The organism is Leucobacter sp. wl10 (assembly GCF_003569785.1).
Lineage (GTDB): Bacteria > Actinomycetota > Actinomycetes > Actinomycetales > Microbacteriaceae > Leucobacter.
The window spans coordinates 1-115073 of sequence record NZ_KZ983988.1 but is presented as its reverse complement, the minus strand read 5'-3'; the positions used below and the strand labels follow the sequence as shown (position 1 = coordinate 115073).

At 69.5% G+C, this 115073-nt stretch carries 100 protein-coding genes and 2 tRNA genes (1 of these 102 running past the window's edge); 68 read left to right on the top strand and 34 right to left on the bottom strand.

Annotated features, from left to right (window positions below; all coding sequences use genetic code 11):
* The 4 genes in view from D1J51_RS02785 to D1J51_RS02770 are tightly spaced (at most 4 nt apart) and all read right to left on the bottom strand, a layout consistent with a single transcriptional unit that may run on beyond the window.
* Positions 1–828, bottom strand: partial view of a glycosyltransferase gene (locus tag D1J51_RS02785; RefSeq protein ID WP_119073654.1) — the 5' portion only. Its footprint begins 390 nt before the window's first position; 828 of the gene's 1218 nt are visible here — the first part of the coding sequence; its start codon is at positions 826–828; its stop codon lies off the left edge, out of view.
* Positions 825–2000: a glycosyltransferase gene (locus D1J51_RS02780; RefSeq protein WP_119073653.1), complete on the bottom strand. Its 1176-nt coding sequence runs from the start codon at positions 1998–2000 to the stop codon at positions 825–827. The genes D1J51_RS02785 and D1J51_RS02780 overlap by 4 nt, the downstream gene beginning before the upstream one ends.
* Positions 2001–2004: 4 nt before the next feature.
* Positions 2005–3177, bottom strand: a complete 1173-nt coding sequence (locus tag D1J51_RS02775) for a glycosyltransferase (protein WP_119073652.1) — start codon at positions 3175–3177, stop codon at positions 2005–2007.
* Positions 3161–4363, bottom strand: a complete 1203-nt coding sequence (locus D1J51_RS02770) for a glycosyltransferase (protein ID WP_162903634.1) — start codon at positions 4361–4363, stop codon at positions 3161–3163. Before D1J51_RS02770 ends, D1J51_RS02775 begins: the two co-directional genes overlap by 17 nt.
* Positions 4364–4506: 143 nt before the next feature.
* Here D1J51_RS02770 and D1J51_RS02765 point away from each other — a divergent pair, with 143 nt between their 5' ends.
* From D1J51_RS02765 to D1J51_RS02750, 4 genes are all read left to right on the top strand, one after another.
* Positions 4507–4725: an acyl carrier protein gene (locus D1J51_RS02765; protein WP_119073650.1), complete on the top strand. Its 219-nt coding sequence runs from the start codon at positions 4507–4509 to the stop codon at positions 4723–4725.
* Positions 4722–5507 (top strand): SDR family NAD(P)-dependent oxidoreductase, encoded by a 786-nt coding sequence (locus D1J51_RS02760; protein ID WP_240422818.1) that lies wholly within the window; start codon positions 4722–4724, stop codon positions 5505–5507. The genes D1J51_RS02765 and D1J51_RS02760 overlap by 4 nt, the downstream gene beginning before the upstream one ends.
* A gap of 16 nt (positions 5508–5523) precedes the next feature.
* On the top strand, positions 5524–6540 hold the full coding sequence (locus D1J51_RS02755; RefSeq protein ID WP_119073649.1) for a 3-oxoacyl-ACP synthase III family protein: 1017 nt from the start codon (positions 5524–5526) through the stop codon (positions 6538–6540).
* Positions 6541–6622: 82 nt separating this feature from the next.
* Complete coding sequence (locus tag D1J51_RS02750) at positions 6623–7297, top strand: GCN5 family acetyltransferase (protein ID WP_119073648.1); 675 nt, start codon at positions 6623–6625, stop codon at positions 7295–7297.
* A 20-nt stretch (positions 7298–7317) separates the two neighbouring features.
* Here the strand turns inward: D1J51_RS02750 and D1J51_RS02745 are convergent, their stop codons facing one another.
* Positions 7318–8220, bottom strand: a complete 903-nt coding sequence (locus D1J51_RS02745) for an LpxD N-terminal domain-containing protein (RefSeq protein WP_119073647.1) — start codon at positions 8218–8220, stop codon at positions 7318–7320.
* A 203-nt stretch (positions 8221–8423) separates the two neighbouring features.
* Here D1J51_RS02745 and D1J51_RS02740 point away from each other — a divergent pair, with 203 nt between their 5' ends.
* Both D1J51_RS02740 and D1J51_RS02735 read left to right on the top strand, forming a co-directional pair.
* Entirely contained in the window at positions 8424–8609 is a 186-nt protein-coding gene (locus D1J51_RS02740; RefSeq protein WP_119073646.1) for a hypothetical protein, read from the top strand.
* Positions 8610–10395: 1786 nt separating this feature from the next.
* Positions 10396–11349, top strand: a complete 954-nt coding sequence (locus D1J51_RS02735; protein ID WP_119073645.1) for a Gfo/Idh/MocA family protein — start codon at positions 10396–10398, stop codon at positions 11347–11349.
* 24 nt (positions 11350–11373) lie between these two features.
* On the opposite strand, the gene D1J51_RS02730 is transcribed toward D1J51_RS02735, so the two are convergent.
* The gene (locus D1J51_RS02730; protein ID WP_162903633.1) at positions 11374–12312 is read right to left on the bottom strand and encodes an META domain-containing protein; all 939 of its coding nucleotides are present in this window, start codon (positions 12310–12312) and stop codon (positions 11374–11376) included.
* A gap of 328 nt (positions 12313–12640) precedes the next feature.
* Here D1J51_RS02730 and glf point away from each other — a divergent pair, with 328 nt between their 5' ends.
* Both glf and D1J51_RS18575 read left to right on the top strand, forming a co-directional pair.
* Positions 12641–13780 (top strand): UDP-galactopyranose mutase, encoded by a 1140-nt coding sequence (gene glf / locus D1J51_RS02725; RefSeq protein WP_205547671.1) that lies wholly within the window; start codon positions 12641–12643, stop codon positions 13778–13780.
* Positions 13781–13950: 170 nt separating this feature from the next.
* The gene (locus D1J51_RS18575; protein WP_305773784.1) at positions 13951–15918 is read left to right on the top strand and encodes a GDSL-type esterase/lipase family protein; all 1968 of its coding nucleotides are present in this window, start codon (positions 13951–13953) and stop codon (positions 15916–15918) included.
* Positions 15919–15990: 72 nt separating this feature from the next.
* Here D1J51_RS18575 and D1J51_RS02715 read toward each other — a convergent pair whose 3' ends face one another.
* Positions 15991–17058: an acyltransferase gene (locus tag D1J51_RS02715; RefSeq protein ID WP_119073845.1), complete on the bottom strand. Its 1068-nt coding sequence runs from the start codon at positions 17056–17058 to the stop codon at positions 15991–15993.
* A 146-nt stretch (positions 17059–17204) separates the two neighbouring features.
* Here D1J51_RS02715 and D1J51_RS02710 point away from each other — a divergent pair, with 146 nt between their 5' ends.
* Positions 17205–18758: a glycosyltransferase family 2 protein gene (locus D1J51_RS02710; protein WP_119073641.1), complete on the top strand. Its 1554-nt coding sequence runs from the start codon at positions 17205–17207 to the stop codon at positions 18756–18758.
* A gap of 6 nt (positions 18759–18764) precedes the next feature.
* On the opposite strand, the gene D1J51_RS02705 is transcribed toward D1J51_RS02710, so the two are convergent.
* From D1J51_RS02705 to D1J51_RS17810, 3 genes are all read right to left on the bottom strand, one after another.
* Positions 18765–20669, bottom strand: a complete 1905-nt coding sequence (locus D1J51_RS02705) for a glycosyltransferase (protein WP_119073640.1) — start codon at positions 20667–20669, stop codon at positions 18765–18767.
* A 102-nt stretch (positions 20670–20771) separates the two neighbouring features.
* Positions 20772–21497 carry a glycosyltransferase family protein gene (locus D1J51_RS02700; RefSeq protein WP_119073639.1) on the bottom strand — a complete coding sequence of 242 codons (726 nt, stop codon included), beginning with the start codon at positions 21495–21497 and terminating at the stop codon, positions 20772–20774.
* A gap of 49 nt (positions 21498–21546) precedes the next feature.
* Positions 21547–21837 (bottom strand): hypothetical protein, encoded by a 291-nt coding sequence (locus D1J51_RS17810; protein ID WP_162903632.1) that lies wholly within the window; start codon positions 21835–21837, stop codon positions 21547–21549.
* A gap of 422 nt (positions 21838–22259) precedes the next feature.
* Here D1J51_RS17810 and D1J51_RS17805 point away from each other — a divergent pair, with 422 nt between their 5' ends.
* Entirely contained in the window at positions 22260–22961 is a 702-nt protein-coding gene (locus tag D1J51_RS17805) for a hypothetical protein (protein WP_162903631.1), read from the top strand.
* Between the two features lie 4 nt (positions 22962–22965).
* The gene (locus tag D1J51_RS02685) at positions 22966–23265 is read left to right on the top strand and encodes a hypothetical protein (RefSeq protein WP_162903630.1); all 300 of its coding nucleotides are present in this window, start codon (positions 22966–22968) and stop codon (positions 23263–23265) included.
* Between the two features lie 204 nt (positions 23266–23469).
* Here the strand turns inward: D1J51_RS02685 and D1J51_RS02680 are convergent, their stop codons facing one another.
* Positions 23470–25293, bottom strand: coding sequence for a glycosyltransferase (locus D1J51_RS02680; protein WP_162903629.1), 1824 nt, complete (start codon positions 25291–25293; stop codon positions 23470–23472).
* A gap of 81 nt (positions 25294–25374) precedes the next feature.
* Between D1J51_RS02680 and D1J51_RS02675 the strand changes: the two genes are divergently transcribed.
* Positions 25375–28254, top strand: a complete 2880-nt coding sequence (locus D1J51_RS02675) for a glycosyltransferase (protein ID WP_162903628.1) — start codon at positions 25375–25377, stop codon at positions 28252–28254.
* Entirely contained in the window at positions 28251–31040 is a 2790-nt protein-coding gene (locus D1J51_RS02670) for a glycosyltransferase (protein WP_162903627.1), read from the top strand. Before D1J51_RS02675 ends, D1J51_RS02670 begins: the two co-directional genes overlap by 4 nt.
* Before the next feature lie 12 nt (positions 31041–31052).
* Here the strand turns inward: D1J51_RS02670 and D1J51_RS02665 are convergent, their stop codons facing one another.
* Both D1J51_RS02665 and D1J51_RS02660 read right to left on the bottom strand, forming a co-directional pair.
* Positions 31053–31400 (bottom strand): hypothetical protein, encoded by a 348-nt coding sequence (locus D1J51_RS02665; protein ID WP_119073633.1) that lies wholly within the window; start codon positions 31398–31400, stop codon positions 31053–31055.
* Between the two features lie 10 nt (positions 31401–31410).
* Positions 31411–32865 carry an O-antigen ligase family protein gene (locus tag D1J51_RS02660; RefSeq protein ID WP_119073632.1) on the bottom strand — a complete coding sequence of 485 codons (1455 nt, stop codon included), beginning with the start codon at positions 32863–32865 and terminating at the stop codon, positions 31411–31413.
* A 78-nt stretch (positions 32866–32943) separates the two neighbouring features.
* Between D1J51_RS02660 and manA the strand changes: the two genes are divergently transcribed.
* From manA to ilvA, 19 genes are all read left to right on the top strand, one after another.
* Complete coding sequence (gene manA, locus D1J51_RS02655; RefSeq protein ID WP_119073631.1) at positions 32944–34197, top strand: mannose-6-phosphate isomerase, class I; 1254 nt, start codon at positions 32944–32946, stop codon at positions 34195–34197.
* Between the two features lie 47 nt (positions 34198–34244).
* Positions 34245–34790: a hypothetical protein gene (locus D1J51_RS02650; protein ID WP_371414068.1), complete on the top strand. Its 546-nt coding sequence runs from the start codon at positions 34245–34247 to the stop codon at positions 34788–34790.
* Positions 34790–35728, top strand: coding sequence for a bifunctional riboflavin kinase/FAD synthetase (locus tag D1J51_RS02645; protein WP_119073630.1), 939 nt, complete (start codon positions 34790–34792; stop codon positions 35726–35728). The genes D1J51_RS02650 and D1J51_RS02645 overlap by 1 nt, the downstream gene beginning before the upstream one ends.
* A 252-nt stretch (positions 35729–35980) precedes the next feature.
* Complete coding sequence (locus tag D1J51_RS02640; protein ID WP_119073843.1) at positions 35981–38116, top strand: DEAD/DEAH box helicase; 2136 nt, start codon at positions 35981–35983, stop codon at positions 38114–38116.
* Positions 38117–38274: 158 nt separating this feature from the next.
* On the top strand, positions 38275–39312 hold the full coding sequence (locus D1J51_RS02635; protein WP_119073629.1) for a 6-phosphofructokinase: 1038 nt from the start codon (positions 38275–38277) through the stop codon (positions 39310–39312).
* 193 nt (positions 39313–39505) lie between these two features.
* Positions 39506–41002, top strand: coding sequence for an aldehyde dehydrogenase family protein (locus tag D1J51_RS02630; protein WP_119073628.1), 1497 nt, complete (start codon positions 39506–39508; stop codon positions 41000–41002).
* A 57-nt stretch (positions 41003–41059) separates the two neighbouring features.
* Entirely contained in the window at positions 41060–42064 is a 1005-nt protein-coding gene (locus D1J51_RS02625) for a membrane dipeptidase (RefSeq protein WP_119073627.1), read from the top strand.
* A 2-nt stretch (positions 42065–42066) separates the two neighbouring features.
* Positions 42067–43653, top strand: a complete 1587-nt coding sequence (locus tag D1J51_RS02620) for a phytoene desaturase family protein (RefSeq protein ID WP_119073626.1) — start codon at positions 42067–42069, stop codon at positions 43651–43653.
* A gap of 12 nt (positions 43654–43665) precedes the next feature.
* Entirely contained in the window at positions 43666–43950 is a 285-nt protein-coding gene (locus D1J51_RS02615) for a muconolactone Delta-isomerase (protein ID WP_119073625.1), read from the top strand.
* 97 nt (positions 43951–44047) lie between these two features.
* Positions 44048–45088, top strand: a complete 1041-nt coding sequence (locus D1J51_RS02610) for a LacI family DNA-binding transcriptional regulator (RefSeq protein WP_162903626.1) — start codon at positions 44048–44050, stop codon at positions 45086–45088.
* 26 nt (positions 45089–45114) lie between these two features.
* Positions 45115–46704 (top strand): ABC transporter substrate-binding protein, encoded by a 1590-nt coding sequence (locus D1J51_RS02605; RefSeq protein ID WP_162903625.1) that lies wholly within the window; start codon positions 45115–45117, stop codon positions 46702–46704.
* A gap of 51 nt (positions 46705–46755) precedes the next feature.
* Positions 46756–47484, top strand: a complete 729-nt coding sequence (locus D1J51_RS02600; RefSeq protein ID WP_205547666.1) for a maleate cis-trans isomerase family protein — start codon at positions 46756–46758, stop codon at positions 47482–47484.
* 34 nt (positions 47485–47518) lie between these two features.
* Complete coding sequence (locus D1J51_RS02595; protein ID WP_119073621.1) at positions 47519–48448, top strand: ABC transporter permease; 930 nt, start codon at positions 47519–47521, stop codon at positions 48446–48448.
* Positions 48445–49398, top strand: coding sequence for an ABC transporter permease (locus D1J51_RS02590; protein ID WP_119073620.1), 954 nt, complete (start codon positions 48445–48447; stop codon positions 49396–49398). The genes D1J51_RS02595 and D1J51_RS02590 overlap by 4 nt, the downstream gene beginning before the upstream one ends.
* Positions 49395–51029, top strand: a complete 1635-nt coding sequence (locus D1J51_RS02585; RefSeq protein ID WP_119073619.1) for a dipeptide ABC transporter ATP-binding protein — start codon at positions 49395–49397, stop codon at positions 51027–51029. The genes D1J51_RS02590 and D1J51_RS02585 overlap by 4 nt, the downstream gene beginning before the upstream one ends.
* 277 nt (positions 51030–51306) lie before the next feature.
* Positions 51307–52623: an inorganic phosphate transporter gene (locus tag D1J51_RS02580; protein WP_119073618.1), complete on the top strand. Its 1317-nt coding sequence runs from the start codon at positions 51307–51309 to the stop codon at positions 52621–52623.
* Positions 52620–52919, top strand: coding sequence for a hypothetical protein (locus D1J51_RS02575; RefSeq protein ID WP_119073617.1), 300 nt, complete (start codon positions 52620–52622; stop codon positions 52917–52919). Before D1J51_RS02580 ends, D1J51_RS02575 begins: the two co-directional genes overlap by 4 nt.
* 186 nt (positions 52920–53105) lie before the next feature.
* Entirely contained in the window at positions 53106–54311 is a 1206-nt protein-coding gene (locus D1J51_RS02570) for an AI-2E family transporter (RefSeq protein WP_119073616.1), read from the top strand.
* Positions 54308–55552, top strand: coding sequence for a threonine ammonia-lyase (ilvA, locus tag D1J51_RS02565; protein ID WP_119073615.1), 1245 nt, complete (start codon positions 54308–54310; stop codon positions 55550–55552). The genes D1J51_RS02570 and ilvA overlap by 4 nt, the downstream gene beginning before the upstream one ends.
* Before the next feature lie 28 nt (positions 55553–55580).
* Here the strand turns inward: ilvA and D1J51_RS02560 are convergent, their stop codons facing one another.
* Positions 55581–56177 (bottom strand): TetR/AcrR family transcriptional regulator, encoded by a 597-nt coding sequence (locus D1J51_RS02560; RefSeq protein ID WP_119073614.1) that lies wholly within the window; start codon positions 56175–56177, stop codon positions 55581–55583.
* 339 nt (positions 56178–56516) lie between these two features.
* Positions 56517–57503, bottom strand: coding sequence for a hypothetical protein (locus tag D1J51_RS02555; protein WP_119073613.1), 987 nt, complete (start codon positions 57501–57503; stop codon positions 56517–56519).
* A 421-nt stretch (positions 57504–57924) separates the two neighbouring features.
* On the opposite strand from D1J51_RS02555, the gene D1J51_RS02550 reads away from it, so the two are divergent.
* Positions 57925–59646, top strand: a complete 1722-nt coding sequence (locus D1J51_RS02550) for an amidohydrolase (RefSeq protein WP_119073612.1) — start codon at positions 57925–57927, stop codon at positions 59644–59646.
* 12 nt (positions 59647–59658) lie between these two features.
* A complete protein-coding gene (locus tag D1J51_RS02545) occupies positions 59659–61071 on the top strand; it encodes an APC family permease (protein WP_119073611.1) in 1413 nt (470 codons plus the stop codon).
* A gap of 81 nt (positions 61072–61152) precedes the next feature.
* Here the strand turns inward: D1J51_RS02545 and greA are convergent, their stop codons facing one another.
* Together greA and D1J51_RS02535 are read right to left on the bottom strand one after the other, a co-directional pair.
* Entirely contained in the window at positions 61153–61638 is a 486-nt protein-coding gene (gene greA / locus D1J51_RS02540; RefSeq protein WP_119073610.1) for a transcription elongation factor GreA, read from the bottom strand.
* Positions 61639–61833: 195 nt separating this feature from the next.
* Entirely contained in the window at positions 61834–62274 is a 441-nt protein-coding gene (locus tag D1J51_RS02535; protein WP_240422815.1) for a DUF4307 domain-containing protein, read from the bottom strand.
* An 85-nt stretch (positions 62275–62359) separates the two neighbouring features.
* On the opposite strand from D1J51_RS02535, the gene mca reads away from it, so the two are divergent.
* Genes mca through recQ form a run of 3 tightly spaced genes read left to right on the top strand, consistent with a single transcriptional unit; the run spans position 62360 to position 65590 of the window.
* Positions 62360–63229, top strand: coding sequence for a mycothiol conjugate amidase Mca (mca, locus tag D1J51_RS02530; protein WP_119073608.1), 870 nt, complete (start codon positions 62360–62362; stop codon positions 63227–63229).
* Entirely contained in the window at positions 63226–63516 is a 291-nt protein-coding gene (locus D1J51_RS17800) for a hypothetical protein (protein ID WP_162903624.1), read from the top strand. The genes mca and D1J51_RS17800 overlap by 4 nt, the downstream gene beginning before the upstream one ends.
* A 4-nt stretch (positions 63517–63520) precedes the next feature.
* The gene (gene recQ, locus D1J51_RS02525; protein ID WP_205547664.1) at positions 63521–65590 is read left to right on the top strand and encodes a DNA helicase RecQ; all 2070 of its coding nucleotides are present in this window, start codon (positions 63521–63523) and stop codon (positions 65588–65590) included.
* Positions 65591–65666: 76 nt separating this feature from the next.
* On the opposite strand, the gene D1J51_RS02520 is transcribed toward recQ, so the two are convergent.
* The gene (locus D1J51_RS02520; protein ID WP_119073607.1) at positions 65667–66596 is read right to left on the bottom strand and encodes an NAD-dependent epimerase/dehydratase family protein; all 930 of its coding nucleotides are present in this window, start codon (positions 66594–66596) and stop codon (positions 65667–65669) included.
* 122 nt (positions 66597–66718) lie between these two features.
* On the opposite strand from D1J51_RS02520, the gene D1J51_RS02515 reads away from it, so the two are divergent.
* A complete protein-coding gene (locus D1J51_RS02515) occupies positions 66719–67414 on the top strand; it encodes a TetR/AcrR family transcriptional regulator (protein ID WP_119073606.1) in 696 nt (231 codons plus the stop codon).
* Between the two features lie 13 nt (positions 67415–67427).
* On the opposite strand, the gene D1J51_RS02510 is transcribed toward D1J51_RS02515, so the two are convergent.
* Entirely contained in the window at positions 67428–68207 is a 780-nt protein-coding gene (locus D1J51_RS02510; RefSeq protein ID WP_119073605.1) for a PAQR family membrane homeostasis protein TrhA, read from the bottom strand.
* 112 nt (positions 68208–68319) lie between these two features.
* On the opposite strand from D1J51_RS02510, the gene D1J51_RS02505 reads away from it, so the two are divergent.
* The 4 genes from D1J51_RS02505 (at position 68320) to D1J51_RS02490 (ending at position 72221) form a co-directional block, all read left to right on the top strand.
* On the top strand, positions 68320–69105 hold the full coding sequence (locus D1J51_RS02505) for an isoprenyl transferase (RefSeq protein ID WP_240422813.1): 786 nt from the start codon (positions 68320–68322) through the stop codon (positions 69103–69105).
* 2 nt (positions 69106–69107) lie between these two features.
* Entirely contained in the window at positions 69108–69935 is an 828-nt protein-coding gene (locus tag D1J51_RS02500) for an SDR family NAD(P)-dependent oxidoreductase (protein WP_119073603.1), read from the top strand.
* A gap of 68 nt (positions 69936–70003) precedes the next feature.
* Positions 70004–71338, top strand: a complete 1335-nt coding sequence (locus D1J51_RS02495) for an amidohydrolase (protein ID WP_119073602.1) — start codon at positions 70004–70006, stop codon at positions 71336–71338.
* A gap of 127 nt (positions 71339–71465) precedes the next feature.
* Positions 71466–72221, top strand: a complete 756-nt coding sequence (locus D1J51_RS02490; RefSeq protein ID WP_119073601.1) for a nucleoside phosphorylase — start codon at positions 71466–71468, stop codon at positions 72219–72221.
* A 120-nt stretch (positions 72222–72341) separates the two neighbouring features.
* Here D1J51_RS02490 and D1J51_RS02485 read toward each other — a convergent pair whose 3' ends face one another.
* Both D1J51_RS02485 and D1J51_RS02480 read right to left on the bottom strand, forming a co-directional pair.
* Complete coding sequence (locus D1J51_RS02485; RefSeq protein WP_205547663.1) at positions 72342–72833, bottom strand: S-ribosylhomocysteine lyase; 492 nt, start codon at positions 72831–72833, stop codon at positions 72342–72344.
* Between the two features lie 187 nt (positions 72834–73020).
* Positions 73021–73320 carry a hypothetical protein gene (locus D1J51_RS02480; RefSeq protein ID WP_119073840.1) on the bottom strand — a complete coding sequence of 100 codons (300 nt, stop codon included), beginning with the start codon at positions 73318–73320 and terminating at the stop codon, positions 73021–73023.
* A 272-nt stretch (positions 73321–73592) separates the two neighbouring features.
* Here D1J51_RS02480 and D1J51_RS02475 point away from each other — a divergent pair, with 272 nt between their 5' ends.
* Together D1J51_RS02475 and D1J51_RS02470 are read left to right on the top strand one after the other, a co-directional pair.
* On the top strand, positions 73593–74207 hold the full coding sequence (locus tag D1J51_RS02475; protein ID WP_119073839.1) for a phosphorylase family protein: 615 nt from the start codon (positions 73593–73595) through the stop codon (positions 74205–74207).
* Positions 74204–75136, top strand: coding sequence for a DUF808 domain-containing protein (locus D1J51_RS02470; RefSeq protein ID WP_119073600.1), 933 nt, complete (start codon positions 74204–74206; stop codon positions 75134–75136). The genes D1J51_RS02475 and D1J51_RS02470 overlap by 4 nt, the downstream gene beginning before the upstream one ends.
* Positions 75137–75179: 43 nt before the next feature.
* Here the strand turns inward: D1J51_RS02470 and D1J51_RS02465 are convergent, their stop codons facing one another.
* The 7 genes from D1J51_RS02465 to D1J51_RS02435 all read right to left on the bottom strand — a co-directional run bounded on the left by D1J51_RS02465 (position 75180) and on the right by D1J51_RS02435 (position 83179).
* On the bottom strand, positions 75180–77198 hold the full coding sequence (locus tag D1J51_RS02465) for an FAD/NAD(P)-binding protein (protein ID WP_119073599.1): 2019 nt from the start codon (positions 77196–77198) through the stop codon (positions 75180–75182).
* Positions 77195–77980 (bottom strand): ABC transporter ATP-binding protein, encoded by a 786-nt coding sequence (locus D1J51_RS02460; RefSeq protein ID WP_119073598.1) that lies wholly within the window; start codon positions 77978–77980, stop codon positions 77195–77197. The genes D1J51_RS02465 and D1J51_RS02460 overlap by 4 nt, the downstream gene beginning before the upstream one ends.
* Positions 77977–79062: a FecCD family ABC transporter permease gene (locus D1J51_RS02455; RefSeq protein WP_119073597.1), complete on the bottom strand. Its 1086-nt coding sequence runs from the start codon at positions 79060–79062 to the stop codon at positions 77977–77979. Before D1J51_RS02455 ends, D1J51_RS02460 begins: the two co-directional genes overlap by 4 nt.
* Positions 79059–80171, bottom strand: coding sequence for an ABC transporter substrate-binding protein (locus tag D1J51_RS02450; RefSeq protein ID WP_119073596.1), 1113 nt, complete (start codon positions 80169–80171; stop codon positions 79059–79061). The genes D1J51_RS02455 and D1J51_RS02450 overlap by 4 nt, the downstream gene beginning before the upstream one ends.
* A 182-nt stretch (positions 80172–80353) precedes the next feature.
* Positions 80354–81508: a peroxidase-related enzyme gene (locus tag D1J51_RS02445; protein WP_119073595.1), complete on the bottom strand. Its 1155-nt coding sequence runs from the start codon at positions 81506–81508 to the stop codon at positions 80354–80356.
* A 501-nt stretch (positions 81509–82009) separates the two neighbouring features.
* Positions 82010–82100 (bottom strand) — tRNA-Ser (locus D1J51_RS02440).
* 95 nt (positions 82101–82195) lie between these two features.
* Positions 82196–83179, bottom strand: coding sequence for a putative FMN-dependent luciferase-like monooxygenase (locus D1J51_RS02435; protein WP_119073594.1), 984 nt, complete (start codon positions 83177–83179; stop codon positions 82196–82198).
* 227 nt (positions 83180–83406) lie between these two features.
* Here D1J51_RS02435 and radA point away from each other — a divergent pair, with 227 nt between their 5' ends.
* Together radA and D1J51_RS02425 are read left to right on the top strand one after the other, a co-directional pair.
* A complete protein-coding gene (gene radA / locus D1J51_RS02430; protein ID WP_119073838.1) occupies positions 83407–84756 on the top strand; it encodes a DNA repair protein RadA in 1350 nt (449 codons plus the stop codon).
* A 30-nt stretch (positions 84757–84786) separates the two neighbouring features.
* Entirely contained in the window at positions 84787–86292 is a 1506-nt protein-coding gene (locus D1J51_RS02425; RefSeq protein WP_119073837.1) for a malate:quinone oxidoreductase, read from the top strand.
* A gap of 29 nt (positions 86293–86321) precedes the next feature.
* On the opposite strand, the gene D1J51_RS02420 is transcribed toward D1J51_RS02425, so the two are convergent.
* Both D1J51_RS02420 and D1J51_RS02415 read right to left on the bottom strand, forming a co-directional pair.
* The gene (locus D1J51_RS02420) at positions 86322–87107 is read right to left on the bottom strand and encodes an HAD-IIB family hydrolase (protein WP_240422811.1); all 786 of its coding nucleotides are present in this window, start codon (positions 87105–87107) and stop codon (positions 86322–86324) included.
* Between the two features lie 180 nt (positions 87108–87287).
* Positions 87288–88802, bottom strand: coding sequence for an aminotransferase class I/II-fold pyridoxal phosphate-dependent enzyme (locus tag D1J51_RS02415; protein WP_119073592.1), 1515 nt, complete (start codon positions 88800–88802; stop codon positions 87288–87290).
* A 209-nt stretch (positions 88803–89011) separates the two neighbouring features.
* Here D1J51_RS02415 and D1J51_RS02410 point away from each other — a divergent pair, with 209 nt between their 5' ends.
* From D1J51_RS02410 to D1J51_RS02335, 15 genes are all read left to right on the top strand, one after another.
* Complete coding sequence (locus tag D1J51_RS02410; RefSeq protein WP_119073591.1) at positions 89012–90457, top strand: APC family permease; 1446 nt, start codon at positions 89012–89014, stop codon at positions 90455–90457.
* A gap of 49 nt (positions 90458–90506) precedes the next feature.
* Positions 90507–91685 (top strand): amidohydrolase family protein, encoded by a 1179-nt coding sequence (locus D1J51_RS02405; protein WP_119073590.1) that lies wholly within the window; start codon positions 90507–90509, stop codon positions 91683–91685.
* Positions 91682–92929, top strand: coding sequence for a M20 metallopeptidase family protein (locus D1J51_RS02400; protein WP_205547660.1), 1248 nt, complete (start codon positions 91682–91684; stop codon positions 92927–92929). Before D1J51_RS02405 ends, D1J51_RS02400 begins: the two co-directional genes overlap by 4 nt.
* Positions 92926–94260 (top strand): aminotransferase class III-fold pyridoxal phosphate-dependent enzyme, encoded by a 1335-nt coding sequence (locus tag D1J51_RS02395; protein WP_119073588.1) that lies wholly within the window; start codon positions 92926–92928, stop codon positions 94258–94260. The genes D1J51_RS02400 and D1J51_RS02395 overlap by 4 nt, the downstream gene beginning before the upstream one ends.
* 14 nt (positions 94261–94274) lie before the next feature.
* Entirely contained in the window at positions 94275–95117 is an 843-nt protein-coding gene (locus tag D1J51_RS02390; protein ID WP_162903623.1) for a MurR/RpiR family transcriptional regulator, read from the top strand.
* A gap of 72 nt (positions 95118–95189) precedes the next feature.
* Positions 95190–96509 (top strand): type I glutamate--ammonia ligase, encoded by a 1320-nt coding sequence (locus D1J51_RS02385; protein ID WP_119073586.1) that lies wholly within the window; start codon positions 95190–95192, stop codon positions 96507–96509.
* A 64-nt stretch (positions 96510–96573) separates the two neighbouring features.
* Positions 96574–97497 carry an ornithine carbamoyltransferase gene (argF, locus tag D1J51_RS02380; protein ID WP_119073585.1) on the top strand — a complete coding sequence of 308 codons (924 nt, stop codon included), beginning with the start codon at positions 96574–96576 and terminating at the stop codon, positions 97495–97497.
* A gap of 487 nt (positions 97498–97984) precedes the next feature.
* Positions 97985–99421, top strand: coding sequence for an argininosuccinate lyase (gene argH, locus D1J51_RS02370; RefSeq protein WP_240422809.1), 1437 nt, complete (start codon positions 97985–97987; stop codon positions 99419–99421).
* A 112-nt stretch (positions 99422–99533) separates the two neighbouring features.
* Positions 99534–99893, top strand: a complete 360-nt coding sequence (locus D1J51_RS02365) for an ArsR/SmtB family transcription factor (RefSeq protein WP_119073583.1) — start codon at positions 99534–99536, stop codon at positions 99891–99893.
* Positions 99886–100365: an SRPBCC family protein gene (locus tag D1J51_RS02360; RefSeq protein WP_119073582.1), complete on the top strand. Its 480-nt coding sequence runs from the start codon at positions 99886–99888 to the stop codon at positions 100363–100365. Before D1J51_RS02365 ends, D1J51_RS02360 begins: the two co-directional genes overlap by 8 nt.
* On the top strand, positions 100362–100721 hold the full coding sequence (locus tag D1J51_RS02355; RefSeq protein WP_119073581.1) for a nuclear transport factor 2 family protein: 360 nt from the start codon (positions 100362–100364) through the stop codon (positions 100719–100721). The genes D1J51_RS02360 and D1J51_RS02355 overlap by 4 nt, the downstream gene beginning before the upstream one ends.
* Before the next feature lie 10 nt (positions 100722–100731).
* On the top strand, positions 100732–101076 hold the full coding sequence (locus tag D1J51_RS02350; protein WP_240422807.1) for a TfoX/Sxy family protein: 345 nt from the start codon (positions 100732–100734) through the stop codon (positions 101074–101076).
* Positions 101073–101411 carry a DUF2461 family protein gene (locus tag D1J51_RS02345; RefSeq protein ID WP_162903622.1) on the top strand — a complete coding sequence of 113 codons (339 nt, stop codon included), beginning with the start codon at positions 101073–101075 and terminating at the stop codon, positions 101409–101411. Before D1J51_RS02350 ends, D1J51_RS02345 begins: the two co-directional genes overlap by 4 nt.
* 166 nt (positions 101412–101577) lie before the next feature.
* Positions 101578–102900, top strand: a complete 1323-nt coding sequence (tyrS, locus tag D1J51_RS02340) for a tyrosine--tRNA ligase (RefSeq protein ID WP_240422805.1) — start codon at positions 101578–101580, stop codon at positions 102898–102900.
* The gene (locus D1J51_RS02335) at positions 102897–103700 is read left to right on the top strand and encodes a nitrilase-related carbon-nitrogen hydrolase (protein ID WP_240422803.1); all 804 of its coding nucleotides are present in this window, start codon (positions 102897–102899) and stop codon (positions 103698–103700) included. Before tyrS ends, D1J51_RS02335 begins: the two co-directional genes overlap by 4 nt.
* On the opposite strand, the gene D1J51_RS02330 is transcribed toward D1J51_RS02335, so the two are convergent.
* Positions 103633–104607, bottom strand: a complete 975-nt coding sequence (locus tag D1J51_RS02330; RefSeq protein WP_119073578.1) for an Lrp/AsnC family transcriptional regulator — start codon at positions 104605–104607, stop codon at positions 103633–103635. The two genes, D1J51_RS02335 and D1J51_RS02330, sit on opposite strands and share 68 nt — an antisense overlap.
* 210 nt (positions 104608–104817) lie before the next feature.
* Here D1J51_RS02330 and D1J51_RS17795 point away from each other — a divergent pair, with 210 nt between their 5' ends.
* Genes D1J51_RS17795 through D1J51_RS02320 form a run of 3 tightly spaced genes read left to right on the top strand, consistent with a single transcriptional unit; the run spans position 104818 to position 107581 of the window.
* Positions 104818–104988 carry a hypothetical protein gene (locus D1J51_RS17795; RefSeq protein ID WP_162903621.1) on the top strand — a complete coding sequence of 57 codons (171 nt, stop codon included), beginning with the start codon at positions 104818–104820 and terminating at the stop codon, positions 104986–104988.
* Positions 104985–106454 (top strand): purine-cytosine permease family protein, encoded by a 1470-nt coding sequence (locus D1J51_RS02325; RefSeq protein ID WP_240422800.1) that lies wholly within the window; start codon positions 104985–104987, stop codon positions 106452–106454. The genes D1J51_RS17795 and D1J51_RS02325 overlap by 4 nt, the downstream gene beginning before the upstream one ends.
* 2 nt (positions 106455–106456) lie before the next feature.
* Positions 106457–107581, top strand: a complete 1125-nt coding sequence (locus tag D1J51_RS02320; protein ID WP_119073577.1) for an alcohol dehydrogenase catalytic domain-containing protein — start codon at positions 106457–106459, stop codon at positions 107579–107581.
* 36 nt (positions 107582–107617) lie between these two features.
* Here D1J51_RS02320 and D1J51_RS02315 read toward each other — a convergent pair whose 3' ends face one another.
* Positions 107618–108346, bottom strand: a complete 729-nt coding sequence (locus tag D1J51_RS02315; protein WP_119073576.1) for a polyprenol monophosphomannose synthase — start codon at positions 108344–108346, stop codon at positions 107618–107620.
* A 166-nt stretch (positions 108347–108512) separates the two neighbouring features.
* Between D1J51_RS02315 and secA the strand changes: the two genes are divergently transcribed.
* The 4 genes from secA to D1J51_RS02295 all read left to right on the top strand — a co-directional run bounded on the left by secA (position 108513) and on the right by D1J51_RS02295 (position 113550).
* Complete coding sequence (gene secA / locus D1J51_RS02310) at positions 108513–111308, top strand: preprotein translocase subunit SecA (protein WP_119073575.1); 2796 nt, start codon at positions 108513–108515, stop codon at positions 111306–111308.
* A 52-nt stretch (positions 111309–111360) separates the two neighbouring features.
* Positions 111361–112347, top strand: a complete 987-nt coding sequence (locus D1J51_RS02305; protein WP_119073574.1) for a DsbA family protein — start codon at positions 111361–111363, stop codon at positions 112345–112347.
* 32 nt (positions 112348–112379) lie between these two features.
* A tRNA-Thr gene (locus D1J51_RS02300) sits at positions 112380–112452 on the top strand.
* 168 nt (positions 112453–112620) lie between these two features.
* Positions 112621–113550: a DMT family transporter gene (locus D1J51_RS02295; RefSeq protein WP_119073573.1), complete on the top strand. Its 930-nt coding sequence runs from the start codon at positions 112621–112623 to the stop codon at positions 113548–113550.
* On the opposite strand, the gene D1J51_RS02290 is transcribed toward D1J51_RS02295, so the two are convergent.
* Together D1J51_RS02290 and msrB are read right to left on the bottom strand one after the other, a co-directional pair.
* Positions 113547–114068, bottom strand: a complete 522-nt coding sequence (locus D1J51_RS02290; RefSeq protein ID WP_119073832.1) for a nitroreductase family protein — start codon at positions 114066–114068, stop codon at positions 113547–113549. The two genes, D1J51_RS02295 and D1J51_RS02290, sit on opposite strands and share 4 nt — an antisense overlap.
* 107 nt (positions 114069–114175) lie before the next feature.
* Complete coding sequence (gene msrB, locus D1J51_RS02285) at positions 114176–114622, bottom strand: peptide-methionine (R)-S-oxide reductase MsrB (protein ID WP_119073572.1); 447 nt, start codon at positions 114620–114622, stop codon at positions 114176–114178.
* Positions 114623–115073: the final 451 nt, after the last annotated feature.

The window sequence follows — 115073 nt, the reverse complement described above, 5'->3', positions numbered from 1 at the left end:
CGCGAGCGCCGGCTCGATGCGGTCGCTGCCCTTCTGCAGGGCGTTGCTCGACGCGTGGATGACCCGCGCCCGCTCGCGCGGAAGCACCGGCGCGGCGGTCGCGAACCGCTCTGCGTCGACCACCACGGGGCACCAGTGCGCCCACGGCACGTCGGCTGCGAGATCGGGGGTCGAGATGAACGTGGGGCGCCGCAGCCGCTCGAGCAGGGCGAGGTTCTCGCGCGCGTCCCCGCGCAGCACGTCGGTGCGCGGATCCTCGGTGTACGGCGACCAGGGCGTGAGCCCGATGTGACGGTCGGGATCGCGCACGTCGGTGCCGTGGCACAGGAAGGCCACGGAGACCCCGGCCCGCTCGAGCGCCAGCACCTCCGTCTCGAGGTCGCGCCCGAAGCGCTTGCCGAACATCGGGCGCTCGGCTTCGACGAGCACGTGAGTGAAGCGCCGCGCGGCCTCCCACTCGGCGTTCGCCCACTCCTCCGACGCGTTCACCGCGGCGATGGGCACGAGGGTATCGGCGGGAAACGCGAAGCCGCCCGGCAGCTCCACCGCCATGTTGCGGGCGCCGATCCGGGAATCGGCCCGCTCAAGTGCGCCGGCCCAGAGCCGTCCCTGGCCCGCATAGTTGGTGGGGGCGATGTACACCCGGATCGCGGTCTCGGGTACCTCGGTGACGGGCGCCCTCCCTCCGCCGAGCAGTCGGCCGGCGAGACGGCCGACGAGGCCGTCCGGGTCTCGGGCCGCCGACTCCATGAGGCGCTGCGTCCAGCGCGGCATGCGCGAGCGGTGCTTGACCGCCCAGCCGGCGAGTCGGGAGAGGAGGCCGCTCATGACGCCGGCCTCCGCCGCTGTCGCTCCGCGGCGGCCGCGACGACGGTCTCGGCGACCCGCCGAGTGACGGCGCGCATCGAGTGGCGCCGGGCCGCCCACTCGGCGAGGTCGCGCCGCAGCTCGGCGCCGAGGGGCCGGTCCGCCGCATCGCCCATCGCGGCCGCTATGGCCTCGGCGTCGTAGTCGACGGCCGTGCCGACGGGTGCCTCGAGCGCCGACCGCTCCATGAACGGGCCGGTGGGTCCGGGGCCCGCGAAGATCACGGGGCATCCCGTCGCGAGCGACGAGTACGCCTTCGAGGTGAAGGCGTACTCGTAGCCTCCGCCCGGCCGCAGCGTCGCGAGGCTCGCGATAGCCGAGGCGAGCTGGGGGCGCAGCTGCTCCGCGGGCACCGGATCGGCGAACTCGACAGAGTCCCCGATCCCGAGCGCCTCCGCCCTCATCCGCATCGGCTCCTGCTCGGTGCTGTTGCCGACGAAGCGCAGGCGGTACCCGGGGTGCGTCTCGGAGAATCGGGCGAAGGCGTCGACGAGAATGTCGGCGCCGTGCAGCCCCGTGAAGGTGCCGGCGTAGATGAAGACCGGCTCGATCTCTGCCTCGGAGTAGTGGAACACCGACGTGTCGGCGCCGAAACCGGTCACCACCATCGGCGTGCGCACGCCGAGGGAGCGCGCGCGGTCCACCACCCCCTGCGAGATCGTCACCATCGAGGCGGCCCCCCGCATCGCGAACCGCTCGAGGGCGCGCAGCACCCGGACCACGAGCCCCGAGCTGGTCGCCTGCCCCGCCGCGTCCGACCAGACGTCGGCGGCGTCGTAGACGTAGGGGATGCGCCGGATCGCGCAGACGACGCGCACCACCGCGCCCGTCGTGGGCGGGGGCTCGACGAGCACGGCGGCCGGCCGTCGTGCGAACAGCAGCCTGAACGCGAGCGGCAGGTCGAAGCTGAGGTACTGCAGGTAGCCGCGCACGTACCCGCTGCGGTCGCGCAGCACCGGGAACGTGCTGATCCGCTCGCCCCGCGATCCCTCGCCCTGGCCGGGGAGGGGCCGTGCCGTGAGCACGTCGACCTCGTGCCCCGCCTCGAGCAGCGCGTCGGCCACCCCGCCGAGGAAGAAGGAGGCGGCCGCGGGCTCGGGGCGGTAGATGCGTGAGACGATCGTGATGCGCAAGGGGCTACGCCTCCAGGAACTCGCGCATGAGCACCTCGCGCGAGAAGTCGCCGCTGTGCAGGCGCCGCACGAACTCGGGCCCCTGCGCGGCGATCGCCCGGTAGTGGTCGCGGCGCAGGGCGATGTCGCGCAGCACGTCCTCCAGGTTCTCGGCGTTGGTCTCGGGGATCGGCAGCGGCAGCCCTGCGCGCCGCTCGACCTCGCCCCGCACCTGGTCGCTCACGTGCGCCAGCACCACGCGGCCGGAGGCCATGGTCTCGCACGCCGCCACGCCGTAGTCGCCCACCCTGAACTGGTCGAGCACCACGTCGGCGTCGGCGAACACGGCCGGCATCTGGTCGTTCGGGATCCCCTTCAGCTCGACGTACTCGATGAGCCCCTCCCGCTCGAGGCGCTGCACCACCGGGGTCACATAGCCGGTGCCCTTGGTGATGGGGTTGGTGGGTGCGTGCACCACCTTGATGCGGTCGCGCGCGAGGAGCGGCCGGTCGTTCGCCCACTTCTCGACGTCGATCATCACGCCGAGCAGGTGCGCCTGCGGCAGGTCGAGCAGCAGGCCGGGCGTCGACACGAACGTCGGCAGGCCCGTGTCGGCGATCAGTTTGAGGTTCTTCGCCACCACCGGCTCGACGAGACCCGGATCCACCCACTCGTCGTCGCGGAAGAACGACCACTCCTCGCTCGCCGCGTGCGTCGAGGGCAACCGCACGTCGGTGCCGTGCCCGATGAAGCCGACCTCGAGCCCCGCCGCCTGCAGCAGCTCGATCTGCCGGTACATGTCTCCCTCGAACCTGCCTCCGAGGATCGGGTAGCACGCTTCGATGAGCGCGTGCGTGTAGTCGCGGGCGAGGGTCTCGTACATCGCGCGCTGCCACGAGCGGGAGTGCTCCGCCGTGCGCCAGGTGACCGTGTAGTCGGCTGCGTACTGCAGCGGGTTGTTGGCCTCGTGCACGTAGTTCTTCGCAGACACCCGCCCCGTCTGCTCGACCGCGCGGGCCCAGCGGTATCCCTGGCCCGCGTAGTTCACAGGGCCGATCATGAGGCGGATGGGCTTCGTCATGTCGGGCGCGGGCGGTGCGGGCGGGGTGACCCCGCGCGCTCGGTCCACACCCGAGGCGATCGCGTCCTGCGCGAACTTCGGGACGAGCTTCCAGACGCGTTCAGCTGCGGGGTGCACCGGCGGGGTCCTTTCGATCGGGGGCGATCCAGTGATCGCGGAGCGCTCGGGCCGCGAGCCGCCCGTCGTGCACCGCGCGCACGAACTCGACGCCCCTCGCGCGTGCGGGGGTGAGGTCCTGCGCGGTTGCGAGGCCGCGCAGCAGCGTCTCGAGCGAGTCGGGGTCGGCCTCGAGGACGGGGAGCTCGCGACCCGTCTCCTCGCGCACCGCGGATCGCACCTGGGGCGAGACCTGCCCCACGGCGAGGCAGCCAGCGGCGAGCGCCTCGCACGCGGCGACGCCGTACGAGCCGGCGCGGAACTGGTCGAGCATCACGTCGGCCTCGGCGAACACCGCGGGCATGTCGCGCGAGGGCACGCCGCGCACGAGCCGGAACTCGATGAGACCCTCGTCGCGCAGCCGTTCGAGCGTCGGCAGGATCATGTCCGTGCCCTTGTACGCCGCGACGGAGGGCGCGTGCACCACCCGCAGCGGTGCGCCGGGCGCGCGCTCGATGCGATCCTGCGCCGCCCAGCGCTCCGGATCCACGGCGACGGGACACCACCGAGCGCCGGGCAGATCGACGAGCAGGTCGGGGGTCGAGACGAACGCGGGCCTTCCGCTGCCGGTGACGAGCGCGATGTTGCGCGCCGCGAGCTGCTCGGCCCGCGGCAGGTACACCGCGGGGTCGTCGTAGTAGGAGAGAGGGTTCCCGGCGATGTGACGCGAGGGCAGCCGGATGTCGGTGCCGTGGGCGAGGAACGCGACGTTCACCCCCCGCTCCTGCAGCGCGCGGGCCTGCGCGGCGACCGAGCGGCCCATGAGGCGGCCGAACGGCGGCTCCTCGGCCTCGATGAGCACGTGCGTCGCGCTCGCCGCAGCCGCGAACTGCCGCCGCTGCCAGTCGGGGTCGTTGTGATAGGTGCCGACGGGTACGAGGAGGTCGGCGTCGAAGGAGAAGCCGCCCGGCACCTCCATCGCCATGTTGCGGGCCGAGATACCGGGATCGAGCGCCTCGAGCGCGCGCGCCCAGACGATGCCCTGGCCCGAGTAGTTGACGGGCGCGATGAGCACCCGGATCGGCCTGTCGTCGAAGGCGGTGGTCGGGATCGAGCCCCGCGGGGCCGACCTGCCGAGGCGCCTGGCCGCGATCCGGCCGATCGGGCTCATCGGCGCGTCCGCGATCCGGTCGATCAGGGCGTTCATCCAGGACGGGTAGGCGTTGCGATTCACAGCGGGCGAGCACCCGTTCGTCCGGTCGTTTCCATGCGGTCATCTTACTCTGCGGGGAACGCCCGGACCCCGGCTGCCGTCCGGTGGCCCCGACGGCGCTGGGATAGGATGCGGGCATGGATAAGCAGTCGCTGTTGCAGCTGGTCGCCGAGATTCTCGAAGTCGATGAAGCCTCGGAAACGAAGAGCCTCGAGGAGCAGGGGTGGGACTCTCTCGCCAACCTCTCCTTCATCGCCGAGATCGACGAGCGCCTCGGCGCCGAGATCGACGCTGACGAGCTCGCCAAGGCGGAGACGGTCGACGATCTGCTCGCGCTCGTGACCGCCGCGCGGTGATCCCCTCGGCGGCTGACGCGGAGGACCGGGACTTCCTGGGCCTCGCCGGACGTGCGCTGCTGATCACCGGCGCCTCGTCGGGGATCGGCCGGGCTGCCGCGGTCGCCGCGAGCCGCGAGGGCGCGCGCGTGGCGCTGGTCGCGCGCCGCGCGGATGCGCTTGGTGAGACGGCCTCGATGCTCGACGGGGAGGGGCACCGCGCCTTCGCCGCCGACCTGGCCGAGCACGCGGGCCACGGTGAGCTTTTCGCCGGCATCGTCGGCGAGATGGGTCCGCTCGACGGCATGCTGCACGCCGCGGGAGAGCACGCGGCCGCCCCGCTGCGCGCCATCACCGCGAAGCACGTGAACACACTGCTCAGCGCGAACGTGACGAGCAGCGTGCTGCTCGTCAAGGCGTTCCGCAGCCCGAAGGTGCGGGCCGAGCGTGCGAGCGTGGTGCTCATGTCGTCGGCCGCGGGCCTGGTCGGCGAGCCCGGGGTGAGCGTGTACGCGGCGTCGAAGGCCGCGGTGTCGTCGCTCGCGCGCTCGCTCGCGCTCGAGCTGGCGCCCGAGGGCGTGCGCGTGAACAGTATCGCGGCCGGCATCGTCGAGACGCCGCTCACAGCACGACTGCGGCGCACCGTGGGGCAGGCCGGATGGGAGGCCATCGAAGCCGCTCACCCGCTGGGCGTCGGCTCGCCCGAGGACGTGGCGAACGCCGCGCTCTACCTGCTGTCGCCCGCTGCGAGGTGGGTCACCGGTACCACGCTGGTAGTGGATGGCGGATACACCGCAAACTAAGTGTAGAGTCTGAGGCATGACCGTACGTGTCGTCGCTGTCGGCTATCACCTGCCCGAGCGAGTGCTTTCGAACGAGGAGCTCTCCGCCGAGTTCCCCGAGTGGTCGGTCGAGAAGATCGCCGCCAAGACGGGGGTGCACCGCCGCCGCGTCGCGGCCGAGGACGAATTCACGTCGGACCTCGCGATCGCCGCCGGAAACCGCCTGCTCGAGGAGCACGGCATCGAGGCGCACTCGATCGACTACCTCATCGTGTGCACGCAGAGCCCCGACTACTTTCTGCCGACGACGGCGTGCATCGTGCACGAGGGGCTCGGCCTGCGCATCGACGCGGGGGCCGTCGATCTCAACCTGGGCTGCTCGGGATACATCTACGCGCTCGGCCAGGCGAAGGGTCTCATCGAGTCCGGTCAGGCGTTGCGCGTGCTGGTGATCACCTCGGACACCTACACCAAGTTCGTGAACCCGGCCGACAAGAGCGTGCGCACCATCTTCGGCGACGGTGCGGCGGCGACGCTCGTCGCCGAGCAGGATGAGGGTGCCGCGGGCCGCGGGATCGGCGCCCCGTTGTACGGCACCGACGGTTCGGGGGCCAGGCACCTCGTGGTGCCGAACGGCGGGCTGCGGCCCGGTACCGACCTCGAGCCGAAGTCCGCGGCCTCCGAGCGCGGCATCTCGAGCAACGGCTACGACCTGTTCATGGACGGGCCCGAGATCTTCAACTTCACGCTGCGGGTGGTGCCCCACTCGGTCGCTCGGATTCTCGAGCGGGAGGGCCTGCAACTCGACGACGTCGACCTGTTCGTCTTTCACCAGGCCAACGCCTTCATGCTCGAGCACCTGCGCAAGAAGCTGAAGGTGCCCCGGGAGAGGTTCTTCGTGTCGCTCGCCGAGACGGGCAACACGGTCTCATCGACGATTCCGATCGCGCTCACCGAGGCCCAGCGCGAGGGGGTGCTCCGGCGGGGAATGCGGGTGATGCTGCTCGGCTTCGGCGTCGGCCTCTCCTGGGGCGGCCTCGTCCTCGAGTGGTGAGGCCCGCGCCGGGGAGGCTCCGGCGCGGGAGGATCCGATCGATGAACGACATGATGTCCCCTACCCCGAAAGTGCAGGGCCGATGAAGGTGCAGAGCTTCGAGACCCACGACTACTCGCTTCGTTCCTACGCCGATACGCTGCGCGCCTACCGGGAGGCGGGCTACGCGGTGACGAGCTTCGAGCGGTATCTCGCCGAGCCGCGGGAGCGGCACATGATCCTGCGGCACGACATCGACAACACCATCGAGCAGGCCGCGCGGGTGGCGCGCATCGACGCCGAGGCCGGCTGCACTGCGACCTTCTTCCTGCGCGTGCACGCTCAGGGGTACAACCTGCTCAGCCTGCCGTCGCTGCGCATCGTGCAGGAGATGGAGCAGCTGGGCCATGAGGTCCAGCTTCACCTGGAGGGGGGTGTGTGCGGATGGCTCGGCGGCGACGACCTCGAGTGGGCCGATCGTCAGCGCGCGGTGTTCGAGGCCGCCGTAGGGCGCCCGCTCGGCGGATTCAGCTCCCACGAGCCCGCGCGCATGGGAGGAATGGAGTTCGCGAACGGGCTGCTGGAGCGGTGGAGCGACTCGGTCGCCTATCACGCCTACGAGACGCGCTTCATGATGCCCGATATGAAGTACCTCAGCGATTCGAGCGGCCGGTGGCGCGAGGGGCACTTCGGGCTGTGGGTGGGCAGGGAGCCGCTGATGCAGGTGCTCACCCACCCGTTCTGGTGGTTCGAGAAGGTTCCCGCCGAGAACTACTGAAGCCTCGGCGGGCCCGGCCGTCATCTCTTATTGTCGCCGAGGCGCTTCGCCGGATTGCCCACCCGCACCTCGTTCTCCGGGATCGACTTCACCGCGACCGCCCCGATCCCCAGCAGAGAGTCCCTGCCGAGCGTGAGCCCCTGGATCACCGATGCGTTGGGCCCGATCCAGACGTCGTCCTCGATCACGACGCTGCCCGAGATCTCGGCGCACGCCGTCACGATGACGTTCCTGCCGATGCGGCAGTTGTGCGCGATGTGCACGTGATCGTCGATCTTGGTGTAGTCGCCGATCGTGGTGGGGGCGATCGTCCCCGAGCAGACCGTGGTGAAGTTGCCGACCTCGGTGTGCGCGCCGAGGCGCACGGATCCGATGTGCGGCACGTGGAAGTTGTTGCCGTCGGCGTCCTTCTCGATTCCGAATCCCTCCTCGCCGATGACGGCCTGGCTCTTCACGAGCGCGTGCTCGCCGACGACCACGTTGTGCCCGATGACCACGTGGTCCCGCACCTCGGCGTGCGCCTCGAGGACGGCGCCCGCGCGCACCACCGTGTACTCGCCGACGTGCGCGGTCTCGTGCACGCGCGCCGTGGGGTGGATCCGCGCCGTCTCGGCGATGCCCGGTTCGGAGCGGGGGGCGAAATGGCGGGCGACGGTCTGTCCGAAGGCCGCTCGCGGATTCTCGACGAGGATCAGGGCGCCGGCGGCGCCCCCGGGAAGCTCGGTGCCGAGCGGGGCGAGCACGACCGCGCCGCTCGCCATCGCCCGCGCGAAGTCGGCCGCGTACTTGCCGGTGTCGCCGACGAAGGTGACGGCGCCGGAGCCGGCGTCGGCGAGCGGCGCGGGCCCGGAGACCGGCAGGTCCTCGCCGATCAGCCGTGCGGAGAAATCGGAGGCGATGGTCTGAGCGGTGAGGGCAGTCATGCCACGACTGTAGCGCGCTCGGCGGCTTCCCCGGTGGAAACTCATAGACTGGGGGAGTTCGCGTCGATCCGTGCGGTCGCGTTATCAAAGTGGTGCCTGGGTCGAGTCTCTCGAGCGCGCGGCCCCAGGCGATGCCGTGCCCCGAGTGATTGACAGGGCGATGAACATTCGCACCGGCTTGTCGTCAGAAGGCCCTGGCCGGGATGGAGCTCCTCGGCGCGGGCTCCCCGGGGCGCCTCGCCGCGATCTTGCCGATGAGGCTCATCGGCGCGTCGGCGATCCGGTCGATCGCGGCGTTCACCCACACAGAGCTGGATTACCAGCTCTACCGGTTCGTTTCCGAGCGGTCTTCTCTGTTCTGTGCAGGCGTGATCGGAATCTTCCAATAGTGCCAGAACTGGTAGTCACGATTAGCAGATGGATTGCACATGAAAACTATTAAGACCCTAAAGTAAAGAATATGAATCTTGACGAGACATAACTTGTTAATAATTTTTTAAGTATGTAAATTGAGAGGTGTATGCATACCATTACATATGTTTAATACATGTGCAAAATTCTCAAAGGAAAGAACAAATGCTTAAAAAAGACTTAGATTGATAGGCGTAGTGGCAGGACTGGTGTTGATGGCAACATCAGGCGCTCCTGCGGTGGCCAATGGGACTGGCCAGGAGTATCACTCTCAAGCAGGGGATGTCTTCGCGCAGGAACCCTCTGAGGACGCGGGTTCCGCGAAGGGCGCTCGTGCCACATACGGCTACCTTGTCGGGGATCCTATCTACTTCAACTCGCCTGGCTACAATCCGGGTTCTTGCACCGCCTCCTGGATCGTTAGCGGCTACTCAGGCTGGTTCATTCTCTCCGCGGCGCATTGTGGGGGTGGTGTTGGAAGTACTGTGTACGGCACTGGTTCAGCGTTCGGCACCATAGCCGCTAAGAAGTCCAGCCCAAACGGTGACTCAATGTTTTTCTCGTACTACAGCAATGTCATCCCATACCAGATCGTTGTCGACCCGAGAACCGGTGCTCGTCCTGGACCAGGAGGAACGGGGCGTGTCACCGGCACCATGCCTACTTCCTCTCAGTACTCGGGCGTACTTGTGGGAAAGATGGGCAAGACTACCGGCTGGACTGAGGGTCGCATCACGGGAACCACCAGCTGGAAGGGTGTTCGAGCTTTTGTTACGAACTACTGGTCTTCGGGCGGTGACTCCGGAGGGCCGGTCTGGCAAGCGACAAGTGCAGGGGTGAAGGCCGTTGGTATGCACGTGGGATCGATCTCTATAAGTGGTATACGTATCGGTGCGGTTTACATTCCGATAGACACGCTGCTCAGCCAGTGGGGGCGTGGATGAATGTCTTCTCTTCTCCGTATGGCCGAGGCGCCGAACCGGGGTTGACCCTGGATGTTCCTGCCGACCGGCCGGGCCCCGGTCTCATGTCGGTCGGACCCTCGAAGGGGGCGGGCGCCGAATTCCCTGACGGGCTTGAAGACATCTGTTCGAAGAAGGACTGCGTTTTCGTTGAGGAGTAAGCCAGTGCCTGCGAGTATGGTGACATGGGGGCCGTGTGGGCGGAGGTAGACGATGCGCAAATGGGTTCTTTGCGGGGTGGCGGTTGCGGTGGTTGTCGTCGGCGTCGGCGGTGCGGCAGTAGCGTCGGCTGGGCGGTTTCAAACAGGCCGCGAGGATGTTGACCTCCCCGTCCCCAGCATTGCTCCAGTTGAGACGCCGGCGCCCGGCGGAGGTACTGGCCAGCGAACGATTGGTCCTTGGGATTTCCCACCGGGTTGGGACGAAGTGTCTCCATCGTTGAAAGACCCGTGTGCAAATCAGGAGTGCGTCTATATCGATGAGTAAGCGGGAACCGCGCATCAGGGCGGCTGCCGAGTTCGCTGAATGCGGTACTCCGGTCGCAGAGGCGGGGACGACGGTTCTTGCCGTTCCGAGTCGTTGAATACGTCAGACCCTGCTCCTTTGTTGCGGGGAAGAGGATTCTTCGGAACGACGTCGGTTGCTGGGCAGCGCTCGCGCGAGGGACTGGCCGGTGAGAGCTGCAGTCATGCCACGACTGTAGCGCGTGCTCGGCGGCTTCCCCGGTGGAAACTCATAGACTAGTGGGGTCCGCGTCGATCCCGCCCGGTTGGGCGCGTCGTCAGTGTGGTGAGGAGCAAGCATGGCAAACCCGAACATCGTCCTCTTCGGAGCCGGCGCGATGGGGCGCAACCACGCGCGCATCATCTCTTCCTCGGCCCGCGCCGAGCTGGCCGGCATCGTCGACCCGTTCGAGGCCAGCGGCCGTGCGGCGACCGAGCAGTACGGCGGCGAGTGGTACCCGGAGGCCGAGGAGGCACTGAAGCGCGCCGACGCGGTGGTGGTCGCGGCCTCGACCGAGTACCACTATGGCATCGCGAAGCAGGTGCTCGACGCGGGCCTCCCGGTGCTCATCGAGAAGCCGGTGTGTCCATCGCTCGAGCAGACCGAGGAGATCCTCCAGGCGGCGGAGCGCGCGGGAGTGCCGGTGCAGTGCGGGTTCCTGGAGCGCTTCAACGCCGGCGTGCTCGCGGCGCAGTCGCTCATCGAAGAACCGGTCTACGTGCGCGCCGAACGGCACTCGCCGTACTGGTCGCGCATCAAGACGGGCGTCGCGTGGGACATGCTGGTGCACGACGCCGACCTCGTCTCGCGCATGTACGGATCGGTCACGCCCGATTCGGTGAGCTCCGAGCTCGGCTTCTTCCACCCGGAATCGGTGGCGGGCGCCGAAGACGTCATCGACATGACGCTGCGCTTCCCCGGAGGCGGGATCGCCTCGGCCTCCGCGAGCCGCATCGGTCAGCGCAAGGTGCGCCGCGTGACGGTGCAGTCGCTCGACTCCATGGTGGAAGTCGACCTGCTGCTGCGCGGCGTGACGAAGTACCGCCACACGAACATCGAGAGCACGGGCGACAAGGTCGGCTTCCGGCAGATGACGGAGATGGAGGTGCCGGAGGTCTCGGGCCTCGAGCCGCTCGCGGCTCAGTTCGAGCACTTCGTCGACCTCGTCGGGGGGCGCGTCGACGCCGACGAGGAGCGCCGCAGCATCCTCCCCGCGCACCGCATCATCGCGGCCGCACTCGCACAGGGCTGAGCGCCCGGCCGATCGCGGGGCCGCTCAGGGAGAGTACGGCTGCCGACCCGGCTCCGTGCGGAAGAAGGTGATATACCGCTCGGGCAGCGCAGCGGTGTCGACCGGGGCGATCGCGAAGGAAGTCGGCGAGGAGAAGCCGAACCAGTACCGGGTGTCGTAGTCGAGGGCCAGCGTGCCGGCCGACTCGCTCAAGCACTCGGGAGTCGGTTCAGACGGGGCCGGGCCGATGCTGAGCAGTCCGGGCGCGGTGCTGAACCTCGTGACGCCCTCGCCGCCCGGCGGCGGCTCGACCCAGTTGTCGCCGTTGCGCTCGAGCGTCCAGGTGCCGAAGAACTCGTGGCAGCCGACCGTTGCGCGCCACGCCCCGTCATCTGAGAAGTCCACGATGCTCGATGCGGTGGCGGAGGCGGGGCCGATCCAGCGACCCGCCAACGAGATGCCCGTCTCCCGTCTGCGCTCCAGAACGGTCTCGACACCGGTCTCGTCGGTCAGGATCAGCCGCCCCTCGTTGTCGAGCTCGACCGACCGCGCCGACCGCATCGCCTCGGGGAGCGGCTCGTTGTCGCAGCCGACCTGGGTCATGGCTCCGGCCCCGCCGACGGTGAGCGCGCCGTCGGCGTCGACCTGCCAGGTGCCCTCGGAGCTGTTACAGCCGTCGGAGGCGATCCAGAGTCCGTACTCCGTCAGCTCGATGAAGGCATCCTGATTGGCGGGCTCGGGTGCGCGCCAACGGCCGAGGACCGCCTCCTCGAGCGGGAGGGAGGATGGATCGACGCGCGCCGTCGACGGATTCTGTGAGCCCCCGGCCGGCGACTCGGCGCCGCCTTCCGGGGCACCGACCGCGGGAGGGCGCTGCTCCCCGGTCTCGGCGAGGGGCGTTGTGAGCTGGGAGGCGGCGAGCACGGCGCCGAACGCGAGCACGCCCGCGCCGACGACCCCGAGCGTGTGGGTGAAAGCGGACATCGGCGGCCTCCCTGCGACCGAGCGGTGATGTGATTCGAAGTCTAGGCTCCCGCCGGTTAGCGAGAGGTTTGGCGGCGCCATCGGCGACGATCTGCGGCCGTCCCTCCGGCGGCAACCGGCCCTCGGGCCCGACGGCGCGCCGCGCCGCACGATCCGTGTGCGCGTTTCGGCCGCTCGCCGCGAGACGAAGCGCCCGAAACGCGCACGCGGATCGCGCACGCGGATCGCGCACGCGGATCGCGGCCGGCGCGGGCATCGTGGCCGGTGCGCTTCAACACCGACCCTGCGCGGCCGTCTCACGGCCCGTCGCGAGGCTAAGCTGGTGCGCATGGATCTTCTCGTCGTCGGGTCGGGTTTCTTCGGTCTCACCGTCGCGGAACGCGCAGCGAGCGCGGGCAAGCGGGTGGTCGTGATCGATCGTCGTTCGCACATCGGTGGGAACGCGTACTCGGAGGCCGAGCCCGAGACGGGGATCGAGGTGCACCGCTACGGCGCGCACCTGTTCCACACCTCGAACGAGACCGTGTGGGAGTACGTGAACCGCTTCACCGAGTTCACGGGCTACCAGCACAGGGTGTACTCCAACTATCGGGGCGAGGTGTACCCCCTGCCCATCAACCTGGGCACCATCAACCAGTTCTTCCGCGCCGCCCACGGGCCCGACGAGGCGCGGGCCCTGATCGCGAAGCAGGCCGAGGAGTTCGACACGAAGCAGGCGAAGAACCTCGAGGAGAAGGGCATCTCGCTGATCGGGCGCCCGCTCTACGAGGCGTTCATCCGCGACTACACCGCGAAGCAGTGGCAGACGCCCACCACCGAATTGCCCGCCGAGGTCATCTCGCGCCTGCCCGTGCGTTACACCTACGACAACCGGTACTTCAACGACACCTATGAGGGGCTGCCCGTGAACGGGTACACGGCGTGGCTGGAGCGCATGGCCGACCACCCGAACATCGAGGTGCGCCTCGAGACCGACTTCTTCGACGAGTCGCAGCCGCTCAACAAGCGGGCGGTCGTCGGCACCGCGCCCGTCGTCTACACCGGCCCCGTGGATCGCTACTTCGACTACGCCGAGGGCGAACTCGCCTGGCGCACCCTCGACTTCGAAACCGAGGTGCTGCCCACCGGCGATTTCCAGGGCACCAGCGTGATGAACTACGCCGGATCCGACGTGCCCTACACCCGCATCCACGAGTTCCGCCACTTCCACCCCGAGCGCGAATACCCGGCCGACAAGACCGTCATCATGCGCGAGTACTCCCGCTTCGCGAGCCGCGACGACGAGCCCTACTACCCGGTCAACACCCCCGAGGACCGCGCTCGGCTCCTCGCCTACCGCGAGCTGGCGGGCGCCGAGGACCGCGTGCTGTTCGGGGGGCGCCTGGGCACTTACCAGTACCTCGACATGCACATGGCCATCGGCTCGGCGCTCACCATGTACAACAACAGGCTCGCCGAACTGCTCTAGCCCGGCCACCGGCCCGGCGCCGGTGTCCGCGGCGTGAACGGTGCGCAGCTCCTCGTGTGCAGCGGGCGAACATTGGGTGATGGAGCGTCGGGTCGTCGCCTCGCGCGGCCGGCAGGTCCCACGATGGAGGCGTGAAGGTCGCGCTCATCGCTGAATCTTTCCTCCCTCACATGAACGGTGTCACGGGTTCCGTCCTGCAAGTTCTCGAGCAGCTGTCCCGCCGGGGGCACGAGTTGCTGGTGATCGCGCCCGACGCGGGCCGGACGGTCGATTGCGGGATCGATCCCGATCTCCGCGGCGCGCGCATGGAGTTGCTGCGCTCGTACCCGTTGCCCTCGTATCCCGACGTCCGCGTGGTGCTCACCCGCCCGGCGAGGATCTCGACGATTCTCAGGCGGTTCGGCGCCGAGGTCGTGCACCTCGCGTCGCCGTTCGCCCTCGGCTGGGCGGGCGTGCGGGCGGCCGAGACCCTCGGCATACCGTCGGTCGCGGTCTACCAGACCGATGTCATCGCCTACGCCGACAAGTACCGAGTGCTCGGGGGCGCGCCGATCGTCGCCTCGCACGTCACCCGCCTGCACCGTCGCGCCACCCTGACGCTCGTCCCGTCCACATCGACGCACGCCCAGCTCACGGCGCTCGGTATCGAGCGTCTTCGCCACTGGGGACGCGGCGTCGACGCCGAGCGGTTCGCGCCGGAGCGTCGCAGCGAAGCCTGGCGGAACGAGGTCGCTCCCGGCCGGTCCATCGTGGGGTACGTCGGGCGGCTCGCGCCCGAGAAGCAGGTCGAGGATCTTCTGGCCGTTCACGATCTTCCCGCTGCGCGGCTGCTGATCGTCGGAGACGGCCCGAGCCGTGCCGAGCTGGAGCGTCTGCTCCCTCGAGCTCATTTCACCGGGCATCTCGGGGGCATGGAACTCGCCCGGGCCATGGCGAGCATCGACGTGTTCGTGCACCCGGGGGAGACGGAGACCTTCTGCCAGACGGTGCAGGAGGCGCAGGCGAGCGGCGTCCCGGTCGTCGCGACGGGGAAGGGCGGACCGCTCGACCTCGTGCGCAACAGCATCGACGGCTGGACCTACCGGCCGGGCGATCTCGCGGAGATGCGCTCCCGGGTCGAGGATCTCGTGGGGGATCACGGAAAGCGCGCCGCGTTCTCTCGGGCAGCTCGCGGATCGGTGCGGCATCGAACCTGGTCGTCCCTGTGCGAGCAGCTCGTCGACCACTACCGGGAGGCCCAAGAGGTGTGTCGGCCCCGGGTTCTCGCGGGGATGCCGTCCCGCCCGTCGTACCCGCAGGCTCGCTCCGCACCGGCAGGCGCCGCGCCGAACTGGAGGCGGTACGTCGCGCTGGGCGATTCGGTCACGGAGGGACTGTGCGATTCTTCGCGCATGCCCGAGGGCGAGTACCTGGGCTGGGCGGCTCGGCTCGCCATGCTCCTCTCCGACCGGAAAGCCGAAGAGGCGGGGATCCGGTTCGCGAACCTTGCGGTGCGGAGCAGGCAGGTGCGCCACCTCGAGGCGCAGGTCGATCAGGCGCTCTCGATGCGCCCGGACCTGGTGTCCGTGCTGATCGGCGCCAACGACCTGGTGCGCGCCCGGATCGATGTCGACGGGGCCGCGCGACGCCTGAACGAACAGGTCGCCCGGCTTCGGGCGGCCGGCGCCGACGTGCTGATCGGCACCCCGTTCCTGCCCGGGAGTCGCGTCTTGCCCGTGCTCGCGAACCGCTTCTCCGAGTTCGCCGACCGCGTGCGCGAGATCGCGCGCTCCCACGGCTGCTATCTGCTCGACACCGCGACCATCCCGGGGATCGCCGACCCCGACGTGTGGGCCGATGACCGCGTGCACCTGACCCCGGCGGGCCATCGGATCCTCGCCTACCACGCGGCGGCCGTGCTCGGCGTCTCCGACGCCAAGGTTCTGGGGTCGCTCGAGCGGGCCTTCCACGACGAGGCCGACACGGAGCGGGGCAGGCAGGGGATATCGCGGGCCGAGTGGCTCAGGGCGTACGCTCTGCCCTGGCTGTGGCGGCGGATGCGCAGGCGGACGGCGGGCGACGGGCGAGGCCCGAAGCATCACGACTACGTGGAGTTGTCGCCCGATGCGCTGGGCGAGGCGGCGAGCCCCGCTTCCTGATGCTCATGCGCCGGGGCGAGAGCGGTGCGGGTTTCGGATGTCGGGCCCGGGATTCCGCCCCGCCCCGAGACCTCACCCCAGAAAGCGCCCGACGCGCGGGATCCTGCTGATGAGCACAGCGGTGACCGCGCTCGGGATCAGCACGAGCAGCGTCAGCGCCGGTACCGAGATGAGCGGGTGCGCGAACTCGGTGGTGAGCCCGAACTGCCGGTACACCCACTGGAAGAACGGGTGCACGAGGTAGATGCCGAACGAGTAGTTCGAGAGGAAGCCGACGATGCGCGAGGGCTCGCGCGCCGGATCGCCGCGGTCTCCCGCGGCCTTCACCAGGCAGAAGACCGCCACGGACACCGCCAGCACGTTCGGCGTCAGGAATCCGTAGAACAGCTCGTCCCACTCGCCCGCCCGCCGTGATACCGCCGCGGTGCCGACCGCGGTCGCGGCGAGGCCCGCCGCGCCCGCCCCCGCGAGCGCCCACAGCTGCCAGGGCTGCAGCCGCACCCGGCTCAGCAGGTAGCCGAGCACGAAGTACGAGCTGTAACCGAGCACCAGCTCGAGCTTCGCGGCGCCGAGCATCGATCCGAGCACGTCGCCGATGGCGGGCACCCGCTCGAGCATGGGGAACACGTAGGCGAAGGGGAGGGCGAGGCCGACGAAGTACCACGCCACGCGGCGGTCGCGCACGATGGGGCGCAGGATCGGGACCAACAGGTAGAGACCCATGAGCGCGAGCAGGAACCACAGGTGGAAGTGGCCGGTGAAGAACCGGGTCACCAGCTCCGGGAAGGAACCGCTCCCGCCAGGCCCGTAGACGTTGACGAGGGCGAAGAACAGCGACCACGCCGCGAAGGCCGCGGCCACGCGCGGCAGATACTTGCGCCACAGCGCCCGCCAGGTCACCTCCCGCGAGGGGTCGAGGAACAGCGCCCCGCTGATCATGAGGAACACGGGCACGCAGAAGCGCGGAAGGCTGTTGATCCAGTTGAGTACGTCCCAGCGCCAGCTCTCGACGGGTGCCTGGTGCCACTCGGTGATCGCGGCGTGGATCGTGACGACCGCCAGGATCGCGATCGCCCGGAGCGCGTCGAAGTACCAGAGGCGCTGGGTCGCGCTCCCGATCCGCGTATGCGAAGCCACCATCATCGGGATGATAACAAACGGGGCCCGCTCGGCCTCCCAGCCGGGTCGCCGAGAATGGGCAGCGACCACACAGCCCGCTCACCGGTTCGCGGAGCGCGAGTCGTACTACGGTGTATGGGGTACGATGAGCCGGGGGAGGCCGACGGATGGATCTTGGACGTGAAGCCCCGCACCCGACGGTGAGCGTGATCCTTCCGGTCTACGACTCCATGCCGTACGTGACCGCGACGCTCGAGTCGGTGCTGGGGCAGGATCTCCGCTCGATCGAGGTCATCGCCGTCGACGACGGCTCGACCGACGGTTCGGGCGAGGAGCTCGACCGCTTCGCCGAGCAGGATCCCCGCCTCACCGTGGTGCATCAGGCGAACAGCGGCTGGCCGGGAATGCCCCGCAACCGCGGGCTCGAGCGTGCGAGTGGCGAGTTCGTGTTCTTCATGGACTCGGACGACACGATGGCTCCGCACGCGCTCAGCGCCCTGGTCGCCATGGCGGAGGAGCGGGACGCCGACGTCGTGATCCCGAGGTTCCAGGGAGTGGGCGGCAGGGGCGTGCAGTCGCTCTTCAAGCTCCACCCCGAGGGCGAGATCTCGCTGGAGCGGGCGATGGAGACGCTGTCGCCGCAGAAGCTGTTCCGCCGCTCACTGATCGAGCAGCACGCGCTCAGGTTTCCGGAGGGGCGGGTGCGTCTCGAGGACGGCATCTTCGTGACCGCGGCTTACGTACGGGCGCGGCTGATCCTGTTCTGCGGCGCCGACCCCCTCTACTTCATCGCCAAGCGCGACGACGAGAAGAACATCTCGTCGAGCCCGATCCAGCCCGAGAACTACGTGGGGTCGTGCCGACGCATCGCGGCCACCCTGCTTGCAGAGGTGCCCGATCCCGAACGCGCGCGTCGCCTCGTGCAGCAGCTGTTCGCGCGAAAGGGCCTCCGCTTCTACGCTCCCCAGCGCTGGCAGCGCATGACGGATGACCGCAAGGCCGAGTGGGTCGCGCAGCACCGGGCGTTCCTCGACGAGCTGGTGGCGCCGGAGCGCGACGCAGCGATGGGCAACCCGACCAATGCGCAGCTGTGCCGACTGATCCGGGCCGGCGATCTCGAGGGGATCGACACCCTCGTCGATGCGCAGGCCGATCTGGCGCACGAGTCGGTCTGCCTGGGCCTCGAAGCGGTGCCGGGCGGGGTCGAGGTGATGGTCGAGGTGATCCCGAGCGCCGAGGAGCGCCTGTTGAGCGGGGCGTCGAAGCCCGGCCCGGCGCGGGTGGCCGCCGCCGAACGGCTGCACCGCCTGCTGCGGCCGACGCTGCGCTGGCGCGTCGGCCGCGGAGTCACGCGCCGCGCGGAGAGCTTTCTCGCCGGGGGCGGGATCCGGGTGTATCTCCATCTCTCGGGGAGACGGGTGGGCAGGGGTATCTCGGTGCCCGGCCGCCGCTTCCGCGTCGCCGGGAGGCCCGACGCGCTCGCCTACCGTTTCGTGCTGCCGCTGGAGCTGATGCGCCGGTTCGCCCGCGATCGCGTCGACCTCTGGACGATCCTCGAGGTGCGGGGCAGTCTGAGCGGCCGCCGGGCGCGGGTCGCTGCCGCAGACGGGCAACCGAGCAAGGCGGCCGGCATGCGCCTGTACGCCACCGAGCACGGCAACGCGAGCCTCGACCTGCGGGCCCCGGCGCGTGCGCCCCGAGGCGCGGGCCCGCGAGCCTGAGGGTCTCTACCGCCCCTCGAAGGTCTTCTTCCATTCCTCGACCGAGGCGATCCTGGGCAGCGCCTCCCGGTACTCCCGCGCCAGCCGGTCCCAGTCCTTCTCGATCTTGCGGGTGAGCGCGCGCGACTCGCGCAGCAGGCGGCGAAACTTCGCGCGGTCGTGCCGGTACCACATCTTGCCCGCCCCGTCGGCCGAACCCACGATGACGCTGCTGTGGTGCGGGATGCGCCACCACAGCGCGTCCTGCTTCGGGTACTCGAGTTCGGGCGCATGCTCGTCGTTCTCGTTGCTCTGCCGCAGCCAGTGCTGCGGCACCATTCGCAGGGTGAACAGGGCGAGGCGCAGCCCGGTCGGGTAGTCGCGGGGCTTCTCGAGCAGCGGCAGCGCGCGCCCCCCGCGAGAGACCGGCGCGTTCTCGTCGCCCGAGCGGTAGACGCGAGTCTCGGGAAAGTCGGCGGCGCGGGCGCGGGCCTGCGGCATGTCCTTCGCGATGTCGTCGTGCAGCCGACCGGGGCCGCGCAGCACGGCGCGCATGCCGTCGACCGCGAGCTGCACGGCGTAGTACTGCATGTTGAGCAGCTTCTTGATGTCCTGCCGCCCGCTGTTCTGCAGCAGTCCGCCGCCGCCGGGCCGATCGGAGTGCAGCAGGCCGGCGACGATCCGGTTGCGGGTGTGGAAGAACGCCTGCCAGTCCTGCGAGTCGTCCTTGTCGATCCACGATACGTGCCAGAGCGCCACGCCGGGCAGCGAAACGGTGCGGTAGCCCGCCTCCTTCGCCCGCAGCCCGTACTCGGCGTCGTCCCACTTGATGAAGGCGGGAAGGGCGAGCCCGATCTCGGCGATGATGCGCTTCGGGATCATGCACATCCACCAGCCGTTGTAGTCGGCGTCGAGGCGGGCGTGCATCCACGGCGTCTGGCGCAGGTTGCGCCTGCGGAAGTCGTGTCGGTGCTGCTCATCGAACGACGGGCCCCACATGAAGGGGCCGGGCCGCACGACCTCGGCCCAGGCGTGCAGCACGGGCTTGTCGAGCAGATCGAACATGTGGCCGCCCACGATCACCGGGGTGCGGCTGAAACGGCCGAACTGCAGGGCGCGCAGCGCGCTCTCCGTCTCGAACTCGACGTCGTCGTCGAGCAGCAGCAGAAAGTCGGTGTCCTCGCGCTCGAGGGTCTCGGCCATCGAGCGGGCGAAGCCGCCCGATCCGCCGATGTTGCCCTGCTCGATCACGCGCAGCTTCTCGCCGAGCCGCTCGGCGGCCGCGTCGAAGCCCGCCTCTTCGCGCACCTTGCGCGTGCCCTGATCGACCAGGAAGACGCGGTCGATGGCTTCGAGCAGCGCCGGGTCGTCCGCGATGCCCGCGAGCGTGGCCACGCAGTAGTCGGGCTTGTTGTAGGTGGTCATGCCGAGGCTCAGCCGGCCGGTGGAGACCGGCTCTGCGTCGGTGGTCCAGGCCCCGCTCTCGAGGATCAGCTCGTCGGTGCTGGCGATGAGATCGAACCAGTACCAGCCGCCGTCGCTGAACGACCGCAGCGGCAGATCGAACACGCTTTCGTCGGATCCCCTGACCGCGCGGGAATCGACGCGCTGCTGCACCCCGGAGGCGTTGGAGCGGTAGACGATGATGGTGCCCGGTCCCTGTGTGCGCAACGTGAGCGCGACCCGGTCGACTACGGTCCAGCGCTGCCAGTACGAGGCGGGGAAGGCGTTGAAGTAGCTGGCGTACGAGACGCGCTGCCCCGAGCGCACGCGCACGCTGCTGCGCGAGAGCACGTTGTCGATGTGCGCGTTCTCGCTCAGGCGCACCGGCCGGCCGCGCACGGAGGTCCACGTCTCGGCGTCGGCGTAGAGCGGCAGCACGTCGGGGTCCTTGGCGATGGGGAACACGACGTTCTGGAGCGTGGTAGGCATCTTCTGAGCACCTCTCTGCGAACTGGCGCGTGGCCGGAGTTGTCGCGGCCCTGGGCCTGACAGTCTAGTCAGCGCGGCCCCGCGCCGACCTGAGCGCGGCCTCTACTCTTCCCCCTCGCGAGGTGCGTAGACTCCGCGGAATCGCTTGAACTCCTGGTGCGGGATCAGAGCCTCCGATACGTCGAACCGCTGGGCGAACTCCGCGGCCTGCCGGCCCTTGTGGTCGCCGGTGAAGTGCACGAGGAAGTGCTCGTCGAGAGAGTCCTCGAAGTGGAACGGGCGGGTATTGAACGCCTCGTAGGACAGCCGCCGCACGAAGTCTCTGCGCTGGTACCGGGGCTGCGTATTGAAGTGGAAGACGAACGCGTCCTGGTCGCCGTGGGTGTAGTAGCCGTAATCGTTCTCGTCCCACCAATCCCGGATCCGCTCGTCACGGTAGTCCTTCGCGACATCGTCGAGGAGCTGCCGCGCGAGCTGCGTATTGCGCACGAAGAAGTTGCCAGACGAGAGCCAGGTCTTCTTCCCATCGTTGACCGGGCTCTCGCAGAAGACGAAATCGGTCTTCCTGGAGACGTCGAGGAACTCGGTCAGAGGCATCTCGGGGCGGGTGAAGAAGGCGTCGTCGTCGATCCAGAAGAGCCAGTCGAAAAGCGGCAGCAGCTTCTGGATCTTCTCGAGCTTGGTGTTGTGCTTGAACGTCTGCACGGGCGCGATGTCGAAGATGTAGGTGTAGCCGTGCCTCCGGGCGTAGGCCTCGTGATTCACATGCGCGTAGGTGCGCAGATGATCGCAATAGCTCACGATGCCGATACGGGGTGTGCGTGACATCCAGTCATTTTATCGGTTCTCGCGACGAGTGCAGACCTGACCGATCCATTCACGCTGAACGGGCTCGGCGGTTCGGGCCCGGTTCTGCTCGTTCAGCGACGCGACGCAGGAGTTCGAGAAGAAGACTCACCCCGTTCCATCCATCGACCAGAGCGGCAAGTGCTTCGACGTCGTCTTCGTTGAGCGGCCGTTTTCCGTTGACGCGTTCAGAGACATAACCGACGCCTCGGCCCATCTGCTCGGCCAATCGGGTGCCCGAGACATCGTTCTCCTCCATGAACGAGCGATACTCTTCAGCGAAAGCAAGCGAGAAGATGCCGACTTCGGGATACCTGCTCACACCTGATTTTTGCACAGCTAACAAATCAAACTCAATTAGACAGATGCGTTCGTTGCGAGCAATCGCATTCTGTGAGCATACGAGGCATGAACTCGTTACGGAATTTCACTCGGCAAGCGATTCGGGTTGCTCTTGCCGTTGAGGGGAAGAATCAGGTCTGGCTCGCGAAGCGGCTGCCTATATCCCCCTCATCATTCACGCGGCGGATGACCGGTGCGGCTTGCTTCGAGATCGAAGAACTCGTGCAAATCGCAAACGTGTTCAGCATCGATGCTCCGGCGCAGCTCACGGTCTCACTGAGGCTGTTCGCGTCGATGCACCGTAGCGGTAGGGACCTCTCTGCTCGAAAGGAGAAAGGAGGTGAACAGGCTTATTAACTTGCCATCAAAATGAATGAACACTGAGACATACGGAAAGGAATCATGACAATTTCATTTGACGCCTGGGCGGTCTCTGTCGATGGTCAGTACATCGACAAAGACGGTTATGGCGATCCGGTCACGCAATGTCACGATGTGTGGCTCGACTATCTGGTACGCGTTGTCGGAGGATCGCAGACCATGGGATATGCGCCCACTGGTTTTGCGGACAGTGTGTGGATCAACTTCCCCGTGAACGGGGTCGACGCGGTTGTGACCAGGTATAGCGGTACGGAGGGCCTCCGAAAAGGAGATGTTGTGTTTTGGGCTTATGGGAGCGCCAGCTACCCATCTTCCCACGTAGCAGTTGCCCTTGACAGCCCGTCCGGTGGGTCGGTGTACTGCATGACCCAAAATCCCGGCCCTACTCACCGGGAATATCTCACCCTCGCAGGAGCACTCGGCTACCTGCGGCCAAAAAATGTAACGATTGGAGACGATGAAATGACCCCGGCACAGGAAGCAAAGCTCGACAGCGCCATCGCTGATATTGCCTGGCTGAAGACGCGAGTAGGCGGGACGACAAGTGCCACCTCGCTCACTGATGGAGCTAAGAACACCGACTGGCTCAGGGAACGCATCGGTGGCACTGAGAACTCTAAGAACTTGGCGAACGAACTCGAATGGCTCAAGGGCCGTGTGGGTGGGGTGACGGATTCCAAGACTATCCACGAGTACCTGAAGGGAATCGACCAGAAGCTCTGAGTTGGTGTCCCACCCGCAGAGCACGCGCACCTTTGTTGCCGCGTTCGTTGGAGTTCTGATCACCCGCCTCGTCTCTGAGGTCGAAATGATCCAGAACGTGGTCAGATGGGTCGACGGCGTATTCGCTGAGGCTGGGTATCCGGGCTTCTCGGTTCTGACGGTCGTGGAATCGGCGGTCGTCGGCGGTGTTATCCTGGCCTACCAGTCGATTGCTCAGTGGCTTGGAAACCGCTGGCCATCCGTCGAGAGATTGCTACTCGGGTCAGGTTCTCGCCCGCGCTACGTCTCCCGTCACGGTAAGTGAGCTCATAGATACGGTGATGAGTGACGAGTCCGAGCTGCCCCATACTCTGGGGTCGGCTCGGGCTCGTCCTCTTCAAAGCACTACAGGGGTGTCACCCTCTCAATGTTCCGTAATGAGCTGTCGGCGTAGCTCTCGGTGGTTCTGAGGTGTGACCGTGCGCTGGGCACGCTCGCGTGCCACTGCGGGCAGCGAAACTCCTCAGAGTCAATCATCTTCTACCCGACGGACGCGATGAAGCATCACAGCAGCTCGCCGCCGCGTGCCGCGCGCGATCCGTTTCGTGTGACGCGCGACGCCGCCCGCGGCGAGTCTCGCAATCCGCCTCGGCGTATCGAAACGGATTGCGAGCGGGGTCTCCCCGCCAACGAGTACGGCCTTCAGCACGTCGACCCGGGCGACGGGGTCGGCGTGCTTCGCGTAGACGGTCTCGGTCACCGTGTGGCCGTCGAAGCGCCACTCGACCGCGATGTTCCATACGCCGAAGGCACCGAGCGTCTTCGTGGAGATGAGATGAGCACCGTCCGAATCCGGGCCGGTCGGAGCGGGCAGCACCAGCCGCCTTCCGGTGCGGTCCCACAGAACGAGGTCGGGCTGGGGCGCAGTCGGCGTGCCGAGCTTGACTTCGAGGCGCACCGACCGTCCCTTGACTCGGAACGCGGAGATCTTGATCTTGCCGGCGGCGACCACTTCGTGGAGCCACTCCGGGATATCGTCGGAGCTGGTGCGCAGAAACTCGAAGAGCAGCTGTTCGCGATCCTCGATCTGGTCGGCGGGCACCAGCTCCTCGACGTACGATCCCAGTTTTTCGAGGGCCGCCCGCAGGACCGAGGGGTCGTGTCTGTGCCAGTTGTCGATGAGCGTGCGAAGGAAGTGCTCGCGCACCATGACTTTGACCCGGTTGACGGACTCCTGATCGCCGTCCGCGCAGTGCTGTCGCAGCACCCGCAGCGTGGCGGGGTCGCGAAGCTCGGCAAGCACCTGCTCCGCCGTCGTCGTGTGGGTGCCGGGCCACAGCTGCAGCAGATCATGCCGATTGTCGCTCGTGAGCAGCGCGTACAAGTCTTTCCGATTGCTCTGCAGCTCGTGCAGCACCTGCGGCGGGGCTTGGTCATGGAGATATCTCGCCGCCTCGGCAGCCTCCAACCAGGTCGCCTCGTTCTCGGAATTGATGGCCTGGCCGGCGAGGCCGCGCAGGTGGGCGTAGATGTCCCAGCTGAGGAGATTCGTGAAGTAGATCTCCCGCGCGGCTGGGCTCAGCACGCCGTTCAGGTACTGGTAGCACTTCAGTTCCTCTCTGAAGTGGTCCCGCAGAGACCCCAGTTCGTGCGCCTGCGACGACATCGAACTGGTGCCGGGACGCCTGCGATAGGCGTATCCTATTTCGGGCACGATATCGATGCGGTCGGCGGCAGCGTACGCCACGCTCATCGCGAAGATGTCGTTCGAGCGGGCCGAGTCCGAGAACTCGATCCCGTTCTCCACCCACCAGTCGCGACGGAACACTTTCTTCCAGCAGACCCGATCACGCAGTAGCATCGGTTCGTCGTTCAGCGTGATGCCGGTCCGCAACGAATCGTAGACCGGAATGCTCTGGCTGCGCTGCGCCGTCGCCACAGTGGAGAACACCAGGTGGTCGAGCACCGCCATGTCGCTGCCCGTGGCGTCGAGCGTGCGCGTCATGATCTCGAACGCGTGTTCTGGCACGACATCGTCGCCGTCGGCGAAGACGAGGTATGCGCCTTCGGCCTGCGATAGGCCGAAGTTGCGGGCGGATCCTCCACCCTTGCCCGGGTTGTCGAACAACCGTAGCCGTCTGTCGGTCTCTGCGTGCCGCTCGATGATCTCACGGGTACCGTCCGCCGACCCGTCGTCCACGATGATGGCCTCGAAGTCGGTCATCGTCTGCCGCTGCAAGCTGAACAGGAACTCCTCGATCCACTCGGCGACGTTGAACGCCGGGACCACGAGAGTCAGGAGGGGGGGACGGTCGGGGCTCGGGCCGGTGGGCTGCGGGCTGACTGAAGGCACTACTGGGAACTCCAAGAGGTGGTCATCTAGGATGGACGGTCGAGAGCATTGTATTATGGCGAGCTTATGGAAGGACGTGCCTTGCCCCCGAGATTGTCCCTGATCGCGCCAGTCTACAATGTGGAGGAATGGCTCGAGGAGTGCCTGCTCTCCATTCAGAACCAGACGATCGATGACTGGGAGGCGATCGTCGTCATAGACGGCAGCACGGACGGTTCCGAGGCCATCGCACGAAACTTCGCCGACAGGGACCCTCGATTCTCGGTGCACGTCTTCGGGAACGACGGGCCAGGAGCGGGACGCAATCGCGGGCTCGCTCTTGCGACGGGCGAGTATGTCATGTTCGTGGACGCAGACGATTACATTACCGTGGATGGCGCCGCCGTGCTGATCGACTCCCTGGAGCGCACGGGGTCCGACTACGCGACCTCGATCGGTTCAGATGTGTTCCCCGACCAGCAGCCGCAGACCTACTGGGCGCACCGAGGCCCGCTGTTTGCAGAGAGCCGGGAGCGTGTGAGTGTGCGCTCGCGCCCGGACCTTGTGCTCGACCACACCAGCTGGGCCAAGGTGTTCCGCCGCGCGTTCCTATTGCAACACGGTCTTCAGCACCCTGAGCGCACCCTGTACGAGGACGTGCAGCACCAGGTCGCCGCGGCGCTCGCAGCGTCGAGCGTCGACGTGTTAAATGTCGTCACCTACTTCCATCGTCGTCGCGCGGGCGCGATCTCGGCGAACCATCACGGTAGCGAGGTCGTGGTCGACTGGGTGACGCAGGTGCGCGAGGTGCGCGGCCGTCTCGTCTCGTTCGGTGACGGCGAGGTGCTCGGAGCGTACCTTCGGCGGCTCATCCCGAGCGAGGCGCCGTTGCGGGTCAAGGTCGCCGGATCTCTTGGGGACCGGGCGCTTCAGGATGAGCTGAGGGGGCTGCTGATCTCTCTGCTTGAACAGGCGGCCGACCTCGGGGTCGTGTACCCGGACACCATGAACATGCTGTTCGTCAGGCTCTTCGCCGATGGCACGCTGCAAAGCCGCTGGTCGCTCGACGGCGGGTCGACCCCCCTGGTTCTGGAGATGGAGGACTGGGGGAAGCGCGTCGAGACGGATCTCGCTGCGATCGGCGCGCTCCACTTCCGGCGCCCGCCCGAACAGCGATTGGGGCGGTTGATATTCGAGCGCACGATTGTGGACGGTCAGGCGGCGGGGGCCTGGCGAGATCCCCGGCTCGTCTCGCGACTGGCCGAGGCCTCTGCGGCGCTGCCGAGGGGTGTTGCCGAACAGCTCGCGAAGGCGGTCGAGGGAAGGTTTGGGCTGTACGCCTTTGTCACCCGGGTTCTGAGTGGTGGATCCTCTGAGGTGATCGACCCCCAGCATGTCTTCGACGCGCCGGTGTTCTCAGCAACCCTCAAGGAGGCCCGAGCGTCCGCCGGGGGCGCCGCGACGGAGTTCCTGCTGACGGGTGAGGCCGAGGTTGTGTTGCCCCAGCTCGAAGACCCTCGCGTACGGGGAGAGGTCGTACTCCGACCACAGGGGGCCGCGCCTCGGTTCCTGCCTGCGACCCTCCTGCGCACGAGCCTTGGCGAGGGTGGGGATCGCGCAGGGTACCGCTGGTCGGCCAGGCTGGAGATGAAAGATGGTGAACGCCTCGAATCGGCGCCGGTGTTCCTGCGCCTCTCGCACCCGGTGCTCGGGCGAGCCGACGAACTCGTGGTGATTCCCGAATCGCTCCGAGCCGTGGGCGGAGCGGTTTCGGAGCACGTTTCCGATGTCGTCTTCGGCTCGGACGGCATGTCCGCTCGCGCTGTGGCGGTGCGCCCGTGGAGCGCGAGCGACTCTGAGGCCGAGCCGACCGTCGACCAGGAGCCCGCGACGCAGGTGCTCGCTTTCCCGTATTGGAACTCGAATCCGTTTCTCAACATCTTGTATCTAGCGATCCGCGCGGAGAGCGGTTTCGAGGTGCATAAGGTCGTGCTCCTTCCAGACATCCTGCGGGGGCTGCGCCGCCTGCGAAGCGGCGACATCGCCCACGTGCACTGGACCCGTACCATCTGTCAGGATGCGGAGACCGAGGACGAGGCGAGGAAGAACCTCGACCGCTTCACAACGGCCGTTCAGCGAGCGCGGGACCGGGGCGCGAAGCTCGTCTGGACTGTGAACAACGTGGTGGCGCACGACGCCAGGTATCCCGAGGTCGAGGTCGAGCTCAACAGAGTGATCGCGGACATGGCGGACGTCGTGCACGTGATGGCGCCCGAAACCGTGGATGCCGCTTCTGAGTACTACTCCATTCCGGCGGATCGGGTCGTGCACATCGACCATCCCAGCTATGTCGGGGTGTACGGGAGGCCCCTCGAGCGCGCCGAGGCGCTCGAGCGTCTGGGGGCACCGGATCGGGCGCTGAATGTGCTCTTCTTCGGCCGTATCCACCCCTACAAGGGCGTAGACCAGTTGCTGGGCGCGCTGGCGCTGCCGGAGTGCGACAGGCGAGAGGACATCGGCCTGTTCCTCGCGGGAAAGATGAACCCGGAGCACGCGCCTCAGATCGAGTCGATGCTGCCCGACGCCATCCCCATCACATCGAACTTCGAATTCGTGCCCGACGCGGAGGTGCCTCTGTGGCTGTCGGCGGTTGACCTGCTGGTGCTGCCGTACCGGCGAGTGCTGAACTCGGGCAGCCTACATCTCGCGGCGACCTTCGGCGTCTCGGTGCTGCTCCCCGATGAGCCGCACCTCGTGCGGCAGTTCGAAGACGAGGAGTGGGTGCACTTCTACGACAGGCGGCGGGCCGAGTCCGACATGGCGCGGTTTCTCGGCGAATGGGAGCCCTCCTCCGAGGAGCGGGAACGGGCGCGAGCGTTCGCCCGGGAGCGCCTGCCCTACGCCATCTCGTCGAAGGTCAAAGACATGCTCGTACGCACCGCGCAGTCTGGGAGTGCGGGAACTATCAGAGGCGCGGCGTGAGTACCGTCTCTGTTCTATCGGGTGTGGCCTGCTTCCGTTGGCGCCCGGCGGCGGACGGTGAGCAGCTCCTGAACGTCGGCGATGAACTGGGACCTATGCTCGTGCGCGCGATGCTCGCCCGAGCCGGCGTGCGCCAAGATAGAGCAGCCGACCCGTCTCGTCGACTGCTCTCGGTCGGCAGCGTTATGCACTTCGCGGAGCACGGAGACGTCGTGTGGGGGAGCGGGGTGAACGGTAAGGTCGGGCTCTCCGCGTTGCCGAGCACGCTCGACGTGCGCGCGGTTCGCGGTCCGTTCAGCCGCACGGTGCTGCTCGACCGCGGCCTTGCGGCCCCGGAGGTGTATGGTGATCCGGCGTTGCTGCTGCCTCGCTATCGCCCTGAGCTCATCGCCTCCGAACGCGGCGACGACACCCTCGTCGTGCCCAACCTGAACGATCTGGAGCGCTTCACGGAGTTCGACGGCGACGAGGAATGCGCGGTGTTGAGCCCGGTCGGCGACCCCGAGGAGATCGTTGGGCGCATCGCACGAGCGGGCTTCGTGATAGCGACCTCGCTGCACGCGCTGGTGCTGGCCGATGCCTTTGGCGTTCCCTCCCGGCCACTGCGGGCGGCGGCCGAGAACCCCTTCAAGTACCTCGACTACTACGCCGGCACGCACCGAGCGGACGTTGTCTTCGCCTCGTCGGTTGCAGAGGCGCTCGAACTCGGTCCTGTGGTCGCACCAGAGGTCGATCTGGATGCCCTCGAACGGGCGTTCCCCTGGGACTTGTGGAATGCGGCGCCACCCGAGCCGCAGACGGCTGCGGCAGACGCGGAGTCGACGGCGCACCGCGCGGAGCTAGGCTCCCGCGCGCTACCGCTCGCTTACGCGGGCCTGAGAGCTCGCGGTCGTGCCCAGCACGGCGAGATCATCCGGCTTCTCGGATCCGATCCCGATCCCGACGCCGCGCGAGCCCTGCTGCGCCTCGACCAGTTCATGTCGGTCAATCCGCCCGACCGCGGGATCGCGCGCGAGGAGGCCGAACTGCTCGGCATCCGGCTCCCCCATCTGCAGCGGAAGGTGGCTGGGGAGGGGAGAGCTGCGGATGGCTCGCCGTTGCTCTCCGTGGTCATGCCCACACACAACGTCGCTCCGTGGGTCGGGGAGGCTCTTGAGACGGTGCTCGGGCAGGGAATCGAGCGCATGGAGGTCATCGTCGTGGATGACCACTCGACCGATGGAACGCGTGAGATTGTGGCCGACCGCGCCGAGCGCGACGAGCGGGTGACGTTGGTCGAGGCCATCAGCCGCGGGGGCGGCACGGCGAGGAACATTGGAGCAGACCACGCGCGCGGCAAGTACCTGGTCTTCTGCGACGGGGACGACATCGTGCCCGACGGAGCTTACGCCGCCTTGATCGCGAGCCTCGAGGAGAGCGGATCCGACATCGCGTTCGGCGACTATCTCAAGTTCAGGCCGGTCGACACGTGGCGGCCGACCCAGAACATGCAGGCGTTCTCTCGCGCCAGGCGGCGAACGACCCTGGCCGAAGAGCCGACGCTCATGTACAGCAGGCCCTGCTGGAACAAGGCCTTCTCCCGCGAGTGGTGGGACTCCCGGCGGATCCGCTTCCCCGACGTCGCGCGGTCGAACGATATCGTGCCGATGGTCAGGGCCTATCTGATGGCCCGCTCCGTCGACATCGTGCCGGACGTCGTCTATCTCTACCGGGAACGCCCGGGCGGAAGCTCGATGACCGCCCGCTCCGACTCGGCGACGTCGATGCTGAGCTACCTCTCGCAAGAGCTGGAGTGCGCGCAACTCGTCGCGGGTGCGCAGCGTCCAGAACTCTCCGAGGTGCAGGCGGATCTGGTCTATGCGCGGGATACCTACGTGCAGGTCGGGAAGTACCTGACGCGCTGGGAAGCACCGAGTGGCTTGGACCGAACGGTTCGCGAGGCGCTGCAGCGCCTGCTGGACGAGGTGTCAGACCCGCCGACGTGGGTCGATCCTGCCCGATGCGCGGTGGCGAGACTGGTCGGCAAGGGCGATTTCGCGGCCGCTAAGGCGCTATTCCAGGCACTGGATGAAGGTACTCCGCGAGAGGACGCCGCGCGGTTCCACGCGTGGAAGAACGTGCTCGACAGGCTGCAGGCCCGCGGCCTGCTCGACGAGGCGATGCGACAGCGGCTGCGAGGACTGCTGCTGCCCGTGCTCGCCTCGCCGGTTGCCGCCGACGAGATTGTGAGCTGGTGGCAGCTGGTCGGACGCGTCGACCACTACCTCGGCAACTCCGCGCTCGCTCTGGTTCCGGAGGCCGGGCGCAGGGGCGGCATCGACGACTGGCCATTGCTGTTCCGAAGCCGCGCAGCGGGTTCGCTGCTCGAGATGGAGCAGCGAAGAGCTGACCTCGTGGTGAGAGGGCGCAGCACGCTGGGAGAAGACGCCGTCGAGCCCGTGCTCTACTGCGGCGACCGGGCGGACCTCGTGGCGGTGCGCGCGGGCGAGACGGTCTGGCATCGGCATCCCGACGGTGGCGGCTGGGAGTGGCGCGCGAGTTTTCCCATCACGGGCTTGCCGCTGCACCAGGCGATGGTGCCTGCTCTCCGCGAGCGGATGGGCGGCGTCGTCGTGTCGGTGAGCGGCGAGGCGCCCGTGCCGGAGTACCGCCGCAGGGACGGGGTGCTCTACGAGCCCGCCGGCGGATCGCTCATCGTTCGCCGCCGGCGACACTGGGGGCCGCGAGCGGTGAAGCGGGGACTCCTGATCGCGCGAGATCGCCTCTCGCGCGTGGTCGGGCGATGAGGCGCCGAGGGGCTACACGTCGAGACGGTGGCTCACCCGCCAGACGGCGACCGTGAGCTGCGGCACGTCGGCGGCGATCTCGCGCAGCAGATCGAACTCCACGCGGTCCGCGTTGCGCCGGTGCTCGAGCGCGTCGGGACCGCCGGAGAGTGCCGCGAGGCGGGCCAGGCCGAACTCGGCGAGCTGACCGCGATCCTCGAGCATCTCGTCGCGCAGCGCGATCACCACGAGGTCGTCGACCTCGGGCACCTCGGCGAACGCGTCGGCGGGGTCGTCGCCGTCGCGCACGCGGTGCTCCATGAGCGTCTCCCGCTCGAGCCGCGCGTCGGCCCGCAGCCGCCGCAGCCGCTCAGTCGTCATCAGCACGGTGTCACCGGCCGATCCGGGATTGCGGCAGCTCGAGCGCGCCCGGTTCGGTGTGCTCCGCCTCCGAGCGCACGAATGACCGATGCGGTTCGCCTCGAGCGCCTCGCGCGCGGGGGATGGGCACGCGACGCCACGGCAGCTTGGTCGGCTCGGTGTCGAGCGACGGCAGCTGGAAGTCGAAGCGCGACTTCACGGCGATGAGGATCAGCAGCAGCCAGTTGCCCTCGATGAGCAGCCGGCTCTCGGTGAGCGACTGCACGAGCAGCGCCACCATCACGAGGAACGGCCACAGCGCGCTCGTGGCGTAGGGCCGGGGAACGCCGAAGCCGCGGCGCGGCGGATCCACCGCGCGGAACCAGGCTCGCCACATGGTGAGCACCACGATCGGCGCGAACGCGAGCACCCCGACGATGCCGAGCTGCAACCAGACGTCGAGCCACGCATTGTGGGCGCTCATGACCGTCACGCCGGCCTTCACGTCGAGCGACTTGAACGGCTCGGCCCAGGGAGCCCAGTAGCTCACCCACCCCCAGCCGAACCAGGGCCGCTGCTCGGCGAGCTCGATCACGCTCCGCCAGGTATCGAGGCGACCCGTCATGTCGCCGCTCTTGCCGAGCAGGCCGAAGACGAAGTCGCGGGCGAAGAGCACGAGCGAGACGGCGGCCACCACGAGCGCCGTCCCCGTGATGTAGAGCGGGGCTCTGCGCTCCGGGCCCAGCCTGCGCGCCCACAGCGCCAGTGCCAGGGCGGCGAGCACCGCGGCGAGCGCCACCCACACGGTCGCGCCGCGGGTGAGCAGGATCGCGGCGAGCGCCGCGCACACCCAGAACCAGCCCGCGAAGGATCTCACGAGGCCCGCGCGCAGCTGGATCACGAACACGATCAGACCCAGCAGGGCGATGAAGCCGAACAGCACCGAACTCGCCACGACGCCCTGGATCGGCCCCCCCGAGAACAGCAGATCCCTGCTCCACAGCAGCAGCTTCGAGTCGTTGTCGGCGAGGTCCCCGGAGAGGAAGCTCTGCCGCACAGGCTGCCGCACGAGCAGCGAGACCCCCAGTTCGAAGAGCAGCGAGACGCCGATCAGCCAGCGCAGCGCGGCGCCGAGCGTGCGCAGCACCTCGTGCCAGGTGAGCACGAACGCGAGCACCACCGCGAGCAGCGTGGTGGCCAGCTGCGCGGCGACGCCCAGCACGCTCTCGAGACGGTACTGCGACCAGGCGATCGAGAGCACCGCGAGCGCCAGGAACCAGTAGAGGGGAGACGGCAGTCGGTACCAGCGGAAGCGCTCCGGCTTCAACCGAACGAAGAGCGCCGCGCCCCACACCGTGAGCGCCAGGGCGATCGCGAGAAACCCCCACCAGCCCACCAGATTGCGCACCCCGTTGCTGCCGATCGTGAGGATGAAGACGCAGATCGCGTACGCGCTCACGCCGAGTCTGGTCTTGCTCTCCGCCATAGTCGGTATGGTAGAGCATGGTGCCTGCGGCCGGATGAGCGGGCGCCGCAGCCGGGAGCGGAAGGGGCTGAGGGCGACGTGCTGATCTTCATCGAGAACATCCCGCGCGCATACGCGTGGGGCTCGAAGGACGCCCTGCCCGATCTGCTCGGCACCGAGCCGAACGGTGAGCCGCAAGCGGAGTTGTGGCTCGGCACGCATCCGGGAAACCCGGCGCACGTGGCCAAGGCGACGCCCGAGGCGCACACGCTCATCGACCTGGTCGAGAGCGATCCCGAGCTCTACGGCGTAGACGGCGGCCCGCTGCCGTTCCTGCTCAAGGTGCTCGCCATCGGCGCGCCGCTGTCGCTGCAGGTGCACCCGGATCCCGAGCAGGCCGCGGCCGGGTACGCGGCCGAGGAGGCCGCCGGCGTGCCGCGCGACGCCCCCCATCGCAACTACGGCGATCCATATCACAAACCCGAGCTGCTCGTCGCCCTGAGCGAGGTGACGGCGCTCAGCGGCTTCCGGCCGCTCTCGGATGCGCGGCGGGATCTCGCGGTCCTCGCTGCGGCCCTGCGGGGCGACGGAGACGAGGGGGCGGCCGCCCTGGACGGGGTCTCGGAGCGTCTCGCGGGCGCCGACCCCGAGGCGCTCCGGCGCGAGTTTCTCGACTGGGTGTTCCGCGGCGACGCCGCCGCGACCTCCGCGCTGGCGGCCGTCGAGCGTGCGGCGGCTTCGGCCGAGCTCGACCCCGCGCGCGGGCGAACGCTGCGGGATCTGGTCGCGGCGCATCCCGGAGACCCCGGAGTGCTGGTGTCGTTGCTGCTGCACCTCGTGAGCTTGTCGCCGGGCGAGGCGGTCTTCCTGCGCGCCCGGCAGATGCACGCCTACCTGAGCGGCATCGCGGTCGAGGTCATGGCCTCCTCGGACAACGTGCTGCGCGCGGGGCTCACGCAGAAGCATGTCGACGCGGCCGAACTGTGCCGCGTGGTCGACACGTCCGAGCTTGCCGAGCCGCGCTTCCCCTGCCGGAGAGCGGCGCGGGGGCTGGTGGCCTGGCGACCCGAGGTGCCCGATTTTCGGTTGATGCGGGCTCGGCTCTGCGACCCGGACGAGCGCTCCGGATCCCGCATCGAGGACGCTGCCCCGCTCGTCGAGGTGACCGCCGAGCATCCTCTGGTGCTCGTGGTGACCGCCGGGCGCGTGCGCATCGAGCGCCCGGCCCGCGAGGGCGCCGAGCTCGCCGAGGTCGCCGCGGCCCGCCGCGGGCAGTCGCTCTACGTGTCGGCGGGCGCGCCGATCCGCCTCACGGGCCACGGCGAGGTGTTCCTCGCGACGGTCGGCGGCTGATTCCGCGGTGGCCGGCCTCGGGGCCGCGTACGAGTACACTGGTGCGCGTGTCGAACGCCGATATCCGTGACCCTCGAGACCGCGCAGCCGGCGCCGAGCGCGACGATCGGCTCGGCGGACTGGGACGGGTGCTCATCGCCGTCTACATCGTGCTGGCCATCGCGGCGACGTTCCGCTCGATCTATCAGATCCTCGCGAAGTTCGACGAGGCCCCCCTGGCGTACTCGCTCTCGGCGGTGTCCGGGGTCGTCTACGTCGTGGCGACGGTCGCGCTGATCAAGGGGATCCGCGCCGCGCGACGGGGGAGCACCGTGTGGCGGGGGGTCGCCTGGTGCGCGCTCGTGTTCGAACTCGGCGGCGTGCTGGTCGTCGGCGCGCTCAGCATCCTCGAACCGCAGCTCTTCGCGCACCCCTCGGTGTGGTCGCGCTTCGGCAGCGGCTACCTCTTCATCCCGCTCGTGCTGCCCGTGCTCGGCCTGATCTGGCTGCGCCGTACCGCGCGGGCTCCGGCGACCGCAGCCGGCGCGGGGCGCGAGACCCGGGGTCGGGCCGCGAACCGATCCGTCGCGGCGGGAAACGAGGGATCCGCCTGATGCGCGTGATCGAGGCACTCGAGGCGATCAGCCCCGAGGAGTTCGCGGGCGGCAGCTGCGTGGCCATCGGCAAGTTCGACGGGCTGCATCGGGGCCACCAGGCGATCCTGCGCAGCGTCGTCGAGTCGGCTCGCGCCGAGGGGCGGAGGGCCGTGGCGCTGACCTTCGCCAACAACCCCCTGAGCTATCTGCGGCCCGAGCTCTGCCCGCAGCCCCTCATGAGCCGCGAGCAGCGGCTCGAGGCGTTCGAGGCGGCGGGTATCGAGGTGTGCGTGATGCTGCGGTTCGACGGCGATATCGCCTCGATCCCGGCCGAGCGCTTCGTCGCCGAGGTACTGGTGGAGCGGCTGCGCGCCCGGCACATCGTGATGGGGGCCGACTTCCGCTTCGGGCACCGCGGCGCGGGCGACGGTGCGCTGCTGCGCATCCAGGGCGAGCGCTACGGCTTCTCCGCCGATGTGCTCGAGCTCGTCGAAGACGGCGAGGCGGGGCAGGTGTCGTCGTCGCGCGTGCGGGAGGCGGTGCTGGGCGGCGACGTCGAGTCGGCGGCCCGCATGCTCGGGCGCCCGCCGGCGGTGCGCGGCGAGGTGGTGCACGGTGACGCGCGCGGCCGCGAGATCGGCTTCCCCACCGCGAACCTCGGCGGGGAGCTCGAGGGGCTCGTGCCCGCCGACGGCGTTTACGCCGGCTGGGTGGTGGTGCGCGGCGAGCGCCTGGTCGCCGCGATCTCCGTCGGCGCCAATGTGACCTTCGACCCCGCCGGGGAGTCGCGGGTGGAGGCGTTCGTGCTCGACTTCGACCGCGACATCTACGGCGAGCGCGTGGAGGTGCAGTTCGCGCGACGGCTGCGCAGCATGGAGCGCTTCGAGTCGCTCGAGGCGCTGATCGCGCAGATGCGCGCCGACGTCGGCCGCACGCGCGAGCTCCTCGCCCCCTGAGGGCCGCCCGAACGAAGAGGCCCGGCACGGCGATAGCGTCGGGCGGGCAGTGGTAGGATCGGAGTACGGTCGCGCGAGCGCTTCGCGAGCCCCATGCCGCGCATGAGGTCAGGCTCCGAACCCGTGAGCGACCTGCGCCTCGGCACCCGCGCCGAGATCGCACCACGCTGATCAGGAGATCCATTGGCAACCACCACTGCCAGGCGTCAGTCCACCGTCGTGGACGGCGCCGTCGCGAAGAACGCCGTCGTAGTGAAGAGCAAGGCCGAGCCGCAGCGGGACAAGGCCGCACCGCCGCGCTCGAACGGCCGTCGCAAGCACACCCACAACGAGGGCATCATCCCCCTGCTCGCGCGCGCCGTGCGCGAGGTCGAGGCCTCGGCCCAGCGCGGTAAGGCGAGCCCGGCCGGCCGCACGAAGTTCCACGTGATCGCGCTGCTCATGCGCGAGGAGCGCGCCCGCGTCAGGACCGACGAGAACGTGAGCGAGGCCGAGCGCTCCGAGACGCTGAAGCGCCTCGACGGCGTCGCGGCGATCCTCGCCAAGACCGCCGCCCGCGACACGAGCCTCATCACGCTGCTCGAACCCGCCGCCCCGGTCACGGAGGCGACCCGCCTGCTCAAGCGCAAGATGCTCACCCAGGCCGGCATCGAGCTGCCGGAGGACGAGCCGAGCAAGGCGGAGCCCGCCCGGGCACTCGTCCCGCCGGAGCTCGCCGAGCGCCAGGTCGAGCCCGCGGGCATCGACGCGCGGCTGCTCGCGAACCCGTTCCTCACCCCCGACCTCGCGCCTCCCAGGCAGCCGACCCCGGTGGTGCGCCTGGCCAACTGGGAGCTGTTGGGGCCGCTGCTCAAGTCGTTCGAGCAGGGCGGCGGGGGATCCGCGTGCATGGAGCTTCCCGAGCCCCCGGTGCCGGATCGCCTCGCCCCCGCCGGGCGCGAGCTGATGTCGCATCAGGCGCGCTTCCTCGCGAGCGTGGCCGAGGGCCACCGCAGCTTCCTGCTGGCCGACGAGCCGGGTCTCGGCAAGACGGCGCAGTCGGTGCTCGCCGCGAGCGTCTCGGGCGCGTATCCGCTGCTCGTGGTGGTGCCCAACGTCGTCAAGATGAACTGGGCGCGCGAGGTCGAGCGGTGGACGCCGCAGCGCCGCGTCACCGTCATCCACGGCGACGGCCAGGACATCGACGCCTTCGCCGACGTGTTCGTGGTCAACTACGAGATTCTCGACCGTCACCTCAGCTGGATCTCGCGCTTCGGCTTCAAGGGCATGGTGGTCGACGAGGCCCACATGATCAAGAACGTGCAGTCGCAGCGGTCGCGCAACGTGCTCGCCATCGCCGAGCGCATCCGCGAGCGCACCCCCGGCGTCTCGCCGCTGCTCATCGCGCTCACGGGAACCCCGCTCATCAACGACATCGACGACTTCCGCGCGATCTGGCGCTTCCTCGGCTGGACCGAGGCCGAGAAGCCCGGCCCGGAGCTCATGGCGCGGCTCGAGAACAACGGCTGGACGCCCGCCGACCCCGCGTTCTACCCCGAGGCGCGCCAGAGCGTCATCGACATGGGCATCGTGCGCCGCCGCAAGGTGGACGTCGCGGCCGATCTCCCCGCGAAGCGCGTGGTGGATCTGCCCGTCGAGCTCGACGACGAGGCGGGCCGGGGGATCCGCGAGGCCGAGGCGCAGCTGGCCCGCAAGCTGCTGGATCGCTTCCTCGCCGTCAAGCGCGGCAAGCTCGGGGAGAAGCTCAGCGACGACGCCATCATCCGCATGGTGTGCGCGCAGGAGCTCGAGGAGTCGAACGCGTCGGCCGACGGCATGAACGTGTTCACGATGGTGCGGCAGATCGGCCAGGCCAAGGCCTCACTCGCGGCCGACTACACGGCGCAGCTCGCGCGCTCGGTGGGCAAGGTGGTGTTCTTCGCCAAGCACATCGACGTGATGGATCGCGTGGAGGCGCAGCTCGCCGAGGCCGGCCTCAAGACCGTGTCGATCCGCGGCGACCAGACGGCGTCCTTCCGCCAGGAGCAGATCGACGCGTTCAACAAGGATCCCGAGGTGTCGGTGGTCGTGTGCTCGCTGACCGCGGCGGGCGTCGGGGTGAACCTGCAGGCCTCGTCGAACGTGGTGCTGGCCGAGCTCTCGTGGACGGATGCGGAGCAGACCCAGGCGATCGACCGCGTGCACCGCATCGGCCAGGACGAGCCGGTCACGGCGTGGCGCATCGTCGCCGCGCAGACGATCGATGCGAAGATCGCCGAGCTGATCGACGGCAAGGCCGGGCTCGCGGCACGCGCGCTCGACGGCGCAGCAGCACCGGCCGAGGACGCCGACTCGGTGCAGCTGCTCGCGCTCATGGGCGTGCTTCGTCGCGCGGTCGCCGAGGCGTAGCGGCGCCCGCCCGACGACGGTCCGACGGTGGCCGCTTCCGTACCGAATCTGGCGCTCATGCCCATGTCCGCCCGGATCCTGCCACCGCTACGATGGGTGTCGACGCCCATCTGATGCCGGCTTCTCGAGCATTGGCGAGGGGATGAGTGAGGAGGCCCATGCGCATCGGTGTGCTCTGCTCCGGCGGTGACAGCCCCGGCATGAACGCCGCGATCCGCGGCGCCGTGCTGCGCGGCGTCGAGGTGCACGGCTTCGAGATGGTCGGCTTCATGGACGGCTGGCGCGGATTCCACGAGGCCGACCTGGTGCAGCTGGACCGCCCGGCCGTGCGCGGCATCTCCCCCCTCGGCGGCGTGATCCTCGGCACCAGCCGGGTGCAGCCGTTCGTCGGCGGCCAGGGCGACGCCGCAGACATGCGGGTGATCCGGGATCGCATGCACGGGTACGGGCTCGACGGCTTTCTGCTCGTCGGCGGCAACGGCACGCAGACGGTCGCGAAGATGCTGAGCGACGCCGGCATCCGGGCGATCGGCCTTCCCAAGACCATCGACAACGACCTCGGCGGCACCGACTACACCTTCGGCTTCGACACCGCGGTCTCGATCGCCTCCGAGGCCATCGACCGGCTGCGCACCACGGGCGAGTCGCACCGCCGCTGCATGGTGCTCGAGGTGATGGGCCGCGGCGCCGGCTGGATCGCGCTGCACGCCGGCATGGCCGGAGGCGCGCAGGTCACCCTGATCCCCGAGCGTTCGGAGTCGATCGAGCAGATCTGCGACTGGGTGCTGAGCGTGCGGGATCGCGGCCGCTCCTCGCTCGTGGTCGTCGCCGAGGGGTTCAAGCTCGAGGGCTCCGAAGCGGAGGTGACCCGCGAGGGCCTCGACGGGTTCGGGCGGCCGCGGCTCGGCGGCGTCGCCGAAATGCTCGCCCCGCTCATCGAGCGCCGCACCGGCATCGAGACTCGAGCCACGGTGCTCGGGCACGTGCAGCGCGGCGGATCCCCCACGGCGTTCGACCGGGTGCTGGCGACGCGCACCGGCATCGCCGCCGCCGATGCCGCGCGGGCCGGGCAGTGGGGCACCATGGCCGGACTGCGCGGCGACCGCATCGAGATGGTGTCGCTCGAGGAGGCCGTGGGGCGGCTGAAGACCGTGCCCGAGGCCCGCTACGAGGAGGCGCGCCTCAACTTCGGGTAGGCGTCGTACGATTCGCCGACGCTTGCCGGGCCCGTTGGAGGGATGGCGCTCGGACAGCTGACGGCGGTTCGCATGCGCTGTACCGACCGCGGGTTGCGAGCGGCTCCCGAGAACTCTTGCGTTCAATCTTGTAAACGTATACAGTAAACGTATTCTGTAAACGTATTCAAGTGTGATGCGAGGTGGCATCGGAATGAGTTCGACGGCAGCAGGCTTCGCGGAGAGGTTCCGCAACCGGTTCAGTTCCTACATCGACGGTCGATTCATCGAAGACTCGGGCGAGCCTCAGGCGGTCGTCGATCCGAGCCGAGACCGAGTCTGGGCGGAGTTGCTCGTGGATCTGGACCAGGTGACGGTGGCTGTCGATGCGGCCGCAGCGGCTCAGTCGGCCGGATGGGCCGACTCCGCCGCAAAGCGATCGGAGACGCTTCGGGCGGTCGCGGCCCTGGTGGAGGCGGAGGCCGAGGCACTCGCAGAGTTTGAGACGCTCGCGACGGGCAAGCCCATCGCCGCCACGAGGGCCGAGGTCGTGCATGCGGCCGTCTGGTATCGCTACTACGCGTCGGTGATCGAGACCGAGCGGGAGCAGTCGCTGTCGCTCTCCGCGACGAAGAGCGCGCAGATCCGCCAGGAGCCCATCGGGGTGATCGGGGCGATCACCCCGTTCAATGGGGCGTTCTCGCTCGGAGCCTGGAAGTTCGCGCCCGCGCTCGCCGCCGGTAACGCCGTCGTGGTCAAGCCTCCCGTGGCCTCGAGTATCAGCACGCTCTTGCTCGCCGAGCTCATGACGCAGGCGGGCCTGCCCCCCGGCCTGTTCAATGTGGTGCTGGGCGACGCCGCTGTCGGTACCCGACTCGTCGACGATCCCCGTGTCGGTGCGGTGACCTTCACCGGCAGCACCGGCGTGGGCCGTGCTATCGGCGCCCGGGTGGCCGGGCGCATGGGGCGCTTCGTCTGCGAAGCCGGCGGTAAGTCCGCTCACATCGTGATGGATGATGCCGATCTCGCCAGCGCGGTCATCGCCGCGGCCCAGGGCGTCTTCAGTGGCAGCGGGCAGACCTGCGTAGCGGGCTCCCGGCTGCTCGTGCACCGCGATGTCTACGACGAGTTCGTCTCGCGCTTCGTCGCTCAAGCCTCGAAGCTCATGGTCGGCGATCCCATGAGCGAAGGTGTGCATCTCGGCCCCATCGCCACCGCGGCGCAGTACCGCAGAGTGCGCGACCTCATCGACGGAGCCGTTGCGGAGGGTGCCTCGGTGCTCCTCGACGGACGCGATCCCGATATCGCCTCCGGCGATGCGAACGGCTTCTGGGTCGGCCCGACCATCCTCGGCGACGTGGGGGAGGACGCCGTGATCTGCCGCACGGAGGTCTTCGGGCCGGTGGTCGTCGTACAGCGCGTCGACTCGTTCGACGAGGCGATCGTCCTGGCCAACGACAGCGATTTCGGCCTCGCGGCCGGCATATGGACCGGATCCCAGGCGCGGGCGCACGAGGCCGCCTCCCGGCTCGCCGCCGGCACCGTGTGGATCAACACCTATCGCGGCATGGACTGGCGCACACCGTTCGGCGGGTACAAGCAGTCCGGCCTCGGGCGAGAGAACGGCATCGAGGCGCTGCACGAGTTCCGCCAGTTCAAGACTGTCGTGCAGGATGTCGCCCCCGCCGTCGATCCGTTTGGCATCGCCTGAGCGGCCCGCCCCACCATGAGATCCAGACCCAAGACCAGAGCAAGGAGCTCCGAACAGATGTCAGAACACCTCGTCGTAGATTGCCTGGAGTACAGTGCCCCGACCCGTGAACGATTCCTCGAGTGGCAGCGCGGCCGCGTCGGCTGCGTGCACGTCACGATCTCAGTCTGGGAGACGGCTCGCGAGACGCTCTCGGTGCTCGGCAAGTGGAACGACCTCTTCGCCGAGAACGCCGACCTGATCGACCTTGCCCGCACGGTGGACGACATCAGGCGCATCAGCTCGGAGGGGCGCACCGCGGTCGTCTTTGGGTTCCAGAACACGACTGCGCTGGAAGACGACATCCGGCTGGTGCAAGTCTTCCACGACCTCGGGGTGCGAATCATCCAGCTCACCTACAACACGCAGAACAGCATCGCGGCCGGATGCTGGGAGGACGACGACTCCGGCCTGAGCACGCACGTCGGACGGGGCTTCGTGCGCGAGATGAACGACGTCGGCGTGCTCATCGACCTCTCCCACTGCTCAGAGCGGACCTGCCTCGAAACGATCGAGTACAGCGAGCGCCCCGTGGCGATCACACACGCGAACCCCATCGAGTTCGTGGGCTCCGACGTAGAGCTCAATCGCCGGCCCAAGTCCACTGAAGTGCTGAAGCGCCTTGCCGAATCCGGCGGAGTCGTCGGCCTCAGCCCCTACGTGCGCATGCTCAAGGGTGGCAAATCGGCCACTCTGCAGAGCTTCGTCGACATGACGCTCTGGACCATCGATACGATTGGCGTCGATCACGTGGCCTTCGGCACAGACTTCTACACTGGTTACGACGTCTCGATGGTCGAATGGTGGCGCGCTGGTCGCTGGGGACGCCGGAGCCCCGTCCCGATCGACTACGATGCGCCGGTGGTCGAGTGGCCCGACTGGTTCGATTCTCCCGAGGCTTTTCCGCAGGTGATCTCCGCGCTGTCCGACTCCGGCCTCGACGACGCCCGGCTCGGGCAGATCCTGGGCGGCAACTGGCTGCGCCTCTTCGGGCAGACGTTCTCGCCTACGAACGGATCTTGAACATGTCCCATCTCAAGCGCGCAGTCGTGATCGGAGGCGGTCACAACGGACTCGTGTGCGCCGCTTACCTCGCGCGCTCGGGAGTGCAGACCACGCTGGTCGAGCGCCGTTCCTCGCTCGGTGGAGCCGTAGGCTCATTCGAGTACCTCCCTGGTTATCGGGCAGCACTGACCAACTCACCGGGCTCGTTCGAGGGTCGCGTGATGACGGAACTCGAACTCGAGCGGCACGGATTGCGATTCCACCGGCCCGAGGTCACCGTCGCCCAGCGCTTCGAGGAGCGGACCTTCGTGGGGTTCCGCGACCGTAACCGGGTCGCCGAGCAGATCGAGGTCTTCCAAGCGGGCGAGTACGCGCGGTACCGCGGCCTCATCGACGACCTCAACGACCTCGGGTCCGTGATGGGACTCTCGGTGTGGCAACGGCCGGACTCCCTCGAGGAACTGCGGGCGCGCCTGCGGGGCGCCCCGCAGCGCGCGCTCTTCGAGCAGGTCTTCGACGGCTCGCTGATGGACCTGCTTGATGAGCGGTTGCGCTCTCCGCATGCGAAGTCGCTACTCATGATGCTCGCGCTGCCCGGCACGCTGCAGTCTCCCCGGGAGCGGGGATCCGCGCTCGGGTTGATGCTGCGCCCGTGGTCGATGGCCTCGCTCCTTCCCGGCGAGGACGACACCGCGGCGAGGTCTCCGCTGCGGGGATCCGTAGGAACGCCGATCGGTTCGATGTCCGCGATCATCGATGCACTCGAACGATCCGCTCGGGCTTCGGGCGTCCAGATCACGACCGGCTGTGCGGTCCGGGAGATCGTAAAGGACGGCGACGGGGTTCGCGGAGTCGCGCTCGAGGACGGCGGCATCATCGAAGCGGAGGCCGTGGTGTCTACAGTCGAACCCAGCCTGCTGCAGAGCGCGCTGCTGGATGATCCCGACGACCTCGTACTCGGTTATCGCGTACCGACGCCGACGGGCAGCGCCTACAAGCTCGCGCTCGCGCTCGACGGGCTTCCCGACGTCCCCGGCCTCCCGGACGACGTCGATCCTGAACAGGTGCTCGGGTCTCAGATCCGAATCGGTTCGTCGCCCGAGCACATCGAGCACGCCATCCTCGCCGGTCTCGAGGGGCGCGTCGCTGACGAGCCGATCATGTGGGGAATGGTCCCCTCGGTCGTCTCACCGCAACTCGCCCCGGAGGGGCGCCACCTCATGAGCGTCAACGTTTGGTACGCGCCTCATTCGCTCGGCGCGGAGTACTGGCGCAGGCACGGCGAGACCTTCGCCGCTCGCTGCGTCGCGCTGCTCGACGACCAGCTGCCCGGCCTGGCGGCTCGGGTGGCCGCGGTGAGGGGGCTTACCCCGTTCGACATCGAGGAAGAGTTCGCACTCACCGGAAGCAACATCACCCACGGCGAGATGACGCTCGAGCACTTCTTTGATCGGCGACCGCACCCTGCGGCCGCCGATGGGCGCGCCGCTCTTGACGGCCTGTACCTCGGTGGATCAGGAAGTTGGCCCGGCGGATATGTGACCGGTGTACCCGGGCGGAATGCCGCTCGGGCTGTGCTGCAAGATCTCGGCTTCGCCACTAGATAAAGAAGGAAGAACATGGAGTTTCTCATCAACATCAACATCGCATGGCCGGAGGCCATGAGCGACGAGGAGATTCGGGAGATCTCAGTCGCCGAACGGCAGCGGGCCGCGGAGTTCGCGGAGCAGGGGGCTCTCGTGCGCATGTGGCGTGTGCCGGGGCGCCGCGAGAACTGGGGCCTGTGGCGTGCGGGCGACCCGACGGAGATGCACGACGTCATCTCCTCCCTGCCGGCCTGGTCCTACATGCAGGTCCAAGTGATCCCGCTCGCGGACCATCCGATAGATCCCGTCCACCGGTAAAGTTATGGCTCTTTACTGAAATTCCTGAGAGGAAATGATCATGTCGCAGGGTGCAATTCCGTTGAATCCGAGGGCGCGTCGAGGGCACGAATCCAGTGTGACCGAGGTCGCCAAGGCCGCCGGGGTGTCGATCGCAACGGTGTCGCGGGTGATCAACCGGCCGGAGGTCGTGAGCGCGGCGACCCGGGAGCGAGTGCTCGCGGCGATGGAACATCTGCAGTTCAGCGTGAACCCGGCAGCCTCGGCGTTGCGCCGCGGCCACGGCAACATGATCACGGTGCTCGCCGCGAGCCTCAGCCAGCCCTGGTACACGAAGCTCATGCGAGCTCTGGAGCTTGAGATCGATGCAAGGGGTTTCACGATGATGCAGGTGGATCTGCAGCACGACCCGGCCGTGCTGCAGCGCATGCTGCAGACGAATGGCCGCCAGCTTTCCACGGGCCTCGTGCTCGCGACCGGCGACCTGCTCACGGACCGGGCCACGTTCGACGCGATCCGCTCCGTGCACGAGACCCACCCGCTGGTCGTGATCGGCCAGCACATCGAGGACGCCACCTGGCCGACAGTGCGGTTCACCGACGAGGAATGGGCGTACCGGGCTACGAAGGAGATGCTCGAGTCATCGGAAACGGTGGCGTTCCTCGGCAGGCTCGGCGGCTCATACCTCGCCTCGGAGCGCCTGGCCGGCTACCGCCGCGCGATGCAAGAGGTGGGCGTCTCCGACGAGGGACTCGTCTGGCGCATCGGCGACCGGGGCTATCAGACCGGTCTCGTCGAGGTGCTTGCTCGGATCGAGGCCGGCGAACTGCCGGAGGCGATCTTCGCCATCAACGACGAGCTCGCCCTCGGCGCCTCCCGGGCGCTGCTCACGGCAGGCTACCGCATCCCGGAGGACGTCGCGGTGATGGGCTTCGGTAACACCGAGTTCCTCGACTATGTGACGCCGACGCTCTCCTCGGTCGACGGCTCGGCGGCTGACGCGGCCCGCGTCGCTATCGAGGCGCTCTGGGCGCAGCTCGACGGCGAGGCCTACGACCCGCTCACGGTGCTGGAGCGCAGGATCGTGCACCGCGAATCCACCCGGCACCCTGAATCTTCCCGCACCACTCCATACCCACACGCAAAGGAGCGAACATGACTATGAGGAGAAGCCTGACGAGATGGATGCTCGCAGGCCTGATCGCGGTCCCACTCGCGATGAGCGGATGCACGGCCGGCGGTGGCTCGGCCGGCAGCGGAGCCGCTGCAGCCGAGACGATCGTGCTGGCGGCACAGGGTGAGGTGCCGCCCCTGGACCCGCAACGGCTCACCGGTACTATCGGCCTGCGCGTTTCCGACGCCATCTACGACACTCTGGTGCGGGAGAATCTGAGCGAGGCTACCAAGGGCGCCTCCAAGATCGCACCCGCGCTCGCCGAGAGCTGGGAAGTATCTGAGGACGGGCTCACCTATGACTTCACTATTCGCGGGGGCGTGACGTTCCACGACGGAACCGAGCTCACGGCGGAGGCGGTCAAGCTCAACTTCGATCGCATTCTGGACCCGGATTCGCCGGTGTACTCGGAGACGGCAGCGGCCAACATGAAGTTTCTCACGAGGTGGATCGCGAGCACGTCGGTGAAGGGCACCGGTGAGTTCACTGTCACGCTCTCGAACTCATTCCCCGAGTTCCTGGGCTTGCTCAGCGACCGCCGAATGGGCATCATCAGCCCCAAGCTGCTGCAGACCGCAGATGAAGATCAGATCGCCGCGACGCCGATCGGCACGGGCCCCTATTCCACCGACGGTATCGTTCAGGGCGAAGACATCCAGCTCGAACGGAACGCCGATTACTGGCGAGGCGAGCCTAAGACCCGGCGCCTCCTCTTCACCTCGATCTCGGATGCGAACACCATGGTCTCGGCGCTGCAGACGCGTCAGATCGATGTCATTCTCAGCGCGGGATCGGCGCAGGTCGCACAGCTCAAGGGAGACGAGTCGGTCACCGTCCAGTATCCGGATCCGGCGAACTCCTACTTCATCCGTCTCAACACCCGCGCCGCGGGGACGGACAATAAGCTTGTGCGTCAAGCGCTGAACTATGCGGTCGACCGTGAAGGTATCGCCGCGGTCATGAATGGACAGGCCTCGCCGCTCCCGGGAGCGATACCTGCGGGTAATCGTGCTTGGGATCCCACGGTGAACGACACGTACACCTACGACCCCGAACGGGCGAAGACGCTCCTACGGCAAGCGGGTGTGGACATGCCGCTTCAGATCAGCATCATGGCGCCAAGCGAAGGCCCCGGATTCTCTCAGGCGCGCGATGTGATGTCACTGGTGCAGGAGGATTTCGCAAAGGTCGGTGTCGAGCTCGATGTGCAGTTCATGGAATTCACCGCGATGGTGGCGGAAGAATCCGCCGGATACGCCGACGATATCGCTGGTTCGTTCAACGGGTGGACGACGGGTTCGGAGCTCGCGTACTGGCTTGAGAACATGTTCAGCCCCGATCTCATCCCGCCGACCGGTACGAACCGGGGCTGGTACCAGAATGTCGAACTCGGAAACGTGTTTGCGCAAGGTCGAGCGGAGCTCAACGACGACGCGCGCAACGCGATCTATCGCCAGGCGGCGGAGATCATCGATGAGGATGCCCCCTGGGTGTTCCTCTACCAGGATCGCCTGCCGCGCGCATTCGCGGCCAACGTATTGGGGCCCGTAGAAGCGCCAAGCGTGTACTTCGACTATTCGGTATTGCAGAAGTCCGAGTAGTGGTGCGCTGACCGGCTTATAGCGAGTGAAAACGAAGATTCAAAGGAGAAGATGACAATGATGCTTGGATGGCGAGCCAAGATAGGCCAGATCCGTCCCGCTACCGCGATCGAGGGGGCGGAGGAGTGGCGCTCGGTACAGGTGCCCGGCGTGGCGTACGCCGACGCACGCACGATCGTGCCTCGCGTCGACAAGGACGGACTGCAGGTCATGATGTCGCAGGTGCTGGAGGCATCGCGCCAGCTCGAGACCTCGAAAGTCGATCTCATTGTCCAATGCGGAGCACCGGGGACCTTCCTGGAGGGTCCCGATGCCGACGACAGAGTGACCCGGCAGATCCTTGAAGCCGTCGGGATCCCGGCGATCACCATGCACGCCTCGACAGTCAAGGGCCTGCAGGTGGTCGGCGCGAAGACCGTGGCCCTCGCAACGATCTACACGGAGGATGTGAACCAGGTGCTCGCCGAGAACCTGGAATATCACGGAATTCGGGTGACGTCTATCGAGGGCCTTGAGATGACCGATCCGTACCAGGCGAGTCTGCATGACATCGACAGCGCGTACCGTCTCGGTCGTGCCGCATATCGTAAGTCCGGGGGTGCCGATGCGACTTTGATTTCCTGCGGCACATACCGCACATTCGGCATGCTCCGGTATCTCGAGATGGATACGGGAGCACCGGTGATCACGAGCAACCAGGCGACGCTCTGGAACGCGTTCCGTACGCTCGGCCTTCCAGATCAGATCCCCGATCTCGGGGCCCTCTGGTCAGCAGCCTGAGCCCGCCGATACGGCCGGAGAAGGGAGACGCGTCATGAGCGCACAAGGCACCTCGGCGCCGCCGACCGGGCCTTTCCGGGCGTTGGCGCGACGCCGTGACGGGGGTGGCCGCCCGCGCGGCAGGGGAGTGGGGTGGGGCAACTGGGTCGGGTTTGCCATCCTCGCCGCGGTCTCCCTTCTTGCGGTCGGGGCTCAGTGGATCGCCCCTTACGATCCAGCCGCGGCCGATCCGCTGCAGAAGTTGCTGCCACCGTTGACAGAGGGGCACCTGCTCGGCACCGATGAACTCGGGCGCGACATGCTGAGCCGTCTCATCTACGGAGGCCGATTCGCGCTTTTCGTGGCGGTGGTGCCGACGGTGCTCTCGGCGGTCATCGGCGGTGTCATTGGTCTGCTGTCCGGCTACATCGGGGGCTGGCTCGACGCGCTCGTGATGCGCATCTTCGACATCATGTTCTCGTTTCCCGGCATCCTCCTCGCTCTTGGCATCGGTGCCGCTCTCGGCGCGGGAACCGGCTCGATGATCGTGGCTATGGTGGTCGTCACCATTCCGGAGACCGGTCGCGTGGTACGGGGAGCGGTGCTTGCCGTGCGCGAGGAACCCTATATCGAATCTGCCGTCACGCTTGGGCTCGGACGAGGCAGTATCGTGCTGCGTCATATCGCCCCGAACGTGCTGAACCCCATGATCGTCATGGCGTCGCTCCAGACGGGGAACAACGTGATCCTCGCCGCGAGCCTCAGCTTCCTGGGACTCGGAGCCAAACCGCCCACGGCCGACTGGGGCGGAATGCTGAGCGGCGGAAAGGCCGTTATGGTGACCTCGCCTCATGTCGCAACGCTGTCGGGCATCGCCATAGTGATCCTCGCAGTAGGCTTCAATCTCGCGGGCGATGCCCTGCGAGACAAGTTCGATCCTCGAACCCGCATCAGCGCGGTGCGCACGCTCGGAGGTCTCAAATGACACGCTTCATTCTCAAACGGCTGGCACAGCTGGTCCCGGTGTTGCTCGGTGTCACGCTCGCGGTCTTCCTGCTCCGGCAGATCATCCCGGGAGACGCGGTGGACGTGCTGCTCGGCGGCATGGCGAGTGAGGATGATCGTGCGGCCCTGCGTGACGAACTCGGGCTGAACCAGAACATCTTCGTGCAATATCTCACCTATCTCTGGGGTTTGCTGCGGGGCGATCTCGGTCGCTCGTCGACCTACAACGCCCCCGTGCTAGGAGTGCTCGTCGAGCGACTCGGGAACACGGCTATCATCGCGGTGCCGGCGGTTGTTCTCGCCTCGGTCGTCGGTGTCGTCGCGGGCGTCTGGGCCTCGCGAAAGCCCAACAGCTTCCGCGATCGCTCGGTCACGGTGAGCGTGCTCTTGCTGACGAGTATGCCGTCGTTCTGGCTGGGCATGCTGCTCATCATGCTCTTCAGCCTCACTCTTGGCTGGTTTCCTGTTAGCGGCATGCAGTCCCTCATCGGCGGGGGCGGATTTGCGGACGTGCTGCAGCACGCGATCCTGCCGATCCTCACGCTCGCCGCGTGGTCGCTCGCCGTGATCACTCGCATGACCCGCACTTCGATGCTCGGAGTGATGTCCAGCGACTACGTGCGCTCGGCGGTGGCCCGCGGACTCGCACCGCGGCAGGTCGTGTACGGGCACGCGCTGCCGAACGCGCTACCCGCCGTTATCACGGTCATCGGCCTGCAAGCGGGATTCCAGCTCAGCGGCGCAGTGCTCACAGAGACCGTGTTCTCCTGGCCGGGTATCGGGTTCGCGATGGCCTCGGCGATAACGAACCGCGACATGGCTCTGCTGCAAGGCGGGATCCTCTTCATCGCTGTCATCTTCGTGTTCATCAACTTCTTCGTCGATGTGCTGTACGCGGTGCTCAATCCGAAAGTCAAGGTGGACGCATGATCTCCAACGCCCCATCCGCTCCGCTGCTCAGCGTGCGGAACCTCGGCGTCAGCTTCTCCCGCAAGGGCCGGTCGGCTCCGGCCGTGCTGGATGCCGCCTTCGAGGTGCGCAGGGGAGAGGTCGTCGCGATTGTCGGGGAGTCCGGCTCGGGGAAGACGACCCTCGCCATGACCGTGCTCGGGCTGCTGGCGGGGAACGGCACGGTCACGAGCGGGTCGATAGAGTTCGACGGCGAGGAGATGCTCGGGGCAAGCGCCAAGCGCTGGACCGAGGTGCGGGGCAGCCGTATCGGGCTCGTACCCCAGGATCCGATGTCCAATCTCAACCCGATGAGGCGGATCGGAGATCAAGTCGGAGAGGTGCTGCTGCGCCACCGCAGAGCGACCAGGCGGAACCTCGAGAAAGAGTGCTGTCGGCTGCTCGAGCGTGCGGGCGTCTCAGACCCCCGCACGCGGTTGTACCAGTACCCGCACCAGCTCTCGGGCGGTCTCCGCCAGCGGGTGCTCATCGCGATTGGCACCGCGTGCGATCCGCAGCTGCTCATCGCCGACGAGCCGACGAGCGCGCTCGACGTGACCGTCTCAGCCCGGATCCTCGACCAGATCGCCGAGATCTCGCGCGCCGCGGGCATGGCTGTGCTGCTCATCACCCACGACCTGGGCCTTGCCGCCGAGCGAGCTGACCGTGTCATCGTCATGCAGCATGGACGAGTCGTTGAGACCGGTGAGGCGGCCCGGATCCTCTCGTCGCCCGAGCACCCCTATTCACGGCAACTCGTGGCCGCCGACCCGGGCGTGCGGGCGCGGATCGGCAGCTCGACGTTCAAAGCCCCTCGGTTCGATCCCGAAGATCGCATCGTCGAGATCGACGCGGTGAGCAAGATTTACCGGCGGCGGCGGCGCGACGAGCCCGTGCTCGCCAACACGGACGTCAGCCTCAGCGTGCCGAGGGGGAGCACCGTCGCTCTCGTCGGTGAGTCCGGCTCGGGCAAGACGACCGTCTCACGACTCATGTTGAAGCTTGAGGAGCCGAGCAGCGGCAGCCTGCACTTCGACGGCGTCGACATCATGGAGATGGACCGGACGCAGATCGCCGACTTCCGCAAGCGCGTGCAGCCTGTGTTCCAGGATCCGTATGCGTCTCTCAATCCGATGATGACCGTGCGCTCCATCGTGCGAGAAGGGCTGGATCATCACCGGATCGGGACCCGCACGGAACGTGACGGCCGAGTCGACCGGCTGCTCGAACAGGTCGGGCTGAAACCCGAGCTGGCATCGCGGCACCCGTCCGAGCTCTCCGGCGGTCAGCGGCAGCGGGTCGCCATCGCCAGAGCGATGTCAATGGAGCCTGAACTGCTGGTGTGCGATGAACCTGTATCGGCGCTCGACGTGGTCGTCCAAAGACAGGTGCTCGATCTGCTGCGCGAGCTTCAGCAGCAGAAAGGTTTGAGCTACCTCTTCATCACGCACGACCTCGCAGTGGTGCGAGAGTTCGCCGACATCGTCTATGTGATGCGCGGGGGAAGGATCGTCGAGTGGGCCGATACGCCCGCCATCTTCCAGCGCCCTCAAGACCCTTACACCTGGCAGCTGCTGGAATCGGCTGGCATGGCCGGTCCTCGAACGGTGTAACGATCCGCTAGGTACGATCCCGCATTCAACCCGCTCCCTGGGAGGAGTTTCCTTCGCAACCTGAGCGGGTGACGCGACGCGATTCATGATGAACTGGCGGTAATTTCGAACGATGAGTGAACGAACGGTGAACCGGCATCCGGCTTGACCTGCCGTAATCGAGGTGAAACCATGATGTACGGCGCGCGCGAGGCCGTTCCAGGCCGCCGGTACTCGGTGAACGGGAAGTGACTTCGCGGGTGTTCCCAGCACCCCCGATCCCGAACGAAAGACGCCGGTGGAACTCACTCTCATCGTGCTGCTGGTCATCGCACTGGCACTGTTCTTCGACTTCACCAACGGCTTCCACGACACCGCCAACGCGATGGCCACCCCCATCGCCACCGGTGCCATGAAGCCGAGGATCGCGGTGCTGCTCGCCGCGATCCTCAACCTCGTCGGCGCGTTCCTCTCGACCGAGGTGGCCAAGACGATCTCGGGCGGGCTCATCAACGAGGGCGACGGCGGGGTGCTCATCACCCCGGAGATGATCTTCGCGGGGCTCATCGGTGCCATCGTCTGGAACCTGCTGACCTGGCTCTACGGCCTGCCCTCCAGCTCGTCGCACGCGCTCTTCGGGGGCCTCATCGGCGCGGCCACCGTCGGCGCCGGCTTCGCCGCGATCAACGGGGGCGTGCTCCTCTCCAAGATCCTCATCCCGATGCTCGCCGCTCCGCTGACCGCGGGCATCGTCGCTTTCACCGCCACGCGCGTCGCCTATGCGATCACGCGCCGTCACGACGGCAGGAAGGACGGCCGCGGGCGCTTCCGCCACGCCCAGATCGCCTCCTCCTCGCTGATCGCACTGGCCCACGGCACCAACGACGCGCAGAAGACGATGGGAGTGATCACGCTCGCCCTCGTCGCCGCGAACCTGCAGGAACCGGGAACCGGGCCGCGTTTCTGGGTGATCGCCACGTGCGCCTTCGCCATCGCGCTCGGCACCTACTCGGGCGGCTGGCGCATCATCCGCACGCTCGGCGCGGGTCTCACCCAGGTCAAGCCAGCTCAGGGCTTCGCCGCCGAGACCAGCACGGCGGCCACGATCCTCGCCTCCAGCAACCTCGGCTTCGCGCTCTCCACGACGCAGGTGGCCTCCGGCTCCGTGATCGGCTCGGGTCTCGGGCGCCGCGGCTCGAGCGTGCGCTGGCGCACCGTCGGGCGCATCGGCCTCGGCTGGCTCTTCACGCTGCCCGCCTCGGGCGTCGTGGGTGCGCTGGCCGCGCTCATCGCGCAGCTCGGGCCCGTCGGCATCGCCATCGATACGGTGCTCGGCTTCGGGTTCATCCTCTTCATCTTCTGGCGCTCCCGGCACAACCGGGTCGATCACTCCAACGCGATCCCCGTGCCCGACGTGGCGGAGTCCGGCTACGCCGTGCGCATCCGCAAGGGCAAGGTGAAGCCCGTCAAGACCAAGACCGGCACCGTTCCGCGCCTCACCCCGGTGGCGCAGTCGGCCGTGCGCGACGACCTCGCCGCGCGCGAGGTCGAGCGGGCCGCCCGCGCGGCGGCTGCCGGTGAGACGACCGAGACCGGGAAGGGGGAGGGGCGATGAACATCGATTGGGTGGCGTTTCTCATCGTCTTCGTCGCCGCTCTCTGCTCCGCCGTGTTCGTGGTGATGCTCTACTCGCTCGGGATCCGCTTCCTCGCGACGCCCGCCCCGCGGGTTCGCCGAGCAGACGGCACCTTCGAACCCGACGGACCCTCGCGCGACGACGAGGACGACGACGTCGACGACGCCGGCCGGCCCCGCTGGGCGACCGTCGCCGCCAACGCCTGCTTCGGTCTGTCGGCGCTGGTCGTGCTGGTGGGGATCGTCCTCATCATCCCGACCCTCCGCTTCTGGTGACGCGAGGGCGGCCGATCGCCCCGTTCGAATCGAGGTGCGCCTTCTTGTGGTTCCCGCCGAACCGCAGCCCCCAAAAGGCGCACCTCGATGAGGTCTGGGGCCTGAGGGGCGGGGGTGCGAGGGGACGAGCGCCCGGCCGCTTCCCGCATCACGGAACCTACATGCGCGCGTGAGTAGGATTGTGCCGTGGAAGAGCGCAGAAGCGAGGCAGGCGGCGGCGCGCCCCGGGAGGCGGGCGACGCCGCGCAGGAACTCCCGCTCGGAATCAGGGTCGCCGCGGCGTGGTCGTGGCGCCTGATCATCATTGGGCTCGCCCTCGCCGGGTTCCTGTGGCTCGTGGTGCAGGTGCGCATCATCGTGATCCCGGTGCTCATCGCGATCCTGCTCACCGCGCTGCTCGCGCCGGTGGTGCAGTGGTTCGCGCGCCAGGGCGCTCCCCGGTGGATGGGCGTGATAACGGCGATCGCCGTCTTCGTCGCGGCGGTGTGGATCCTCGTCACGCTCATCACGACGCAGCTGCGCGAGGGCTTCGACGACGTCGCCAGGCGTTCGGAGGAGGTCTGGTGGCAGGCGCTGCGCTGGGTGGAGGCGACCTTCGGCGTCTCGGCCGGTGAGATCAAGACGTTCACCGATCAGCTCTGGAGGACCGTCGAGGAGAACCAGTCCGAGATCTGGAGCGGTGCGCTCGGCGTCGCGACCACCGCGGGTCAGCTCGTCACGGGCGCGCTGCTCACGATGTTCTCGCTCATCTTCATGCTCATCGACGGCAAGCGCATCTGGTTCTGGGTGATCGGCTTTCTGCCTGCCAAAGCGCACGCCGCCGTCGACGCGGCCGGCCGGGCGGGCTGGGTCTCCGTCGGCCAGTACGTTCGGGTGCAGATCTTCGTCGCGTTCGTGGACGCCGTCGGCATCGGCGCCGGCGCGGCTCTGCTCGGAGTGCCGCTCGCGATCCCGATCGCGATCCTCGTGTTCCTGGGATCCTTCATACCGTTCCTCGGCGCCATCACCACCGGCGTCCTCGCCGCCTTCATCGCGCTCGTCTACAACGGGCCCGTGAACGCGCTCATCATGCTGGGCGTGGTGATCCTCGTCAACCAGATCGAGGGCCACGTGCTGCAGCCGTTGGTCATGGGCAGTGCCGTCAAAGTGCACCCGCTGGGCGTGGTGCTCGCCGTGTCGACGGGCGCGCTCCTCGCGGGTGTTCCCGGTGCACTGTTCGCGGTGCCCATCGCGGCATCGGCCAACTCCATCGTCAACACGCTGGTGAGCAGGGAATGGGTTCCCGGATCGGACCCCGTCGCCGAGTATCACCGGCGCGACAAGATTCACCGGAGGGCCCGGCACCGGGTCCGCGCGCTCGCGCGACTGCGGCGCAAGGAAGGACAGTCATGACCCAGGCTCAACCGGCTCTCGAGCTGGAGGATTTCGAGCGCGCGCTCAAGGTGGTGCACCGGGTGACTCAGCGTACGCCGCTGGAGTCTTCGCGGTATCTCGCCGAGATCCTCGGAGTGCCCAAGGTCTACCTGAAGTGCGAGAATCTGCAGCGCACAGGGGCCTACAAGCTGCGCGGAGCCTACAACCGGCTCTCGCAGCTGTCGGACGATGAGCGCGCTCGGGGCGTCGTGGCGGCGTCGGCCGGAAACCACGCGCAGGGCGTGGCGTTCGCGGCGCGAGAGCTCGGGATCAAGGCGACCATCTTCATGCCGCTCGGCGTGGCCCTGCCCAAGCTGCAGGCGACCCGCGGCTACGGGGCCGAGGTCGTGCTCGAGGGGGCCACGTTCGACGAGACGAACCGGGCGGCTCAGCGATTCGTGGGCGAGACGGGGGCGCTGTTCGTGCCGCCCTTCGACGATGCGGCCGTGATCGAGGGCCAGGGGACCGTCGCGCTCGAGATGCTCGAGGCGGCCCCCGAGATCGAGACCATCATCGTGCCCGTCGGCGGAGGCGGGCTGATCTCCGGCGTGGCGGCCGCGGCGAAGCAGCGGGCAGCGCGCGACGGGCGGCCGTTGCGCATCGTCGGCGTGCAGTCGGAGAACGCGGCGCCGTTCAGGCCCTCGCTCAAGGCGGGGAGGCCGGTGACCACCGAGACCCGTCCCACGATCGCCGACGGCATCGCCGTGGCGCGGCCGGGCGACCTGAACTTCGAGATGGTGCGCGAGTACGTCGATGAGGTGGTCACCGTGAGCGACGACGACATCGCGCGCGCCATCGTCATGCTGCTCGAGCGAGCCAAACTGGTCGTCGAACCGGCGGGCGCCGCCGGCGTGGCGGCGATCCTCGCGGGCAAGGCGCACGTCAGCGGGGTCACGGCGACGATCCTCTCCGGGGGCAACATCGATCCGCTGCTGCTGCAGCGGGTGATCGGGCACGGTCTCGCCGCCTCGGCCCGGTACCTCAAGCTGCGCATCCTGCTGCCCGACATGCCGGGCCAGCTCGTGCGCACGGCATCGATCGTCGCGGCGCAGAACGCGAATGTGGTCGAGGTGATCCACACCCGGCACGCGACCGAGCTGCCCATCAGCGAGGTCGAACTCGAACTGCACATCGAGACGCGCGGCCACGAGCACGGCGACACGGTCGCCCAGGCGCTGCGCGACGCCGGGTACACCGTGAGGGTCGGCGAGCGGTACTGAGCGCCGGGCTCCGGGCTGGAGGCGCCGTTCAGCCGAGCGGGCACCCCGCTTGCGCCGCGAACAGGCGGATCGCGCGCTGCGCATCGGCGACCGTGATGCTGCCGCCCGCCACGATGTGGAGCCCGTAGGCGTCCTCGAGGGCGACGAAGTTCATGGCGGTGTCCTCGAGCGGCCCGGTGAGTGCGAACTCGCCGGCGGCCGCGCCCTCCTCGAGGATGCCGCGGTAGAGGTCGAGCTGCTCGCGGTAGAGCCGCTGCACCAGCTCGTCGTGCAGCGGCGATTTGCCCGCGAGCACGTCGAACTCGTAGAGCAGCCGCATGAGCGCGTCGTCCGGGCCGTCGGGCAGGCCCGCCTCGATGGCGGTGGCGAGCTTCGCCGGCGCGCCTCGCCGCTGCGCCACGAGCGCTGCGCGATCCTCGCCGACGCGCCGCATGCCCGCGGCGTGGGCCTCGACGAGGATCGCCTCGAGGTCCTCGTAGTAGTACAGCAGGGCCCCGCGCGTCACCCCCGCCTGGTTCGCGACGTCGGTGAGCGAGAGGTTGCGCAGTCCGTGCTCGGCCGCGGCCTCGAGTGCGGCCTCGATGACCTCCATGCGGCGCCGCTTCTGCGTGCTCGGTCGTGCCATGCCTGCCAGTATGCCAGTATGACAGGCCCGTTCTGCCGCTCGTGTCCTGTCACCGTCGTGTCCTGTCGCCTCTGCCCGTCCTGCCTCGTCGCCTGCCCCGCCGCCTCAGCCGTCGCCCCCGCCCCTCCCCGCCGAGACAGCATAGTTTTCCCGAGACCCCACGATATTCACGCGATTCTCGTGGGGTCTCGGGAAAACTATGGCCTCTCGGCGACAGCAGGAAGCGGGGGCGACGGCTGAGGCAACGGGGCAGATGAACGGAGGAGCGGAAGGGCAGACGAGCGCGGAGGTGAGACGGAGGCCGGGGCTGAGCCCCGCTCGGGATGCCGAACGCCGCCGCTATCGGCCGTCCCGGAGCGGGATCGGCACCTTGAACGATCGCAGCATCCTGGCGAAGTGCTCAAGGGTGCCCGCATCGCGCGATCCCCAGTGGATCATGCGATCGCCGGTGGTGCCCGAGATCCAGTTGTCGCGACGCTTCTCCCTGAGGACCCTCTCCGCGGGCGTCATACCCCCGAGCATCTTCGGGTCGGAGTACTTCGCGTCCCCGTCGGCCTCGCCGAGGATCCCGAGCCCCAGCAGCTTGAAATCCGCGTAGTAGAAACCGCCGTTCGGCGCGGGGACGGATACCTGCAGATCGACGGGTATGTGCAGACGGTGGAAGTGCAACCGGCTGACGCTTTCGAGCGTCGAGTCCGCACGAGGGTCGGCGAACTCGACGACCCTGCGGAGCAAGCGGATGCCCCGTGCGCCGGCGGATGCCCTCGCCCGCTCGCGCATCTCCTCCCGCCAATCGCGCCACAGCCCAGCGTCGACGTCGCGCTCCCGTCGGGCGCGGAGGCGCAGAGCGGCATCCGCGCATCCCAGAGTCATCTCCTCGGTTGCGATGCGTGACAGATCGGCGATGGTGCGCTCGGCGCTGGTGCAGTGAATCCCTACGATGTGCCCGGTATCGGCGGTGGGAACAGTGAGCCTGTGGCGAGCCACGAGGCCGCTGCGGGTGGTGCTCGTCGTCGAGACGGTGTGCACCGGTTCGTCGCGCAGGCCCCACAGGGGCAGGCCGTGCAGCACCGCGGCCGAGTGGTGCGAGAACAGCGGCGGCTCGATCGCATTTCGGTGCGCGGCCATCACCTTCGCGAGGTGACGGCCCTCCGGGAACCACGTGTTCCAGGTCTCGCGCTCCACGAACCACCCGTGCGCCACGCGCAGCAGGGATCCTGCGCGCAGCCGTCCCTCGAGCTCGCGGGAAGTGGCGCCGTGTCCTCGCAGATCCGCCACGCTGAGCAGAGCGTCGGCGACGCATCGGATGCGCTCGGGGATGTCCATGGCTCGAGTCTGCGGGATCCCGGGTGCGGTGCGCGGCGTGCGCGGTGGATCTGTGGATAGGTGGTGAGTGAGTGCGGGTTGTGAGCGAAGGGCCGGAGGGGGCTTCGGCGGTTGCGCGGCGCCCTGTCGGGGCCGAGCGCGCTCGGGACGCCACGATTCTCCCGAGGCGCCACGAAAATTACGTGAATAGCATGGCGTCTCGGGAGAATCATGGCGTCCCGGCGGGAGGGAGAGGGGGAGCGGGAGGGGAAGGAGGGAGAGGGGGGGCGGGAGCAGGAGGGGAAGGAGGGAGGGCGGGAGCAGGAGGGGAACCGAGGGCAGGAGGGCCGGGAAAAGTTTCTTGACATTGAAGTAAATTAATTTACTCTAGAGTAAAAGAACTTGCCCGCGCGACCGACCGCGCGGAGAAACCGGAGCGGACATGGCCGTCGACACCCTCTTCACCGGCGGAAGGATCCGCACCTTCGATCCCGAGCAGCCCTGGGCGGAGGCTGTCGGCGTCACGGACGGCCGCATCGGCTACGTGGGCAGCGCCGCAGACGCGCCCGCGGCCCGAAGCACCGTGCAGCTCGAGGGCCGCCTCGTCACGCCCGGCGTCGCCGACACGCACAACCACCTGCTGCTCGGCTTCGACGACCTCGCCGTGAGCCTCGACCAGGTGACCAGCCTCGACATCGTGCGATCCCGCATCGCCGAGTTCGCCGAGACCCACCCCGGGCTCGAGTGGATCTGCGCCGAGAACGCGCTCTACTCCGTGGTCGAGGGCAGGCGGCCCAACGCCGACGACCTCGTGGGCGTCACCGACAAGCCGGTCTTCATCACCACCTACGATCAGCACTCCGTGTGGCTCAACCGGCCGGCGCTCGCCAAGCTCGGCATTCTGAACGGCGGCGACATCGCCTGGGGCAACCCCGAGATCGACGCGACCACCGGCGAGCCCACCGGCTGGATCACCGACTTCTACACGAGCGCCATGACCATCGACGGCCTCGCCGAGCTGCAGCGCGACATTCCCATGTACTCGCCCGACCGCCGATACGGCAAGATCGTGAACAGCCTCGACATGGCGGCCCGCTTCGGCATCACGACGGTGGTCGAGCCGCAGGTGCCGCTCGCCGAACTCGACCTCTTCGCCCGCGCCGAGCGCGAGGGCCGCCTGACGAGCCGCACCATCGCCGCGATCTACCACCCGGTCGGCGCCGACGGCGACTTCCGCGCCCGCATCACCGAGGCGATCCGCGAGACCCCGCAGCACGAGCGCTTCAGGCTCGGCCCGGTCAAGCTCTACGCCGACGACGTCATCGAGCCGCACACCGCTGCGATGCTCGAGGACTACGCCAACCGGCCCGGGCACCGAGGCCACACGAGCCTCGAGCCCACCGAGTTCACGAAGCTCTTCGCCGAGCTCGACCGTCTCGGCTACCAGGTGCACACGCACGCGACGGGAGACTGGGGGATCCGCCTCACGCTCGACGCGATCGAGGCCGCGCAGCGCGCGAACGGCCGCGCCGACACCCGCCACGGCATCGTGCACGTCGAGTGCCTCGCCCCCGAGGATCTGCCCCGCTTCCGCGAGCTCGGCGTCGTCGCCGCCATGCAGCCGCGCCACGCCTCGCCCGACCTCGTCGCCGGCACCTGGATGGAGAACGTGGGCGAGGCCCGCTGGGACCGCGCCTGGCGCTTCCGCTCCATGATCGACTCGGGCGCGCGCGTCACCTTCTCGAGCGACTGGCAGGTCGGCGAGATGGACCCGCTCGTCGGCGTCTACAGCGCCATGACCCGCGCGGGCCTCGACGGCTCGCAGGCCTGGACCCGGGACGAGCGCGTCGGCCTCGATGCCGCGCTCGAGGCGTACACCAGGGGCGGGGCGGAGGCGTTCCACCGGGAGAACGCGCTCGGCATGCTCAAGGAGGGCTACCTCGCCGATCTCGTGGTCTGGTCGGGCGATCTCTACGGCATGGAGCCCGCCGAGATCCTCGAGCAGCGCGCCGATCTGACCGTGGTCGGGGGCCGCGCGATCCACGACGTCCGCGGCGAGATGGGCGGATCACCCGCGGCCGCGAACGCGCAGGATCCGGCCGGCACGGGCCAGAGCTGCGGCGATCCCGATCCCGGCCGCCACAGCCACGCCCACGCAGAGTAAGGATCCTCCCAGATGTCAACGTTGCCGTCCCACACCGGAGTCGCCGCGGGCGACGACCAGATCGCGCACCTCGTCACCGGCGAGGCCGGCGGGCTCAAGCCAACGCTGAAGCTGCGCCACCTGGTCTTCATCGGCCTCGCCTACATGGCGCCCGTGGCCGTGTTCGACCTCTTCGGCATCGTCTCCGAGGAGACCGACGGGCACGTGCCGCTCGCCTACCTCGTGGTGATGATCGCGGTGCTGTTCACGGCGTTCAGCTACTCGCGCATGGTGCGGTTCTTCCCGATCGCGGGATCCGCCTACACCTACGCCAAGGAGGCGATCAACGCGCACCTCGGCTTCCTCGTGGGCTGGGCCACGGCGCTCGACTACATCCTGCTGCCGATGGTCAACGCGATCCTCTCGGGCATCTACATGGGGGCGATCTTCCCCGGCGTGCCGTTCTGGGTGTGGGTCGCGCTGACCGTGATCATCTGCACCGGTCTCAACCTCGTGGGCGTGAAGCTCTCCGCGAACCTGAACATGGCGTTCGTCGTGATCCAGCTGATCGTGGCCGTCGTCTTCGTGGTGCTCACGATCGCGAACATCGCGAACGGCGCGAACGGGGCCGAGTTCGGCTTCCGGCCGTTCTACTCGGGCGACATCCAGATGGTCTCCATCACCGCCGGGGCGGCGCTGCTCGCGCTCTCCTTCCTCGGCTTCGACGCGGTTTCGACGCTCGCCGAGGAGGCCGAACGGCCCACCCGGGACATTCCGCGCGCCATCTTCATCATCGTGCTCGTGGCCGGTGCGTTCTTCCTCACGGTCTCGTACGTGATGCAGTCGCTCTTCCCCGACGTGTCGCTGCTCGAGGACGTCGTGGGGGCGTCGCCCGAGATCGCGAAGTACATCGGCGGCGCCGCGTTCCAGGCCGTGTTCGTGGGCGGTTACATGATGGCCGTGCTCGCCTGCGGCATCACGCAGCAGATGAGCGCCGCCCGGCTGCTCTACGCGATGGGGCGCGACGGCGCGCTGCCCCGAAGGCTGTTCGGTCGGGTGAACCCGCGCACGGGCGTGCCCGTGGCCAACGTGCTGCTGGTGGCCCTGGTCGCGCTCACCGCGACCTTCGTCGACATCGACCAGGCGACGGCGATGGCGAACTTCGGCGCGTTCCTCGCATTCACCTTCGTGAACCTGTCGGTGATCTTCATGTTCTTCCGCTTCCTGAAGCGGCGCACGGCCGGGGCGTGGCTCTCGTTCGTGCTCGTCCCGGCCGTGGGCGTGTCCATCAACGCGTGGCTGTGGCTCAACCTCGACGGTCTCTCCAAGGTCATCGGCGGCGTCTGGCTCGCGGCCGGCCTCGTGTTCCTGATCGTGAAGACCCGCGGCTTGCGCGCGCCCGCGCCCGACCTCACGGGTCCCATCAACATCGGCATGTACGAGTAGCCGTCGAGCGTTCGCGCGTTTTCGGGGCTCCGTCCGTCGAGGAATCCCGGGAACGCACGAGCGGCGTACGGGACCGCCCGGTCAGCCGGCGTAGGTGTCGACCGCGAGGATCTTCACCGAGATCCGGTTGCCGTTGGGCGCCGCGTAGTTCGTCTCGTCGCCCACGCCCAAGCCCAGAATCGCCACGCCCAGCGGGCTTTCGGCGCTGTAGACGTCGAGATCGCTGCCGTCGGCGAGTTCCCGATTGCCCAGCAGGAAGCGCTCCTCATCGCCGAAGATCTCGGCGGTGACGACGGTGCCGATCTCGACGATGCCGCTGGCTTGCGGGGCGTCGCCCACGAAAGCGTGCTTCAGCAGCTCGTCGAGGTCGCGAATGCGCGCCTCCATCTTGCCCTGCTCGTCCTTCGCCGCGTGATAGCCGCCGTTCTCCTTGAGGTCGCCCTCCTCGCGGGCCGCCTCGATGCGTGCCGCGATCTCCTTGCGGCCCGCGCCCGTGAGATGGTCCAGTTCGGCCTTGAGACGGTCGTGGGCTTCCTGCGTCAACCAGGTCTGCGTGGGCTCGGCCATGATCGATCCTCGTTTCGTGTGCGCGGAGTGACTTCGTGTGCGCGGTGCTCGACGTGGGCGGGATCGCGTGTCTGCATCGCGGCGCGGGATAAACACAGCGCCCCGATCGAATCAGGGCGCGGCTTCCAGGATACCACTGGAGTTCGGCCTGTCGGGCGGCGCTGCGCCGCGTCCGCCGGCGACGGGGATCCGAGCCTACTCCAGCACCCAGCACTCCCGAACCGACGCCGCGGTGGCGGGGTTCGTCGTGACGAGACCCGTGGTGATGGTGTAGGAGCGCTTCTCGCTCACGGGCAGTTCCACGACCTTCCAGCCGACCGTGGACTTCACGCTGTTGAGCGCCTCGACGGCGCAGGCGACGGGGGTGCTCGCCGGAGCGCTCACCTCGAATTTCACGTCGAGCGTCAGGTCGCTCTGCTTGGTGAAGCCGATGTCCTGCCAGGAGACGCGGTTCGCCGTCTGCCAGCCGCTGAACAGCAGGAAGCACACGCCGGCCGCCACCAGCAGCGCCGCGACCGCCCAGGCGAAGCGCCGATCGAGGCGCCGCCTGCGGCCCGCACCGTAGCGCTCCTCGAGCGACTGACCGGGCGCGGGCGCCGATCCGGGTCCGGAATCGACCGCGGCCGTCTGGGACACGGGAACCTCCGATCCGCGCTGGGTAAACTGGATGACTGTTGCCAGAGTACCGGGAGGCTCCCGAGAGGTACGTGAGAGGACGCGCATGACGCTCAGGTTGATCGCGGTGCACGCGCACCCCGACGATGAGTCCAGCAAGGGCGCCGCGACCTACGCGCACTATCTCGACCAGGGCGTCGAGGTGCTGATCGTGAGCTGCACGGGCGGCGAGCGGGGCGACGTGCTCAACGAGCTCGTGGCGCGCGATCCGAAGAGTCGCCGGGATCTCGCCGGTCTGCGCCGCGAGGAGATGACCCGGGCGCGCGACGTCATCGGCTTCGAGCACCGCTGGCTCGGCTACCAGGACTCGGGCCTGCCCGACGAGGGCGACCCGGTGCCCCGGGGATCCTTCGCCGATATCCCCGTCGAGGTCGCCGCCGAAGCGCTCGTGCGCGTGGTGCGCGAGTTCCGCCCCCACGTCATGGTCACTTACAACGAACAGGGCGGCTACCCGCACCCCGACCACATCCGCTGCCACGAGGTCAGCCGCGTTGCCTGGGAGCGCTCGGGCGATCCCGGGGCCTACCCCGATGCGGGGGAGCCCTGGTCCGTCAAGAAGCTCTACTACGAGGAGATCTTCAACGCGGAGCGGCTCACCACCGTCTACCAGTGGCTGCTCGACCACGAGCCGGATTCGCCCCTCGTCGGCCAGCTCGCCGAGCTGCGCGAGTGGATGAGCCGTCGTGAGTACCGGGGCACCGCGAAGATCGAGGTCGGCCGCTTCTTCGAGCGCCGCGACGAGGCGCTGCGCGCGCACGCGAGCCAGGTGCCGCCCGACAGCCCGTTCTTCTTCTGGCCGAACGAGCTGCAGCGCGAGGCGTGGCCGTTCGAGGACTACCGGCTCGCGGCGTCGCGGGTGGCGACGAGCGAGTTCGAGGCCGATCTGTTTCAGGGAATCGAGGAGGAGCGCGCGTGAACGTGCTGAACATCGCGGTGCGAGTCGCGGAGAAGACGAAGTTCGACCCCAACACCGTGACGCCGGGGGTCGCGGGATTTGTCTTCACGGCGATCCTCGCGGCGGGCATCATCGTGCTCGGCTTCCTGCTGGTGCGCCGCCTGCGCCGCAGCGCCTACCGCGCCGAGGCGCGCGCGCGGATCGCGGACGAGCTCGCGGGCGGGCGAAGCGCGACGGACGAGCCGGGCGAGGAGCCCGATTCCTCGCCCAGCCCCGATTCGCCCGCCCGCCCCGACGCGCGGGACTGAGCCCTTGAGCGGCCGCGACCGGGGCGACGACCCAGGCCCCGGCGGGCCCGACCTCGACGGGGCCTACGGCGATGAGCGGTGGCCGGGCGAGGCGTGGGGCGCTCCCGCGCCCGAGGGCTGGGGGGATCGCGGTGCCTTCGGGGCGGGGATCGTGCGCCCGGGCGCCGGCCCGGGGGCCGGGAGCGGCGGATCCGCGGATCCCGCGCCTGCGCCGCCGGCCGCCCGCTCCCACGCGGGCGAGGAGCCGCTCGCGGTGCTCTCGGAGGTCTTCGGCTACGACTCCTTCCGCGGCGAGCAGGAGGCTATCGTCCGCCGGGTGATCGACGGCGGCGACGCGGTCGTGCTCATGCCGACGGGCGGCGGCAAGTCGATCTGCTACCAGATCCCGTCGCTCGTTCGCGAGGGCACGGGGGTGGTGCTGTCGCCCCTCGTCGCGCTCATGCACGACCAGGTCGCGGCGCTGCGGCTGGCGGGGGTGCGGGCCGCGGCGCTCAACTCCGCGATGCCGGTGGAGGATCGGCGCGCGATCGAGCAGGCGTACCGCGACGGCCTGCTCGACGTGCTGTACCTCGCGCCCGAGCGGCTCGCGGCTCCCGGCACCGTCGAGCTGCTGAGCCGGGGCCGCATCGCGCTCTTCGCGATCGACGAGGCGCACTGCGTGTCGCAGTGGGGGCACGACTTCCGCCCCGACTACCTGCGCCTGGGCGCCCTGGCCGAGCGGTGGCCCGACGTGCCCCGCGTCGCGCTCACCGCCACGGCGACCCCCGAGACGCACCGCGAGATCACCGAGCGGCTGCACCTGGACGGCGCCCGGCACTTCGTGTCGAGCTTCGACCGGCCGAACATCCGCTACCGCATCGTCTCGAAGCAGAACGTGCGCTCGCAGCTCGTCTCCTTCATCCGCGGGGAGCACGCGGGCGAGGCGGGCATCGTCTACGCGCTGAGCCGCAAGCGCGTGGAGCAGACCGCGGCCGCACTGCGCGAGGCCGGGATCGACGCGGTCGCCTACCACGCCGGGATGCCCGCCTCGGAGCGGCTCGAGGCGCAGACCCGATTCCTGAGCGAGGACGGCGTGGTGGTGGTCGCCACGATCGCGTTCGGCATGGGGATCGACAAGCCCGACGTGCGCTTCGTCGCCCACATCGACCTGCCCAAGTCGGTCGAGGGCTACTACCAGGAGACCGGCCGCGCCGGCCGCGACGGCCTGCCCTCCGAGGCCTGGCTGGCCTACGGCCTGCAGGACGTGGTGCAGCAGCGGCAGATGATCGAGACGGGCGACGGCGACGCCGCGACGAGGGCCAATCAGACCCGTCATCTCAATCAGATGCTCGCGCTGTGCGAGGGCGTGGAGTGCCGTCGGGCCTTCCTGCTGCGCTATTTCGGTCAGCAGGCGCCCGCGTCGTGCGGCAACTGCGACGTCTGCCTCGACCCGCCGAAACTCTGGGACGCCACGGTCCCGGCCCAGATGCTGCTCTCGACCGTGATCCGCACGCAGAAGGAGCGCCGCCGCACCTACGCCGCGGGCCAGCACATCGACGTGCTGCGCGGCGTCGGCTCGGAGCGCGTCACGCAGATGCGGCTCGACGGGCTCTCGACCTGGGGCATCGGCAAGGAGTGGTCGGTGGCGCAGTGGCGGGGGCTGGTGCGGCACCTGCTGGCGGTCGGCCTGCTCGAGGCGCGCGGCGAGTGGGGGGTGCTCGCGCCCACGGAGGCCGCGAAGCCCGTGCTGCGCGGCGAGGAGCCGGTGATGATGCGCGAGGAGATCGTGTCGCGCGCGGGCCGCGGCGGGGGTCGCTCGGGCGGTTCGGGATCCGGAGCCGCGAAGCGCTCGGCCGCAGCCGCCGACCTGTCGCCCGAGCAGGCGGAGGTCTTCGAGCGGCTGCGCGCCTGGCGCGCCGAGGAAGCCCGCAGGCAGGGCGTGCCGGGGTACGTGGTGTTCGGCGACGCGACGCTCGCCGCACTCGCCGCGCACCGGCCGGCGGACGACGAGGAGATGCTCGCGATCTCGGGCATCGGCGCCGTCAAGCTCGAACGCTACGGCGCGGCCGTGCTCGAGGTGCTCGCGCGGGGTTGAGGCTCTGCGGCGCGGCGCGGGGGCGCGCGGCGCGGGGGCGCGCGGGGCGGGGGCGCGCCGGGCGCGGCGGTTCGGGTCAGGCGGCCGAGTGCTTCGCGCTGCCGGCGCCCGCCCACTCCCGCAGCACGTTCTCCCAGGGGGTCGGCTCGAGGCCGGACTCGACGGTGAGGCGGCCGGGACGCAGCTCGCTCGGCGCGTTCCAGAGGTAGCGCTGGCGGAAGAGCTCGCGCGTGGCGGGAGAGACCGACGCGCCCAGCGCGAGCGCGGCGCTCGGGATCCGGCCCACCCCGGCGGGGGCGCGGCCGACGGCGGCAGCGGCGTCGACCGCCATGCGGCGCTGCGATCTCGCGGGGGCGGTGGGGGCGACGAGAACCGCTCCGCCGGGCTCGGCGAGCGGAACCGCGGCCGCCATCGCCCGGGCGAGGTCGGGCAGGTAGGTGACGGCGTGCGGGGCGTCGGGATCGCCCATCACCAGGGCCCGGCGGCCGGCCGCGGCGGGTCTCAGCACGGTCGCCAGGATCACCGAGGCCTTGGGGCGCGCCGTCGGCCCCACCAGGTCGGAGGCGACGATCGACGCGGTGCGGGCCGCGTGGGCGGCGCGGGCCGCCAGCAGCCGCGCGCGCACGCGGCCCAGCGGCGAGACGGGCGCGATCGGGGTCTCCTCGTCGAGATCGCGCGCTCCGCGGCCGAAGGCATAGACCGACTCGGGGAACACGACGGGGATGCCGAGCCCGGCCGCGACGTCCATCACCGCGGTCTCGCGCTGCGGCAGCTCGCGGCTCCAGGCGCCGGCCGAGTATGCGGCGTGGATGCAGTGGAAGATCGCCGCGGCGCCCGCGGCCGCCGAGCGGAGCGCGTCCCAGTCTCCCGCGTCGCCGCTGCGCACCGCGGCTCCCGGTACCGCGCCGGCTCCGCCGCGCAGTACGGTGACGCCGTGGCCGGCCGCCGTGAGATCCGCGGCGAGCTGGGTGCCGATCTGCCCGGCGCCGGTGATGAGGTAGCGCATGGGTGCTCCTTTTGTGATCAGTGCTCTCTATTTCGCCACTCACAATACCGATACGGGCTCGCAAAAACAAGAGCAGTGATCACTGAATTGCGCGGAGCACTCCTCGATGACAGACTGTCGGCATGGAACGCCCTCGTCGCACCCACGCCGAGGCGCGAGCGCAGATGCGCGAGGGGATCCTGCGCCTCGGCAACGAGCAGCTCGCGCAGGTGGGCGCGGCCGCCCTGTCCGTCCGTGAGATCGCGCGGGGGCTCGGCGTCGCATCGTCGGCGATCTACCGCCACGTGGCCAACCGAGACGAACTGCTGACCCTGCTGCTCGTCGACGCGTACGGCGACCTCGCCGACGCGGCGCTGTTCGGCGACGACCCCGGGGCCCCGCCGGCGGAGCGCCTCGCTGCGCTGGCGCGGGGCGCGCGCGACTGGGCGGTCGCGAACCCCGCGCGCTGGGCGCTCGCCTACGGATCGCCCGTGCCCGGCTACGCCGCGCCCGCCGAGCGGACCACCGCTCCCGGCACCCGGGTCATGGCGGCCTTCCTCGCGATCCTCGCCCTGGGCGATGCGCCGGATGGGCCTCGCGGATCCCGCCCCGTCTCCGAGGGTCTCGCCGCCGAGCTCGCCTCCGGCGCCGAGGAGCTCGGCGTGCGGGCGGATCCCGGTCTCGCCGCAGCGGCGGTCGAGGCCTGGACCGGCCTCATCGGCCTGATCAGCGCCGAGGTGTTCGGGCAGCTCGGCCCCGACCTCGCCGAGCACGGCGCCGAGCTGCTCGAGCGGTGGACGGCCGAGACGGCGCGCCGCTTCGGGCTCGCCGGATCCTGAACCGCGGCACCGCCTACCGCAGATACACCGGATCCAGCGCCACGAGCAGCGCCGCGGTCCAGTGGCACAGGAACGCGAGCACGGTCAGCGCGTGGAAGATCTCGTGGAAGCCGAACACGCCCGGCACGGGGTTCGGGCGCTTGATCCCGTACACGATCGAGCCGAGCGTGTAGAGCAGCCCGCCCGCGATCACGAGCACCATGGCCCCGAGATTCGCGGCGGCGATGTCGGCGAGGTACATGACCGCCGCCCACCCCAGCAGCAGGTACAGCGGCACGTAGAGCCAGCGCGGCGCCCCGATCCAGAATACGCGGAAGCCGATCCCGAGCAGCGCGCCCGCCCACACGAGCACGAGCAGCAGGATGCCCTTCCCCGGAGGCAGTGCGAGCAGCGCGACGGGGGTGTAGGTGCCGGCGATGAGCAGGAAGATGTTGGCGTGGTCGAGGCGCCGGAAGACCTGTCTGGTGCGCGGCTTCCAGTTGAAGCGGTGGTAGAGGGCGGAGACGCCGAAGAGCAGCAGGCTCGAGAGCATGAACACCGCCGACGCCCACTTGGCGACCGGCCCCCGCGCGAGCGAGATCAGCACGATGCCGACCGCGATCGCGGCGGGGAAGGTGCCGGCGTGGATCCAGCCGCGCCAGCGGGGTTTCGGCTCCGTCGACGCGGCCGATTCGGCGCGCGGCTGGTCGTCGGGGTGGTCGAGGGCGTCCTCGAGAAGCGGCAGCGAGAGGCCGTCGGGATCGGGGAAGCGGCGTTCGGCGCGAGGGGTTTCGGGGACGCCGTTCGTGCTCATGCTACGAGTGTATGTTCCGTACAGTTCTGCGGGGGCATGCATGTGGGGGATCTCCAGCGAGAATTCCCGGCTGCTCCGGTCGTCGCCCCGCCCTAGCGATACACTCGTGAGAGTGAACGCCCAGCCCACGCCGCCGCGCGCCGGTCTGCTCTACCGGCTCTACCAGCGGCGCCTGCGCCGGGAGATCGACCCGTCGAGCGTGCCGGGCCACATCGCGGTGATCGTCGACGGCAACCGGCGCTGGGCCAGGCAGCGGCTCCAGGAGCGGGCGGCGTACGGGCACCGCGCCGGTGCGCAGAAGGTGCTGGAGTTCATCGGCTGGTGCGAGGAAGCCGGCGTCGGCACGGTCACGCTGTACCTGCTCTCGGCCGACAATCTGCGGGCGCGGGACCGGCAGGAGCTCGAGGATCTCTTCGGGATCATCGGCGGCCTCGCCGGGCAGCTCGCGAAGAATCCGCGCTGGCGCGTGAAGCACGTGGGGTCGTGCGACGGGCTGTCGGAGGCGCTCGCGGCGGCGCTCGCCGCGGCCGAGGCCGAAACGGCCGAGCACGACGGGCTGCACATCAATCTCGCCGTCGGCTACGGCGGCCGCAGCGAGATCACCGCGGCGATGCGCAGCGTCATCGCGGAGCACCAGGCCGAGGGCGGAACGATCGACACGCTCGCCGACCGGCTCACCCCGGAGGTCATCGGCGAGCACCTGTGGACGCGCGGGCAGGCGGATCCCGACCTGATCATCCGCACCTCGGGGGAGCAGCGGCTCTCCGACTTCATGATCTGGCAGTCGGCGCACTCGGAGTTCTACTTCGTCGAGGCGCTCTACCCCGACCTGCGCGAGGTCGACCTGCTGCGCGCCCTGCGCGACTACTCCTCGCGCCAGCGGCGGATGGGGGGCTGAGCATGACGCGAGACACGAGCCTGCCCGACCTGAGCGGGCAGCGGGTGCTGGTGACGGGGGCGTCGGGCGGCATCGGAGCCGGCATCGCGCGGCGGTTCGCCGCCGCCGGGGCACGGACGGCGGTGCACTACCGGGGGGCCTCGTCGGCGTCGATCGACGCGGCGTTCGCGCTGGTCGAGGAGCTGCGGGACCGCGGTGCGCGCGCGGTCGCGGTGCGCGCCGACCTCGCGGAGCCGGGCGCGGCGGTCAGGCTGGTCGTCGAGGCCGTGCGCGCGCTCGGCGGGCTCGACGGGCTCGTCAACAACGCCGGAATCCAGCCGCTCGCCCCGCTCGCCGAGACCTCGCGCGAGGAGTGGGACGAGGTGCTCGGCACCAACCTCGGCGCGGTGTTCGAGCTGTCGCGCGAGGCCGCCGCGGCGATGGGGGCGGGCACCGCGGGCTCGGGATCCCGAACCTCGCCCGGTCCGCGGTCGAGCCGCTGGATCACGCACATCGCCTCGATCGAGGCCAGCCGCCCGGCCCCGGCCCACGCGCACTACGCCGTCGCGAAGGCTGGGCTGGTGATGCACGCCCGGGCGGCGGCGCTGGAGCTCGGCCCGGCGGGGATCCGGGTCAACACGGTGTCTCCCGGGCTCGTGGCCCGGCCCGGCCTCGCCGAGGCCTGGCCCGAGGGCGTCGAGAGCTGGATCGCGCACGCTCCGCTCGGTCGGCTCGCGACGGCGGACGACGTCGGAGACGCCTGCGTGCTGCTCGCCTCGCCCGCCGCGTCGTTCATCACGGGTCAGGATCTGGCCGTCGACGGCGGCATGCTCGCCACCCCCGGCTGGTAGGCCGGGCGGGGCCCGACGGGAATGTCCGGGGCGGGCGATACAGTGGCCTGGACGACGAAGGAGGCACCATGGGCGAGACCGTACTGCGGGCCGACGCGATGCTGACGCCCGAGGGGGTGGTGGTCGGCGCCGAGCTGGCCTTCGACGGCAGCGGACGCATCACCTACGCGGGATCCGCGCGCCCGAGCGCCCCCGGGGACCCGGATCGCGAGACGCGCGACCTCTCCGGTCACGTGCTCATGCCGGGACTCGTGAACGGGCACACCCACTCCGCGATGACGCTGCTGCGCGGCGTCTCCGACGACGAGGGCTTCATGCCGTGGCTCGCCGCAGTGCAGGCGCTCGAGCAGCACCTCACCCACGAGGACGTGGCGACGGGGTTGCAGCTGGCGATGGTCGAGATGATCGAGACCGGAACCGTTGCCTTCGCCGACATGTACCACTGGGACGAGCGGCTCATCGAGCTCGTGCGCGCGGCCGGCATGCGGGCGATGGTCGCGCTCGCCTCGTTCGCGCCCGATTCCGTCGGCTTCCCGGGCGTCTCGTCGTGGACCGGGGCCGAGGCCGTCGAGCAGACCGAGGCGCTCGCCGAGCGGTACGCCGGCGACCGGCAGATCCGCGTCGCCTACGGCCCGCACGCCCCCTACACCTGCCCGCCCGAGTTCCTGCGCGACATCGCCGCGCGGGCGATCGAGTGCGGGATCCCGATCCACACCCACGTCTCCGAGTCGGCGGCGGAGGTCGAGCAGATCCGGGAGCGCTACGGAACGACCCCCGGCGAGCATCTCGCCTCGCTGGGCCTCTTCGACGCCGAGGTGCTCGCCGCGCACTGCGTGCACCTGACCGAGGGCGAGATCGGGCTGTTCGCCCGCACCGGCACCGCCGTGAGCCACAACCCGGTCTCCAACCTCAAGCTCGGCTGCGGCATCGCGCCTCTGCCGGAGTGGCGGGAGGCGGGGCTGCGCGTCTCGCTCGGCACCGATTCCGTGGCGAGCAACAACACGCTCGACCTCTTCGAGGAGATCAAGACGGCGACGATCCTGCACCGCGGCGCGCGGCAGGACGCCGCGATCGTGCGCGCCTCCGACGTGCTCGACATCGCGACCCGGGGCGGCGCCGAGGCGATCGGCTTTCGCGAGACCGGGGCGCTCGAGGCGGGTCGCCTCGCCGACGTGATCGCGCTCGACGTGACGGGATCCACCGCGACCCCTCTCGACCTCTCGGCGCAGCCGCGCGCCCTCGTCTCCCACCTCGGCTTCGCCGCCACCGGGGCCGACGTGCGGCACGTGTTCATCGGCGGGCGGCACGTCTACGCCGACGGCGAGCACCTGACGCTCGACGCGGGGGCGATCCGCGCCCGCGCGGCGCGGGCCCGCAAACGGCTGGCCGCCGCGGGTTCGTGAGCGGCTTGCCGGCACCGGGCGCATCATCCGCGGAACAGGCGGCCGATCCGCCGCCGAACCGCATACCTCGCGCGGATCGCAGCCCCTCTGCGGCGCACACGGACCACACGAACGAAAGGCACCCCGCATGGCACCCGTCAGACTTCCCGCCGACGCCGAGCTCCCGCTGCTGCGAGCCCGGGTCTCCGATCTCGCCGACCGCGCGCTCGTGGTCGGCGATCCGGCCCGCGCGGCCCGCGTCGCCGAGCGCCTCGACGACGCGCGGCAGCTCGCCGCCAACCGCGAGTACCACCTCTACGCCGGCAGCCACCGGGGCGTACCCGTCACGGTGGCCTCGCACGGCGTCGGGGCCGCTGGCGCGGCCGTCTGCTTCGAGGAGCTCGCGCGCGGGGGAGCGACCCGCATCATCCGCTCGGGCACCGCGGGCGGCATGCAGCCGAACGTGGTCGACGGCGCGATCGTCGTGGCGACGGGCGCCGTGCGCGCCGACGGGGTGAGCCACCAGCTCGTGCCCACCGAGTTCCCGGCGCTCGCCACCCCCGAGCTGGTCATCGCGCTCAAGGGCGCGGCGGCCGGGACCGGCCTCGACGTGCACAGCGGCATCGTGGTGACGGGCGACATGTTCTACCCGGGCGACGTGATCACGGGCGTCGACCTGCGCATGTGGCAGCGGGCGGGCGCCGTCGCGGTCGAGATGGAGGCCGCCGCGCTGTTCGTCATCGCATCGCTGCACGGCATCGAGTCGGCGGCGGTGTTCGCGATCGACGGCAACCCGCTCGCCGCGCAGGACGAGTCGATGGACGGCTACGATCCCTACCGCGAGATCGTGACGCGGGCGGTCGACGGCGCGCTCGCCGCCGCGCTCGACGTGCTGGTCGCGTAGGGTGGGCGGAGCCTGCGGTTCCCGGAATCCGGTTCGCCGCCTCGCCGTGTGAGGCGTTCCCGCTGTGAGAGTTTCGACCCGGATTCGGCCCGGCGGTCGGCCCGCGCCGCCCGCCGCCCCCTACGCGATGCGCGAGCGCTCGAACGCGTCGAGGCTGATGCCCTGATCCAGCACCCGCTTGGCCCACTCCTTCGCGGAGTGCAGGCTGTGGTCGCGGTAGTTGCCGCAGCTCACCGCCTCGGTGCCGGGCACGTCCTCCCAGGTGACGCGCTCGACCAGGTCCTCGAGCGAGCTCTTGATGGCCGCCGCGACGGTCTCGGTCGAGGGCTCGCCCCACGCGATCAGGTGGAAGCCCGTGCGGCAGCCGAACGGCGAGATGTCGATGAGGCCATCGAAGCGGGTGCGCAGCAGCGCCGCGAGCGTGTGCTCGATGGTGTGCAGGCCCGCGGTCGGGATCTCGCCCTCGTTGGGCTGCACGAGCCGCACGTCGAAGTTGGAGATGGCGTCGCCCCTCGGGCCGCGTTCCACGCCGATCAGCCGCACATACGGGGCCAGCACTCTCGTGTGATCCAGGGAGAAGCTCTCGACCTCGGCCAGTTCGACATCGCTCATGCGGCCAGTGTAGCGAGCGACGCGGCGCTCGCCCCGAGTGCGACTCCCCGTTACGGGCGCCCGCGGGGTACGCGTGCCGCGGCCGCGCCCTGAAGCGGGAACCGGAGCCCCGATCGGCCGCCTCCCCAGTGGGAGAGCGACCGATCGGGGCTCCGGTCGAGGGGCGCCGCGGGCCTGCGGCGTCCGGTCACGCGGCCCTCGCGAACTCCTTGCGGGTGAACGCGATCCGCGCCCGGGAGGGGGCCGCGGGATCCTCGGCGACGCGCACGTCCCAGCCGGCTCGTCCGAGCCGCTCCAGGTCGTCCCTGGCCTCAGCCAGGCTGTCGGTCTCCACGAGGTACAGCGTGCGACCGGACGATCGGTACACGGAGCGGTGCTGCGCCCAGTCGGGCACGAGCATCTCGCGGCCGTCGCCGAGGGAGTGATAAGGGGTGCGCAGGGCGCGCGCCCGGTGCTGGTCGGTGAATGCGGTGATGCGGTGTTCCATGTTCGAGTCCTCTCTGGCGCGCACCACCGTGGTGCGCGATCGGTGAAATGCACGGCGGCAAGCCAAGGAAGGCCTGTGGAAGAGGCCATCGCCGTGCTGCTGAGCTTCGCGTGATGCGCGGAGTTGAGAAGTCGACGCCCTGGATCTGCTCCATGTGGCGGAAACGCGTGCTGTTCGCAAGCTCAGCTTGACAGTATAGAACGAATCTTCGAGAAGCGCTAGTGTTGATGCGGATCAGGATCGATGGCGCGGAGCGCCGCAGGGAGAAGCCGATGACAGAGCCCCGCACGCTGCTCGTGTTCGCGCACCGCGACGAGGCCTCGGCCTTCGCGGATGTTCCCCATCTCGTCACGGGAGTCGGCAAGGTGAACGCGGCGGTGTCGCTCGCGGATGCGCTCGCCGCGGGGGACTTCGGCCGGGTGGTGGTGCTGGGCACCGCCGGCGTCGTGAGCGACGGCGAGGAGCGTCCGCACCTCGACGAGGTCTACCAGATCGTCGGCGTGGTGCAGCACGACTTCTCCCTGCCGTCGCCCGAGCTGCGGCCACGGGGCGAGGCGATCCTGCCCCCCGAATCGACCGCGGTGCTGGCCACCGGCGACGCGTTCGTGAGGGACGACGCGCAGCGGGCCCGGATCGCGGGGCTCGGCACCTCCCTCGTCGACATGGAGGCCTACGCGTACGCGAGCGTCTGCGAGCGCTTCGACGTGCCGCTGCAGCTGTTCAAGATCCCCTCCGACTTCGCCGACAGCTCGACGACCGACGAGGAGTGGGACGCGATCGTGTTCCGCAAGAGCGAGCAGCTGCGCGAGTTCTGGCGGGCGCGGCTGGACAGGGCGGAGCCGGGGCCGCCGGGGCCGCCGAGGCCGCCGGAGGGGGACCGCGCGTGAGTTCGAGCTTCTTCGCACTCTTCGATGACATCGCGGTGCTGGCCAAGGCGGCGGCCGCGTCGATCGACGACGTGGCCGCCGGAGCCGCGAAGGCGTCGGCGAAGGCCGCGGGCGTGGTGATCGACGACGCCGCGGTGACGCCGCAGTACGTGCGGGGCATCAACCCCAAGCGGGAGCTGCCGGTGATCTGGCGCATCGCCCGGGGGTCGCTGATCAACAAGGCGGTCATCACCGCGGCGATCATGCTGCTGAGCGCGTGGGCGCCGTGGGTGTTCCCCTGGATGCTGCTGATCGGGGGCACCTACCTCGTCTACGAGGGCGCCGAGAAGGCGTGGCGCTGGATCGGCTCGCTGCGGGGCGAGGAGCGGGAGAGCACGGTCGAGGAAGTGCTCGAGCGCCCCGCCGTGGACGAGCGGCAGATCGTCGGCAGCGCGGTGCGCACCGACCTCGTGCTCTCGGCCGAGATCATGCTCATCTCTCTGGCGAACATCGACACCGACGGCTGGGGGATGCGGCTCATGATCCTCGTCGCCGTCGGCCTGTCGATGACCGTCGCCGTGTACGGGGCCGTGGCTCTGCTGGTGAAGATGGACGACGCGGGGCTGTGGCTGATGCGGCGAGGATCCGGGCCGACGCGCCGCTTCGGCCAGCTGCTCGTGCGGGCGATGCCCGCGGTGTTCCGCACGATCAGCGCGGTCGGCGTGGTCGCGATGCTGTGGGTGGGCGGCCACCTGCTGATCGTGAACCTGTCCGAGGTCGGCTGGCACGCGCCCTACGGTCTTCTCACCGGCGTCACGGAGGCGGTGCGCGCACCCGGCTTCGCGACCTGGCTGATCGACAGTGCGCTCTCGGCCGTGTTCGGGCTGGCGTGGGGGGCCGTGGCGGTCGCGGCGGTGGCGCTCGGCCGGAGGCTGGCGGGGCGAGAGTAGCGGTGGCGGGCGGGGAGGCCGCGAGAGTGGACCCGCTGCGCGCTCAGTCTCCGCTGCTCTGGCCGACCGGGTCGGCGATCCGGTCCGCGTTCTCCGGCTCGCCGCGCCTCCTGTCCGCCCGCCGGGCCAGGATCTGCTTCGCCGCGATGTCGGCTCCCGCCAGCAGCGGGGAGGGCTTGCCCGGTGTCGCGCCGATCGCGCTGCCCGGCTGCGTGCTGAGCGCGGGGATCCCCAGCACGATCACGCGCGCGTCCGCGGCGCCGTCGGCACCGACGAGGTTGAAGCCGTGCAGGGCGCCCTCGTCGACCTCTGCGAGCGTGGTGTCGAGGCTGGCAGTCGGGACGCCTTCGATCGTGCGGATGCGCGCCCTGCCCGTATCGAGCAGCGAACGCAGGAGCGGATCGCTCGTGTTCGGCACCTTGCCCTTGGACATGCGGGTCTCGACCAGGATGGGCGACAGCGCGGAACGGCCCGAGATCGGTGAGGAGAGACGGAACAGGCGCTCCCGCTCGTCGAACCCGACCGTCGCCTCCGGGCCGATGAGCTCGATGACGCCCGCCTCGATCAGCGCCAGCACTTCACGGGTGCGCGACGAGGGCGGGCCCGAGGCCATGAACAGCGCGTCGCCGTCGAACCAGCCGTGCAGGTCGTGCACGGCTGAGTCCCCGCTGAGCGCCCCGACGACGCCGAGCCTCGCGACCCTGCCCCGCAGCATGCCCATGGCGCGATTCACGGCGGCGCGCGGGTGGCGCGAGGGGTGCGTCATCGAGCCCAGCTCGTCCTCGACGTGGCGCCGCACGAGCTCCGCCCAGCGCTCCGGCCCCACGCGCACGCCTCGAGTGGGCCGGCGCAGCTCGTCGATCGAGAAGCGGTGACGGTCGTCGGCGACGTGCCGCTCGAGCACGCTCTCGACCCCCGGTAGACCCGACGCCGCGTCCAGCCGCTCGCGCCAGCCCGGCACCACCGCGTTCGGCGCCCAGCGCTCGAGCGCCGCGAGATGGGCGTGAGCGAACTCGGCGGCGAGCGTGGGGAACACGTCGTGCCTGAGCGAGAGCCCGCGCTGCGCGCCGAGCCCCTCGAACCACTCCGGCACCGCGTAGCGCACCTCGAAGGGCGCCGTCGGCGCATCGCCGTCGGGCTTGCTGCGATACGGGAGGCCGCGGCGGGAACCCGCTACGATCCTGGGCTCGCGCCCGCTCGCCACGTAGCGGAGCCGGCGCAGGGCATCGCCCTCGACCGGTTCGAAGCGACCGCCCCACTGCCTGCTCAGGTGCCCGACGACGTCGAAGAAGTTCGCACCGAGTCCGCGGACGAGGATGGTGGAACCGGCGGTCGCCCCGGCGGTCGGGAACATCAGCTCCCACGGCTGTTCGGCGGGCATGTCGGGTGCGATGTAGGTGAGCCCGTGCTCGTCGGCGGTACGCGCGAGCTCCCGCGCCTCCGGTGTCGGGCGGGCCTGCACCATGCCCTGAGCGAGCACGACGACGGGCGCGCTGAACACTCTTCCGTCGGAGAGCAGCACGTGCCTCAGACCCTCGCCGGCGACGAGGTCGACGGCCGAGCCCAGCACCTCTTCGACTTCGACGAGGCCGCTGGCCTTCGCGGCGTCGAGCTGGTCCCGGTAGTAGACGCCCTGGACCCGCCGGGTCGGGAAGTCGAACGACCGCAGCCCGCGCGCCTCCGCGACCACCCAGTCGGCGAAGGGGTGCGCGCCCGCGCGCTCGACCTCGGCGATCCAGTCGCCGAGCGCGGGACCGGGAGCGGGAGGCCCGCTCATGGGCGTCGACTCGTCGGGGTGGATGGTCGTCGCCGCGACCGTCGTGTTGTTCAGATACTCGGCGGGCTGGTCGGTGCGCCACGTGGCGCCCGCGGCGATCTCCACCGAGTCGATGAGCACGACCCGCAGCGGCGCATCCGCATCGGTCCGCGCCCCGGCGCCCGGCGCCGAACCGATCGCCTCGCGCGCGGCGCGCAGCCGGGCGACGAGCCGAGCGACCGTCGCCACCGCGCGCGGTCCCCCGCCCACGAAGACCGCGTCGAATCGGTGATCCCCGCGGCTCAAATCCGGTATTCGATTCCGTCGTCGACCAGGGGGCGCACCTCGACGTATCCGTCGATGTTCTGCACCTTCACGGGCAGGCCGTACACGTCGCCGAGCGTGTCCGACCTCAGCGCGTCCGTCGGGGTGCCGTCGGAGACGATCCTCCCGTCGTGCAGCAGGACGATCTGGTCGCAGAATCTGGCCGCGTGGTTGAGATCGTGAATCGCGATGAGCGCGGTGATGCCGTGTTCGCGCGACACCCGTCGCACCAGCTGCAGTGTCTCGATCTGGTATCGGAGGTCGAGCGCGCTCGTCGGCTCGTCGAGCACGAGGATGCGCGTGTCCTGCGCGATCGCTCGCGCGATGAGGGCGCGTTGCTGCTGGCCGCCCGAGAGCTCCGACATGTTGCGGTCGACGAGCTCGCCGAGCCCCAGCAGGTCGATCGCCTCGTCGACCTTGCGCCAGTCGACGGCTCTCGGCGCGATGCCGAAGTGCGGGGTGCGGCCGAGCAGGACGGCCTCGTGGACCTTGAGGTCGAACGGCGCCTCTCCGCTCTGCGGAACGTAGCCGACCTCGCGGGCGTGAGCGCGCCTCCCGAGCGCGGACGCGTCCTGGCCGTTCAGCAGCACGTCCCCGGAGGCCGCCCGGTGCACCTGGGCGATGACCTTCACGAGCGTCGACTTGCCGGAACCGTTCGGGCCCAGCAGGGCGCAGAACGAGGCGTCCGGCACCGTGAACGAGACGCCCTTCAGGATCTCGCGCTTGCCGTACTTGAACTTGACGTCCCTGACCTCGAGAGTCATCGCATCGCCGTCTTTCGCGTCAGGATCAGGTTGATGAAGATCGGTGCGCCGATGAACGCGACCACGATGCCCACCGGCACGACCGCCGGCGCGATGACCGTGCGGCCCACGGTGTCGGCGACCAGCAGCAGCAGCCCGCCCGTGAGCGTCGCGAACGGCAGGAGGAACCGGTGATCCGAGCCGATGATCAGTCGGGCGATGTGCGGGCCCACGAGGCCGACGAAGCCGATGATCCCGCAGAAGCTCACGACCACGGCCGCGAGCACGACCGACATCACGATGAGCCCGAGGCGCAGCGACGACACGTTCACGCCGAAGCTCCGCGCCGCATCGTCGCCGCCGAAGGCGACCGCGTTGAGATCCTTCGCGAACCACAGCGTGACGGGCACCGAGAGCAGCAGGATCAGGCCTACGACCTGCACGTCGCCCCAGTTCGCGTCGTTCACCGAGCCGAACGTCCAGCGCACGATCGCCTGCAGCGTGTTCTCGCTGGCGATGAACTGGAGCGCGGCGGTCAGCGCCTCGAACAGCTGCGTCATCGCGATGCCGAGCAGCAGCAGCGTCGCCACGGCGAGCTTGCGGGCGGAGGCCAGCGACAGCACCAGTCCCGATACCAGCAGCGCCACCACCAGCGCGCTGCCGATGACGATCCACGACGGGAGCGAGTTCGAGCCCGCGAGCGTGATCGCCAGCGCCGCGCCGAACGCGGCGGCGGGGGAGACGCCGAGCGTGAACGGGCTCACCAGCGGGTTGCGCAGCAGACCCTGCATGAGCACGCCCGCGAGGGAGAGCCCAGCGCCGGCGGTGAAGGCGAGCAGCACGCGCGGCAGGCGCAGTTCGACGATGATCGGATACTTGTCGGCGAGGTCCCCCGTCAGGGTGCCGCCGAAGATGCTGAGCCACACGGACTGGGCGACGTCCGCCAGGGTCACACCCGAAGTCCCGATGACCACGGCGAGTCCGATCGCGAGCGCGCTCACGATGGCGCCGATCACGATCATCAGCGACTTCCAGCCCCCCTGGCGCCGACCGCGCTCGTCGGACTCTTCGAGCGCTTCGAGCTCGTCCGTCTGGTCGCTCATCGCTTGAACGGCCCCTGGATGTAGTCGTCGGCCGACGTGAACTCGGCGCCCTGGAACTCCGTCACCCAGCGCTTGAGATACACCTCGGGGTCGACGTCGGCGAAGAGATCGGGGTTCAGCCAGGTCGCCAGGTAGAGGGCGCCGATCGCCTTCGCGCTCGCGCTGGTCGCCCACCCGTTCGTCACGTAGACCTGGCCGTTCTGAACGGCCTGTATGCCGCCGAAGCCGGGTCGTGCGAGCATCTCGTCGGCGACCTCCTGAAAGCGGTCGACCGGTGTGAAGCTCGGCTCGAACTCCTTGAAGATGAGGGCGGGGTTGCGCGAGACGACCTGCGCCGGATCGACGGTGAGCTCGTCGGAGGAGCTCCCGCCGGTCGCGTCGGCGAACACGTTCCGGCCCCCTGCGGCCTCGATCATGGCGTGGAACCCGGATGCCGGGAGCACGGTCAGATAGGGGTCGACGGTCTCGAAGTACACGGGCACCGGATCGACGCCCTTCAGCCGCTCGGCGAGCAGATCGTTGATCTCTTTGTTGAATGCGAGGAGTTTCTGGGCGCCCTTCTCGGCTCCGAAGATCTTCCCCAGGAGGTTCACGGTGTCCTCGAACGCCGCGTAGTCCCAGGCCGTCGCCACGACGACGGGGATGTTGAAGCCCTTGAGCTGCTGCGCGGCCTCCTGCCAGACCGCGTTGCGGGGCAGGATCACGACGTCGGGGTTCAACTCGGCGATGGCCTCGTAGTTGAGCTGGTCGAGCCCTTCCGCGATGATCTGGTCGCCGCCGATTCCGAGGTACGGGAGCCGGTCGCTCGACGTGCGGTCGGTGCCGACGATCGTGTCGCCGGCACCGATGGCGCGGATGATCTCGTTGCCGTAGCTGTTGATGACGACGGCCCGCTTGACGGGTCCCGTGATCTCGACCTTGCGGCCCTGATCGTCGGTGACGGTGATGGTCTCGGCCGACTTCTCGGCGCCGGTCGTGACGGTACCGCAGCCCGCGAGGGCGAGTGCCGAGGCGGCGAGCAGCGCGACGACGCCGACCGCGCGCCTGCGCAGAGTTCGCGGGGCGCGTCTGGGACTACGGCCGGCGTGGGAGCGGGCGGGAAACGACATGGCGGGTTCCTTTCGCAGAAGGGCTGGGCTCCTCGGCGGGGTTGGATGTTCGGGATCTGGAAACTGGGGTGGGGGAGGGCGGTGGGGCGGTCATGCGCCTGGCGTCTCGAGCCGGGTCCGCTCGCGACGCAAGGGCCCAGGGGTGCGGTGCGTCCGGAGGAGGGCCCGATCCCGGGACCCTCTCAGTCGTTCGGAGGGACCATCGGTTCCCCGAGCGTCAGCATGAGCCGGTTGGCCCAGGCGAAGAAGGCGGTCGACGCGATGAGATCCGCGAGTTCGCCTGTCGTGAGGCCGAGAGCGCGGAGCCGTTCGATCTCCGCTCCCCGCAACCCGGGGCGCAGCAGGGAGAGCCGCGCCGCGGCGTCGATGATCGCGCTCCACCGCTCGTCCTGACCCTCGGAGAGCGGCGCCACCGACACGGCCTGCCAGTTCGCATCGCGCTCGAGGGCCGAGGCCAGAAGGCGGTCGACGTCGCCGGGCCGCTTGCTGAACACGGCCGACTTCCGCGCGTGCACCGAGGCGCAGTAGATGCAGTCGTTGACCTTGCTGGCCACGGCCGCGCTCAGTTCGCGCTCTGCCTTGGGGAGGCCCTCGCGGGGCAGGAACACGGCGTTGTCGAGGGCGCTGCGGGCCTTCAGGATCGCCGGCACCCGGGCGAGGAGCCGGAAGTACGGGCTGTTGGCGGTCGTCTTCGCGGCGAACGAGTCGGCCTGCTCCGGCGTGAGGTCGCCCTGCTCCACGGGCGGCACCCAGGGCTGCCACTCGAGCACCTCGCGCGTGAACTCGCGCGGTTTCGGGTCGCCGGTCGCCGTCAGACCGCCGAGCTCTTTGACGCGGCCGTTCGTGCGGGGAGCGGATGCGGGCGGGGGCTGCTCGTCGAGCGCCCGGCCGTCGAGCGCTGAGAAACCCGCGACTGCGCGTGCCAGGTAGCTCTCGTACGCCGCGAGCTGGCTGACCAGCACGATCTCGTCGGGCGACACCCCGGCGTCCGCGAGCAGCAGGAGGTCGTCTCGAGTGGCCAGCGCGGGGGAGACGACGAGGATGTCGAGGTGATCGCGAAGGAGTCGCACGCGATCATCGGCGATGTCCGCGCCTTCGGCGACCGTCGGGTCGGCGCCCTCGGCGGAGTGCAGCTCGTGCAGCGGAGCGTTGCCGTGCCAGGCGGCGACCCGGGCTGCGAAGGCGCGGAGCACGCCGGCCGGGAGGGCGTGCTCGCCGCCGTAGAGCGCGTCGTATGCGAGCCCGGTCTGCTCGAAGACGGCGGGTTTCGCCCTCCGCAGCTCGATGAGGTGCTCCGAATCGCCGATGAGCCGCTCGAGGGGGTCGGTGAACGTCATAGTGTGTTGCTCCTGTACGGATCCGTGCGGGTCACCAGCGATGGCACCGCTGAGGGCCTGAGTCGACCCTCCGATGCGCGCGGAAGGTTCGCTGCAGCTCGGGTCGTACCATGTTGCCTCAGACCGGCCGCGAGTGCGGAGCACGTTACGAACCGTGACGAGTGCGCGGCGGCTCCGCGGCCCGCCGCCGCGACCGCTTCGGCACCGCGACCGCTTCGGCACCGCGCCCGCGAACGAGGTGCGCCTTCTGGGCGCTCGCGCCGCAGCGGAGCGCCCAGAAGGCGCACTTGTTTCACCTAGATCTGGTCGATCCGGGCCGATCACCTGCCGCACCGGACTCGCCGCCGCCGGAGGGCTCCGGCTGTGCCGCGGGAGGGCCGGCAGAAGGCGACCCACCCAACCCCTCCGCACGTGCTGGCCGGTAGCCCCCGGTAGCCCCCATGCCGGCCCCACATGACGCCCAAGCAAAACGAAAACCCCTGCCTGAGCAGGGGTTTTCAGTGGCGGTGACGGTGGGATTTGAACCCACGGTGCGGGGTTACCGCACACGACTTTTCGAGAGTCGCACCTTCGGCCGCTCGGACACGTCACCGCCGAAAAGGATACGCGATTCCAGCCCCGAGTGCGAATCGACGGTCGGGCCGCCGTCCGGGGTGCGGGCTCGGCGTGCGGCGGATTGCAGCGGGTTCAGGCCCCCGCCCCCCAGCCGAAACGAGGGGCGACTTCTCCCGCGAACAGCTCGATCGAGCGCAGCACGTAGTCGTGGGGCGCGTCGACCGAGTGCACCTGGATGGCCACTTCGTCGGCGTGCTCGAGTGCGCGATCGGCGGCGAGCGACTCGGCCACGTCGTCCGGCGTGCCCAGGTGGGTGTCGCTCCGACGGATGAACTCCTCGACGGGGGCGCCTTCTGGCACCCCGAAGAGGGAGGCGTATCTGCGCAGCCCTACGTCGGCGAAGCGGAGCGCCTCGGCGCGGTCGTCCGCTACGAAGACGGTTCGGGATGCGGTGATCCTCGGCTCGAGGCCGGCCGGGAGCGCCTCGAGGTAGGCGTCGATGATGGGCCGCTGGATCTCGTGCAGCTGGGCGTCCTCGCGACCGGCGACCCGCGGCTGGGTGCGGCTGAGCAGCAGACCGTGCCCGGGGCGTCCCGCGCGCGTGCCGCCCGCCGCGCTGAACGTGGCCTGCCACACGCGGTCCTTGAGCGAGCCGGGCTCGGGATAGAGTGCGTTGCCCCCGCCCAGCTCGCCGCCGCCGAGCGCTGCGATCAGGGTTTCGAGCTTGCGCTCGTAGTCGGCCGTCTTGTTCTGCAGCGACAGGCCGAAGGGCGCGAACGAGGCGGGGGTGCCGCCGCTGCCCAGCCCGAGGTCGATCCGGCCTCCGCTCAGCAGGTCGGCGACCACCGCGTCCTCGGCGACGCGCACGGGATCCTCGAGCGTGAGGGTGACCACTCCCGTGCCGAGCCGAATGGCGGAGGTGTGCGCGGCGACGTTCGCGAGGAGCACGAACGGCGACGGGAGCCCGCCCTCCGCGGCGCGGAAGTGGTGCTGGGCCACCCAGGCCCGGGCGAACCCGCACTGCTCGGCGCGCCGGATCTGCTCGGTCGCGAGGCGGAAGCGCTCGGCGGGCGGGACGTCGTCGAGCAGGCGGGTGAAGAAGGCGGTATCGGTCATGCGGGGCTCCCGTGGATGGTTGAGGCACAGGCTAGCGACCTCGGCGCGAGGAGCCAACGCGGCCCGTCAAGATCGGTCACACTGGTTCGGTCGGCGACGGTCGGCGACGGTCGGCCAAGGCCGGCCCGGTCGGCCCGGCGACGGAGGGCGAGCGCGCGGTGCGCGAGGGCGGGCCGATCGCCTCTCGATCGCCTCGACTGTCCGAGGTCACCGGTAGGCTCGCCCGCATGGCGAAGACGAACAGCGTGTACGCGTGCTCGGAGTGCGGCTGGCAGACCTCGAAGTGGGTGGGCCGATGCGGCGAGTGCCAGCAGTGGGGCACGGTCGAGGAGCGGGCCCGGGAGGGCGCCTCACTGGCCCGCACTACCCGGGCGGCGCCACCCGCGGCGGGCCGGGAGGCGCGGCCGATCACCGAGCTGCGCGGCGACTCCGTGCGGCACCGGCCCACGGGGATCGGAGAGCTGGATCGCGTGCTCGGGGGCGGGGTCGTGCCCGGGGCGGCGATCCTGTTCTCCGGTGAGCCGGGGGTCGGCAAGTCGACGCTGCTGCTCGACGTGGCCTCCCGCTTCGCCGCTCCCGCCGCAGCGGGGCGGTCTGAGACGACGGGGGAGCGGGTGCTCTACGTGAGCGGCGAGGAGTCGACCGGTCAGATCCGCATGCGCGCCGAGCGTACGGGCGCCCTGCACGACGCCCTCTTCCTCGCGAGCGAGACCGATCTCGCGACCGTCCTGGGGCACATCGACGCCGTGGATCCGTCGCTCGTCATCGTCGACTCGGTGCAGACCCTGGCGAGCGCAGAGGTCGAGGGCGGTGCGGGAGGGCCCGCGCAGGTGCGCGAGGCGGCGGCGGCCCTGATCCGCGCGGCGAAGGGGCGCGGCACCCCGGTTATCCTCGTGGGGCACGTCACCAAGGACGGCTCGGTGGCCGGCCCGCGACTGCTCGAGCACCTCGTCGACGTGGTCTGCCACTTCGAGGGCGACCGGCAGACCTCGCTGCGCTTCCTGCGCACGCTCAAGAACCGTTACGGGCCCACCGACGAGGTCGGCTGCTTCGAGATGGCGGATCGAGGCATCGCCGAGGTGCCCGACCCGAGCGGGCTCTTCCTCAGCCGCGCCGCGGCACCGGTGAGCGGGACCTGCGCGACCGTGGCGATGGAGGGGCGGCGGGCGCTGCCCGTCGAGGTGCAGGCGCTCGTGGCGAAGAGCGCGACGCCCAACCCGAGGCGCGTCACGAGCGGGGTGGATCCCTCCAGGGTGGCGATGATCCTCGCGGTACTCGAGCGCCGCGCCGGCGCCCGGCTGCACGACCAGGACGTCTACGTCTCGACCGTCGGCGGAGTGAAGCTGGCGGAGCCGGCCGCCGACCTCGCGATCGCGCTGGCCGTGCTCTCGGCGATCACGGACCGGCCGCTGCCGCACGACCTGGCCGCGTACGGAGAGATCAGCCTCGCGGGCGAGGTGCGGCCGGTCGTGGCCGGATCTCAGCGCGCGGGCGAGGCGGCGCGTCTCGGATACGTGCGAGTGATCGACGCGGCCTCGGCCACGCTGGACCGGGCCAGGAAGGACGCGGGCCTGTGAGTCCCCGAGAGACGAGTACACTTGCAGAACGTGAGCAACAACACGGTAGATGTCGTGCTGATCGGCGGTGGCGTGATGAGCGCTACCCTGGGCACGCTGATCAAGCAGGTGCAGCCCGACTGGACGATCGAGATCTTCGAGTCCCGCTCCGATGTCGCTACGGAGAGCAGCAACGCCTGGAACAACGCGGGCACCGGCCACGCGGCCCTCTGCGAGCTCAACTACATGCCCGAGGGCAAGGACGGCAGCCTCTCGGCGGCCAAGGCCATCGACATCAACGAGCAGTTCCAGCTCTCGCGCCAGTGGTGGTCTTCGCTGGTCCAGGCGGGCGTGCTGGGCGAACCCTCGACCTTCATCAACCCGACGCCGCACATGACCTTCGTGCGGGGCGAGGCCAACGTCGACTACCTGCGCCGCCGCTACGAGCTGCTGAAGCCGGAACCGCTCTTCGCCGATCTCGAGTTCAGCGCCGACCCCCGGCAGATCGCCGAGTGGGCTCCGCTGCTCATCGACCGGCGCTCCAAGGACGAGGCGTTCGCTGCGACCCGATCCGAGAGCGGCACCGACGTCGACTTCGGGGCACTCACGCATCAGCTCATCGGCCACCTCGTCTCCGAAGGGGCGAAGCTGCACCTGGGCACGCAGGTGAAGAGGCTCAGGCGGCGCGCGGACGGCACCTGGGACGTGTTCACCCGCTCGCTCGCGGGCTACGGGCGGCAGATCGTGAACGCCAGGTTCGTGTTTGTCGGCGCCGGTGGCGGCGCGCTGCATCTGCTGCAGTCGTCCAGGATCCCCGAGATCAAGGGCTTCGGCGGGTTCCCGATCAGCGGCAGATTCTTGAAGTGCGACAACCCCGAGATCGTGAAGCAGCACCGCGCGAAGGTCTACGGCAAGGCCGCGGTGGGGGCTCCTCCCATGTCGGTGCCGCACCTCGACACCCGCGTCGTCGACGGTAAGGAGAGCCTCCTCTTCGGACCGTACGCCGGCTTCAGCCCCAACTTCCTCAAGAAGGGCTCGTGGTGGGACCTGCCCGGGTCGGTGCGCCCGCACAATCTCGGCCCGATGCTCAAGGTGGGACTGACCGAGTTCTCGCTCGAGAAGTACCTGGTCGGCGAGGTGCTCGCCAGTCGTGAGACGCAGATGGGTGCGCTGCGGGAGTACATGCCGACGGCGCGCGCCCGGGATTGGGAGATGATCACCGCGGGTCAGCGCGTGCAGGTGATGAAGCAGGATCCGCAGAAGGGCGGCGTCCTGCAGTTCGGCACGGAGGTCATCACCGGCGCCGGAGGCTCCATCGCTGGTCTGCTCGGCGCCTCGCCGGGCGCCTCGACCGCGGTCTACGCCATGCTGGGGGTGCTCGAGCGCTGCTTCCCCGAGCAGTTCGAGCGGCAGTGGAAGCCGGCCTTCAAGCAGCGGGTGCCCGCCCTCGGCGAGGGACTCAACGGCGATCCCGAGGCCGCCGCGGCGTCGCTGGCGCACACCGCCGAGGTGCTGAACCTCGTGCGCGCAGCACCGCCGGCCCCCGTCGCGGATTAGGCCGAGACCGACCAGGTCGGCCGCCCGACTCAGGCCGGTGGCGCGATCCGCTCCTCGGCCAGCAGCTCCTCCAGGAACGCCGCGGTGTCCTCCCAGTCCTCGACCGCGCGGCAGGGCACGCCGAGCGTCTTGACGGGGTAGTCGTTGCCGTCGGGATCGAGCCGGTCGCCGACGAACAGCATCTCCTCGAGCGGAATGCCGGTGTTTGCCTCGAGCTTGCGCATGCCGTAGGCCTTGTCGATGCCCCGACGGGTGATGTCGACCGAGGTCGATCCGCCGCTGCGCACCTCGAGTCCGGGCAGGCGCGCGGCGACGGCAGCCCGCAGGGTGTTCTTCTTCGAGCCGTCGGGATCCCACCGCTGCTTCGCGGCGACCGGCGCGCGCTGGCCGAGGGCGGAGAAGGTGACCTGGGATCCGCGATCCTCGAGGATCTCGCCCCACGGCTCCGCCTCCCACAGCCCCAGCCGTTGCGCCTCCTCGCGCAGTGCCGTCAGCGCTGCGTCTCGCTCGTCCGGCGTGAGATTCTCGCGGTAGACGGTGACCCAGGCGCCGTTCTCGCGGTGCTCGTAGCGGGTGCCGCACGTCGGCAGCAGGTGCAGCCGCTCGAGCGCGGTCTCGTCCACGCCCTGGAAGGCGTCGAGCCGATCGACCAGCTGCATCTCGAACTGCTCGAAGTTGCCGCCCGAGATCACCGCCACCGAGGTGCGGTCGAGCAGCCGCGCGAAGACCGCGAGCATGCGCGGTTCGACCGGGGATTTCGAGGGGGCGAGGGTGTCGTCGAGGTCGAATGCGATGAGGCGGGGGATCGTGGGCACGCATCGATTCTTCCACAGTGTGACGACCGTCCCCCGCGGTCTCGCAGCGCGTGGAAGGTGCGCTCGGGATCGGCCCCGGCTCGCGGCGCGGCCGGGGCTCGCCGGCCGAATGCGCCGAGTCAACATGATTCTCCCGAGACGACACAGTATTCGCGCGATTCCCGTGTCGTCTCGGGAGAATCATGTCGTCTCGGTGACCACGCGGAAACGCGAGAGCGATGCGTCGAGTGCTCCCCGAACGTAGCCGATGGGCGACGCCGCCACGGTCTGCAGGAACGCCACGGTCTCGGCCGTGATCGCCTCGCCGGGGATGACGTTGGGAATGCCCGGCGGGTACGCGGCGAGAGAGTCTGCGGAGATGCGTCCGACCGCCTCCGAGGCGGACACGATCTCGTGCCGGGAGAAGTAGGCGGAGCGGGGGCGCATGAGCATGGGGACCGGCTGGGGGAGCGCGGGGAAGTCGAAGACCTCGGGGGTGGGCGCCCGGTCGGCGCGGTCGGCGATCTCGAACAGGGCCCGCGAGAACCGGGATAGGTCGGGGCGTTTTCCCGGTCCGATGAACGCGACCACGGCCTGGGCCGTGGAGATCTCGAGGTAGACCCCGTAGTCGGCGCTCAGCACGTCGCGCATCCGGTGGCCGCTCAGACCGGTGGACGAGACGTCGATCGAAACGCGCAGCGGGTCGTGCGCGACGATGTCGGGGAATGCGGAGAAGCCGTCGGAGATGATCGTGTACCGGCCGTCGTCGCGAAGCGCGCCCCGCAGATCCTCGACGACGGCCAGGGTCTCGCCGATGAGCTCGCCGCCGTGCACCAGCGCGTGTCGCGCCACATCCAGGGAGCCGAGCAGCAGTGCGCTCGCGCTGGTGGATTGCGTCAGCATGTAGGCGCGGTCGAGCATCGGTTCGAGCGCCGCCGCGAAGGGGCCGTCGCCGAGGTGGAGCATGGCCGACTGGGTGAGGCTGCCGCCGAGCTTGTGCGTGCTCGACACCGTGATGTCGGCTCCCAGGCGGGCGGGCGACTCGGGGAGAGCGGGGTGGAACCCGAAATGAGAGCCCCACGCGCCGTCCACGACCAGCGGTGCCCCGTGCCGATGCGCCACCTCGGCGAGGGCCGCCACGTCGGCGACCGCGCCGAAATAGCTCGGCGAGATGACGTACACGGCGGCGATCACGTCGTCGTCGGACGCCGCGCGCGTCAGCGCCTCGTCGAGCGCGCGCGGGTCGACCCCGTGGTTGATCCCGCGCTCCTCATCGATGCTGGGGAAGACGAACCGGGGGAGCAGATCGCCGAGGAGCACCCCGTCGGTGAAGCTCGAGTGGGCGCTGCGCTGTGCGACCACCGTGTCGCCGCGGTGCAGGCCGGCGAGTGCGAGCGCCGCCATCCGGTTCGCCTGCGAGGCGCCGTTGGTCAGAAACCAGGTGCGCCGTGCGCCCCACGCCTCGGCTGCGAGGCGGGTCGCCTGCACGAACGCCGAGGCCGGGCCGACGTCGATCCCGTCGATCAGCGGAGGGATGTCCATCGCGAGGGCGCGCTCGCCGCAGAACCGGCTCAGCTCCTGCGACAGCCCGCTCGGTGTGGCGCCGTGACCGGGGACCATCAGGTTCACGGTGTCGCGCGCCTCCTGGGCTTCCAGCGCGGAGGCGTACGGGGTGGCACGCTGCCTGTCGTCCATCGTCGTGGGGAACTCGGTCATGCGGTGCTCCTTCGCGTGGAGTCGAGGGCGACGACTCCCGATACTGACCCGGATCAGAGATATTCTAAATTATACGAAATATCGATATTTTACAGAATTGGTACTCTGAGATACATTAGTTCGCGATGGCGGCGAGTACGCGATCGGAGCAGACGGCTCCCTCCGTATCGCGTCTCCACAGATCATCAGAGACGAAGGAGTCCGCAGACATGTCCGAAACCACTCTCGCATCAGGGGAGGGAACCGCCTCAGGCGGGAAGCGCAAGCTCCGCATCTGGGAGGTCACCGCACTGTCCGTCGGGTTCATGGGCCCCGTCATGGCCATGGCCCTCAACGGGATCGGTGTCGCCGGTCTCGTCGGCAAATCCGTTCCGTTCACCTTCGTGCTCGCCTTCATCGGCACGCTGCTGGTCGGTTACGGTTTCATCCGGCTCACCGGGTACTTCACGCACGCGGGATCCGTCTACGCTCTCGCGGGTGCGACGATCGGCCCGCGCGCCGGCTTCTTCGGCGGGTTCGCGCTTCTCGGCACCTATCTCTTCTTCTCGGCGTGCATCCTCGGTGCGACGGGGGTGTTCTTCGGGGCTTGGGCCGAGCAGTTCGGCGGAGCGCTCCGTGCCGTGCCGTGGATCCTGGTCGCGCTCGTCGTCTCGGTGCTCGTCGTGATCCTGAACATCCGAGAGTCGCACGTCGTGACCCGCGTGCTCTTCGTGATCGGCTCCCTCGGGGTGCTCGCGATGCTGGTACTCGCCGCGGTGATCTTCTGGCGGGTCGGCACGGGGACCGGGCCCGTCGAGGGCGCCACGATCGACTGGAGCACCTTCCTGCCGGGCGACGCGAGCGGTACCGCGGTTCTGACGGCCTCCGTCTTCGCCTTCCTCTCCTGGGCGGGATTCGAATCGGGCGCCTCGCTCGGCGAGGAGACCGAGAACCCCCGCCGAGTGATCCCGCGCGCGCTGCTCGGCGCGATCGTCGTCGCCGGCGTGCTCTACACCGTCATGATGTTCGCGCAGACCGTCGGCTACGGCACCGGCGAGGAGGGCGTCGCCGCCTTCGCCGGGGCGAACTCGACGCTCACGAGCCTCTCCACCACCTACATCGGGCGCGAGTACGCGCTTCTCATCGCCTTCATCGCGTTCGTCGTCGCCTTCGCCTCCGTGCTGAGCTCCACGGCGGCGGCGGCCCGCCTCATCTATGCGCTCGCACGCGACGGCTTCGGCCCGAAGCGCCTCGGCGTCGCGAACCCCAGGACCGGGGTCCCGACCGCGGCCGTGTTCACCACCGTGGTGCTCGCCGTCCTGCTCGCGGGCGGCATCGCGGCCTTCGGCGGCACCGCCTTCGACGCCTACTACTGGTATGCGACCATCGCGACCCTCTGCATGGTCGTCGCCTACGGCATGACGTCGGTCGGCGTCATCGTGTACGTCTTCCGCGGTCGCACGAACATCCCGAAGTGGGAGGCGATCCTGCCGGTCCTGGGACTGCTCTATCTCGCATTCGTCTACTCGGTGCAGGTGATCGGGCAGGAAGCGCCCTACACCTACTTCCCCTGGATCGCGGGTGCCTGGTGCCTCATCGGCCTCGCCATCATCCTCGTGATGCCGAAACTCGCCCAGCGCATCGGCGGTCGGCTGTCGGTCGAGGATCTCGGCTAGTCTGCACCTCGTCCGCCGCACCCACCCGAATCCGGAAGGATGCCCCGCAATGCCCCCCACGCCGCCCCACGTCCAGGCCCTCGGCGAGATCCCGCTCATCGATCACCACTGCCACGGCGTGGTCGAGCAGACGCTCGACCGTCCCGCGTTCGAGGAGATGATCACGGAATCGAACTGGGCGGTGCCGGGCGGAACCTCGATGTTCGAGTCGCAGCTGGGCGTCGCGATCCGACGCTGGTGCGGCCCCGTGCTCGATCTGGAGCCGCACGCGAGCGCCGAGCACTATCTCGAGCGCCGCGCGGAACTGGATCCGAGAACGGTGAACGAGCGACTGCTGAGGGCGGCCGGCATCGACCGATATCTCATCGAGACCGGGCACCGCGGCGACGACATCCTCGACCCGGAGGGCATGGCGACCCGATCCGGGGCCGCCGCCGACACCGTGGTACGGCTCGAACGGGTGGCCGAGCAGCTCGCAGAGTCGGAGCCCGCCGCCGCCGGATACCCGGATCTGTTCCGCGCCGCACTGCGGGAGCAGCTGCGCGACGCGGTCGGCGTGAAGTCGATCGCGGCGTACCGGATCGGACTCGACTTCGATCCGGAGCGACCGAGTGACGCCGAGGTGCGGCGCGCGGCAGCCTCCTGGTTCACCGAGATCGAGGGCGGAGCTGCGGTCAGGATCTCCGACCCCGTGCTCATCCGCTTCGGGATCTGGACGGCGGTCGACGAGGGTCAGGCGATCCAGTTCCACATCGGCTTCGGGGATCCCGACGTCGATCTGCACCGCTGCGATCCGCTGCTGCTGACCGAGTGGCTCAGGCTCACCAGGACCTCCGGGGCCCGGGTGCTGCTGCTCCACTGCTACCCCTTCCACCGCAACGCCGGGTATCTCGCGCACGTGTTCCCGCACGTGTTCTGCGACGTGGGGCTCGCGATCAACTACGTGGGGGCGCGCTCGCCGCAGGTGATCGCCGAGTCGCTCGAACTCACCCCTTTCGACAGAGCGCTCTTCTCGACGGACGCGTGGGGGCTGGCCGAGCTGTACCACCTCGGCGCGCACCTCTTCCGCCGCGGGCTGCACGCCACGATCGATGAGTGGATCGCAGCCGGAGAATGGAGCGCGGCCGACGGCGATCGGCTCATCCGCAGAATCTGCGGGGAGAACGCGATCAGAGCCTACGGGCTCGACCGCGTCCCGGCCTTCCCCGCGGCGGGAGGTGCCGCGTGATCCGCGAAGCGTTCGCCGCGCGCCTCACCGAGTTGACGCTCGCGCGAGTCCCGGCGGCCGTCCTCGACCGCCAAGCACTGCATCGTGCGCCCGAGCTCTCCGGCCTGGAGCGGGCAACGGCGGCGTGGATAGCCGAGCGGATGCCGGTGCCGATGGAGGTCGTGGCCGGGACCGGTCGCATCGGTCGCATCGGACCCCGTTCCGGCCCGGCGATCGCGCTCCGCGCCGAGCTCGACGCGCTGCCGGTGGTCGAGGCGACGGGGGTGCCGTTCGCCTCGAAGAACGGCGCGATGCATGCCTGCGGGCACGACGTGCACCAAGCCGCGCTCATCGCCGTATCGAGAGCCGTAGCGGATCTCGCGGCCGAGTCGGACCTGCCGTACGCCTTCGTGCCGCTCCTGCAGCCGCGCGAGGAGGCGTACCCGTCCGGCGCGCTCGACATCGTGCGCTCCGGGGTGCTCGCGCAGCAGGAGGTCGCCGCCGTGGTGGCAGCGCATGTCCATCCGAGGCTCCCGGTCGGATGCGTCGCGACCGGGAAAGGCCCCACGAACGCCGCAGCCGATGAGATCACGGTGACCGTGCGAGGAAGAGGGGGTCACGGAGCATACCCGCACGAGGCGACGAATCCGATCCCGGTGCTCTCGCAGATGGTCGTCGGATTGAACGAGGTGCTCCGCCGCACGGTCTCACCGATGCGGCCGACGCTCTTCACCGTCGGCCGCATCTCGGCGGGCGAGATCGCGAACGTCATCCCTGAATCGGGATCCTTCGCCGGGACTCTGCGAACCATGGACCGAGACGATCGCGTCGAGGTGCACGCGGCGATCCGCAACTACATCGAGGGCCAGGCTCTGGCGCACGGAGTGACCGCCGAGGTCGCGATCACCGGCGGCGAGCCCGTGCTCGAGAACGATGCCGACCTCGTCGACCTCGTCGATGCCCGTCTGCAGAGCGCCGGCCTCGAGATCGGCGAGCCGATGCGCTCCTGCGGCGCCGATGACTTCTCCTTCTTCTCGGAGGAGCTGCCGGGCCTCATGGCCTTCGTCGGCGTCGAGACCTCCGGGGCAGATCCACAGCCGGGCCTGCACCACGCGAGCTTCCTACCGGACGAGGGATCCGTACGCCGGCTGGCGCTCGTGCTCGTCTCGGGATACCTCGGCGCATGCGACCTGCTCGACGCTCGGACCGGGACCGGCGGCGACGAGGCCGGGTCGATCCGCAGCGAGGAGAGGGTCGACGCATGACCGGTGAATCCCCGCTGCTCGTGCGTGACGGCCGTGTGATCGCGGGCAATCAGAAGTTGCGGTTCTTCCCCGCGAGCGTCGTTTCGGGCCGCGGGAGCGAGGTCGTCGACGACGCCGGTCGGCGACTGCTCGACCTGTCGGCCTCGTGGGGGGCGAACAGCGTCGGTCACGCCCACCCGCGGGTGGTGCGCGCGGTGCAGACGGCGGTCTCCGAGGGGGCCGGAGCCAGCGTGCTCTCCGCGACGAACCCTCACGCGGTGGCGCTCGCCGAGGCGCTCCTCGAGCGGGTGGCCGGTGCCGAGGATCGCCGCGTCCTCCTCGGCCACTCCGGAACCGACGCCAACAACGCCGCGCTAGCCGCCGCGCGGGCCGCCACGGGCCGCCGCCGGGTGCTCGCCTTCCACGGGGGATACCACGGTGGTTTCGGGGCCGCGCAGTCGGTGAGCGGGGTCTTCGTCGACGGCGGCCTCCCTGGGGACCCGGACAGCGCCCTGCTCGACTACCCCGCCGCGAGTGGAGACCGGATGCGCGAGGCGGCCGATCTCGACCGGGTCTTCGCCGAGCTCGACTCGGAGCTGGCGTCGGGCGATGTCGCCGCGGTCATCGTCGAGTCGCACCAGTCCGACGGAGGGCTCGTCGTGCCGCCTCGCGGATTCCTCCGCGGCCTCGACGACCGCGCCCGCGCAGCCGGAGCGCTGCTCATCTGCGACGAGGTGAAGATCGGTCTCGGCCGGACGGGGCTGCTGCACGGCTTCCAGCACGAGGGGACCGAGCCCGATATCGTGACATTCGGCAAGGCGCTCGGAGGAGGGCTGCCGCTCTCCGCGGTCGTCGGCCCGGCAGCGGTGCTCGACGCCGCGCCCGCGAGCACGCTGCTCACGACCGCGGGCAACGCGGTCTCGGCGGCGAGCGGGCTGGCCGTGCTCGAGACGATCGAAGCGGAGGGCCTCGTCGAAGCCGCAGCGCAGCGGGGCGCCCAGATCCGGCGGCTCATCGCCGAGGTGGCGGATCGCACCCCCGAGATATTCGATGTCCGAGGTCGAGGACTGAGCCTGGGAGTCGAGCTGCGCGTCGACCCGGGCTCTCGAGCCGATGGAGGCGCCGGGCCGATCGAGCGCGCCGCCGGCTTCGCGAAGCGGACCGTCTACCGGCTCTGGCAGCTCGGCGCGGTCTGCTACCTGGTGCGCGGCAACGTGCTCGAGTTGACCCCGCCGCTGAACCTGACGCCGGAGGAGGCGCAACGCGCGATCGAGATGCTTGCCACGGCGATCCACGACGTGCGCGCGGGCGCCGTCTCCGACGCCGAGATCGCCCCGTACCGCGGATGGTAGAGGAGAGAACCGGCATGCAGGGATCGAGGACGCTGGCAGAGGCGTTGAAGAAATCGTTCGATGTCATGAGCCCCTCGGAGAAGAAAGTGGCGAGGGCCCTCATCGCGGAGTATCCGGTCGCGGGCCTCGAACCGGTCGTGAAGCTCGCCGAACGCGCGAGTGTCAGCGCCCCCACCGTGTTCAGGATGCTCGCGAAGGTGGGCATCCAGTCCTACCCGAGGATGCAGGAGATCCTGCGCGAGGAGATCGCTCTGCGCACCACTTCTCCGATCGACCAGTACGAGGCGATGGGAGAGGGGAGCGGAGCCGAACACGGGGTGCTCGGCTCGGCCAAGGACGTCTTCGTCGGGGGGATCACGAGCAGTTTCGCGGCTGTCCCTTCATCGGAGTTCGACCAGGTGGTCCGGCTCCTCGCCGACCCGAAACGGTGCATCTGGACGGTCGGCGGACGCTACAGCAGCCTGGTCGCGGAGTACCTCTCGATCCATCTGCGTCTGCTGCGCCCCGGCGTGCGGCACGTCGGCCGTTCGGAATCCGATAAGTCGCTCGCGCTGCTCGACTTCGGGCCGCGCGACGTGCTCGTCGCATTCGATTACCGGCGCTATCAGGAGACGACCGTGTCGTTCGTCGCCCGAGCCAAGGAGCGCCGTGTGAGCACGGTGCTGTTCACCGATCCGTGGCTGTCCCCCGCAGCGAAGTGCGCCGACTATCTGGTCTCGAGCTCCGTCGAGGCGCCGAGTCCCTTCGACTCGCTCGTTCCTGCGCTCGCGCTCGCGGAAACCGTGGTCGCCGGCGTGGTCGCGCAACTCGGCCCGGAACCGCTCGGGCGGGTCCAGGCCTTCGACGAGTGGGAGTAGCGGTGCTCCTGCTCGCCCACCCGAACGCCGTACCCGCGACGCCGCGATCTTCGATCAATGTAAGGACGCATCATGAGAAAAGAACCACTGTCCATCATCCTGACCTCCGACCTGGCAGCGAAGGCGCGGGGGCGAGCCTTCCCCCAGCAGGATTTCCAGAAGTATCTCAACACGGGCTGCGGCTGGGTGCCCGCCAACCTCGCGATCGACGCCTTCGGGTCGATCGTCACGCCGAACCCGTTCGGCTCGGTCGGCGACCTTCGGCTGATGCCCGACGTGTCGAGCATCGCATCGCTCGCGCTGAACGACTCCGGCGAGCAGACCACGATGGTGCTCGCCGACATCCACACCCCCGACGGGAAACCGTGGGACTGCGACCCCCGAACCTTCCTGAAGCAGGCGATCGCCGACCTGAAGCAGGAGACCGGGCTCAGCGTCGTATCGTCCTTCGAGCACGAATTCATGCTCCTGGTGAACGATGAGCGGCCCGTGAACACCCCGTTCTCGCTCGAGTCATATCTGGAGGAGGAGGAACTGGGCGGGCGGCTCATCGCAGCGCTCGACGATGCCGGTCTCGAACCGGAGATGTGGCTTCCCGAGTTCGGGCGCAACCAGTTCGAGGTGACCGTCGCGCCCTCCCCGGCGCTCGTCGCCGCCGACCGCGCCGTCTACCTGCGCGAGATCACCCGGCACGTTGCGAGCTCGGTCGGCAAGCGCATCACGTTCTCTCCCATCATCGAGGAGAACGGCGGAGGGAACGGCGTGCACATACACGTGAGCCTCCGCGACGAGGACGAGCGGTTCGTGACCTACGACCCATCCCGGCCGGGCAGCCTGTCCGAGATCGCCGGCTCGTTCGCCGCAGGGATCCTGCAGCACGCCGAGGCGATCCAGGCCATCGCCGCGTCCGCCCCGATCTCCTACGAGCGGCTGGTGCCGAACCACTGGAGCGCCGGAGGGGTCTTCCTGGGCGAGAACAACCGTGAGGCGATGCTGCGGATCTGCCCGCTGTTCAACACCCCGGGCGCGAACCATCAGAAGCAGTACAACCTCGAGTACCGGGCCGCCGATGCCACGAGCAACCCTTGGCTCGTGCTCGGATGCCTCATCCGCGCGGGATTGGAGGGAATCCGCGCGGGACTCGACGCGCCGAACATCGTGCAGGGCGAGTCCAGCCGCTTCACCGAGGCGGAGCGGCAGGCCCACGGCATCCGCAGCATCCCCGCCTCGCTCGAGGAGGCATTGCGGGCCTTCGAGACCTCCGAGGTCGCACGAGGCTGGTTCAGTACCGGATTCGCCGAGACCTTCCTCTCAGTGAAGCGCGCCGAGATCCGCCGGGTCGAAGGGATGGAGACGGGGGAGCGCTACGCAGCGTACGCGGCCACCTACTAGATCACGGCGTTCAGGGGCCGGTCGACGCCCGAGGGCGGGCCGCCGGCTAAGCTAGGCTGGACGGGTGACCAGGCACTTCCTCAGAGACGACGATCTGACGCCCGCCGAGCAGCGCGAGGTGCTCGATCTGGCCGCTCGCCTCAAGCGGGAGCCCTACTCGGAGCGCCCCCTGGAGGGCCCGCAGTCGGTCGCCGTGTTCTTCGACAAGACCTCCACCCGCACGCGCTTCAGCTTCGCCGCGGGGGTCGCCGAGCTCGGCGGCAACCCGATCGTCATCAACCCGGGCGAGGCGCAGCTCGGGGTGAAGGAGTCCATATCCGACACCGCTCGGGTGCTCTCGCGCATGGTGTCGGCGATCGTGTGGCGCACCTTCGCGCACGGGGGTCTCGAGGAGATGGCCGCGCACTCGCGCGTTCCCGTCATCAACTCCCTCAGCGACGACTTCCACCCGTGCCAGATCCTCGCCGACCTGCAGACCATCCGCGAGCGCAAGGGCGAGCTCGCGGGACTCACTGCCGCCTACGTGGGCGACGCCGCGAACAACATGGGGCACTCCTATCTGCTCGGCTTCGCGACGGCGGGCATGCACATCCGCGTCGCCGGTCCGGCGGGGTACCTGCCGCGCGAGGACATCGTGACCGATGCGACGAGGATCGCGTCCGAGACCGGCGGCAGCGTGACGACGCTCACCGACCCCCTCGAGGCGGTGCGCGGCGCAGATGCGGTCATCACCGATACCTGGGTGTCGATGGGGCAGGAGAGCGAGAGGCGGGATCGTGTCGCGATCTTCAGCCCGTACCGGATCACGCCCGAGCTGATGGGGCACGCGACGGACGACGCGATCTTCCTGCACTGCCTGCCCGCCTACCGCGAGTACGAGGTCGCGCCGGAGGTCATCGACGGGCCGCAGAGCGTGGTCTGGGACGAGGCCGAGAACCGCGTGCACGCGCAGAAGGCGCTACTGGCCTGGCTGTTGGCGCGGTCTTAACGGTCTGCTGCACGCGCTCGGGCAGCACCGGTCGGACTCGAACAGCGAGAGGGCCTCGATGATGTCGTTGGCCCGATGGAGCCGTGCGACCCGGGTGATCGCTCCAGGAGCTTGGGGGCTTGGATCACCCACGCTCACCGCCGCGTTCCACGCTCACGGTGCACTCGGCCGTCTCCACCATCCCGTCCCGAACTCCGCCGCGAACCGGTCGAAGGACTTGTTCGCGGTGAGGCCGTCGACTTCGCTGCGCCTGCCGAGCGCGGGATAGAAGAGAGGCGCGAGGGTCCGCTCTGCGCGCTGCGAAGCACGCTCGCTCTCTCGGAGACCGATCCGCACCGGAATCATCTTGCTCCGAGGTGTTGGGGGGACTGCGCAGCGATCCCGCCGCAAACCTGGATTGAACGCGCGGCCCGACTTCACGTTATGTGCGGATGCTCTTCGGTCCCTACTCACGAGCGGCGAGCGAGTATCCGGATAGGCTGTACGGGTGATTGAGAGCATCGAGGAACCGAGTACCGGCACCCGCGCCGCCGAGGCCGGCGCGCTCTGGGGCGGCCGCTTCGCGAGCGGGCCCTCGCCCGCGCTCGCGGCGCTGAGCAAGTCGACGCAGTTCGACTGGGTGCTCGCGCCCTACGACATCCGCGGCTCCAAGGCGCACGCCTCCGCACTCGCCGCCGCCGGGTATCTGAGCGAGCAGGAGCTCGCCGACATGCGTGCCGCGCTCGACGAGCTCTCGGCCCGCGTGGCCGACGGCCGCGCCCAGCCCGCCGAGGACGACGAGGACGTGCACTCGGCGCTCGAGCGCCTGCTCATCGAGATCGCCGGGGCGCGGCTCGGCGGCAAGCTCCGCGCCGGCCGCAGCCGCAACGACCAGATCGCCACCCTCGTGCGGCTCTACCTGCTCGACCACGCCGCGATCATCAGGGGCGACCTGCTCGATCTGCTCGACGCCATCGACGAGCAGGCCCGCAGGCACCCCGACGCGATCCTGCCCGGCCGCACCCACCTGCAGCACGCGCAGCCGGTGCTCCTGGCCCACCAGCTCGCGGCGCACGCCTGGCCGATCGTGCGCGACCTCGAGCGACTGCGCGACTGGGAGCGGCGCGCGAGCGCCTCGCCGTACGGCGGGGGAGCGCTCTCCGGGTCCTCGCTCGGCCTCGATCCCCGCCTCGTCGCGCAGGAGCTGGGCCTCGGCGATCCGCTCGAGAACTCCATCGACGGCACGGCGGCCCGCGACGTCGTCGCCGAGTTCGCCTTCATCTGCGCCCAGATCGGCCTCGACCTCTCGCGCCTCGCCGAGGAGATCATCATCTGGAACACGAAGGAGTTCGGCTTCGTGCGCCTGCACGACGGCTACTCGACCGGATCCAGCATCATGCCGCAGAAGAAGAACCCCGACATCGCCGAGCTCGCGCGCGGCAAGTCGGGCCGGCTCATCGGCAACCTGACCGGCCTGCTCGCCACGCTCAAGGGCCTGCCGCTCGCCTACAACCGCGACCTGCAGGAGGACAAGGAGCCCGTCTTCGACTCGGTGCACCAGCTCGAGGTGCTGCTGCCGGCCTTCACCGGCATGGTGGCGACACTGAGCTTCGACACCGACCGCATGGAGGAGCTCGCGCCGCAGGGCTTCTCGCTCGCCACCGACGTGGCCGAGTGGCTCGTGAAGCAGGGGATCATATTCCGCGACGCGCATGAGATCTCGGGAGAACTGGTGCGGTACTGCGAGGGGCGCGGGATCGAGCTGCACGAACCCTCGGATGCCGAGCTCGCCTCGGTCTCGGAGCACCTGACTCCGGGCGTGCGCGAGGTGCTCACGATCAGCGGCTCGGTGAACTCGCGCACCGGCGCCGGCGGCACCGCCCGGGTGCGCGTCGACGAGCAGCTGGCGCGCCTCGCCGAGCGCATCGCCGAGTTTCGCGCCTAGCGACCGGGTCCGGGACCGGGACCGGGCCCGCGACCCGCACGTCTACACCTATAGACATGAGTACAAACAACCATTTGTGCTATGCTGGCCGGGAGGCGAAGGGAGCAGCGCCATGGCCGCCGAACCCGCGATCGATCCGGATCCCGACAGCGACAGCGACCTCGATCGCGCCCTGCGCGCGCTGGCCGACGGGAATCGCCGCGCGATCCTGCGGGCGATCCGCTCCGAACCGCAGTCGGTGGGCCGCATCGCCGAACGACTCGGCATCTCCCAGCAGACCGCGTCGCACCACCTCGGGGTGCTGCGCGACGCGGGTTTGGCGATGGGTTCGCGAGACGGCACGCGCCACCTGTTCGCCGTGAGCACGGACGGGCTCGCAGCGGTGCGCTCGTATCTCGACGACTTCTGGCCGGCGAAGCTCTCGGCGCTGAAGGCGGCCGTCGAAGCGCGGGAGGGGCCGGATCGTGGCTGAGTACAGGACCTCGATCGAGATCGAGGCCGATCCCGACACCGTCTTCGACTACCTCACGACCGAGGCGGGCATGACCGCCTGGATGGGGCAGAGCGCCGCGCTCGACCCGCGCCCCGGAGGGGGATTCGCAGTCGACGTCGCGGGGTACCCGGTGCGGGGGCGGTATCTGCACGTCGAGCGGCCGTTCCGCGTGGTCGTCTCGTGGGGCTTCGCCGGCAGCGAGGATCTTCCGGCGGGGGCGTCCACCGTCGAGTTCAGACTGAGCAGAGTCGAGCGAGGCACGCGGGTCGAGCTGACGCACTCCGGGCTTCCCGCGTCCGAGGTCGAGGGCCACGCCGACGGCTGGGGCCACTTCCTGCCGCGGCTGCGCATCGCCGCGCCCGGCGGGGATCCCGGATCTGACGCCTGGCGGCCACTGAACGGGCGGACGGGCGCCGCGCAAGGCGACCACGAGCACAGGAGGACACCGTGACGCAGAGATCCGCTCTCGAGATCGTGCGAGAGTACCACCGCGCCTGGACGAGCGGCGATGTGGATCGCGCGATGACGCTGGTCGCCGACGACATCACCTGCCGGGCGCCGGGGGAGGACCTCGTCGGCAAGGACGCGTACCGCGCGTTCATCGCGGGTTTCGCCCCGGTGCTGACGGGCGTCGCCGACATCGCGGGCTTCGCGGAGGGGGAGCGCGTCGCGCTGTTCTACTACCCGCAGACCGCCGCGACCTCGACCGCGCCGGCCGCCGAGTGCTTCACCGTGCGGCACGGCGCGATCGTCGAGAGCGTGCTCGTCTTCGACCGCCTCTCGTTCGGCCCTCCGGCCGCGTCCTGAGGAGTCGGCCGTGACACCGGAGCAGACCGGGACCGCGGAGCGCCTGCGAGCGCTGCTCGACGGCGAGCCCGTCACGCGCGAGACGTCCATGTTCGGCACCCGCGCGTTCATGGTGAGCGAGAAACTGGCCGTCTGCGTGCAGAAGGACGGCGGGCTCCTGGTGCACATCGAGCCTGAGCGGTACGACGAGCTGGTCGAGCAGGGCGCCGAGCAGGCCGAGATGGGGGCGGGCCGGTCCATGGGGCCGGGGTGGGTGACGGTGTCGGCCGAGTCGATCGCGGGCGAGGATCGGCTGCGGTTCTGGGTCGCCGCGGCGCTCGAGTACAACCGGATCCTGACCGGGAGAGCGGCGTGAACGACGCCGTCGGATCACCGGAGTTCGCCGGCTTTCCGCCCGAGCTGTTCGTCTTCTTCGAAGAGCTGCGGCGGGACCTCGCATCCCGATCGCTCACGCTCGGCCCGGGTGCCGAGCAGCCCCTCAGGACCGTTCCCCGCGGGTACCCGCAGGAGCATCCGCGTGCGGAGGTGCTGCGCTGGAAAGGCGCCGCGGTGGTGCAGGAGTACGACCGTGCGCCATGGATGCACGCCCCCGAGGCGCTCGACAGGATCCGCTCGGTCTGGCGCGGCGCGGATGCGCTGAGGGCGTGGCTCGAAGCCCGCGTCGGCGCCTCGACGACCCCCGCGAGCTGAGCGGCATCTCGGCTCAGGGCCCCGGATGGCGGCGCCCCGATCCGCGAACCGCCCCCGCGACCCCGCCCGTCGTGCAGCGGATCGCCCGTCGTGCGGATCGCATCCCCGGATCCGGATCCGCACGAAATAGGATCTCCTGCACGACGGGCGCGGTACGATGGCAGGCGTGTCAGCAGTAGAAGAACGCGCCGAGATCCTGGCGGCCCAGCGCAACGACGACAGCTTCGAGACCCTGTGGGACGAGCTGGAGTGGCGCGGGCTGATCCACGTCTCGACCGACGCCGGGGCCCTGTCGGAGCTGCTCGAGGGCGAGCCGTTCACCTATTACTGCGGCTTCGATCCCACGGCGCCGAGCTTGCACCTGGGCAACCTCGTGCAGCTGCTGCTGCTGCGCCGGCTGCAGCTCAAGGGCCATAAGCCCCTCGGTCTCGTGGGCGGATCCACCGGCCTCATCGGCGATCCGCGCCCCACGGCGGAGCGCACCCTCAACAGCCGCGACGTCGTGGCCGAGTGGGTGAAGAGGCTGCAGGGCCAGGTGACGCGCTTCCTGTCGAGCGAGGGGGAGAACGCCGTGCGCCTGGTCAACAACCTCGACTGGACGGCGCCCCTGAGCGCCATCGACTTCCTGCGCGAGGTCGGCAAGCACTTCCGCGTCGGCACGATGCTGAAGAAGGAGGCGGTCGCCGCGCGCCTGAACTCGGAGGAGGGCATCAGCTACACCGAGTTCAGCTACCAGATCCTGCAGGGCTACGACTTCCTCGAGCTGTACCGGCAGTACGACTGCGTGCTGCAGTCGGGCGGCAGCGACCAGTGGGGCAACCTCACGAGCGGCATCGATCTCATCCACAGGGTCGAGGGCCGTTCGGCGCACGCCATCGGCACGCCGCTCATCACCAACGCCGACGGTTCGAAGTTCGGCAAGAGCGAGGGCAACGCCGTCTGGCTCGACGCCGAGATGTGCTCGCCCTACACCTTCTACCAGTTCTGGCTCAACCAGGCCGACGCCGATGCGATCGACCGGCTCAAGGTGTTCACATTCCTGTCCCGCGCCGAGATCGAGGACTACGCGCGCCAGGTCGCCGATGAGCCGTTCAAGCGCGCGGCGCAGAAGCGGCTCGCGCTCGAGGTGACCGCGCTCGTGCACGGGGCCGCCGCGGCGCAGGGCGCGATCGACGCCTCCGAGGCGCTGTTCGGCCGTGGCGATCTCGCCGCGCTCGACGAGGCGACGCTGCGGGGCGCGATCTCGGAGCTGCCGCAGGCCGCGGGAGCGGTGGGCGCTCCGCTGGCCGAGCTGCTGGCCGAGTCAGGGCTCGTGGCGAGCCGGGGCGAGGCGAGGCGCGCGATCAAGCAGGGCGGCGTGTACGTGAACAATGCTCCGGTCGACGACGAGGATGGCGTGCTCTCGGCCGGGGATCTGCTCCACGGCCGCTACGCCGTGCTGCGCCGCGGCAAGAAATCGCTCGCGGGCTTCACGCTGAACGGGGCATGACGGTGCGGATCGCTCTGTTGCAGGCCGAGGCGGTGCCCCTGGATCCGGAGCGCAACCTGGCGGTGATCCGCGAGGCCGCGACGGCGGCTCGGGCGGCGGGCGCGGAGCTGCTGCTCACCCCCGAGCTCTTCGTGAGCGGGTACGCGCCGGAGCTGCTTGCCGGATGGCTCACCGCCGAGCGGGTGGCGGATTTCCCCGCTGCGCTTGCCGGGATCGCGATGGAGACGGGGCTCGCGGTGGCCGCGGGCTTCCCCGCCGCCCGGGCTGGCGGCGGGTTCGTGATCGCCGCCGGCCTGTGGGATGCCGCGGGCGCCGAGCTGCTGCGCTACGAGAAGGTACACCTGTGGGGCGACGCCGAGAGGCGCGCGTTCGTGCCGGCCGATGCGGCTCCCGGGGTCGCCGCATGGAACGGTCTGCGGGTGGGGTTCCAGATCTGCTACGACATCGAGTTTCCCGAGCCGGCGCGCCTGCTGGCCGAGCGGGGCGCCGACCTCGTGCTCGTGCCCACCGCGATCGACGCCGATTCCGCCTACGTGCCGGAGGTGATCGTGCGGGCGCGGGCGGCGGAGAACGGGTTCGTCGTGGCCTACGCCGATCACGCGGGTGCCGACGAGGCGTCGGCGGACGGCCCGCCGGGATTCGCCGGTCTGAGTATCGTGGCGGGTCGCGAGGGGAGGGTGCTCGGCCGGGCCGGCGCCGGGAGCGAGCTGCTGATCGCCGATCTGCCCGACCCTACGGCCCCGCGGGTCGCGGACTACCTGCGGGATCGGCGTCCCGGCGTCTACGCGGGCTGGCGCTGATCCGGTCCCCCTCGCCGTACTGCTCCTTCACGACGCGCAGGTTCGCCCAGGTGTCCATCGCGGAGACCTCGGGGTGGCTGCGGAGCCGGTCGGCCAGGTCCACGAGGTCCTCGGAGGTGTCGGCGGAGAGCGTGGCGATGAGGTCGTAGTCTCCGACTGTGACGGCGAGAAACTCGGGGCCGAGGGTGCGCACGTAGGCGATGGCGTCCTCGAGGCGGCCGCCGGCGGTGATGCCGACGCCGAGGGACGGAATCTCCGACCGGGCGCCCCGCACGGGGATGCCGACCACCTTCACCGCGCCGTGCCGGGTGAGCCGTGCGAGCCGCAGCCGGGCGCCGCTGGGGGAGATGCCCGCCGCGTCGCCGAGCTCTCGCAGGGAGGCGCGGCCGTCCTGCTGCAGGTGCTGCACGATGATGCGGTCGGCGTCGTCGATCGCGAAGCTGGTGCGTCCGGTGCGCAGCGGAGAGTAGAGGTTGACCTCGATGCTCTCGTAGAGGTGGGTGCGGATGCCGCGCACCCCCGGAAGGGCGCGGATCGTGTCGACGGTGTCGCGCAGGTGCGGGTCCGGGCCGACCCGGATCTCGGCGTCGATGGCGTAGGTGCCGCTGATGTCGGCGACGAAGGTGGTCTCGGGCATCGCCGTGAGCGCCTCCCGTGCGGGGGAGGTCGGCCCCGTGACGGTCAGTTGCAGGTATGCGAAGCGCTCGTGCCCGAGGAGGTCGGGGCTGATGGACACGGTCAGCCGCAGCTCGCCGCGTTCGATGGCCTGCTGCACGATGCGGGCCACCTGCTGGCGGGGGATCCCGAGCTGCGACGCGATGCGCGAGTAGCTCGCCCTGCCGTTGTTCCTGAGGGCGTGCAGGATCCTCAGCCGCAGCTCCTCCGGATCGGTGCTCTGCTCGGCCATCTGATCTCCGGATTACTCGATGCGTTCTCGGCGATTGTGCACCTGAAGGCGCCAGATCACCGATATCTAATCTTCGAATGCCCAAGAATAGTGCATTCGTGCACATAACCACATTTCACGATGAAAAATCGTTTCCCACGACCGGCTTCTTGTGCTTATCTTGACTGCAGCTTTGCGGCTGCGAGCGGATACACGAGGAGGTATGTCCCCATGAGCACGAACCCCCACCTCGAGGCAGAACTCGAGCGACGCCTGACCGAGATCGAGACCGCCGAGGCCGCCGATCCGGCGCACGCCACGCTGAGCGGGCGCAGTCTGACCGCATTCCTCGCCGTCGTGGTCGCCGTCGCCGCCGTCGCGTGGGCGGGGACGCTGCTGTGAGCGCCGCGAAGATCCGCTCGGGGAGCGTCGAGCAGGAAGTCGCGGCCGAAGCGACGTACGGATCCATGCCGCTGCTCAAGCACGAGCGTGTGTGGGGAGCCGCCGACTTCAGCTGGGTGACCATCAGCCTCGCGATCGCCACCTGGGCGTTCCTCACCGGAGGCGCCACCGTGCTGCTCGTCGGCTTCGTCGACGGCATCGCATCGATGCTCATCGGCAACAGTCTCGGCCTGGCGATCATGGTGCTGGGCAGCGTGGTGCTCAGCCAGCGGCTCGGGGTGGAGCAGTACCGCGCGCTGAAGTCGGTGTTCGGGATCGCGGGCGTCGGCATCGTGGTGTTCACCGTCGTGCTCCTCGTGGAGATGGGGTGGACCTCCCTGCTCGGGGTGATGTTCGGGCGGGCGTTCACCGAGATCTCGAACCAGGCATTCGACGCGGGGCTCGACCCCTTCGGGCCGCTCGTCACCGTGTTCGCGCTCGCCGCGATCGCCGGCGGCTGGATCGTGCTCTCGCGCGGGCCGGTGACGATCAGCAGGCTCAACCGCTTCGTCGCCCCGGGGCTCCTCGTGATCGTCGTGCTCATGATGGTGCTGCTCATGTCCCAGCGCTCCTGGACGCAGCTGCTCGAGGCGCCGCCGATCGCGCCCTTCGAGAACGAGCAGCTCAACTTCATGATGGCGGTCGAGTTCAACCTGGGCGCCGGCCTCTCCTGGTGGCCGGTCATGGGCACGCTCGCCCGCCTCACCCGGCGCCCGAAGGCCGCGCTGTGGCCCGCCTACGGCGGGATCCTGCTCGGCACGGTGGTGGCGCAGATCGTGGGGATGGCGGCCGCGCTGATGATCGGCGAAGCCGACCCGACGGCATGGATGGTGCCGCTCGGCGGCCCGATCCTCGGGGTGCTCACCCTGCTCTTCGTGGGCTTCGCCAACGTCACCAGCATGGCATCGATCGCGTACTCGACGGTGCTCGCGCTGAAGCAGTCGAGCGGGCGTGCGCTGACCCGGGTTCGCTGGCCGCTGCTCTGCGCGGGATTCATGCTCCTGCCCGCCATCCTGGCGTTCTTCCCGGCGTTCATGTACGAGCGTTTCATGACCTTCGTGGTGGTCTCGGGCGCCTTCATCGCGGCGCTCTGCGGGGTGATCATCGCCGACTACTTCATCGTCCGCCGGCAGCGCGTGCCCATTCGGGCGCTGTACGCGAGCGGTGCGGACGACCCGATGCGCTTCACCGGAGGCGTCAACGTCGCAGCGCTCGTCTCCGTCGCCGCGGCCTCCGTCTTCTACCTCTGGGTCTACAACCCGGTCACGCTCGCCACCCAGCCGTTCTTCCAGTACGGCACGGCCTCGGTTCCCACCGTCGTGATCGCGATCGTCTGCTACCTGGTGCTGAACCACCTCGTCTACGTGCGCCGCGGACGCGGCGCCTACGGGCTGCCCGATCCGCTCGCGGCAGCGGGAAGGAACTGAGAGTGACTGAGACGGCCGAGCCGATGCGGGTACGAGCAGCCGTGTACCGGGGCGACGACGGGAACCGGCTCGCGGTCGAGACGCTCACCCTCGCCGCGCCCGAACACGGCGAGGTGCGGGTGCGGGTACGAGCCGCGGGGGTGTGCGGCTCCGACCGTCACGTGCTCGACGGGGAGTGGCGGGTGCCGCTGCCCGCGATCATGGGGCACGAGGCGGCGGGCACCGTCGAGGCCGTGGGGCCCGGGGTGCGCGGGCTCGCGGTCGGCGACCACGTTATCCTCGCGTGGCATCAGGCCTGTCAGCGCTGCGGCGAATGCGCCGGAGGCAAGCCCTGGGCGTGCACGCGAGCGAGGTCGAACGACTCGTTGCTGCCCGACGGCACCACGCGGTGGAGCGACGCCGACGGATCCGCGGTCTACCCCTATCTCGCCACCGGAGCCATGTCCGAAGCCGTCGTGGTCCCGGAGTTCGCCGCGATCAGGATCGACGAGCGGGTGCCCTTCGACGTGGCGAGTCTGATCGGCTGCTCCGTCGGCACCGGTTACGGCGCCGTCGTCAACAACGCCCGCGTGCTCGCGGGGGAGTCGGCCGTGGTGATCGGCGCGGGGGGAGTCGGCCTGTCGATCATCTCGGCGCTCCGCCTCGCTGGAGCGACCCCCATCGTCGCCGTCGACGTCTCCGAGGCGAAGCTCGCCGAGGCTCGGCGGGCCGGCGCCACGCACGCCGTGCCGAGCGGAGCGGAGCTGCCCGAGCGGGTGACGGGGATCACGGCCGGCGGCGCCGATGTCGCGTTCGAAGCGATCGGCCGGGTGCAGACGATGCAGCAGCTGCCCGAGCTCATCAGGCCGGGAGGGCGCGCCGTCTTCGTGGGGCTCCCGCCGGAGGGGCGGAGAGTGGAGGTCGACGGGCTGCTGCTGGCCTACGAGGGCAAGACGATCATCGGATCGAACTACGGCGGGCTGGTGCCGGCGCGCGACTTCCCCCGCGTGGCCGGCGCCTATCTCTCCGGGGCGCTGCCGCTGGAGGACCTGATCAGCGCCCGGGTGGGCCTCGACGAGGTGAACGAGGCGTTCGACGCGATGCGCCGGGGCGAACGCACCCGCAGCGTGATCGTGTTCGACGACTGATCTCCGCCGATCATCGCACCGCCGCCCGGGCCGGACTCACCGGCGAACGCGCAGCCGCCAGCCCCAGCGCAGCACGTTGCCGAGCGCCTCGAGCACGATCCCGATGCTCATCTTGGAGTGCCCGTCGACCCGCTCGACGAAGGTGATGGGCACCTCCGCGACGGGGCAGCCGAGCCGCTCGAACGCCCAGGCGGTCTCGACCTGGAAGGCGTAGCCCTGCGAGTCGACCGCGTCGAGGTCGAGGCGCTCGATCCAGCGCGCATCGATGGCGCGGAACCCGCTCGTCAGGTCGCGCAGCTCCGAGCGCAGCGCGATCCGCGCCACCCGCGTGCCGGTGTGCGACACCCAGCGGCGGTACCACGGCCAGCCCACGATGCGCCCGCCGGGAACCCAGCGCGCGCCGATGGCGAGCCCGCCGCACGCTCTCGCCGCCGCCACGAGCCGCGGCAGCTCGGCCGGCAGGTGCGAGCCGTCGGAGTCCATCTCGACCGCCAGCCCGTAGCCCCCCGCGAGCGCCCGCCGCAGCCCCGTCACGTAGGCGGTGCCGAGGCCGAGCTTGGAGCCGCGGTGGAGCACCGTCACCCCCGCCATGCCGCGTGCCAGCTCATCGGCGATGCGGCCGGTGCCGTCGGGGCTGCCGTCGTCGATGACCAGGATGTCGGCGTCGGGCAGGTGAGCCCGCACGCCCGCGACGGTGGCGGGCAGCGTGTCCCGCTCGTTGTAGGTGGGCAGGATCACGAGCACGTCGCCGGACTGCTCGTGCATGGCGATCCTCGATCCTCGATCCTGACGATCCTGACATCTCCCCAGCCGGTGTGACGCCGCGGCTTGCTAAGCTGGGGCGTTGTCACAATTTGGCAACGGCGGTGACCGGCGCTGACGCGAGTCTCGGCGCATCGGCCCACCGTGCAAACCCTACAGGAGAGACACCGTGGCGACAGTTCTCGAAAAGCTCCTTCGCGTCGGCGAGGGCCGCATTCTGAAGAAGCTCCAGCGTCAGGCGAAGCTCGTTGCCGAGCTCGAGCCCTCGTTCGAGGAGCTGAGCGACGAGGAGCTGCGCGGCGAGACCGACGAGTTCCGGGAGCGCCTCGAGAAGGGCGAGCCGCTCGACGACCTGCTGCCCGAGGCCTTCGCAGCGGTGCGCGAGGCGGCGAAGCGCACCATCGGCCTGCGCCCCTTCGACGTGCAGGTGATGGGCGGCGCCAACCTGCACCTCGGCAACATCTCCGAGATGAAGACCGGTGAGGGCAAGACCCTCGTCGCCACCATGCCGGCCTACCTCAACGCGCTCGCGGGCAAGGGCGTGCACGTGGTCACGGTCAACGACTACCTCGCCAGCTACCAGAGCGACCTCATGGGGCGCGTGTTCCGCGCGCTCGGCATGACGACGGGCTGCATCGTCGCCGGGCAGGATCCCGCCACCCGCCGCGAGCAGTACAACGCCGACATCACCTACGGCACCAACAACGAGTTCGGCTTCGACTACCTGCGCGACAACATGGCCTCCGACGCGTCGGAGCGGGTGCAGCGCGGCCACTTCTTCGCCATCATCGACGAGGTCGACTCGATCCTCATCGACGAGGCGCGCACCCCGCTCATCATCTCGGGCCCGTCGTCGGGGGAGGCCAACCGCTGGTTCGCCGAGTTCGCGCGCATCGCCCGCAAGCTCGAGCCCGGCGCCGACTACGAGGTCGACGAGAAGAAGCGCACCATCGGCGTGCTCGAGCCCGGCATCGAGAAGGTCGAGGACCACCTCGGCATCACCAACCTCTACGAGTCGGTGAACACGCCCCTCATCTCCTTCCTCAACAACTCGATCAAGGCGAGGGCCCTGTTCACCCGCGACAAGGACTACGTCGTGCTGAACGGCGAGGTGCTGATCGTAGACGAGCACACGGGTCGCATCCTCGCCGGCCGCCGCTACAACGAGGGCATGCACCAGGCCATCGAGGCCAAGGAGGGCGTGCAGGTCAAGGCCGAGAACCAGATGCTCGCCACGGTGACGCTGCAGAACTACTTCCGCCTCTACGAGAAGCTCTCGGGCATGACCGGCACCGCCGAGACCGAGGCGAGCGAGTTCATGTCGACCTACCGGCTCGGCGTCGTCCCCATCCCCACGAACAAGCCGATGGTCCGCAAGGATCAGCCCGACCTCGTCTACAAGAACGAGGAGGCCAAGTTCGGGCAGGTCGTCGAGGACATCGCCGAGCGCCACGAGAAGGGGCAGCCGGTGCTCGTCGGCACGACGAGCGTCGAGAAGAGCGAGTACCTCTCGCGCCTCCTCGCGAAGAAGGGCGTGCGCCACGAGGTGCTGAACGCGAAGAACCACGCGCGCGAGGCCGCGATCATCGCGCAGGCCGGACGGCTGGGCGCCGTCACCGTCGCCACCAACATGGCCGGCCGCGGCACGGACATCATGCTCGGCGGCAACGCCGAGTTTCTGGCCGTGCAGGAGATGACCGCCAGGGGCCTCTCCACCGAGGACGATCCGGAGGGCTACGAGGCCGCCTGGGACGACGTGTTCGCCGCCGTCAAAGAGACCGTGGCCGAGGAGGCCGAGAAGGTCATCGTCGCCGGCGGACTCTACGTGCTCGGCACCGAGCGCCACGAGTCGCGCCGCATCGACAACCAGCTGCGCGGCCGCTCCGGCCGTCAGGGCGACCCCGGCGAGAGCCGCTTCTACCTCTCCCTCGCCGACGACCTCATGCGCCTGTTCAACTCGGGCGCGGCGGCCGCGCTCATGAACCGCGACAGCTTCCCCGACGACCTCGCCATCGAGTCGAAGGTGGTCACCCGCGCGATCCAGAGCGCCCAGAGCCAGGTCGAGCAGCGCAACGCCGAGATCCGCAAGAACGTGCTGAAGTACGACGACGTGCTCGATCGCCAGCGCAAGGCGATCTACGGCGACCGCCAGCAGATTCTCGACGGCGAGGAGATCCAGCCGCGCATCGTGTCGTTCCGAGAGCAGACGATCGACGCGATCCTCGACTCGCACGGGCACGAGGGCGACTGGGACTTCGACGCGCTCTGGAGCGACCTGCGCCAGGTGTACCCCGTGGGCATCACGGTCGACGAGCTGCTGGCCGAGACCGGCGGATCCCGGGTCGATCGCGCCTTCCTGCGCCGCGAGATCCTCTCCGACGCCGAGGTCGCCTACCAGAAGCGCGAGGAGACGCTCGGCGAGGAAGCCATGCGCGAGCTCGAGCGCCGCGTGGTGCTCGCCGCGATCGACCGCCGCTGGCGCGACCACCTCTACGAGATGGAGTACCTCAAGGAGGGCATCGGCCTGCGCGCCATGGCCCAGCGCGACCCGCTCGTCGAGTACCAGCGCGAGGGCTTCACGATGTTCGAGGGCATGATGGGCCAGATCAAGGAGGAGTCCATGGGGCTGCTCTACAACCTCGAGGTGAAGGTGCGCCCGGCGGAGGGGCCGCAGGATCACGTGCACCTCGAGGGCGGTGGGCTCGAGGAGCAGCAGACGCCGGATCAGTCCAAGCTCAGCTACAGCGCGCCCGACGAGGACGGCGCGCCCGCGGTGGTCGGGGCGCAGGATCCCTCGGCCAAGGGAGGAAACGCGCGGGCCGCCAGGGCCGCCCAGGCCGCGGGGAGCGCGAACGCTTCGAAGGGAAGGCCGCAGCGCGGTGCGTTCGGGCAGGAGGTTTCCGCTGCAGACGGCGCTCCGGCTCCCGCGAACCGCGCGGAGCGCCGAGCGAGCAAGAAGAAGTAGTCACACCGCACCGAACCGTGATCCGCGTCTGCGGAGCGACTGGGAGACATCCATGGCAAACGAGACGAATCCTCGTCCCTCGAAGAACGAGCGCCGAGCGCAGGCGCGCGAGCAGGCGCGTCTCGCCCGCGAACGCGAGAAGAAGCGCGAGAAGCGCAACCGCCTGTTTCTGCAGGGCGGCGTCGTGCTGGGTGCGCTGGCGGTGCTCGCGGTCGTCGCGCTCGTCCTCACGCAGACCATGAGGCCCGCGGGCCCCGGCCCGCAGAACATGGCCACGGGCGGGGCGATCTTCACGAAGGATCTCAAGGTCGTCGAGGGGCCGGCGCTGCAGTCCGGCGAGGAGCGCCAGGCGCCGAAGGTCGATCGCGAGAAGCTGCCGCTCGACGTCACCGCCTACGTCGACTACATGTGCCCGGCCTGCGGCAACTTCGAGCAGCAGTACGGCACCATGCTCGAGAACTACGTCGGCAGTGGCGACATCCAGCTCCGAGTGTACCCGATCAACTTCCTCGACGGCACCTCGCTCGGCACCAGGTACTCGACGCGCGCGGCGAACCTCTTCGGCTGCGTGGTGGAGCAGCAGCCGGACGTCGCCTTCGCCGTCCACAAGCGGTTGCTGAGCGCGGAGGTGCAGCCGCAGGAGGGCACGTCGGGCCTCACCGACGACCAGCTCGTGAAAGAGGCCGAGGCCGCCGGCGCCGACTCGACGACCGAGCTGCGGCAGTGCGTGAAGGATACGCGATTCGGCCCCTTCATCTCCGCCAACACGAAGGCCGCGACGGGGACCGGGGTCCAGGGCCTCGCGAGGGGAGCCAGGCTGCTCATGCCGCGCAGTTCCACCGAGTTGCAGTCCGAGGGCGAGCCGCAGCGCCTCGTCGCGACCCCGCTCGTCATCGTGAACGGGCAGCAGTGGGACGCCACCAGGGACGGAGACCTCGAGTCGTACCTGCTGAAGGTGAAGAGCGAGGTGGAGCAGCAGAACCGCAACTCGGCCGGTTCGAGCGGCGCCGATTCGAGCGGCGGGAGCGGATCGGAGTAAACTGCTCGGGCGGTCCCTCCGGGCCGCCCCTCGCCGCCTTAGCTCATCAGGTAGAGCAGCAGCCTTGTAAACTGCAGGTGGTCGGTTCGAGTCCGACAGGCGGCTCGCGAGCCTCGCTCGGCTCCGCGCCCCCGGCCCGGCGCCCCCTTCCCCATCCCCGTCCCCATCCGTGTGCGCCTTCTTGCTGCTTGCCTGCCTCGCAAGCGTTCGAAAGACGCACACGGATGGTCAGTCGGGCGGGCGCGGCGCCCACCGCACCGGTAGGGTTGGTGGGTGCGCGCGAGGTGGAGGGTCTGGGCCGCACTCGCGGGCTCGGGGCTCGCGGGTGTGCTGGTCGCGCTGCAGACGCGCGTCAACGGCGGCCTCAGCCAGCACATCGGCAGCGGCTACGTGGCGGCCGCGGTGTCGTTCGGCTCGGGCCTCGTGATCATGCTCCTGGTGCTGGCGGTCTCGCGGCGCGGGCGCCTGGGCCTGGGCCTGCTGCGCAGTGAGCTGCGCTCCGGTCGCCTGCCGGTGTGGGCGGTCTTCGGGGGCGCGAGCGGTGCGCTGTTCGTGCTCGGGCAGGGTCTCGTCGCGCCGCTGACCGGGGTGGCCATGTACACGGTCGGGATCGTGGCGGGCCAGGTGCTGGGCGGGCTGCTATTCGACCGGCTCGGACTGGGGCCGGGCGGCAGGATCGACCCCTCCTCGGCGCGACTCGTCGGAACCGCGCTCGCGGTCGTCGCGGTGCTCGTCGCCGTGGGCACCGATGCCGGACCGTTCGTGTGGCTCGTGGGGTTCCCGGTGCTGATCGGGGTCTGCGTGGCGGCGCAGTCGATGGTCAACGGGCTGGTTCGTGCGGCCGCGCAGAGCGCGGTCACCTCGACGCTCGTCAACTTCGTCGTCGGCACGGCGGTCCTCGTCGTCATCGCGGCGATCTCGATCGGGATCTCCGGCTGGCCGACCGAGTGGCCCGCCGCCCCGTACTTCTACCTGGGCGGGCTCGTCGGCACGGTGTTCATCGCGATCGCCGCGATGCTGGTGCGCACCGCGGGGGTGCTGCTGTTGAGCATGTCGAACGTCGCCGGCCAGCTGCTCGCCGCCGTGGCCTTCGAGGCCGGGCTGCCGCTGGCCGACGGGCTCACGCCGGGCATGATCGCCGGGGCGGCCGTGGCCCTGCTCGCGGTGACGGTCGCCGCGCTGCCCGCGCGGAAGGGCGGTTAGAGCACCGTGAGGTGGCGGTCGATGTCGAGCGGCTTCCGAGGTTTCGGCTTGCGATCCCGATCCGGGATCCCGCCCACGTAGAGCCAACCGAGCAGGTACTCGGGCCGTTTCACGCCGATCGCCTTGCGCACGGCCTTGCTGCGCGCGTACGAGCCGGTCTTCCAGATGGATCCCCAGCCCGCCTCGTGCAGCAGCAGCCCCAGCAGGTGGGCCACGCCGCTCGCCACGGCCTCCTGCTCCCAGAGCGGCACCTTTCCGCTCTGGCGCGGGCTCACCACGACCACCAGCACGAGCGGCGTGCGGGTGGCCTTCGCGATGTACTTGTCGCGATCGCCGCCGGCCGCCTTCGCGAGCCCTTTGCCCAGCTTCTTGCGGGCCTTGCCCCGCAGCTCGATGATGCGCCACGGCCGCAGGTTGGAGTGGTCGGCGACCGCGTTCATGGCCGAGACGATGCGACCGAGCTCCTCGTGGCTCGGCGCCGCGTCGGTCACCTTCGAGTGGGATCGGCGGGCCTGCAGCGCCTTGAGCGCCGGGCTGGGCGATCCCGAACCCGCCCGGGCGGGGAGCGCGGCGGCGGCCCGGCGCGCTGCGGGCTCGAGGTCGGCCGCGTGCGATGCTCCGCCGCTCACGGACGTTCGCTCGATTCGGGATCGGCGTCCGCTTCGAAGCTCAGCGCGAGAGAGTTCATGCAGTAGCGGTCGCCCGTGGGGGTGCCGAATCCGTCGGGGAACACGTGCCCGAGGTGCGATCCGCACTCCGCGCAGCGCACCTCGGTGCGCACCATGCCGAGGCTGCGGTCCTCGATCAGTTCGACGGCCTCCGGGCGCACGCTCTCGTAGAAGCTGGGCCAGCCGCAGCCGGAGTCGAACTTGGTGCCGGCGACGAAGAGTTCGTTGCCGCAGGCGCGGCAGCGGTAGAGACCGTCGCGGTGCTCGTCGAGCAGCTCGCCGGTGCCAGCTCGCTCGGTGGCGGCCTGGCGCAGGATCGCGTACTCCTCGGGGTTCAGGCGCTCCCGCCACTCGTTCTCGCTGAGCTGGAGCGGGTACTCGTCGGAATTGATGGGCTTGCTCATGGGTGTCCTTGGCTCGACGGCGGGTGACCGAAGTCTACGCTGCGGAGGCGGGAGCCCGCTGGGCGATGGCGTGATGCTCCGACAGGGACGCCGGAGATCCCGGAGAGGGATTCGGGGCGTTCGGGGCGGGAATTCACAGCGGACTTGCAAGGTCAGATGAAATTCGTCAGACTTAGAGGCGGCGACTTAGGTATGTCTAACCTTATCGTCATCCGATGTTAGTCCGCGGGCCTCTGCGCGCGGACTCCAGCCACGCACAAGGAGCGCTATTCCTCATGTCTGTTCGTAAGAAGCCGCGCAGGATCGCCTCCGCGCTGCTCGGCCTTGTCACATCAGTCCTGGTGGCCGTCACCGGCCTCGCCATCGCTCCGACGGTGGCTACCGCCGCGGAGGGCACCGTCTCGGACGGCACCCTCTCGTGGGGGTTTCGTGAGTCGTGGCGGAATTACGT

Coding starts and splice junctions, on each gene's coding strand:
- D1J51_RS02770 (WP_162903634.1), bottom strand. CDS start 4,363: ATGAACGCCCTGATCGACCGGATCGCGGACGCGCCGATGAGCCCGATC.
- D1J51_RS02765 (WP_119073650.1), top strand. CDS start 4,507: ATGGATAAGCAGTCGCTGTTGCAGCTGGTCGCCGAGATTCTCGAAGTC.
- D1J51_RS02755 (WP_119073649.1), top strand. CDS start 5,524: ATGACCGTACGTGTCGTCGCTGTCGGCTATCACCTGCCCGAGCGAGTG.
- D1J51_RS02750 (WP_119073648.1), top strand. CDS start 6,623: ATGAAGGTGCAGAGCTTCGAGACCCACGACTACTCGCTTCGTTCCTAC.
- D1J51_RS02745 (WP_119073647.1), bottom strand. CDS start 8,220: ATGACTGCCCTCACCGCTCAGACCATCGCCTCCGATTTCTCCGCACGG.
- D1J51_RS02740 (WP_119073646.1), top strand. CDS start 8,424: ATGGAGCTCCTCGGCGCGGGCTCCCCGGGGCGCCTCGCCGCGATCTTG.
- D1J51_RS02735 (WP_119073645.1), top strand. CDS start 10,396: ATGGCAAACCCGAACATCGTCCTCTTCGGAGCCGGCGCGATGGGGCGC.
- D1J51_RS02730 (WP_162903633.1), bottom strand. CDS start 12,312: ATGTCCGCTTTCACCCACACGCTCGGGGTCGTCGGCGCGGGCGTGCTC.
- glf (WP_205547671.1), top strand. CDS start 12,641: ATGGATCTTCTCGTCGTCGGGTCGGGTTTCTTCGGTCTCACCGTCGCG.
- D1J51_RS18575 (WP_305773784.1), top strand. CDS start 13,951: ATGAACGGTGTCACGGGTTCCGTCCTGCAAGTTCTCGAGCAGCTGTCC.
- D1J51_RS02715 (WP_119073845.1), bottom strand. CDS start 17,058: ATGGTGGCTTCGCATACGCGGATCGGGAGCGCGACCCAGCGCCTCTGG.
- D1J51_RS02710 (WP_119073641.1), top strand. CDS start 17,205: ATGGATCTTGGACGTGAAGCCCCGCACCCGACGGTGAGCGTGATCCTT.
- D1J51_RS02705 (WP_119073640.1), bottom strand. CDS start 20,669: ATGCCTACCACGCTCCAGAACGTCGTGTTCCCCATCGCCAAGGACCCC.
- D1J51_RS02700 (WP_119073639.1), bottom strand. CDS start 21,497: ATGTCACGCACACCCCGTATCGGCATCGTGAGCTATTGCGATCATCTG.
- D1J51_RS17805 (WP_162903631.1), top strand. CDS start 22,260: ATGACAATTTCATTTGACGCCTGGGCGGTCTCTGTCGATGGTCAGTAC.
- D1J51_RS02665 (WP_119073633.1), bottom strand. CDS start 31,400: ATGACGACTGAGCGGCTGCGGCGGCTGCGGGCCGACGCGCGGCTCGAG.
- D1J51_RS02660 (WP_119073632.1), bottom strand. CDS start 32,865: ATGGCGGAGAGCAAGACCAGACTCGGCGTGAGCGCGTACGCGATCTGC.
- D1J51_RS02645 (WP_119073630.1), top strand. CDS start 34,790: ATGCGCGTGATCGAGGCACTCGAGGCGATCAGCCCCGAGGAGTTCGCG.
- D1J51_RS02635 (WP_119073629.1), top strand. CDS start 38,275: ATGCGCATCGGTGTGCTCTGCTCCGGCGGTGACAGCCCCGGCATGAAC.
- D1J51_RS02630 (WP_119073628.1), top strand. CDS start 39,506: ATGAGTTCGACGGCAGCAGGCTTCGCGGAGAGGTTCCGCAACCGGTTC.
- D1J51_RS02625 (WP_119073627.1), top strand. CDS start 41,060: ATGTCAGAACACCTCGTCGTAGATTGCCTGGAGTACAGTGCCCCGACC.
- D1J51_RS02620 (WP_119073626.1), top strand. CDS start 42,067: ATGTCCCATCTCAAGCGCGCAGTCGTGATCGGAGGCGGTCACAACGGA.
- D1J51_RS02615 (WP_119073625.1), top strand. CDS start 43,666: ATGGAGTTTCTCATCAACATCAACATCGCATGGCCGGAGGCCATGAGC.
- D1J51_RS02605 (WP_162903625.1), top strand. CDS start 45,115: ATGCTCGCAGGCCTGATCGCGGTCCCACTCGCGATGAGCGGATGCACG.
- D1J51_RS02600 (WP_205547666.1), top strand. CDS start 46,756: ATGACAATGATGCTTGGATGGCGAGCCAAGATAGGCCAGATCCGTCCC.
- D1J51_RS02595 (WP_119073621.1), top strand. CDS start 47,519: ATGAGCGCACAAGGCACCTCGGCGCCGCCGACCGGGCCTTTCCGGGCG.
- D1J51_RS02590 (WP_119073620.1), top strand. CDS start 48,445: ATGACACGCTTCATTCTCAAACGGCTGGCACAGCTGGTCCCGGTGTTG.
- D1J51_RS02585 (WP_119073619.1), top strand. CDS start 49,395: ATGATCTCCAACGCCCCATCCGCTCCGCTGCTCAGCGTGCGGAACCTC.
- D1J51_RS02575 (WP_119073617.1), top strand. CDS start 52,620: ATGAACATCGATTGGGTGGCGTTTCTCATCGTCTTCGTCGCCGCTCTC.
- ilvA (WP_119073615.1), top strand. CDS start 54,308: ATGACCCAGGCTCAACCGGCTCTCGAGCTGGAGGATTTCGAGCGCGCG.
- D1J51_RS02560 (WP_119073614.1), bottom strand. CDS start 56,177: ATGGCACGACCGAGCACGCAGAAGCGGCGCCGCATGGAGGTCATCGAG.
- D1J51_RS02555 (WP_119073613.1), bottom strand. CDS start 57,503: ATGGACATCCCCGAGCGCATCCGATGCGTCGCCGACGCTCTGCTCAGC.
- D1J51_RS02550 (WP_119073612.1), top strand. CDS start 57,925: ATGGCCGTCGACACCCTCTTCACCGGCGGAAGGATCCGCACCTTCGAT.
- D1J51_RS02545 (WP_119073611.1), top strand. CDS start 59,659: ATGTCAACGTTGCCGTCCCACACCGGAGTCGCCGCGGGCGACGACCAG.
- greA (WP_119073610.1), bottom strand. CDS start 61,638: ATGGCCGAGCCCACGCAGACCTGGTTGACGCAGGAAGCCCACGACCGT.
- mca (WP_119073608.1), top strand. CDS start 62,360: ATGACGCTCAGGTTGATCGCGGTGCACGCGCACCCCGACGATGAGTCC.
- D1J51_RS02520 (WP_119073607.1), bottom strand. CDS start 66,596: ATGCGCTACCTCATCACCGGCGCCGGGCAGATCGGCACCCAGCTCGCC.
- D1J51_RS02515 (WP_119073606.1), top strand. CDS start 66,719: ATGGAACGCCCTCGTCGCACCCACGCCGAGGCGCGAGCGCAGATGCGC.
- D1J51_RS02510 (WP_119073605.1), bottom strand. CDS start 68,207: ATGAGCACGAACGGCGTCCCCGAAACCCCTCGCGCCGAACGCCGCTTC.
- D1J51_RS02500 (WP_119073603.1), top strand. CDS start 69,108: ATGACGCGAGACACGAGCCTGCCCGACCTGAGCGGGCAGCGGGTGCTG.
- D1J51_RS02495 (WP_119073602.1), top strand. CDS start 70,004: ATGGGCGAGACCGTACTGCGGGCCGACGCGATGCTGACGCCCGAGGGG.
- D1J51_RS02490 (WP_119073601.1), top strand. CDS start 71,466: ATGGCACCCGTCAGACTTCCCGCCGACGCCGAGCTCCCGCTGCTGCGA.
- D1J51_RS02485 (WP_205547663.1), bottom strand. CDS start 72,833: ATGAGCGATGTCGAACTGGCCGAGGTCGAGAGCTTCTCCCTGGATCAC.
- D1J51_RS02480 (WP_119073840.1), bottom strand. CDS start 73,320: ATGGAACACCGCATCACCGCATTCACCGACCAGCACCGGGCGCGCGCC.
- D1J51_RS02475 (WP_119073839.1), top strand. CDS start 73,593: ATGACAGAGCCCCGCACGCTGCTCGTGTTCGCGCACCGCGACGAGGCC.
- D1J51_RS02460 (WP_119073598.1), bottom strand. CDS start 77,980: ATGACTCTCGAGGTCAGGGACGTCAAGTTCAAGTACGGCAAGCGCGAG.
- D1J51_RS02455 (WP_119073597.1), bottom strand. CDS start 79,062: ATGAGCGACCAGACGGACGAGCTCGAAGCGCTCGAAGAGTCCGACGAG.
- D1J51_RS02450 (WP_119073596.1), bottom strand. CDS start 80,171: ATGTCGTTTCCCGCCCGCTCCCACGCCGGCCGTAGTCCCAGACGCGCC.
- D1J51_RS02445 (WP_119073595.1), bottom strand. CDS start 81,508: ATGACGTTCACCGACCCCCTCGAGCGGCTCATCGGCGATTCGGAGCAC.
- D1J51_RS02435 (WP_119073594.1), bottom strand. CDS start 83,179: ATGACCGATACCGCCTTCTTCACCCGCCTGCTCGACGACGTCCCGCCC.
- radA (WP_119073838.1), top strand. CDS start 83,407: ATGGCGAAGACGAACAGCGTGTACGCGTGCTCGGAGTGCGGCTGGCAG.
- D1J51_RS02415 (WP_119073592.1), bottom strand. CDS start 88,802: ATGACCGAGTTCCCCACGACGATGGACGACAGGCAGCGTGCCACCCCG.
- D1J51_RS02410 (WP_119073591.1), top strand. CDS start 89,012: ATGTCCGAAACCACTCTCGCATCAGGGGAGGGAACCGCCTCAGGCGGG.
- D1J51_RS02405 (WP_119073590.1), top strand. CDS start 90,507: ATGCCCCCCACGCCGCCCCACGTCCAGGCCCTCGGCGAGATCCCGCTC.
- D1J51_RS02395 (WP_119073588.1), top strand. CDS start 92,926: ATGACCGGTGAATCCCCGCTGCTCGTGCGTGACGGCCGTGTGATCGCG.
- D1J51_RS02390 (WP_162903623.1), top strand. CDS start 94,275: ATGCAGGGATCGAGGACGCTGGCAGAGGCGTTGAAGAAATCGTTCGAT.
- D1J51_RS02385 (WP_119073586.1), top strand. CDS start 95,190: ATGAGAAAAGAACCACTGTCCATCATCCTGACCTCCGACCTGGCAGCG.
- D1J51_RS02365 (WP_119073583.1), top strand. CDS start 99,534: ATGGCCGCCGAACCCGCGATCGATCCGGATCCCGACAGCGACAGCGAC.
- D1J51_RS02335 (WP_240422803.1), top strand. CDS start 102,897: ATGACGGTGCGGATCGCTCTGTTGCAGGCCGAGGCGGTGCCCCTGGAT.
- D1J51_RS02330 (WP_119073578.1), bottom strand. CDS start 104,607: ATGGCCGAGCAGAGCACCGATCCGGAGGAGCTGCGGCTGAGGATCCTG.
- D1J51_RS17795 (WP_162903621.1), top strand. CDS start 104,818: ATGAGCACGAACCCCCACCTCGAGGCAGAACTCGAGCGACGCCTGACC.
- D1J51_RS02315 (WP_119073576.1), bottom strand. CDS start 108,346: ATGCACGAGCAGTCCGGCGACGTGCTCGTGATCCTGCCCACCTACAAC.
- D1J51_RS02305 (WP_119073574.1), top strand. CDS start 111,361: ATGGCAAACGAGACGAATCCTCGTCCCTCGAAGAACGAGCGCCGAGCG.
- msrB (WP_119073572.1), bottom strand. CDS start 114,622: ATGAGCAAGCCCATCAATTCCGACGAGTACCCGCTCCAGCTCAGCGAG.